The organism is Paraburkholderia dipogonis, from assembly GCF_042680985.1.
Taxonomy (GTDB): domain Bacteria; phylum Pseudomonadota; class Gammaproteobacteria; order Burkholderiales; family Burkholderiaceae; genus Paraburkholderia; species Paraburkholderia phytofirmans.
This window is the reverse complement of record NZ_JBHUFR010000033.1, coordinates 1-112,061: the sequence shown is the minus strand read 5'-3', so window position 1 is coordinate 112,061 and position 112,061 is coordinate 1. Positions and strand designations below refer to the sequence as shown.

Annotated in this window: 106 protein-coding genes and 3 pseudogenes; 47 read left to right on the top strand and 62 right to left on the bottom strand. The window is 59.7% G+C overall.

Annotation, left to right across the window (positions count from 1 at the left end):
* The first annotated feature begins 56 nt into the window (after positions 1-56).
* Positions 57-731, top strand: a complete 675-nt coding sequence (locus ACFSNN_RS35185) for a hypothetical protein (protein WP_134465706.1) — start codon at positions 57-59, stop codon at positions 729-731.
* A gap of 264 nt (positions 732-995) precedes the next feature.
* Positions 996-1,460: a hypothetical protein gene (locus tag ACFSNN_RS35180; protein ID WP_134465705.1), complete on the top strand. Its 465-nt coding sequence runs from the start codon at positions 996-998 to the stop codon at positions 1,458-1,460.
* A gap of 86 nt (positions 1,461-1,546) precedes the next feature.
* Here ACFSNN_RS35180 and ACFSNN_RS35175 read toward each other — a convergent pair whose 3' ends face one another.
* The 23 genes from ACFSNN_RS35175 to ACFSNN_RS35065 all read right to left on the bottom strand — a co-directional run bounded on the left by ACFSNN_RS35175 (position 1,547) and on the right by ACFSNN_RS35065 (position 19,932).
* Positions 1,547-1,861 carry a TrbM/KikA/MpfK family conjugal transfer protein gene (locus ACFSNN_RS35175; protein WP_134465704.1) on the bottom strand — a complete coding sequence of 105 codons (315 nt, stop codon included), beginning with the start codon at positions 1,859-1,861 and terminating at the stop codon, positions 1,547-1,549.
* Positions 1,862-1,872: 11 nt separating this feature from the next.
* Complete coding sequence (locus ACFSNN_RS35170; protein ID WP_134465703.1) at positions 1,873-2,325, bottom strand: hypothetical protein; 453 nt, start codon at positions 2,323-2,325, stop codon at positions 1,873-1,875.
* On the bottom strand, positions 2,325-3,038 hold the full coding sequence (gene stbB / locus ACFSNN_RS35165) for a StbB family protein (protein WP_134465797.1): 714 nt from the start codon (positions 3,036-3,038) through the stop codon (positions 2,325-2,327). The genes ACFSNN_RS35170 and stbB overlap by 1 nt, the downstream gene beginning before the upstream one ends.
* A gap of 76 nt (positions 3,039-3,114) precedes the next feature.
* Complete coding sequence (locus ACFSNN_RS35160; protein WP_134465702.1) at positions 3,115-4,800, bottom strand: LPD7 domain-containing protein; 1,686 nt, start codon at positions 4,798-4,800, stop codon at positions 3,115-3,117.
* Complete coding sequence (locus ACFSNN_RS35155; protein WP_134465701.1) at positions 4,797-6,578, bottom strand: type IV secretory system conjugative DNA transfer family protein; 1,782 nt, start codon at positions 6,576-6,578, stop codon at positions 4,797-4,799. Before ACFSNN_RS35155 ends, ACFSNN_RS35160 begins: the two co-directional genes overlap by 4 nt.
* Positions 6,575-6,937, bottom strand: coding sequence for a hypothetical protein (locus ACFSNN_RS35150; protein WP_093645464.1), 363 nt, complete (start codon positions 6,935-6,937; stop codon positions 6,575-6,577). The genes ACFSNN_RS35155 and ACFSNN_RS35150 overlap by 4 nt, the downstream gene beginning before the upstream one ends.
* A gap of 51 nt (positions 6,938-6,988) precedes the next feature.
* Entirely contained in the window at positions 6,989-7,501 is a 513-nt protein-coding gene (locus ACFSNN_RS35145; protein ID WP_134465700.1) for a hypothetical protein, read from the bottom strand.
* Positions 7,498-7,788: a hypothetical protein gene (locus tag ACFSNN_RS35140; RefSeq protein WP_134465699.1), complete on the bottom strand. Its 291-nt coding sequence runs from the start codon at positions 7,786-7,788 to the stop codon at positions 7,498-7,500. The genes ACFSNN_RS35145 and ACFSNN_RS35140 overlap by 4 nt, the downstream gene beginning before the upstream one ends.
* Positions 7,785-8,012: a DUF3717 domain-containing protein gene (locus tag ACFSNN_RS35135; RefSeq protein WP_134465698.1), complete on the bottom strand. Its 228-nt coding sequence runs from the start codon at positions 8,010-8,012 to the stop codon at positions 7,785-7,787. The genes ACFSNN_RS35140 and ACFSNN_RS35135 overlap by 4 nt, the downstream gene beginning before the upstream one ends.
* Positions 8,009-8,272, bottom strand: a complete 264-nt coding sequence (locus ACFSNN_RS35130; protein WP_134465697.1) for a hypothetical protein — start codon at positions 8,270-8,272, stop codon at positions 8,009-8,011. The genes ACFSNN_RS35135 and ACFSNN_RS35130 overlap by 4 nt, the downstream gene beginning before the upstream one ends.
* Positions 8,269-9,306 carry a P-type DNA transfer ATPase VirB11 gene (gene virB11 / locus ACFSNN_RS35125; protein ID WP_134465696.1) on the bottom strand — a complete coding sequence of 346 codons (1,038 nt, stop codon included), beginning with the start codon at positions 9,304-9,306 and terminating at the stop codon, positions 8,269-8,271. The genes ACFSNN_RS35130 and virB11 overlap by 4 nt, the downstream gene beginning before the upstream one ends.
* A 48-nt stretch (positions 9,307-9,354) precedes the next feature.
* Positions 9,355-10,017, bottom strand: a complete 663-nt coding sequence (locus ACFSNN_RS35120) for a hypothetical protein (RefSeq protein ID WP_134465695.1) — start codon at positions 10,015-10,017, stop codon at positions 9,355-9,357.
* Positions 10,018-10,028: 11 nt separating this feature from the next.
* A complete protein-coding gene (locus ACFSNN_RS35115; protein WP_377765030.1) occupies positions 10,029-11,285 on the bottom strand; it encodes a TrbI/VirB10 family protein in 1,257 nt (418 codons plus the stop codon).
* 126 nt (positions 11,286-11,411) lie between these two features.
* Positions 11,412-12,302, bottom strand: a complete 891-nt coding sequence (locus tag ACFSNN_RS35110) for a TrbG/VirB9 family P-type conjugative transfer protein (protein WP_377689214.1) — start codon at positions 12,300-12,302, stop codon at positions 11,412-11,414.
* A gap of 17 nt (positions 12,303-12,319) precedes the next feature.
* Positions 12,320-13,276, bottom strand: coding sequence for a VirB8 family type IV secretion system protein (locus tag ACFSNN_RS35105; RefSeq protein WP_377689209.1), 957 nt, complete (start codon positions 13,274-13,276; stop codon positions 12,320-12,322).
* Between the two features lie 195 nt (positions 13,277-13,471).
* A complete protein-coding gene (locus ACFSNN_RS35100) occupies positions 13,472-14,344 on the bottom strand; it encodes a TrbL/VirB6 family protein (protein WP_134465796.1) in 873 nt (290 codons plus the stop codon).
* Between the two features lie 69 nt (positions 14,345-14,413).
* A complete protein-coding gene (locus ACFSNN_RS35095; protein ID WP_134465691.1) occupies positions 14,414-14,659 on the bottom strand; it encodes a hypothetical protein in 246 nt (81 codons plus the stop codon).
* On the bottom strand, positions 14,649-15,422 hold the full coding sequence (locus tag ACFSNN_RS35090) for a TrbJ/VirB5 family protein (protein WP_134465690.1): 774 nt from the start codon (positions 15,420-15,422) through the stop codon (positions 14,649-14,651). Before ACFSNN_RS35090 ends, ACFSNN_RS35095 begins: the two co-directional genes overlap by 11 nt.
* 25 nt (positions 15,423-15,447) lie before the next feature.
* Positions 15,448-18,018, bottom strand: coding sequence for a VirB4 family type IV secretion system protein (locus tag ACFSNN_RS35085; RefSeq protein ID WP_134465689.1), 2,571 nt, complete (start codon positions 18,016-18,018; stop codon positions 15,448-15,450).
* Positions 18,018-18,455 (bottom strand): VirB3 family type IV secretion system protein, encoded by a 438-nt coding sequence (locus ACFSNN_RS35080; protein WP_093645429.1) that lies wholly within the window; start codon positions 18,453-18,455, stop codon positions 18,018-18,020. The genes ACFSNN_RS35085 and ACFSNN_RS35080 overlap by 1 nt, the downstream gene beginning before the upstream one ends.
* A 7-nt stretch (positions 18,456-18,462) precedes the next feature.
* Positions 18,463-18,759, bottom strand: coding sequence for a hypothetical protein (locus tag ACFSNN_RS35075; protein ID WP_377689210.1), 297 nt, complete (start codon positions 18,757-18,759; stop codon positions 18,463-18,465).
* A 119-nt stretch (positions 18,760-18,878) separates the two neighbouring features.
* Positions 18,879-19,538: a lytic transglycosylase domain-containing protein gene (locus ACFSNN_RS35070; protein WP_134465687.1), complete on the bottom strand. Its 660-nt coding sequence runs from the start codon at positions 19,536-19,538 to the stop codon at positions 18,879-18,881.
* A 145-nt stretch (positions 19,539-19,683) separates the two neighbouring features.
* Positions 19,684-19,932 (bottom strand): DNA-binding protein, encoded by a 249-nt coding sequence (locus ACFSNN_RS35065; protein ID WP_134465686.1) that lies wholly within the window; start codon positions 19,930-19,932, stop codon positions 19,684-19,686.
* 48 nt (positions 19,933-19,980) lie between these two features.
* On the opposite strand from ACFSNN_RS35065, the gene ACFSNN_RS35060 reads away from it, so the two are divergent.
* A complete protein-coding gene (locus ACFSNN_RS35060) occupies positions 19,981-20,421 on the top strand; it encodes a helix-turn-helix domain-containing protein (RefSeq protein ID WP_244323145.1) in 441 nt (146 codons plus the stop codon).
* Positions 20,422-20,587: 166 nt separating this feature from the next.
* Here ACFSNN_RS35060 and ACFSNN_RS35055 read toward each other — a convergent pair whose 3' ends face one another.
* From ACFSNN_RS35055 to ACFSNN_RS35045, 3 genes are all read right to left on the bottom strand, one after another.
* Complete coding sequence (locus ACFSNN_RS35055) at positions 20,588-21,610, bottom strand: helix-turn-helix transcriptional regulator (protein WP_134465685.1); 1,023 nt, start codon at positions 21,608-21,610, stop codon at positions 20,588-20,590.
* Positions 21,611-21,622: 12 nt separating this feature from the next.
* On the bottom strand, positions 21,623-23,590 hold the full coding sequence (locus ACFSNN_RS35050; protein WP_134465684.1) for a diguanylate cyclase domain-containing protein: 1,968 nt from the start codon (positions 23,588-23,590) through the stop codon (positions 21,623-21,625).
* Between the two features lie 1,175 nt (positions 23,591-24,765).
* Complete coding sequence (locus tag ACFSNN_RS35045) at positions 24,766-25,050, bottom strand: hypothetical protein (RefSeq protein ID WP_134465683.1); 285 nt, start codon at positions 25,048-25,050, stop codon at positions 24,766-24,768.
* An 87-nt stretch (positions 25,051-25,137) separates the two neighbouring features.
* Between ACFSNN_RS35045 and imuA the strand changes: the two genes are divergently transcribed.
* From imuA to ACFSNN_RS35015, 6 genes are all read left to right on the top strand, one after another.
* A complete protein-coding gene (imuA, locus tag ACFSNN_RS35040) occupies positions 25,138-25,845 on the top strand; it encodes a translesion DNA synthesis-associated protein ImuA (RefSeq protein ID WP_134465682.1) in 708 nt (235 codons plus the stop codon).
* Positions 25,775-27,244, top strand: a complete 1,470-nt coding sequence (locus ACFSNN_RS35035) for a Y-family DNA polymerase (protein ID WP_208949630.1) — start codon at positions 25,775-25,777, stop codon at positions 27,242-27,244. Before imuA ends, ACFSNN_RS35035 begins: the two co-directional genes overlap by 71 nt.
* Positions 27,245-27,250: 6 nt before the next feature.
* A complete protein-coding gene (locus tag ACFSNN_RS35030; protein WP_134465680.1) occupies positions 27,251-30,400 on the top strand; it encodes an error-prone DNA polymerase in 3,150 nt (1,049 codons plus the stop codon).
* 46 nt (positions 30,401-30,446) lie between these two features.
* A complete protein-coding gene (locus ACFSNN_RS35025; RefSeq protein WP_134465679.1) occupies positions 30,447-31,406 on the top strand; it encodes an SOS response-associated peptidase family protein in 960 nt (319 codons plus the stop codon).
* Positions 31,407-32,110: 704 nt separating this feature from the next.
* Positions 32,111-33,430: a hypothetical protein gene (locus ACFSNN_RS35020; RefSeq protein ID WP_134465678.1), complete on the top strand. Its 1,320-nt coding sequence runs from the start codon at positions 32,111-32,113 to the stop codon at positions 33,428-33,430.
* Positions 33,431-33,467: 37 nt separating this feature from the next.
* Entirely contained in the window at positions 33,468-34,100 is a 633-nt protein-coding gene (locus ACFSNN_RS35015) for a hypothetical protein (protein WP_134465677.1), read from the top strand.
* Positions 34,101-34,943: 843 nt separating this feature from the next.
* On the opposite strand, the gene ACFSNN_RS35010 is transcribed toward ACFSNN_RS35015, so the two are convergent.
* From ACFSNN_RS35010 to ACFSNN_RS34995, 4 genes are all read right to left on the bottom strand, one after another.
* The gene (locus tag ACFSNN_RS35010) at positions 34,944-35,774 is read right to left on the bottom strand and encodes a macro domain-containing protein (protein ID WP_134465676.1); all 831 of its coding nucleotides are present in this window, start codon (positions 35,772-35,774) and stop codon (positions 34,944-34,946) included.
* A 48-nt stretch (positions 35,775-35,822) separates the two neighbouring features.
* Positions 35,823-36,386, bottom strand: a complete 564-nt coding sequence (locus ACFSNN_RS35005) for a TIR domain-containing protein (protein ID WP_134465794.1) — start codon at positions 36,384-36,386, stop codon at positions 35,823-35,825.
* Between the two features lie 392 nt (positions 36,387-36,778).
* Complete coding sequence (locus tag ACFSNN_RS35000) at positions 36,779-37,459, bottom strand: HNH endonuclease signature motif containing protein (RefSeq protein ID WP_166799429.1); 681 nt, start codon at positions 37,457-37,459, stop codon at positions 36,779-36,781.
* 481 nt (positions 37,460-37,940) lie between these two features.
* A complete protein-coding gene (locus ACFSNN_RS34995) occupies positions 37,941-38,861 on the bottom strand; it encodes a hypothetical protein (RefSeq protein WP_134465792.1) in 921 nt (306 codons plus the stop codon).
* A gap of 688 nt (positions 38,862-39,549) precedes the next feature.
* Here ACFSNN_RS34995 and ACFSNN_RS34990 point away from each other — a divergent pair.
* From ACFSNN_RS34990 to ACFSNN_RS34980, 3 genes are all read left to right on the top strand, one after another.
* Positions 39,550-39,741 (top strand): hypothetical protein, encoded by a 192-nt coding sequence (locus ACFSNN_RS34990; RefSeq protein ID WP_134465791.1) that lies wholly within the window; start codon positions 39,550-39,552, stop codon positions 39,739-39,741.
* Between the two features lie 20 nt (positions 39,742-39,761).
* Positions 39,762-40,727, top strand: a complete 966-nt coding sequence (locus ACFSNN_RS34985) for a tyrosine-type recombinase/integrase (protein ID WP_244323174.1) — start codon at positions 39,762-39,764, stop codon at positions 40,725-40,727.
* A 198-nt stretch (positions 40,728-40,925) separates the two neighbouring features.
* Positions 40,926-41,162, top strand: coding sequence for a phage tail assembly chaperone (locus tag ACFSNN_RS34980; RefSeq protein WP_166799428.1), 237 nt, complete (start codon positions 40,926-40,928; stop codon positions 41,160-41,162).
* Positions 41,163-41,447: 285 nt separating this feature from the next.
* Here the strand turns inward: ACFSNN_RS34980 and ACFSNN_RS34975 are convergent, their stop codons facing one another.
* From ACFSNN_RS34975 to ACFSNN_RS34960, 4 genes are read right to left on the bottom strand one after another with little or no spacing between them, the layout of a single operon-like run.
* The gene (locus ACFSNN_RS34975) at positions 41,448-43,061 is read right to left on the bottom strand and encodes a type I restriction-modification system subunit M (RefSeq protein WP_134465789.1); all 1,614 of its coding nucleotides are present in this window, start codon (positions 43,059-43,061) and stop codon (positions 41,448-41,450) included.
* A gap of 6 nt (positions 43,062-43,067) precedes the next feature.
* Positions 43,068-44,162, bottom strand: coding sequence for an AAA family ATPase (locus ACFSNN_RS34970; protein ID WP_134465788.1), 1,095 nt, complete (start codon positions 44,160-44,162; stop codon positions 43,068-43,070).
* A gap of 3 nt (positions 44,163-44,165) precedes the next feature.
* Positions 44,166-45,440 carry a restriction endonuclease subunit S gene (locus ACFSNN_RS34965; RefSeq protein WP_134465787.1) on the bottom strand — a complete coding sequence of 425 codons (1,275 nt, stop codon included), beginning with the start codon at positions 45,438-45,440 and terminating at the stop codon, positions 44,166-44,168.
* 3 nt (positions 45,441-45,443) lie between these two features.
* Entirely contained in the window at positions 45,444-48,467 is a 3,024-nt protein-coding gene (locus ACFSNN_RS34960; protein ID WP_134465786.1) for a type I restriction endonuclease subunit R, read from the bottom strand.
* A 299-nt stretch (positions 48,468-48,766) separates the two neighbouring features.
* Between ACFSNN_RS34960 and ACFSNN_RS34955 the strand changes: the two genes are divergently transcribed.
* Entirely contained in the window at positions 48,767-48,985 is a 219-nt protein-coding gene (locus ACFSNN_RS34955; protein ID WP_134465785.1) for a hypothetical protein, read from the top strand.
* A gap of 108 nt (positions 48,986-49,093) precedes the next feature.
* On the opposite strand, the gene ACFSNN_RS34950 is transcribed toward ACFSNN_RS34955, so the two are convergent.
* From ACFSNN_RS34950 to ACFSNN_RS34930, 5 genes are all read right to left on the bottom strand, one after another.
* A complete protein-coding gene (locus ACFSNN_RS34950; RefSeq protein ID WP_134465784.1) occupies positions 49,094-50,887 on the bottom strand; it encodes a hypothetical protein in 1,794 nt (597 codons plus the stop codon).
* Between the two features lie 334 nt (positions 50,888-51,221).
* Positions 51,222-51,497 carry an HU family DNA-binding protein gene (locus tag ACFSNN_RS34945; protein WP_134465783.1) on the bottom strand — a complete coding sequence of 92 codons (276 nt, stop codon included), beginning with the start codon at positions 51,495-51,497 and terminating at the stop codon, positions 51,222-51,224.
* Positions 51,498-51,768: 271 nt separating this feature from the next.
* The gene (locus tag ACFSNN_RS34940) at positions 51,769-52,623 is read right to left on the bottom strand and encodes a hypothetical protein (protein WP_134465782.1); all 855 of its coding nucleotides are present in this window, start codon (positions 52,621-52,623) and stop codon (positions 51,769-51,771) included.
* 6 nt (positions 52,624-52,629) lie between these two features.
* On the bottom strand, positions 52,630-53,361 hold the full coding sequence (locus tag ACFSNN_RS34935) for a hypothetical protein (RefSeq protein ID WP_134465781.1): 732 nt from the start codon (positions 53,359-53,361) through the stop codon (positions 52,630-52,632).
* 121 nt (positions 53,362-53,482) lie between these two features.
* Positions 53,483-54,577: a TIR domain-containing protein gene (locus ACFSNN_RS34930; protein ID WP_244323173.1), complete on the bottom strand. Its 1,095-nt coding sequence runs from the start codon at positions 54,575-54,577 to the stop codon at positions 53,483-53,485.
* A 96-nt stretch (positions 54,578-54,673) separates the two neighbouring features.
* On the opposite strand from ACFSNN_RS34930, the gene ACFSNN_RS34925 reads away from it, so the two are divergent.
* A complete protein-coding gene (locus ACFSNN_RS34925; RefSeq protein ID WP_134465780.1) occupies positions 54,674-55,678 on the top strand; it encodes a hypothetical protein in 1,005 nt (334 codons plus the stop codon).
* The gene (locus ACFSNN_RS34920) at positions 55,663-56,868 is read left to right on the top strand and encodes a tyrosine-type recombinase/integrase (RefSeq protein ID WP_134465779.1); all 1,206 of its coding nucleotides are present in this window, start codon (positions 55,663-55,665) and stop codon (positions 56,866-56,868) included. Before ACFSNN_RS34925 ends, ACFSNN_RS34920 begins: the two co-directional genes overlap by 16 nt.
* 574 nt (positions 56,869-57,442) lie before the next feature.
* Here ACFSNN_RS34920 and ACFSNN_RS34915 read toward each other — a convergent pair.
* From ACFSNN_RS34915 to ACFSNN_RS34900, 4 genes are all read right to left on the bottom strand, one after another.
* Entirely contained in the window at positions 57,443-58,714 is a 1,272-nt protein-coding gene (locus ACFSNN_RS34915) for a Cdc6/Cdc18 family protein (RefSeq protein WP_134465778.1), read from the bottom strand.
* Positions 58,715-58,985: 271 nt separating this feature from the next.
* Complete coding sequence (locus ACFSNN_RS34910) at positions 58,986-60,014, bottom strand: ParB/RepB/Spo0J family partition protein (RefSeq protein ID WP_134465777.1); 1,029 nt, start codon at positions 60,012-60,014, stop codon at positions 58,986-58,988.
* Positions 60,004-61,209, bottom strand: a complete 1,206-nt coding sequence (locus ACFSNN_RS34905; protein ID WP_134465776.1) for a ParA family protein — start codon at positions 61,207-61,209, stop codon at positions 60,004-60,006. The genes ACFSNN_RS34910 and ACFSNN_RS34905 overlap by 11 nt, the downstream gene beginning before the upstream one ends.
* Positions 61,210-61,522: 313 nt before the next feature.
* Entirely contained in the window at positions 61,523-61,741 is a 219-nt protein-coding gene (locus ACFSNN_RS34900; RefSeq protein WP_134465775.1) for a hypothetical protein, read from the bottom strand.
* A gap of 115 nt (positions 61,742-61,856) precedes the next feature.
* On the opposite strand from ACFSNN_RS34900, the gene ACFSNN_RS34895 reads away from it, so the two are divergent.
* The 3 genes from ACFSNN_RS34895 (at position 61,857) to ACFSNN_RS34885 (ending at position 63,334) form a co-directional block, all read left to right on the top strand.
* Entirely contained in the window at positions 61,857-62,078 is a 222-nt protein-coding gene (locus tag ACFSNN_RS34895) for a hypothetical protein (protein WP_134465774.1), read from the top strand.
* A 339-nt stretch (positions 62,079-62,417) separates the two neighbouring features.
* Positions 62,418-62,858 (top strand): type II RES/Xre toxin-antitoxin system antitoxin, encoded by a 441-nt coding sequence (gene parS, locus ACFSNN_RS34890; protein WP_201141640.1) that lies wholly within the window; start codon positions 62,418-62,420, stop codon positions 62,856-62,858.
* On the top strand, positions 62,858-63,334 hold the full coding sequence (locus ACFSNN_RS34885) for an RES family NAD+ phosphorylase (RefSeq protein WP_134465811.1): 477 nt from the start codon (positions 62,858-62,860) through the stop codon (positions 63,332-63,334). The genes parS and ACFSNN_RS34885 overlap by 1 nt, the downstream gene beginning before the upstream one ends.
* A 212-nt stretch (positions 63,335-63,546) precedes the next feature.
* Here the strand turns inward: ACFSNN_RS34885 and ACFSNN_RS34880 are convergent, their stop codons facing one another.
* From ACFSNN_RS34880 to ACFSNN_RS34865, 4 genes and pseudogenes are all read right to left on the bottom strand, one after another.
* Positions 63,547-64,080 (bottom strand): hypothetical protein, encoded by a 534-nt coding sequence (locus tag ACFSNN_RS34880; protein WP_134465772.1) that lies wholly within the window; start codon positions 64,078-64,080, stop codon positions 63,547-63,549.
* Between the two features lie 213 nt (positions 64,081-64,293).
* Positions 64,294-64,590, bottom strand: a pseudogene (locus tag ACFSNN_RS34875) (ISKra4 family transposase); the annotation flags it as partial.
* 120 nt (positions 64,591-64,710) lie between these two features.
* The gene (locus ACFSNN_RS34870) at positions 64,711-64,986 is read right to left on the bottom strand and encodes a hypothetical protein (protein WP_377767193.1); all 276 of its coding nucleotides are present in this window, start codon (positions 64,984-64,986) and stop codon (positions 64,711-64,713) included.
* Positions 64,971-65,339, bottom strand: coding sequence for a plasmid pRiA4b ORF-3 family protein (locus ACFSNN_RS34865; protein ID WP_134465771.1), 369 nt, complete (start codon positions 65,337-65,339; stop codon positions 64,971-64,973). Before ACFSNN_RS34865 ends, ACFSNN_RS34870 begins: the two co-directional genes overlap by 16 nt.
* Before the next feature lie 119 nt (positions 65,340-65,458).
* Here ACFSNN_RS34865 and ACFSNN_RS34860 point away from each other — a divergent pair.
* A pseudogene (locus ACFSNN_RS34860) lies at positions 65,459-65,539 on the top strand (recombinase family protein); the annotation flags it as partial.
* A gap of 55 nt (positions 65,540-65,594) precedes the next feature.
* On the opposite strand, the gene ACFSNN_RS34855 reads toward ACFSNN_RS34860, so the two are convergent.
* The 5 genes from ACFSNN_RS34855 to ACFSNN_RS34835 all read right to left on the bottom strand — a co-directional run bounded on the left by ACFSNN_RS34855 (position 65,595) and on the right by ACFSNN_RS34835 (position 68,342).
* Positions 65,595-65,900 (bottom strand): TrfB-related DNA-binding protein, encoded by a 306-nt coding sequence (locus ACFSNN_RS34855; protein WP_201108956.1) that lies wholly within the window; start codon positions 65,898-65,900, stop codon positions 65,595-65,597.
* Between the two features lie 85 nt (positions 65,901-65,985).
* Positions 65,986-66,393: a hypothetical protein gene (locus ACFSNN_RS34850; RefSeq protein WP_093642349.1), complete on the bottom strand. Its 408-nt coding sequence runs from the start codon at positions 66,391-66,393 to the stop codon at positions 65,986-65,988.
* Between the two features lie 65 nt (positions 66,394-66,458).
* On the bottom strand, positions 66,459-67,286 hold the full coding sequence (locus ACFSNN_RS34845) for a DUF932 domain-containing protein (RefSeq protein ID WP_134465770.1): 828 nt from the start codon (positions 67,284-67,286) through the stop codon (positions 66,459-66,461).
* A gap of 499 nt (positions 67,287-67,785) precedes the next feature.
* Entirely contained in the window at positions 67,786-68,088 is a 303-nt protein-coding gene (locus tag ACFSNN_RS34840) for a type II toxin-antitoxin system RelE/ParE family toxin (protein WP_134465769.1), read from the bottom strand.
* Entirely contained in the window at positions 68,085-68,342 is a 258-nt protein-coding gene (locus tag ACFSNN_RS34835; RefSeq protein ID WP_093642358.1) for a type II toxin-antitoxin system ParD family antitoxin, read from the bottom strand. Before ACFSNN_RS34835 ends, ACFSNN_RS34840 begins: the two co-directional genes overlap by 4 nt.
* Before the next feature lie 115 nt (positions 68,343-68,457).
* Here ACFSNN_RS34835 and ACFSNN_RS34830 point away from each other — a divergent pair, with 115 nt between their 5' ends.
* On the top strand, positions 68,458-68,814 hold the full coding sequence (locus ACFSNN_RS34830) for a hypothetical protein (protein WP_134465768.1): 357 nt from the start codon (positions 68,458-68,460) through the stop codon (positions 68,812-68,814).
* A gap of 462 nt (positions 68,815-69,276) precedes the next feature.
* Here ACFSNN_RS34830 and ACFSNN_RS34825 read toward each other — a convergent pair whose 3' ends face one another.
* Positions 69,277-69,798, bottom strand: a complete 522-nt coding sequence (locus ACFSNN_RS34825; protein ID WP_134465767.1) for a hypothetical protein — start codon at positions 69,796-69,798, stop codon at positions 69,277-69,279.
* Positions 69,799-70,131: 333 nt separating this feature from the next.
* On the opposite strand from ACFSNN_RS34825, the gene ACFSNN_RS34820 reads away from it, so the two are divergent.
* From ACFSNN_RS34820 to ACFSNN_RS34800, 5 genes are all read left to right on the top strand, one after another.
* Positions 70,132-70,389, top strand: coding sequence for a hypothetical protein (locus tag ACFSNN_RS34820; protein WP_134465766.1), 258 nt, complete (start codon positions 70,132-70,134; stop codon positions 70,387-70,389).
* Entirely contained in the window at positions 70,389-70,754 is a 366-nt protein-coding gene (locus ACFSNN_RS34815; RefSeq protein WP_134465765.1) for a plasmid mobilization protein, read from the top strand. The genes ACFSNN_RS34820 and ACFSNN_RS34815 overlap by 1 nt, the downstream gene beginning before the upstream one ends.
* An 11-nt stretch (positions 70,755-70,765) precedes the next feature.
* Complete coding sequence (locus ACFSNN_RS34810) at positions 70,766-70,993, top strand: hypothetical protein (protein ID WP_166799426.1); 228 nt, start codon at positions 70,766-70,768, stop codon at positions 70,991-70,993.
* 4 nt (positions 70,994-70,997) lie between these two features.
* Positions 70,998-74,189, top strand: a complete 3,192-nt coding sequence (locus ACFSNN_RS34805; protein ID WP_134465809.1) for an LPD7 domain-containing protein — start codon at positions 70,998-71,000, stop codon at positions 74,187-74,189.
* A 399-nt stretch (positions 74,190-74,588) separates the two neighbouring features.
* The gene (locus tag ACFSNN_RS34800; protein WP_377689203.1) at positions 74,589-75,452 is read left to right on the top strand and encodes an alpha/beta hydrolase family protein; all 864 of its coding nucleotides are present in this window, start codon (positions 74,589-74,591) and stop codon (positions 75,450-75,452) included.
* A gap of 339 nt (positions 75,453-75,791) precedes the next feature.
* Here ACFSNN_RS34800 and ACFSNN_RS34795 read toward each other — a convergent pair whose 3' ends face one another.
* On the bottom strand, positions 75,792-76,754 hold the full coding sequence (locus tag ACFSNN_RS34795; RefSeq protein WP_134465764.1) for a PDR/VanB family oxidoreductase: 963 nt from the start codon (positions 76,752-76,754) through the stop codon (positions 75,792-75,794).
* Between the two features lie 800 nt (positions 76,755-77,554).
* Between ACFSNN_RS34795 and ACFSNN_RS34790 the strand changes: the two genes are divergently transcribed.
* From ACFSNN_RS34790 to ACFSNN_RS34770, 5 genes and pseudogenes are all read left to right on the top strand, one after another.
* A complete protein-coding gene (locus ACFSNN_RS34790; RefSeq protein ID WP_208949633.1) occupies positions 77,555-78,601 on the top strand; it encodes an aromatic ring-hydroxylating dioxygenase subunit alpha in 1,047 nt (348 codons plus the stop codon).
* Positions 78,602-78,709: 108 nt separating this feature from the next.
* A complete protein-coding gene (locus ACFSNN_RS34785) occupies positions 78,710-79,765 on the top strand; it encodes an aromatic ring-hydroxylating dioxygenase subunit alpha (protein ID WP_134465762.1) in 1,056 nt (351 codons plus the stop codon).
* 129 nt (positions 79,766-79,894) lie between these two features.
* Positions 79,895-81,001 (top strand): annotated as a pseudogene (locus tag ACFSNN_RS34780) (S-(hydroxymethyl)glutathione dehydrogenase/class III alcohol dehydrogenase).
* 12 nt (positions 81,002-81,013) lie between these two features.
* Positions 81,014-81,862 carry an S-formylglutathione hydrolase gene (gene fghA, locus ACFSNN_RS34775; RefSeq protein WP_134465761.1) on the top strand — a complete coding sequence of 283 codons (849 nt, stop codon included), beginning with the start codon at positions 81,014-81,016 and terminating at the stop codon, positions 81,860-81,862.
* A 713-nt stretch (positions 81,863-82,575) separates the two neighbouring features.
* Positions 82,576-83,661 (top strand): porin, encoded by a 1,086-nt coding sequence (locus ACFSNN_RS34770; RefSeq protein ID WP_134465760.1) that lies wholly within the window; start codon positions 82,576-82,578, stop codon positions 83,659-83,661.
* Between the two features lie 20 nt (positions 83,662-83,681).
* Here ACFSNN_RS34770 and ACFSNN_RS34765 read toward each other — a convergent pair whose 3' ends face one another.
* On the bottom strand, positions 83,682-84,707 hold the full coding sequence (locus ACFSNN_RS34765; protein ID WP_341868460.1) for a LysR family transcriptional regulator: 1,026 nt from the start codon (positions 84,705-84,707) through the stop codon (positions 83,682-83,684).
* 83 nt (positions 84,708-84,790) lie between these two features.
* Here ACFSNN_RS34765 and ACFSNN_RS34760 point away from each other — a divergent pair, with 83 nt between their 5' ends.
* Complete coding sequence (locus ACFSNN_RS34760) at positions 84,791-85,843, top strand: aromatic ring-hydroxylating dioxygenase subunit alpha (protein WP_134465759.1); 1,053 nt, start codon at positions 84,791-84,793, stop codon at positions 85,841-85,843.
* 27 nt (positions 85,844-85,870) lie between these two features.
* Here the strand turns inward: ACFSNN_RS34760 and ACFSNN_RS34755 are convergent, their stop codons facing one another.
* On the bottom strand, positions 85,871-86,050 hold the full coding sequence (locus ACFSNN_RS34755; protein WP_377689204.1) for a hypothetical protein: 180 nt from the start codon (positions 86,048-86,050) through the stop codon (positions 85,871-85,873).
* Positions 86,051-86,268: 218 nt separating this feature from the next.
* Here ACFSNN_RS34755 and ACFSNN_RS34750 point away from each other — a divergent pair, with 218 nt between their 5' ends.
* Complete coding sequence (locus ACFSNN_RS34750; RefSeq protein WP_134465758.1) at positions 86,269-87,885, top strand: methyl-accepting chemotaxis protein; 1,617 nt, start codon at positions 86,269-86,271, stop codon at positions 87,883-87,885.
* Positions 87,886-88,036: 151 nt separating this feature from the next.
* Here ACFSNN_RS34750 and ACFSNN_RS34745 read toward each other — a convergent pair whose 3' ends face one another.
* Positions 88,037-88,723: a FadR/GntR family transcriptional regulator gene (locus ACFSNN_RS34745; protein ID WP_244323172.1), complete on the bottom strand. Its 687-nt coding sequence runs from the start codon at positions 88,721-88,723 to the stop codon at positions 88,037-88,039.
* Positions 88,724-89,052: 329 nt separating this feature from the next.
* On the opposite strand from ACFSNN_RS34745, the gene ACFSNN_RS34740 reads away from it, so the two are divergent.
* The 6 genes from ACFSNN_RS34740 (at position 89,053) to ACFSNN_RS34715 (ending at position 95,140) form a co-directional block, all read left to right on the top strand.
* Entirely contained in the window at positions 89,053-89,643 is a 591-nt protein-coding gene (locus ACFSNN_RS34740; RefSeq protein WP_134465757.1) for a YceI family protein, read from the top strand.
* A gap of 150 nt (positions 89,644-89,793) precedes the next feature.
* Positions 89,794-90,798 (top strand): ornithine cyclodeaminase family protein, encoded by a 1,005-nt coding sequence (locus ACFSNN_RS34735; RefSeq protein WP_134465756.1) that lies wholly within the window; start codon positions 89,794-89,796, stop codon positions 90,796-90,798.
* 43 nt (positions 90,799-90,841) lie between these two features.
* Positions 90,842-91,852, top strand: a complete 1,011-nt coding sequence (locus ACFSNN_RS34730) for a dihydrodipicolinate synthase family protein (RefSeq protein ID WP_134465755.1) — start codon at positions 90,842-90,844, stop codon at positions 91,850-91,852.
* Between the two features lie 11 nt (positions 91,853-91,863).
* Entirely contained in the window at positions 91,864-93,333 is a 1,470-nt protein-coding gene (locus tag ACFSNN_RS34725) for an NAD-dependent succinate-semialdehyde dehydrogenase (protein ID WP_134465754.1), read from the top strand.
* Positions 93,334-93,717: 384 nt separating this feature from the next.
* Positions 93,718-94,413 (top strand): TetR/AcrR family transcriptional regulator, encoded by a 696-nt coding sequence (locus tag ACFSNN_RS34720; RefSeq protein WP_134465753.1) that lies wholly within the window; start codon positions 93,718-93,720, stop codon positions 94,411-94,413.
* Between the two features lie 160 nt (positions 94,414-94,573).
* Positions 94,574-95,140, top strand: coding sequence for a MarR family winged helix-turn-helix transcriptional regulator (locus ACFSNN_RS34715; RefSeq protein ID WP_134465752.1), 567 nt, complete (start codon positions 94,574-94,576; stop codon positions 95,138-95,140).
* A gap of 484 nt (positions 95,141-95,624) precedes the next feature.
* Here ACFSNN_RS34715 and ACFSNN_RS34710 read toward each other — a convergent pair whose 3' ends face one another.
* Entirely contained in the window at positions 95,625-96,797 is a 1,173-nt protein-coding gene (locus ACFSNN_RS34710; RefSeq protein WP_134465751.1) for an MFS transporter, read from the bottom strand.
* Positions 96,798-98,437: 1,640 nt separating this feature from the next.
* Between ACFSNN_RS34710 and ACFSNN_RS34705 the strand changes: the two genes are divergently transcribed.
* Positions 98,438-99,121: a TetR/AcrR family transcriptional regulator gene (locus ACFSNN_RS34705; protein ID WP_134465750.1), complete on the top strand. Its 684-nt coding sequence runs from the start codon at positions 98,438-98,440 to the stop codon at positions 99,119-99,121.
* A 58-nt stretch (positions 99,122-99,179) separates the two neighbouring features.
* On the opposite strand, the gene kce is transcribed toward ACFSNN_RS34705, so the two are convergent.
* Both kce and ACFSNN_RS34695 read right to left on the bottom strand, forming a co-directional pair.
* Complete coding sequence (gene kce / locus ACFSNN_RS34700) at positions 99,180-100,109, bottom strand: 3,5-dioxohexanoate:acetyl-CoA acetone transferase (RefSeq protein ID WP_134465749.1); 930 nt, start codon at positions 100,107-100,109, stop codon at positions 99,180-99,182.
* Positions 100,106-100,672 (bottom strand): cupin domain-containing protein, encoded by a 567-nt coding sequence (locus tag ACFSNN_RS34695; RefSeq protein ID WP_134465748.1) that lies wholly within the window; start codon positions 100,670-100,672, stop codon positions 100,106-100,108. The genes kce and ACFSNN_RS34695 overlap by 4 nt, the downstream gene beginning before the upstream one ends.
* Positions 100,673-100,843: 171 nt before the next feature.
* Here ACFSNN_RS34695 and ACFSNN_RS34690 point away from each other — a divergent pair, with 171 nt between their 5' ends.
* Genes ACFSNN_RS34690 through ACFSNN_RS34680 form a run of 3 tightly spaced genes read left to right on the top strand, consistent with a single transcriptional unit; the run spans position 100,844 to position 103,177 of the window.
* The gene (locus ACFSNN_RS34690; protein WP_134465747.1) at positions 100,844-101,707 is read left to right on the top strand and encodes an ABC transporter substrate-binding protein; all 864 of its coding nucleotides are present in this window, start codon (positions 100,844-100,846) and stop codon (positions 101,705-101,707) included.
* Positions 101,704-102,699, top strand: a complete 996-nt coding sequence (locus ACFSNN_RS34685) for a fumarylacetoacetate hydrolase family protein (RefSeq protein WP_166799424.1) — start codon at positions 101,704-101,706, stop codon at positions 102,697-102,699. The genes ACFSNN_RS34690 and ACFSNN_RS34685 overlap by 4 nt, the downstream gene beginning before the upstream one ends.
* Entirely contained in the window at positions 102,692-103,177 is a 486-nt protein-coding gene (locus ACFSNN_RS34680) for a PaaI family thioesterase (RefSeq protein WP_134465745.1), read from the top strand. The genes ACFSNN_RS34685 and ACFSNN_RS34680 overlap by 8 nt, the downstream gene beginning before the upstream one ends.
* Before the next feature lie 122 nt (positions 103,178-103,299).
* On the opposite strand, the gene ACFSNN_RS34675 is transcribed toward ACFSNN_RS34680, so the two are convergent.
* Together ACFSNN_RS34675 and ACFSNN_RS34670 are read right to left on the bottom strand one after the other, a co-directional pair.
* Positions 103,300-104,421: a porin gene (locus tag ACFSNN_RS34675; RefSeq protein WP_244323168.1), complete on the bottom strand. Its 1,122-nt coding sequence runs from the start codon at positions 104,419-104,421 to the stop codon at positions 103,300-103,302.
* Between the two features lie 49 nt (positions 104,422-104,470).
* Positions 104,471-106,057, bottom strand: a complete 1,587-nt coding sequence (locus tag ACFSNN_RS34670; protein ID WP_244323166.1) for a spinster family MFS transporter — start codon at positions 106,055-106,057, stop codon at positions 104,471-104,473.
* Between the two features lie 167 nt (positions 106,058-106,224).
* On the opposite strand from ACFSNN_RS34670, the gene ACFSNN_RS34665 reads away from it, so the two are divergent.
* The 5 genes from ACFSNN_RS34665 to ACFSNN_RS34645 all read left to right on the top strand — a co-directional run bounded on the left by ACFSNN_RS34665 (position 106,225) and on the right by ACFSNN_RS34645 (position 111,393).
* Entirely contained in the window at positions 106,225-107,223 is a 999-nt protein-coding gene (locus ACFSNN_RS34665) for a fumarylacetoacetate hydrolase family protein (protein ID WP_244323164.1), read from the top strand.
* Between the two features lie 140 nt (positions 107,224-107,363).
* Complete coding sequence (locus tag ACFSNN_RS34660) at positions 107,364-108,473, top strand: FAD-dependent oxidoreductase (RefSeq protein WP_134465744.1); 1,110 nt, start codon at positions 107,364-107,366, stop codon at positions 108,471-108,473.
* Between the two features lie 211 nt (positions 108,474-108,684).
* Positions 108,685-109,635: a VOC family protein gene (locus ACFSNN_RS34655; protein ID WP_134465743.1), complete on the top strand. Its 951-nt coding sequence runs from the start codon at positions 108,685-108,687 to the stop codon at positions 109,633-109,635.
* A 6-nt stretch (positions 109,636-109,641) separates the two neighbouring features.
* On the top strand, positions 109,642-110,043 hold the full coding sequence (locus ACFSNN_RS34650; RefSeq protein WP_134465742.1) for a Rieske (2Fe-2S) protein: 402 nt from the start codon (positions 109,642-109,644) through the stop codon (positions 110,041-110,043).
* A 153-nt stretch (positions 110,044-110,196) separates the two neighbouring features.
* The gene (locus ACFSNN_RS34645; protein ID WP_244323162.1) at positions 110,197-111,393 is read left to right on the top strand and encodes an MFS transporter; all 1,197 of its coding nucleotides are present in this window, start codon (positions 110,197-110,199) and stop codon (positions 111,391-111,393) included.
* The last annotated feature ends 668 nt before the right edge of the window (positions 111,394-112,061 follow it).

Here is a 112,061-nt window from a genome sequence, read left to right as displayed (position 1 = left end):
ATACTCCGCAAACGATTGCTTATACTCTATGCACCTCTTTCTCCGAGGCGCATCGTATGCAGCAGGAATGGCTTGAATATCTCCAGCGACTTGGCTGGAACACTCCGATGATTTTGGCGCTGGCGTCAGGGGCAGTCGGCTCTGTCATAACGCTCGCGTGGATCTCAGCAAGGGATGCCAGAGAGCGCAAGCGTCAGCGACGCGACACTGCATTGGAACTTGCGTTATCGCTGGAAAGCTACGCTCGAACCTGTCGGACAATGATGCATAAGGCCGCTTGGGCGGCATCGGAGCCGGTCGGCCCTATGAGCCGCGAAGCCAGCAAGGGCGTGTCCATCCCCGTCTTTGCCTATCCAGACAAGCTTCACTGGCACGTCCTGAGCCGCAAAGTTATCTCTGAGCTGCGCGAGTACCCGGCAACGGTGTACGCCGCGCGGGAGTATGTGGAAGCGTTCCGCGAATTCGGTGAGCCGATCGACCTTTGTGGCCAGGTTGAATACGAATGTGCAAAGGCTGCGATGGCAGCGTTAGCACTTACTCGGACCACGCGCCGGCGGCACGGAGCTGCGACGTGGAAGCCGGGCGCCAAAGATTCAGCCATGGAGCGCGAACTGTCCGACTTCATCGCGAACGCTGAAGAAAAGCGCAAGGCGTCGCTCGAGCGTCGAACGGAGCCCACGGTTGGTCGGCGAGCTGACGCGCAACCGTTCAATCAGGCGCTAAGCGCCTGAAACTTAGACCAGACAAGCGGATATCAATCTGTCAGGCGTCTCACGGGGTCCCCTCAGGATTCGGCTTTTTAAGCACCATAGCCGCGCCGCACAATCAAGCGAATCAATAATTTAGCCGCGGCGACAAAAGGCCGTCTAATTGCCGAATGCATAATAGGTACCGAGCCTTGCGCCGTAAGGCTTTCCAGCTCGCTGGCGTACGCAAAAATCCGAATCCTGAGGGGACCCCTGGTAGCACACTTCGTTGCCGTCAATCCGCTGTCTATGAATTCGCTGCCGCCCGCGAAGGTTTTGGGCGGAAGTCAGACGGGGGAGATCAATCGAAAGGACGGCACGTTTCACACTCTCGATCTCCGGTTCTATCTCGACTTGCTTCGCGAGGATCAAGACCTCCAAAGGCACTTTCTTCGCACTTGGGCTATGGGCGCGCTATTGATGCTGGGGGATGAACTCGGCGATCACCGGTACTTTGACCGGGCACCGATCCTTGAATTGGTCTATCACTTGCGCAATGGCATCGCCCACGGCAACACGTTCAATATCACCGACGATGGTAAGAAACGCTTGGCGAAGCATCTGGCCCACAACGGCAATGCTGCCGCGAAGAACCCGATGGGAACCGTGTATGAGATTACGCCCAACCTGACCGGGCCGGTTCTCTTTGATTTCGTGGGTGCCGCAGACGTGATCGATATATTGCGGTCGGTCGAGGTCTACCTCTCGCAATAGGGGTCTGGTGAGCAACAAGCCTTGCCGGGCGATGTTACGCAAAATAGCACGAATCCTTACCCCTACCCTGAGAGAGCGGCTGCGCGTCACGGTCCAGATTGAACGTTTCCATACCTGTCGTTCACACCTTTCTTCGTATCCGGTCCAACGCTCTGGCACTGGTTCGTGAAATCGCTACGGGCATTCGATGTGCCGGTCTCATCGAAGTGACCGTGGTGAAATTTCACGATGGAAAAGTAACCCATCATATAGTTTTTGCAGTCCCCGCCGGCACTTCCACCGGCGATCAGGCCGGCGAGACACAGGACGGCACCGCAGGCGGACGGGTTGTCGTCGTCGGCCAGCGCCACCGTCTGGGTGACGAACGCGCCGCAAATTAATATTGCGATCAGTCGTTTCATGAGATCTCCTGTCAGGTGGCCAGAAGGCGCAGTGCCGCAAGGGCTCCGACTGTGAGCGCCGCGGAGCCAAGCGTGGCGCATACGGTCCATGCGGTCAGTTCGATTCGGCCGATAACACGACCGCGGCCGCGCTCTTCGCGCAAGACCTCGCGCAGCAGATCGCGGCTTCGTCCGTTGGCTTCGTCGTACTGCCTGAGCGAGATCTCGCCAAGCAGTTGATCGCGGGCCTCTGAAAACCGTCCCGCTTCGGCCAGCACATCGGTGCTCGATGCTGTGAACTGGTTGAGGAACTGCTCGTAGCGGGATGTGAAGCGCAGCAGCGTAAGTTCACCGTCGTCCTTGAACTGCTTACCCGTGGTATCGAGCAGTTGGGACAGACCCTTCACGTCCCGTCGTAGCAGCGATAGCTCACCCAGTACTGCGCCGATCAGTTCCTCGCGGATCGAATCGTCCGATGCACCCATCAATGCACCACAAGTTTGAAGACTGCGTCCAGTTCGGTCGTTACCCGTGTGGCCAGACGTTTGATTGCAACCAGTTGACGAATCTGTGCAAGATGTTCCTCGGGCTCCCCGCTCTCCATTGCTTCGGCGTTCATCGCGACATAGTCGGTCGGATCGTTGCGAATATCGACGATGGAGCGATCGAAAGCCTTGATCTTTTCGTAGATAGGGTTCTCATACATCACCGCTTCGCGATTCAAGACGAAATTGCGGTTTTCCGCGTAGTAGTCGAAAATTTTAGAGAAAATCTTTGACACGTCGTCTTTCGGGTTGACCGTGTTAAACACGATGCGAATGCGGTTTGCCGGCACACCGATTTCTCCGGTGAGTGCGCGCAATGTCGAAATTGTGTCGACCTGTTGTTTAAGCGCAGGAACGGTCGGTACGACGAAGGCATCGAAGTCTTCGTGAGAACCGTGATAGTCACGCATCAGCAAGACAAAGTCTTCAACATTCGATGCCCCGATATCGACCACGGCATGCCGCAAGGTCATGAGTTTGTCCTGCAGTTCCCCAAACTCCTTCCCACGCATCGCCGATCCTTTTTCGCTGTCGTCCGAGTTGATCGACTCGACCGGAATCACCTGGGCACCCTCGAGCCGTGGCGCGAGAAGGTGATGTGCAACGGTGCTCTTGCCAACGTTACCCGAGAAGTTGATTACAGCGATCTTCATGATGGTTTGCTCCTGTTGTTCGACTTGACGATGACGGTCGCGAGGCGATCGCGGCCGCCCGGCGTTGCCCGCCGCCTTATGGTTCCAATTCGAGCGTCGGCCCATCGTGTTCGGCGGTCTGCGACTGCGGGTCCTGTCCGCGCTCCGCCGTCGCCTGTTGGGTGGCCTGCTGTGCTGCGTGAGCCTGGCCGCGCTGCTCCCGCTCGATCTGCTCGCGCACGGCCTCGATCGTTGCTTCGCTTACCTGAGGCATGGGCACGTCCAGTGGCCGGTTAGCTGCGCGCGCCTCGGCCACGGCGCTTTCGAACTCCCCCATCAGCTTCTCCTGCTGCTGCTCCGGCAGACCCTTGATCTCGTCACGCAGCACCTCGCGCGCGGCCTGCGCCTTGATGCGCTCGCGTGCTTCATCGAGCGTCTTCTGCTGTTCCTTCGAGTATTTCCAGTCTCCGCTCAGGAACCGCTCGCGTGCCTCATTGATCTGTCGGCGCTCATCGGTTTCGCGGCGCACACTGGCCAGCGCTTCGCGCTGCTCGCGCGTGGGCAGGCCCGGCACATCGGGCGAAAACACCAGCCACTCGTTGCGCCGGCTCGTCACCGTCTTCGGAGCGAGTTCGGTACCCTTCTCGTCGAACTGGCGCTGCTGCGCTGTTACCGTCTTGCTGCCGCCCTTTTCCAGCTCGATCCGCTGACCGGGCTGCACACCGCTTTCGCCGATCGCGCGTTCGAGGTCCAGCCCCCACACGATGCGCTCGCCATCCTCTGTCCGCACGGTCGCGTAGTAGCTGGCGTTCTGCTTGTCGTCGTGGTTGAACGGAGCGGGCCCGTGTGCCACCAGTACCCCCGCCGTGACACTGGCCGGCGTTGGCGTGCCCTGAACGGGACTCGCCGGTGCAGCCGCAGACGGCAGCGCGGCGTTCGCCCGGCCGCCGGGTGCGGCGTCTTCCCGCCCTGTTGTGGCCGTTTTCGCTGGCTCCGGCGCCGCGGGCTGCTTTTGCCCTGCGGCGTCTGCGGCCCCCATCTCATTCGTGCGCGCCTTGTCCACATCATTCGATCCCTCGCCAGCCCCGATACGCATCGCCTCACGCGCGGCGGTCAGAGCCGCCCGGTCCTGCGCCCCAGGTTTGAAGCCACGCGTCGGCACGCCGGCGAGCTCGGCGGCAATCCACGCCTGCCGCCGGAATTCCTCGCTACCCTTGAGCTGCAGCTCATCCCAGTTCTTCGCCTTCGCCACTTCGACCATGTGTGCGATCACCTCGCGGTCTTCACTGGCCGTCGACAGCGAGCGGCCCTTGTCCTCGAAGTGCACCGTCTCGCTTTTGCGATCGAGAAACTTGCCCTCATGCGCCACATAGCGGTTACTGACCGACTTCGGCACGTCATAGCCGGTCTTCTCGAAAACTGGTTTCGGGCGGATGGCGTTCTCCGGTCCATCGCCCTTCTTCCCGAGCGGCTTGCCGGTGCCGGCGGCCGGCTTCACCGCCTCGTCGGTGGCTGTGCTGGTAGCTGAGTTGGTCGCTGAGTTGGTCGATAAGTCGCGCTTGAGCAGCTTCTCGACCTCCTCCCGATCGGCCGCGCGGATCTTCTTCAGGCGCCCTCCGGTTGCGTCATCGACCGGCGTTTCCGGACTGCCGGGCACCGAGCCCGCGTCCGGCTCGTTCGCCGGCGGCGTGACGCGCGCACGAATGGTCGACGCATCGTCGGCATTGGCCGCGTCGCGTTCGCGGTAGTCGATCCGGTCGGCGGGGAATTCAATCTCGTTCATACGGTCACTCCTTGCGGTTCAGGGTGTGATTGAGGTGCTGCGGTTTGCGCCGACACGGCGGCCGCCGCGTCCGGCAGGACTTCTCGCAGATAAGGCATCAACTGGAACAGCGATACGCGGATGCTGTTGCGGTTGGCCAGTTGGACAGGCGCGAGTACTCCGATTTCGTGCTCACGGACGTCACGCGCCTGACCGACCGACTGTCGAGCGGCGTCTGCGGCCGCGGCAGCCTGCTGTGCGCGGCGGGCCGCGTTCTGCGTGTGCCACCACTGCTCGACGTCGATCTTTGGCACTGGTGCACACAGTTCACGCGCGACGAACGCGGCGTGTTTCATCTGTACTTCATTGGGAAACTTCGGACCGAAACCGAACCAGGCGCGCCGGCGATTGGTCTTCTCCAGCTTCGCCATCACCGCCTGCAGATAGGGGCTCTGCTGCACGAGCCGGTCAACGAGTTCGGCGTCTTCATAGAAAAATGCCTTCTCGCACAGGATCGGCTCGCACCCCTCCATCGTGATGATCTGTTTGTTGTGCTTCAGCGCCCGCAGCTCCTGCGGCATCATCAGTGCCCTGCCGTGCTCCGACTCATTGGTGCTCGTCGACGAACTCCGCCCGCGACTGCGGTTACGCGAGCGCGCCATGTACGTGAAGGTCCCCAGCATCTTCGAGTACTCTTCCGATTCCTTGACCGTACGCGGCGCATACAGGCTGCGCATCTTGCAGTTGATCGCCAGCGTTTCGGCGCCGTGCTTGCCGTACAGCTTCGGATCCTCGATCTGGGACATGCCCTGGAAGATCAGCATCAGTCTGAGGTTGTAGCCCGCGATGAACGGGTTGGCCGTATCGATGATGTCGATCTTGCCGGGCGCTGCAAACTCGTCCAGGATCAGTGCGCACTGGTATTTGAGTGCAGGATTCTCGGCAGGCAGCTCGCGCGTGTTCAGGTCGATCAGCTGCGAGAAAAAAAGATTGACCAGCAGCGCGCCGGCCTTCAGGTCGCCCGGCTTGATGCCCACATAGATCGACATGCGCTTTTTGCGCACATCGGCCAGATCGAAGTCCGAGCGGCTGGTTGCCGCGTCGACAACCGGATTGCTGAAGACGTTCAGCGGCGCGGTCATCGTCGATACGATGTTCGCGAAGGCTTCCTTCGACTGCGACAGGAAGCGGTTCAGCGCGTCGAGACATTCGAACGTGAGCGCCGGCAGCCCCTCAGTCGCATGCGCTGCATCGGCGCGCGTGCTGACGATCGACGAGATGTGTTCACGGATCGCCCTGCCCTTGCCTGAAGCCTGCCTCAGCACCTCGCCGAACGTGCACGGCAGCGAGGGCGTTTCCAGCAGATACAGCACGATCCCGATGAACAGGTTGCGTGCGTTGTCGTTCCAGTACTTCAGGCGCGCGTCGACGTTCGACGGATACAGGTGTTCGCCGATCGTCATCACGTCGCCCACGCGCGTGTAGGGCGCACGGCGCTGGATGTATTCGAGCGGGTTGTACGCGTGCGAGCGGCCGTCTTCCGAGAACGGCGCCCACAGATAGGTTTCGTGACCGCACGCCCGCCGGTAGCCGGACGTATACAGGTAGTTCTCTTCCTTGATGTCCTCGACCACGGCCGAATCGGGATAGGTGAGAAGATTCGGGATCACGAGCGACGTGCCTTTGCCGGAGCGGGTGCCGGCGGCCGCCATCAGGAAATCCTGGCCGTAATATTTCAGGTATTCACCCTTGTACTTGCCGACAATGAACGGCGGATACAGGTGTTGTGAAGTGGTCATGGCGATTTCCTCTCCAGCAGGCCGGCTTTCACAATGTCGTTTCGGGTTGCGAAGCGGGCCTCGCCAAACTGCGCGAGGCGCTTGCGGCCCGACACGAGCGCCATCGTGATCACGACCACTGGCAGGCCGGTGATGACGACCGACAGCAGCGAGCACACCTTGAGCGCTCGCACCACCGCAGGCACATCGCCGTAGGCACGCCAGTAGTCGTACAGCGTGAACACGCCCACGCTGCCCTGCGGCAGCTTCTGCATCTTCGCGAAAAGCTGGCCGCCGGCGAACTGGCCGAGGAACGCGAAGCCGCACAGGATCAGCAGGAAGACCACGACGGGGATCAGAATTCGAAGGGGTTTTGGCATGGTCGGTCCTCAGTGGGTGGCTGCGTCGCTATCGACCTGGATTCGGCCGCGTCAAATCCGACGATCGGCTTCGCGGGGAACCCGCCGGCCTGATCGGCGGCCGCGACCAGCACGTGCAGGCCTGCGGCCGTCTCGTCGTCGCAGTTTTCGAGCACGCGCTGCGCGCAGGATCGGCATGCGGGCACGCAGGCGCTCAGCGCTCGCATAGGCATGGCGGGCAAAATTGAGCGGTTTGTCAGCAAGGAGCCGGTCCAGCACCGCGCGATCGACCTCTGCGAAGGTGAACGTCAGCGGCGGCTGGCCGGTCTCGCCCACCGTCTCGCCGTTCTGCCAGGTTGTTTCCGGCGTCATGCGCCCGGCGATCTCGAACAGCCGCAGCCCGATTTCCAGCACCGTGCGTCGACGGACCGAAAAGTAAGCGGCGACACGGCAGCCCGGTTTGCCGTTCGCCTTGACGTCGCGCACCGCAAACGTCACGCGATCAGGGTGATCCGGCGCATAGCCGTTGCCGCCCTCGATGCAGATCCACTTCTCGCCGATAGGGAATTTCAGATGCGTTGTCATGCGGCCATCTCCTGTTGTTGCAGATGCGCGCTCAGGTCGCGATGCAGGCGCATCGCGTCGCGAACGTTACTGAAGGGTCCGTGGAACTGGTTGCTGCTGGCCGCCGTACAGCGATCGATCGGCTCCCACAGCAGGTAGCGCCACTCGTCGTAGACTGAGTACCGCGCGATCATCCAGCCCGACGGGTGGACCAGCGCAAAGTCGCCGGACGGTCGCCATTTGCACTGGCTGTCATCGTTCGCGTCCGCGGCATCGGCGATCGCGGGAACCGGAAGATCTGCCTTCATTGCGGGAACTCTCCGGATGGATCGGCGCACAGGATCCGCAGGGCGTCGCGCTGCGCGTCGTCCAACCCGGCGTCGGGAACACCCTCGCGACCGTGCACGATCATGGCGCCGTAGAGCCGCGCCAGCGCGCGGGCCTCAGTGCTGCCAGCAAACGCTTCGTCTGACGGCGAACGCATGCGCCATTCCCCGATCGCCGCCTCGATATCGCTGATCGCGAAGTTCATAAACGGTCCTCCCTGCGAACGAGCCAGTGCGCAGTGAAGCCCCGCGCCCACGACACCGCGTAGACAAGGCACAGCGCGAGCACGCCGTATTGATGCGCACGCCACGCCATGTCGAACCAGAAAGGCTGTGCGGCCAGCCCGAAGATGCAGGCCCAGCGCCGCCAGTGCACACGCCGGTCCTGCGACAGGAAAACGGCGAGCGCACCGCACAGGCTGATTACGATCTGTTCGATCAACTGCGCCGTGGCATCGGCGCTCATGAGACACACCCCAACAGTTGCGCCTTGCCGATCGGGTCGTACCAGATCTCGGTCAGCCGCTTGTTGCGCATAAACAGAACCAGATCAACCGTTACGCGCACCTGTTCCATGATGAATTGCCAGTCGAGCGTCTGGCCGACCGTGCTCTGCTTGATCAGCGTCGCGATGCGCGACGGTGCCGAACGCGCATCGTTGCAATGCACAGTTGTGATACCGCCGGGCGTGCCCGTGTTCAGCAGCGTCATGTAGTCCCACGTCTCGTCGCCGCGCAACTCGGCGAGGAACACGCGGTCGAACTTCATGCGCAGCGTGGAGCGCACCAGTTCCTTCGCCGGCAGCGTGTCGCTGAAAAACAGGTGTACGCGGTTGGGGTGGTTCGGCAGCGACAGCTCCGGCGTGTCCTCGATCGTGCCGATCCGTTCATCGGACGGTACGAGGTCCGAGAGCGCCTTGTTCAGCGTGGTCTTGCCCGAGCCGGTGCCGCCGGCGAGCACAATGTTCAGCCGGTTGGCGACAGCGAGTTCGAGCATGCGCGTGACATTGCGCTGACCTTTCGCCTCGAGCATCTCAAGCTCGAACGGCCGCAGATCAAGTGATACCGACATGTCGCGACGTGGCGACACGTCCCGATAGCCCTCGAACCAGCCGTTGCGCTCATACTCGGCAACCGAGAAACGGACGTCAGACGGGATGCGGATCGTGATGGAGATCGTGTCCTGCTCGCAGGCCGGTTGCATCAGCACGTGCCCGCGCTGGCCCTCGGGCAGGACCACCGGATGAATCGGCTCTTTTGTGGAAAACTTGCCGCCCTTCATCACCGTCAAGGCGTTCGCGAGCTTGAAGCACGCATCGAGCGAGCAGGCCGGCGCATCGTGTCGTCGCCATCCAGCACTCCCCTGCGTCCAGATCTCACCGGGACGGTTGATCGCAACCTCGGTAAGACTCCCGTCGAAGAAGTTCGAGATGCCCATCTGCTTGAGGAAACTGCGGGCGATCGTGCCCTTCTCGATCACATCGATTACGATTGCAGTCATTCGCACTCCTTTTTGGTTTGGGTCACATCGGTACGTCACGGCGCGCGATCAACGAGGCGTAGTGCCCGAATCCTGCGGCTCGATCTGCACTGACACGCGATATGGGCGGTGATCGTCCGGCACGCTGCTGGCAAGCTCGCGGAGCGTTTGCGCCGGCGACGTGGAAACCACGGTTGCGCTCAGGGGCGCGGCCGGCCTGGTCAATTTCCAGCCCGCACCGCCGATTGCCACAGTTGCGCATAGCCCAGTTACAAGCCAGATGCGCGATGTGAATGGCGCCTGGCGATCGTGAATCGGTGGTGTCTCGATGGGTTGACGGTTAGTTGCGTGCACTTCCGTTGCGTGAGCGGCCGCGTGATTGACCTGCTCATCGAGCGACGGCAAGGCGTTGTCGCTCCATTCCGAGATCGTCAGCCCGATACGCGCCCCGACACTACGCAGCAGGTTGCGTCGCAGCGGCGCTGACATGTCGTCGATCCGGCACCCATCGAGCGCCATGCAATCCTCGAACGCGTGCTCGTCGGCGATCTGACGCAGCGGCAAGGCATCGGGAACCATGTGCGCACGCCGTGCATCGACCCGCTCGGCCAGTTGCCGGACCGTGTTGCCGTAGAAACAGAAGCGCAGTGCGCTCCGTAGTTTCGTTTCGAACATGTCGCGATCGAGGCCGTGCAGGGGGAAATCGTCCGGGTAGGTGACTTTCAGGTTCATGGATCCGTTCCTCATTGCTGTCCGCTCTGGCCAACCGGCTCGCCCTGCGCGTCGACGTTCTCGTACACGCCGCTCAGGTCAATGTCGCGCGCCACAAAGATATTGATGACCGAGCCCTGGTTCGAATACGCCGTCGGCGGGATGTTGATGGTGCTACGCAGCGTTTCCGCGGCCACGTCCTGTGTGGCGTTCGAACTGTTGGAGAACGTGATCTGCTGGCCAGACCCGGTTGCCTTGTTCGCGAGCGCCTGGCCGAAGTCGCCAATCAGGCTGACCATCAGCGCGCCCTTGAACCGCAGCCAGAAGTGCTCGTCAACATAGGCTGGAATGCCTGCGGCGCCCAGCGGATCGGTAGCCGGCGAGTTCAGTGGAATGCGTACGTCGCCGTCGTCAATCTCGTCCCAGATCGCGCCGATCACGCCCTGCCCCTGGATCACCGCATCGCGCTGCTCGCCCTTCGCCATCGCACCCTTGCGAACGAGCAGCGTCGTGCCATCGTCGGACCACACGTCCTGCGCGATCGGGCACCCGATCAGGCCCGGCCGGTCAGTACGGATCGCCGTCGACTGACCACAGCGGATCATCGTGTTGCGACTGAGCAGGTAGTGCCGGTTCGGCCGGAACGAGGCCTGCATCGGCTGCAGCTTCGATGGCTGCAACGACTGGTCGATCGCGGAGCCCTTGCCGTCGCCCGCGTCCGCCTTGCTGGTTGAGCTGGGCGCACCGCCTGCACTGCCGCCGCGCAGCGCTGACATGCCCATCGACTTCGCCAGACCTGCCAGACCACCGGCATCGTGGCCGACCGCTCCAGTGCTGCCACTGTCACTGTCGCCAGTGGCTTCATTTGATGCCACCGGACCGTCTTTCCTCTGGCCGGAATCGTTGTTGCCCTCATTGTCCCTGCCCGCGACGAGCACGCTGCCCTGCAGGCGGCGCTCGGCCGGCGTAAGCGGCCGCGGCTGGTTGCTCACGGTCACCGCCTGTCCATTCCTTGTACCACCCGTCTGCGATGCCGCGCCGGCCGGCGTCGCGAGCTGGGAATTCGCTGCAGCGGCGGCCGCAGCCTCCGACGCTGCACGGGCCTGGTCTTCCGCGCGTTTGATACGTTCCTTCTGCGTCTCCAGATCCGCACCGGCGTCACTCGCGCCGCTGTCTTTCGGTTTTGTCAACGCCGCCTGTTTCGCGTCCTGATGCTGCTGGAACAGGCGCTGCAGATAGATCGTCACGCCCGATGCACCCAGCGCAATCACGGCGATCGCGACCAGCACCAGTCGCAGCTTGCCCACGCGCGTTTTCCGACGGCCCGGCAGGTCGAGCGAAGGCTGCGGGCCGACGTCGGTCGATGCCGCATGCTCCATTTCGTTTCGTTCAGTCATACCCTGTTCGCTCCCTGATCAGTTCGTCGATGCATCGGTATGGTCACGCGCGATGCGCGCGCTGCCCGGTACCGACGAGCCCGCACGGTTGTAATGACCATCAGGCGAATAGCCGTCGTTGCGGATACCCAGCACCGACTGACCGTAGCGGATGACAAACGACTTCGACACTTCGTGCACGACGACCGTATCGCCCTCCACATGGAAGTTCGCCGTCGCCTCGCCACCGTCGGGAAGCTTCGTGAAGATCGTCGGCAGGTCACGCGCGGTTGAGTACTTGAAGTACGTAAATCGTCCGTCGTCCCACAGCGCGGTCGGCGCGAGTGCACAATCGCCGCGCATCATGTACTGGATATTGGCCGCGGGAACTGACACCACAGACGTGGATTTCGGAGCGCCCACGCTGCTCACGATCGATGCTGGAACCGCTGGCCCATTGCCCTGCTGACCGCCCAGCGCGGCGCTCACCGCGTCCTGCCGGCGCAACTGCGCGTTCGCCGCTCTGGCGCGCGTGTCCGGATAGTCGAAACGCAGTATCCATGTCGCCGGCTGTGCGGCCGACACGTCGACAAGCGAGAGCGGATAGGTGCGCCGGTTGGTGACCAGCAGAAGATTGGTTTCCGGCTGCGGCGCACCCGGTTTGAGCATCGCGCCACTGTCGTTGATGGCCACGTGCCAGGCCTTGCCGTCTCCAATGCCCTCGCCGCTGTTGATGATGTGTTCGCCTGGCTCGAACTGGATCATCACCGCACGCCCCGGCATGGTCGCCACACGATAGGCCTGGTCCGGATCGTAGGTCGCGCACTGGATGTGCGGGTCTGAACCGCAGCTGCGCGGCGTTTCGAGCGCTCTCGCGTGGGTCGGCGCCAACGCGAAGCTTAGTGCCACGGCCGCTGCGCCTGCTGACATCCGGATCGTTCGTCCTTTCATGCTCCACCTCCGGCTGCCGCAGAGCCCGACGCCGACCCCGACGTAGCCCCGGCATCGGCGGGCGCCCGGGTCCAGTCGCGCGTGACCTCGTAGCTCGTGCAGCGAAAACCGTCCGCGTTGAGATCCTGCTGATCCTGCTTTTCCGGAACGTTCACACGTTCGAATGCGATCGTCGCAATCCAGTACGTCGGATCCGGCCGTTTCGCTGCGGGATTCAGCGGAACCAGCTGACGCGAGAAAAATACCTGCGCGGCGGGCGCGAAAGTGATCGAGCCGACGTGTGCGATGATCCGCGCCTGATCCTTCAGCAGCTTGAGCGGGCCCGCCGGGCCGCGCACCAGCCCGTCATAGGCTTCCTTCTCGTGGTCGTCGCTCATGAACATCACCGCGGCGTGCGTATCTGAAATCGTCTCCCAGTCATAGCTCTCGCGTAGCTCAACGTAACGGTGCAGATCCGCGCGATCGGTCTTCTCCGAAAACGTAACGTGTCCGTTGGCTGTTGTCGGCAGCACGTCGACCTTACCGGTCGACGAGTCCACTCGCAGCACGGCGGGTGGGTTCGGCCGCTTTAGGAGTCCTAAAGCCCCCATGCCAGAAACAGCGGCGAGAGCGACAACTCCCGAGAGCACCGAGCGCCGGTCCGCGATACGGGCCTTCTCTTCGGCTGCTTCGACCTTCGACTTCTCGAAGGCCTGTGCCTGTCTCAGGTACCAGCTGATCGCGTCGCGCTCACCCGACTCAACATCGCTCACCGGCGCGTCTGCTCCCGCGATCGACTCTGCCGGGCTTCCCTTACGTTTGCGCGCGGGCGTTGCCGACGCAAACCATTGCCTGATAGTCGATGCCATCCTGTTCCTCACTTCGGTTCCGTAGGAGCCGACTGCTGCGCCAACGGTTGATTGACGGGCATCCACTGACCAGTCGGCTCGGGTGGCTTTGGCGCCGAGCTGCACGCCTGCAGTGCGAAGGCCATCACCAAAATTGCGACGGGAGATTTCATGGTCTCCGATTCTCCTCTCGGTTGAGCGAATAGCGCGTACTCAGTGGTATCTAGTAAAACAGCTTGATCGATACCATCGCACCGATCGTTGCCACCACCGCCGCGACAAGCCACCAACGTGCGATCGTCTTGAATAACCTGATCATTTTTATGCCTCACTCAAGCTACCGCCGGTCTTCGGCGATCCGCCACCGCCCATTTTTCCAAGCGAACCGGCAAATCTCGCGACGCTACCCAGCTTGCCCACCATCGTCGAGATACCGACACCGCCCGCGAGAGACGAAGCCAAACCCGGCAGGTTAAGCGATATAACCCAGAAGGCCAGCCCCATGATGTCCAGGTCAATGACCTGCGCGAGAGAGGGGGATCCGTTCAGCGGTACCACGCCCATCGCGAAATTGACTTCGAGTGCACATGCAGCCGCGAAGAGCGCGACCAGCAGGGTGTAGTTCATGCATTGACCGACCCAGTTCCAGAAGAACTGTCGCGATGGTGGGAAGAGCGCCGCAGAGATGAACAACGGACCGAGTGCGAGCAAAAGCCCAAGCGCGAACTTCGCCAGAATGATGTATGCAATGGCTATCGCCATGAACGGGCCACCGAAAATGATCATCAGGGCGATGGTCCAGATGGCCGCAATAACCTTCAGACCGGACGCCTGCGCATAGATCGCCTGGGCTGCATGGATGTATGCATTGAGCAGGTTGTCGAGGCCGGACACCGGGTTGCTACCATTGGTCAGCGCGCCGGCCAGCTGCTCGCCAAGACCATTAAAGAACGGAACGACGTACTCGCTGTAGAACTGGATGTTCATCCCGCAGGTCAGGATGACCGCCCAAGTCGCCATGCGCATCAGGAAATCGTTGATCGGCTCGTCGTTGCGCCCCTGCCAGTATGTCCAGAGGATCAACAGGACATAGATGCTGAAGCAGGTAGCCATCAATGGCGAGATCAGCGAAATGGTGCGGGTCGAACCGGTCGAGATCGTGTTCAACACGTTCTGATCGAACGATTTGGTCATTGAGGTGAAAAGCTGGATGTCTGCCACGGATATCCCCTGCTTCGGTCAGCGGTTGATGGACGAGCCGGATTACTTGAGCCCGGCCGCGCTGGCTTCGGCATCGTCGCTTGCAGCGTTGATGCCCTTCGCCTTACGCTCATCGGCAAGCTTCTCAGGCGTCGTGCCGAGAAACGCCGCGTCGAACTTCAGATCCTGTTGCTGCCGTTGCTCTTCCTGCAGGTTGTGCTGGTGACGATCCCATGCGAGGTAGCCGAGGTAGCCGGCGATCGCGACCAGCAAAGCGATGATTGAGCCGAGAAGTGTCTTATTGATCATTGGTTTTCCCCAGGAATGCGTTGTCGAATTCACGGTCGCGCTGCTGTTCGGCAAGCTGCAGCTCTGTTTTCTGCAGCTCCGCGGTGAGCTGCAAGCGCGTCTGATCGTTCGTGACCATCGTCTCTTCGGCCGCCATGCGGTTCTGCAGATCCGCCTTCTGCGCGGGATCCTGCGTCAGATTCGACTGCTGCATGAGCGACTGGATGTTGTTAAAGCGCGCCATGATCGCGCTATACGCCTGCTCGTTCATCGCCTTGTTGGCTGCGAGCGTGTCGTAATAGCGCTGCTGACCTGGCGTGCTCGCGCCGGTCATGCTTTCCTGCTGCTCGATCGAACGCATCGACGAACTGATACCAGAGAGACCGCCGTTCTTCGCCTGGTCATAAATGTTTTGCCACTGTTCCGGAAGGTAGTTGCGCAGCGATGCATCGTTCATGATGTTGCCGAAACTGCTGTTGCCAGTCAGCGCCTGATACTGGGCCTCCTGATTCTGGACCTGCTGCATCAGCTGCTCGACCTGCACCATCTGCTGCGCGAGCTCCGCGGGCGAAATGGTCGGCACACCCTGCGCGTGAGCCTGCGAAACCGCACAGGCGCACAGCAGCGTGACCAGCGTGCGACGAGGCCAAAGTGTAATTCCCGGCAGATAGGCAAAGGCGCTCATGCCGGCGCGCGTTGATCGTGCCCGCAGTGCCTCGCGAACGTTCCAGATCGCTGGGTCAACCCGCCGGCGCACGGCCGGATAGACATCGGTGCTGTTCATCGTTCCCTCCTTGGGTTGCAGCACATCAGGCAAAAACTTCGTCGTCAACCGGCTGATTAACCGGTGGATAAATCTGCGCAAGCTCGGTACGTTTGTGCTCGAGGCCACGCTGCAGTTCGGCGGACCACAAACGCTCATCGGCGCCGTGCTTCGCCGCGAGCCGCGTGCGCAGCTTGCGTTCGAACACGCGGTACAGATGGACGGGCAGCCAGACGTCCGGATCGTCGCCAAACTCGGCGCGCACCGCGTCGCAGATCAGCGCGTTCTCGCGATCGCCAGAAAACACCGCAATCGCGTCCTCAAGCCCGGTCAGGTCAAAGCTGGCGAAGGCCGACTGGTTGCCCTGCTTGATCAGGAATCGCCGCGACTGTGGCGTGAGTTTTTTGAATTCCTTGAACTCCTTGCGGGTCATGCCGTCGCGCAGATAGGCCTCTTCTTCGGCCGCCGGATCGGCCAGCCAGATCTTCGTGGCGACCAGACTGCGCAGCGCGGGAAACAGGTCTGCCGCACGCTGCGCCTGTTCCGGCTGTTGCGTGATCAGTCCCATGAATTCCCCTTCCTTACGCCCGCTCGCCAGCGTTTCTTCGATCTGCTCGCGGATCGTGCGAAAGCGCAGCGGCAGCCAGTACTCTTCGATCACCGTCAGCATCAGGGTGCCCTCCCGACGCATCAGTTTTTTGAGATGGAACAGGTAGGCAAATGCAGGCTCCGACGGCTCGTAGTTCTCGACAAGAAACGCCTCAACGTCGAAACCGATCCAGCGTTGCTCGCTCATGTTCAGGGAGAGATTGGGCGGGTTATCGAATACCCACCAGAACCGACCGTTTTCCGACTTGCACCAGATCGACAGACGTGCGCGCAGGCCGTCGTCGCCTTCGTCCGGAATGCTGTCCAGTAGCAGGCTGAAGCGACGCAGCCGAACGTCATCGACGCCCATTACTGCGTCGACGGCGTTGCGGCAATGAGTCTTCTCGCCGGCCGTCAGATCAATCCTGATTGGCTTACCCTGATGGTCGACACCGTTCTTCCGGCCGCACAGTTCGACGAGTCCGTACAGGAATTCGCGATTGTCTGGTGTGTCGGCGAGCTCGAACGGCGCCCATCCGGTCGGCTTGCCTTTCTCCAGATAGACATAGGCGCCACCCATCGCACGAATGAACACTTCCCAGCCCCGTCCCTTGTCCAGCACGTACAGCATCGGATCGAAACGGGACAGCATGCCCGTCGCCGCCACGACGACCGTAGACTTGCCGCTGCCCGTCGTGCCTTTCGCTTCAAAATGTCCGGCGACCTTCTCCGAAACATTGATGTCCCCCAGCCGGCTCGCATGCGAGCTGTAGTTGTACACGCCCGAATCCGAGCGAAACGGGATGACGGCCGACCCGTCACCGATCGGGTTACCTTCCGCCTTGCCTGACGAGTAGTCATGGCACGTGTACATCGCCGCAAAATTGCGCGAGGACTGCACTTTCGGTCGCGGTTTAACTCGCGCACCCGGGACTTGTGAGAAGTACGTGAACGGAGCAGACCCCGTCGCGGGCGACCATTCAACTCCACACTCGTTGCGCGAACGGGACGCAAACCTGTCGGCATTCTCCAGCGCCTCTTTCGCTGTTTCGCCGTAGATAACCGCCGCGCCGTGATACTCGCCGAACGACAGTTCACCTGTGTTCACGTAGCCCTGTGCGTCGCGCAATTCCTTGACCTGATGCTTCGCCTTGTCACCGGCTGACTCCAGCTTGTTGATTGCCGAATCAATGGTCCGGTTTGACTCGAAGCCCGTCATGCAGTTGAACGTATGCGTAATCGTGAATTCCATGTTCAACGTAATCACCGGGTCGAGCTGGCCCCAGCCCGGCTTCTCCGGGCAACTACGAAGGTCGAGGCAGGTTGCAACGCGCCGGTACGCCGGCACGTCGTTTCCCGCGATCTCAAGCGTGTTGTAACCAAAATGCAGATGGCTCGACGGAATGACATCGGTGCCGGGTTCCGCTGCGACCGGCAGATCACCGGTCTTCCCATTGATGAGATAGCTGACGAGCCCGTACAAGGGCGAGAACATCATCTTCGTGCCGTTCATGTGCTTGCGTTGGTACACTTCAAGCAACTCGGCTTCATACTCGGCGAACTGCAGCAGTGCCTGTTGGGCGAGAGACCCGATTTCTTTCAGGCCGTCATCGAACTCCTCGTATTTCAGAATCAGCGACAGGTAGTAGCGGTTCTCGAAGAACTTTTCGTCTCCGAAACGTCGCCCAATGTACTCGCGTACGAACCACTGCAGGAAGCGTTGTTTGAACCGGTACACGCGATCGAAACTCACGCGCTGGCGCACGAACGTTGCGTGATAGCCAAGGCGGCCACCCAGGTCGCGACCCAGCTTGCTGTACGCTTCCGTATCACGATCGAACATGCGCTCCATCGCGACGTTCTCGTGCACCTCGAATGGCACGCCGCGCATGGCCAGCGTCACCATGAACCGGTTGCCCTCAAGGTGCTGTACGTGTTTTGTGACCGGATGCCCGTACTTCGGAATCCAGTCTTCCACGGCGCCGATCGCGCCGAGGATTTCGCTGGTGACGGCGGGTCTGCTTTGCATCAGGCCTCCGGATCGAGTTCACGCAGCCGGCGCTCACCCCTGGACAACGGTTTGAGGAAATCGCGGTAGACGCGGCGTTGCCGTCCGTATCTCAGCGGCGCGAGCGTAGCGGTATTGCCGAAGCGCGGGGCGGCTCGCCCGGCATTTAGCCGCGCGCGGACCCGCAACTGCCAGAAGTAGAAGCGGCAGCGCAGTTCGAGCCACATGATCCGCAGGCCCTGGTCATCGGTTTCGCAGATGTGCTTGAAATACAGCAGCACCGGAAAGCCCAGAAAGACAAACAGCAGACCGCCTGGTCCGACGAAGAACGAAATCAGCACGCCGACAAACATCGACGCGACGACGACAACCAGCATCGCCATATAAGGAACGCCCCAGATGGCCGCCGTGCGGCCAAGGCCGTTGAATCCGGGATAGCGGGTTTTTTCATCCGACATGGCGTGCTCAGCTGAACATGTTCCACAGATACGGTGCGAGCACGCCGACCACCGAGCCCACCGCCGCCACCTTGCCGCACATCGTCACAAACTCACTCCAGTGCGCGCGATCGGCCCAGCACTCCGCCCCTTTCCACATCAGCACGCAGGCCGCGACGACGCCGAGGAACGAATAGAGCCAGATCTTGAAAGTGGTCGCGCCCTGCGTCGCCGAATCGAGTCCACCACCCGCGAATGCAAGTTCCGGACCGATTGCGATGCCGAGGGCCATCGTCTGGCGCATATGGGTTGTGATCCGCCGCATCGATATGCGATATGAATAACCTTTCAGTGGTACTAATTTTATGATCGCGAGCTTCGTATTGCGATTCATGTCTTCTCCTTTCACGTGGTTGAGATCAGGCCGCGTCGTCGCGGCTCAGGTCAGTTGCAGTCGTTGTCGCAAGCGGAATCGCCGAATGCGTCCCATGACGGGTGCTGTGCATCCTGTCGTTCTTTGGGGCCGCCGCGGTGCGTGGGGAAGGTTTTGGCGTCGGCCGCTGCAGCGTGCGTTGGCCTTCCAGGCTGACTGTCCATTACAACGGGAATCGCAGGAACGACATTGGTTGAACCTGCCGCCGTCTGAGCGTTGGCAACAACGCGTTGTACGTAGCTTGTACCGCCGGCTTCGGCTGCCTCGCCGCGCGTGAAATTGCCGCTGTAGTAGCAGCTGATAGCAGCACGTAAAGCCGGTGCGCCCTGCCCCATTGCTGCGACCGCCCGCTGATAGCAGTCGTGCAGGATAGCGCTGCCCGCGCGCAGGTTTTCACACGGGTCGAAGGCGGTTTCGTAGGTCAGTCCGTAGCGGGCGAGATTGGTCTTGTTGACCTGTCCAAGCCCCATGCTGAAATTGATGCCTTGCGCTTCGAGCGCATTCGCCGTCGCCACGGCTTCAGCACGGTCATGGGGCTGGCGAACAAGGTGGCCACCAACGACGCCGATCGCGTACGGATTGAAGCCGGACTCAGTCCTCACGACCGCCTGAAGTGTCGTAGGGTGGACGTTCGGTGCGCATTGCTGGGCTAATGAGATGAAATCAAGCATGACTTCCCCTCTCGCCCACGTTGTGTCGCCGGCTGTGCCCGAACGATATAATGTCTTTAGCCATTGTCGACCTCTCAGGTTCCAACACTGGTCAGGTCGGCGCCGATGCTCGCTACATCGACACTGACCGCTCCTACTTCCTCACCTACCTTTCCCTGGCCGGCAGTACCTCGCAAAGACCTGGCTCGTGCTCCTCCTCACGATTTACAACGCCGTCTTTCAGTCCCAGCAAGACCGCCGCGTTGTGCGCGTGGCCCCGCTTGCCCTTCAGTCTTCCCTGCAACACGCCGCTCACGATGTTGCGAGGGATTCCGTGTCTCATGGCCCAGCTCGAAACGGAGACACCACACCGCTCGAACTCTGCGCGTACCTCTTCCAATGTTTTCAGGGGCATAAGTAGGGACCGTATACTCTGTTCGAGAAAGGACACTTCGTCACCAGTATGGGGCATTTTATCCCCATCTGCAACACAATTACCCAATTTATGCCTTATTCCTTCGGAGCACGTTTGATAGAAGAGCGAGACCGTCTCGGCCTGACACAGGGAGACATCTGCGAATCGACAGGCATCAACAGGAAAACGCAATTTGCATACGAAAGGGATCATCGCTATCCCGATGCCGGCTACCTGATGACGCTGCTCAAACAGGGTTTTGATGTTTCATACATGCTAAGTGGCGAACGCCCTCCTCGTTATGGCACCGTCCATGAGGATCTGCTCTGCAATGTGCTAGTTGCTGTCGATACGGGACTGTCTCGCGCCGGCCGCTCGCTTGATGCTGCGAGGAAGGCCAAACTTGTCGCGCTCCTGTATCAAACATCCTCCGAGACCGGTCAGGTCGATCCGATCGTCGTGCAAAAAGCGATCGACCTTCTTTCCTGACTATTCCATTACGCAATGAACCGGGCCATTGCACTGTAACGGTACCGATACTATGGCGCAGCGGCAATGGCGAATTCAAGCCACCGAATTAGTATGCGCTAGCAGGATGATTTGGCATCCTGATTATGTTGTCGTGTAGGTGCTGCCGCGGATCACGGCAACAGATTCAGTCAAGCAGGCCGTGGGCGGCCGCCTTTTCGACGGCATCTGTAATTCTCGTTGCGCCCGTTTTTCTGGTGATCCGCTGGTAGATCGTTTTATAGACAGTATGCTTCGACATTCCCAGCTGATCGGCGACATGGGATGCGCTTGCGCCATCGCGCAGCATCCGCAGGATCTGCGTCTCCTGTTCGCTGAGTTCATACTTTGCCTGCGCATCCTGACGTACCTGTGACACGCGCCAGTCCAGGAGTTCCGACGACATGGCGCGGAATAGCACCCGATTGTCCCACAGCACCCTCTCGCCAGCGGGCGCCCGCATTGAATTGCTCACGTGCAGTAGCCCGACGAGACCATGGCCATGTATATGCGCCGGCGCAACGATCCCGTTCGCAAAACCGTGCATGCGTGCCTCGGTCACCAGCCAGTGATCGACGCGATGCACGTTCACGTGCGACGTAAGCGCGGGTGCAACATTTGCCCGAGCGTACATGACATAGGGATCGTTCATGTACCACAGCCTTGCGATGTACTGTTGCGTCCAGCCAGGCCGGCAACCCACGAGGTAACGTGTCTCGATGGGATCGCCCGTGGCCGGATTTGCCCCGGTAAAACGGATCCATTGGTAAGTGAACTGCGTCCCGCCCAGACCCGCAACGATCGTGCGTACCTTGGACAGCAGGGCGCCTTCCGTAGCGCACATTGAGAGCTCGCCAATCAATCTGACAGGGTCGCCGGTTTCGACCTGCCTCGGGCGATCACCCGCCGTCGCTGCGACGCACTTCTGCCGGATACGGTCGTAGCTCCCCTGCAGACGGGTTTCATATGGATCAGCCGTCGCAAAGTCCGACAGATCGTCGATGCTGTCTATCGCGACAATCTGGCTGAATGACGCACCATCGCTCCGGATTAACCTGCGCGTCAGGATGGAGTCCTGCGACAGGCTCAACTCCACACACTCGTTGAAAATGTGATGTTCATCTTCATGCAGTGGCGCGGGTGTAGCCGCCTCGATCACTTTCTCCTGCATCGACGCATACCTCTACATCGATGAACTCGTTGCGGAAAAGGCATCGGTAACGAAACGACCTTGTACCTCGGCTTCGGGGAATTGCGTGAGCCACGTGAACTGCTCCTTGCTGTCCACACCATGAACGAGGACGCTCAATTCCATCTCATTACAGATGCCGACTATGCCTTTAACGAGTGCCCGGGAAACCGGCTCAGAAGGTATGTGCCCCACAAGCTCTTCGTCGATGCAAAGGCCGTCAACTGGCAGCTTCGCCGGATTCGGAAATACCGAGTCGGCCGTAAGCGCAGCAAGAATCTGCACGCCAGTGGAACGGATCGTCTCTAGCTTGTCGAGAACATGTGCTGCGGTCTGATCAAGTCGGTTCTGGACGATCAGTCGCAGGGCCGACGGCTCCATCGCGTGCTCACGCAAACATTCCGATACGCAGCCAGCAAGGTCACCGTCAACGAGCTGCGCGTACGGCACGCTCAGGGTAACGTGCTGAACAACCTGCCCAGCGGCACGCCACTCCTGCAGCTGCCGGCACGCCTCGGTCAACTGGAACTCGCCAAGTTGGACGCCGAAGCCCGACGACTCGACCATTGAGAAAAGTTCACGTCCTTCCAGGGGAGCGGCCCCGTCCCGCTTCCACTGCACCGATGCAAGAAGCCCGCGCGCCGTTCCGTCGACGGTGTAACAGTCACGGTAATCCAGCGCGAATTCCTTCCTGAGAAACCCATACTGCAGCGCCTGATAGAACTCCAGTCCGCGCTCAGCGCGTTCGGACAGTTCGGGCGTATATACGTGACACGCGCTGATATCCTTGCCCTTTCCAATTGCTTTGGCTGCATACATCGCGAGGTCGGCACGCGTCAGAAGATCGAATGCGTTGTCCCCATGCCGCACATGCTCAACCACTCCAATGCTTGCCCGCATCCGATAGCTATTCGCGCGCAGCACATAGGCGAGATCAAAGTCTTCTACGACGCGGTTTGCCAGTTCCTGCGCGGTGAAACGGGCAAAGTCACCGCTAACGACGATCACGAATTCGTCGCCGCTTATCCGCATGACCTCCTGCTCTTCACCGGCGACGCGCTGCAGGCGTTTCGCCACCCGCTTGAGAAGTTGATCCCCGTCCCTGTGCCCCAGGGAGTCATTGATTCGCTTGAAATTGTCGAGATCGATAAAGAGAAGCGCGAGACGATCAACGCTTTTCGGAATCGCCATCAGATGATCGAGGCGATTCATCAGGTAGTTCCGGTTCCGCAAGCCGGTCAACGTATCGGTATTCGCCAACTCGGTCAGGCGATCGCGAGCCCGTCGTTCTTCTGTGATGTCGATGCCAGAACAGATCAGAAACGTTTCGTCAGGACGGTCTCCCGTCCTGGCGAACTTGTTGCGGAACTGGAACAGTCGCGGACCCCGGATCGTTTTTACCGTCCGTTCCACCTCGTACGCCTCGCCGCGCATGAAGAACCTTTCGATGTTCTGACGGGACTCACTTCCATCCTCGCCTGACATGAACAGGTCCCACGCATTTTTCCCGATTACGTCGGCTTCCCTGAGGCCGGAAAGTTCTTCGGCGAACCGGTTGAACCTTTGAATAGTGCCGTCGCGATTCAGGATCACAACCAGTGAATTGACTTCCGACAGGACCGTCTCTGCAAATGACAGTCCGCGCGCCAGATCACCCGCCACAGCTTCAGCATTAATGCTCGGAGAGGCCGTTCCGGCCCACCTGGTTCCATCGACTTTTCGTCCGACTAGGTGAAGGCGAAACTTCTTTTCAAACAGCAGCGCGTCGACAGTCACGCTCGAGGTGACACCCGCAAGTGCGCGGATCTGCGTGGCCTGCTCGGATGAAAGCTTCACAGCTGCGGCGACCGGCCCGGTAATCGGGCTCAGTTCGAGCGCATTGCTATCGTGAGACAACTGCCAGCGCGGACTCAGCGTTTCAAACGTCGCCCGGAACAGGTCTATCGCTTCGTGTTCGTACATGTCCATCCGAAAGACCATAAATCGTCTAACGAATCGAATGGGACGTTTTTTACAAAACGTTACATGCCAGGCAATCGTTTCTATGCGGCGCGCATTATGGGCACAAGATTATGCGTGCTTCACCGCCGTTGCGGGTATGGATCTCCGAACGAACGGACGCATAAAGCCTCCCGAAGCTTTCCTACGGAAAGGACCGCTTCTGAACGCATCGCGGACAGCTACCGGCGGATGGCCACCGGTGAAATGAGTGCGCGCAAGCTAAACGACCGCCTCCATACTTCCCCCTTACGCGTGAGATATCCCGAGACATGGCGAATGGCCAGGTTTTTCCGCGCAGCGCTGCATGAGGTCCGCGACGCCGTTGACTGATTTCGGGCCGAGCACAATAACAATCAAGACCGCCGTCTGTGATTATCCCGACTTGAACTCTGACACGCGCTTACAGATCCCCTGCTTTCGTTCGGCATCCTTATTACATGCGAGATGATCGACGACACCGATATTGCCTGCGACCCAATCATCTTCTCGAGGTCGGAGCCCCGGTCGACCAAAAGGTGTTTGCTTAGCGGAAACGAACAATACTGCTTTCCTTCAACTGGCAGACAAAAGTGGCCGGCAGATCAGACGCTGAATTAGCGAGGATGCCGGCATTTCCTATTCGGCGTGGACGCTGCTTTGCGATGCGGCTGGGCTTGGGCGTGGGCGAATATCGCGGATGCGCAACCACATCTGTCGCGAAAGAAAATGGAAGACCGGCTTGGCACCTCAGAGTTGGGTTCCTTCCCAGACGGACTTTTTTCTTTATCGAACTACCTCGACCAGCGCTCCCCCGTCGTTTACGCGGAGCACATTGCCTTCGGGCGTCATTATTCGGGGAAGGTCTGCCGCGCGCGGCACCGCAACCTTCTTAAGGCCATTCCCCGCGTGCTTGTTCGCTAAGGATTTCACTACCGGGTCTGCGCCCCGGCGCGGTGTAGCGTTGGATGTGTGACGTGAGAGAACCGCAACCTTGCCTAGTTTCGGCTTGCCGTTTCCGGACGGCTGCATCCGCGCCTCAGGCGGGTTCCAGATTTCAACGTAGTGTTCGCCTGCGACTCCGGTCGATGCAACTGCAAGCAGCATTATACCCGCGCTCAAAAATCGAAACATGTTCTCTCCGTATGTTCTGGCGCCGTTCACGCCCGGCACGATTTCGCGGTGCCCACACATGAACCGTCGCAGCCAGCACAGTAATGACGGTTACGCACCGCCCCGTCAACACGCCAGACGTTGGTTTGCGTCGGCGTAGGGGTGCCAACAATACGGCCATTTTCGCACGCGTAAAACGTCGGTTCCCCCGCCTTGCTGCGGCGGATGACTTCATCGATTTCCTGCTCGCCGAACACCGCTTTCATGTCTGCAACAAACGCCGCAATTTGCGGCATCGGATGGCTGACCGGCTTGCGAAAGCGTGTATCCATCTAGCCTCCTCCCGAAAAAGTGTCCATTCATCGCGACGAATTTCCGTGTAGGATACTGTACATCCATACAGGTATTTGCGCAATTCAATGACTGTCCCGTCCCCCAATCCGGAAGCAATTCACCCGTCCCTGTGGCGGGCGGCGCAGCTTGCGCGCGGTCGTGGCAGGACGGTCGATACCGGCTACGCGGCGCTTTCAGCAGAGCTGCCCGGCGGCGGATGGCCGATCGGCGCGCTCATCGACCTGCTGGTCCAGCAGGCTGGCGTGGGAGAGATGCGGTTGCTTCGCCCTGCGCTCAGCACACTGGGCAAACGGCCAGTTGCGATGGTTCAGCCGCCGCATGTTCCGAACGGCCTCGGTCTCGAGTACATCGGTCTTTCTCCGGAACAGCTGCTGCAGATTCGCGCCGCAAAGACGGCCGACGCATTGTGGTCCGCCGAGCAGATTCTGCGTGCCGGAAGTTGCGGCGCGTTGCTGTTCTGGACGCAGTACGTCCAGACGGCCTCACTGCGGCGGCTACATCTGGCCGCGCAGTCTTCGGAGACGCTTTTTTTCATGGTTCGTCCCCTGGCGGCCGCGCAGGATGCGTCCCCTGCCGTTTTACGACTGGCGCTCAGGCCAGAACGCGACGGTCTGACCGTCGATATTGCGAAGCGACGAGGTCCAGCACGCGCGGAACCTCTGTCCATCCCACTTCAACCAACCCCTGTCCTGTTTTCGCACCATGCGCGTATTTCTCGCCGTCCACTTGCCCCGGTTGCAACTCGAGGTCTTCCGACCAAAGTGGCTGCCTGAGCCCGCACATGGCTGCGTGGTCCTGGACAGGGACAAGGTGCTCATCGCAGACGGGGTAGCCAGGTCTGCGGGCGTGCGGGTTGGCATGAAACGCGGCGGTGTGCTGACGCTCGCGCCGGAGGTGGAAATGTACGAACGCGATCCGCGCCGTGAATATGGAGCGCAGCGGGAAGTGGCGATCGCGCTCATGAGATTCTCGCCAGATGTCGCCATGCTCGACGAGGCTGTCGTGGTGGTCGACATCGGTGCGAGCCTGCGTCTGTTCGGCGGTCTGCTTGCGGTGTGCCGTCAGGCAAAAGCGATACTCGACGCTATCGGACTGACCGCACGGATAAGCGCTGCACCGACTGGTCAAGGTGCATGGTTGCTCGCGAAGCACCGGAACCGACGCGTACTCAAGGTCGACTCGCTTGAACGGCAACTGTCCGCATTGCCGTTGCTGTCGGTGCCGGAAGTTCGACCGTTTGCTGACTGGTTCATGGGACTGGGTTGCGAAACGATCGCCGATGTACGGCGGCTGCCGCGCGCTGGACTGCAGCGGCGTTGCGGCGAACATCTCCTTGATTCTCTGGACCGGGCTTTTGGCACGGCGCCTGAACTTTTTGACTGGCTGGAACTGCCCCCGACATTCTCCGCCCGCATTGAAATGCCCGACCGCATCGAGCATGCGGAAGCAGCGCTCTTTGGCGCGCATCGTCTCGTCGTCCAGCTATGTGGCTGGCTGTGCGCAAAACAGCTGGCCCTCACAGGCGCGACCCTCCTGCTGGAGCACGAGCGCGGACGGCAGGCAATTGAGCCGACCGCGATCGAGATTGCGCTCGGCGAGCCAACGTGGCGAGAGGAACATCTTGTTCGGCTCATCAGGGAGCGCCTTGGGCGGATCGAGCTGACTGCACCGGTCATTGCACTGCGGCTCGATGCGTCCAACGTGCAACCTGCAGTGCCTGCATCGGACACGCTATTTCCGGAACCCGGCGGCACAGCCGAGGACCACACCCGTCTTGTCGAATTGCTGGTTGCTCGACTCGGCGAAGAAAACGTACTCCGGCCTGCGCCAACCGCGGATTACCGACCTGAGGTTGCCAATCGATGGGTGCCTGTCGCAAGTGCGTCGAAAAGCACAGTGCTGCCTGAAGGACTGCCGCGACCCACATGGCTTCTGGCAAAGCCGGTGCGTCTGCTCATGCGCAAACACCGGCCGTTTTACGGCTCGCCACTGCGCATGGTGTCGCCAGGCGAACGCATCGAGGCCGGGTGGTTTGATGGCGAACTGGTGACGCGCGATTATTTCGTCGCCCAGGGTGAAGATCAGAGCTGCTTCTGGATATACCGCGAGCGAGTCAGCAGTCGCGACGCGGAAGAAGACCAGCGGTGGTTCCTGCATGGCCTGTTCGGATGACATGCCATGGATTCCACATTTTCCGCCCTGCCGGCTTATGCCGAGCTGTTCTGCTTTTCCAACTTCACTTTTCTGCACGGCGCCTCCCATGCGGAAGAACTGGCTGAGCGCGCGGAGCAACTGGGCTATTCAGCGCTGGCCGTCACTGACGAGTGCTCGCTGGCTGGCGTCGTGCGCGCACACGTTGCAGCGAAGCAGGCAAAGCTGCCGTTTATCGTGGGGTCCTACTTCCGTCTGGTGAACGCTGACGGATCACCCGCGTTCGGGCTGATTCTCCTCGCCAGAAACCGCGAGGGATACGGCAACCTGTCCGAGCTGATTACGCTGGCCCGTACGCGCGCTCCGAAGGGTGAGTACCGCCTGACGCCGCAGGACCTGTCGCGGCCCGACAGGGAGAATCGGCACCTGCGCGGCCTGCCCGACTGCCTGGCCATTCTGGTACCCGACTTTCCGGCGAAAGAAGACGTGCTGGCAGCACAGGTCGAATGGCTCGATGAAACGTTCACGGGTCGCGCCTGGGTGGGACTTGTGCTGCACCAGCGTGCGATGGATGACATCCATCGGGGTTCGGTTGAGTTTGTCGCGCGGAATCAGGACGTCCCGGTTGTAGCGCTCGGCAACGTCGTCATGCATGTGCGCTCGCGAAAGCCGCTGCAGGACACCATGACCGCGATCCGCGTTCGCAGGCCGGTGCATGAGTGCGGCTATGACCTGACACAGAATGCCGAGCAGCACCTGCGTTCCAGACTGCGGCTCGCTAACCTGTACCCCGACGAGGCACTTGCCGCAACCGTTGATATTGCAAGCCGTTGCGCTTTTTCACTGGATGAACTGCGCTACGAGTATCCGGACGAACTCGTTCCGACCGGCTTCACCGCTGCCGCCTATCTGCGCCAGGAAACGTACATCGGCGCACAACGACGCTTTCCGTCGGGTATTCCGCACAAGGTGCAGGAACAGATTGAGCATGAGCTTGAACTGATAGCGGAGCTGCAGTACGAACCCTACTTCCTCACGGTATACGACATCGTGCGCTTTGCACGTAGCCAGAGCATCCTCTGCCAGGGGCGCGGCTCCGCGGCTAACTCTGCCGTCTGCTATTGCCTCGGCGTAACCGAGGTGGACCCGGCTCGAGGCAACATGCTTTTTGAGCGCTTCATCTCGAAGGAACGTGGCGAGCCGCCGGACATCGATGTCGACTTTGAGCACCAGCGGCGCGAAGAAGTCATCCAGTACATCTATCGCAAGTACGGCCGCGACCGCGCCGCAATCGCGGCGGCGGTCTCCACCTATCGACCGCGTGGTGCGCTGCGTGAAACCGGCAAGGCGCTCGGCGTTGACCCCCAGATCGTTGACGTCGTTGCAAAGTCGCATCACTGGTTTGATACGAGTCAGGATCTGCTTGCGCGATTCAGGGAATCCGGCCTCGATCCGGAAAAGCCGCTGATTCAGGCGTGGGCGAAGCTCGCATCGCAATTGCTTGGCTTCCCGCGGCATCTCTCCCAGCACTCCGGCGGCTTTGTCATCAGTCGCGGCAAGCTGACGCGTCTCGTGCCTGTCGAGAATGCTGCAATGGAGGACAGGTCTGTCATCGAGTGGGACAAGGACGACCTCGAAGCGCTCGGCCTGCTGAAAATCGACGTCCTTGCACTCGGCATGCTCTCGGCCATCCGGCGCGCGCTTGATATTGTGTCGGAGCAGCGCGGCGAGCGTTTCGAAATGCAGGACATACCTGCCGAGGATCCGCAGACCTACGAGATGATTTCGGCTGCAGACACGGTTGGTGTTTTCCAGATCGAATCGCGGGCCCAGATGAGCATGCTGCCGCGGATGCAGCCCCGGACTTTCTATGACCTCGTGATCGAGGTGGCGATCGTCCGCCCAGGTCCGATTCAGGGCGGCGCCGTGCATCCTTACCTGCAGCGACGCCAGGGATTCGAGCCGGTCTCCTATCCCAGCGACGCGCTGAAAACCGCACTTGGACGAACCCTCGGCGTGCCGATCTTTCAGGAGCAGGTCATGCAGGTCGCGATTCTGGCGGCCGGTTTTACCGCCGGCGAAGCCGACCAGCTGCGTCGCGCGATGGCCGCCTGGAAACGTAAAGGCGGACTGGAAAAATATTACGACCGGATCGTTCATGGCATGCAGGAGCGCGGCTATACCCTCGCCTTCGCCGAATCCATCTTCGAACAGATCAAGGGCTTTGGTGAATACGGTTTTCCGGAAAGTCACGCGGCCAGTTTTGCGTTGCTTGTGTACGCAAGCAGCTGGTTGAAATGCCACGAGCCGGAGGCATTTCTGGCGGCCATGCTGAATTCACAGCCGATGGGTTTCTACTCGCCGTCGCAGCTCGTGCAGGACGCACAACGCCACGGTGTCAAGGTTCTGCCCGTTGACGTGACAATCAGTAGCTGGGACTCGGCACTGGTAAGTCTGCCAGGCGCCGGAAGACCAGCCGTCCGGCTCGGTATGTCGCTACTGCGAGGCATGAAAGACGGCGCTGCGGAACGCATCGAGAACGCGCGCGCGGTTCGGTCATTCGAAAGCGTCAACGACCTTGCCCGCCGCGCGCAACTGGATCGCAAGGATCTTCATGTGCTGGCCGATGCCAATGCGCTCGCCTCCCTTGCCGGTAACCGCCGTGAAGCGCTCTGGCAATCCGTCGCACCGGTTCCAGACAAGGACATGCTCGCGACAGCAGCTGTTCAGGACGAGACACCGTCGCTCGGCGCGCCAACCGAGGCAAACGACATCGTTGCTGATTACCGCTCAGTGGGCCTGACGCTTGGCCGACACCCACTTGAGCTGCTCAGGCCACAACTCCTCGCGAACAGACTGATGCCGGCGTCGACCCTGCGCACCTATCGCGATGGGCGGCTCGCCCGTGGCTGCGGGCTCGTCACGGTGCGTCAGCGTCCGGGCACAGCCAAGGGCGTGATGTTCGTGACGCTGGAGGACGAGACCGGCAACGTGAACGTGATCGTGTGGCCGAGTCTGCTTGAAAAACAGCGACAGGAAGCGCTGGGTGCGTCACTGCTCGCCGTCTATGGTACGTGGCAATGCCAGGGGGAAGTACGACACCTGGTTGCACAGCGGCTGGTCGACATGTCACACCTGCTCGGCACGCTCGTCACGTCGACGCGAAACTTCCATTAGGAACCGGCGTACCATATTCACGCACCTTTCTTCAGGGAGAGCAACCATGTGCTATTCAGCCCAGATCCAGGCGGACTACCGCAAGTACGTCAGGATGTTTGGCGCGCACATGAGCATCCGGGAGTTCGCGCAGCTGTACTGGGAGCGTGCAGAGGACAGCAATGTGAGGATTCCGAAGGCGATGGACGCCGCGTTCTCGGTCCCCCAGACCGACGAGGAACGGCGGATCAAGGAAGCGATCGACCGGTTCAACGGCGAGCAGGCGACCCGACTGGAGCAGGAATTGTTCAAACAGCGCGCGCGACTCGCCGACGCGGAACGAACACTTCAGGTCAAAACGACGAAGGCGGCCACCGAGAGCAAACGGATCGCGATTAACAAGATCGAGTCGGCGCTGAGAGGGCTCGACGATCTCCGACGCACCGAACTGAAAGACCGCGATTCACGAATTTTCCCCGGTAACTATGCTCCGGTGATGGTCATGGAAGACGGCAAGCGCGTCATCAAGCCGATGCGATATCACTGTCGCCCGGCTGGCAAACCTGCGTTCTACGACAAGAAATATCCCGGACTATACAATGCCAGGCTAGACAACCTAGAAGGCTTCTGGAAGGGAGTTTTTGGGTATTCGCACGGACTTATCGTCGCGAATGCGTTCTATGAAAACGTGAAACGACATCGCCTGGAAGGGCGCGAGCTCGCTGAAGGCGAACTGGAGGAAAACGTGGTCCTGGAGTTCAAGCCGCAGCCCGCTCAGGACATGCTCGTCGCCTGCCTGTGGTCGCACTGGCAAAGCCCTGGCGAGCCTGATCTGCTCTCCTTCGCGGCCATCACCGATGAGCCCCCTCCGGAGATTGCTGCCGCAGGCCACGATCGCTGCATCATTCCCATCAAGCCGGAGCATATCGACGCGTGGCTCAGTCCCGATCCTCGCAATCTCGCGGCACAGTACGCGATTCTGGACGACCGCCATAGACCGTACTACGAACATCGAATGGCGGCCTGAGCAGCGCAAGTCGAGAACGACTTCGGGCGAAGTCTCGGTGCACATACTCAGGTCGGCCCGCCGCCCACAAACGAAAGTCTCCCTGCGGCCAGGAGCGGACGGTCACATGCGTCGCTGCGCGGACGTTCAGGCGTCGGCTCCGCCCCGTAACCGGCCATCCAATCGTAAAGGACGGACGCTCGCTCATCGGCCGGAGCCGACGCTCGGGCGAACACGGTTCTGCGTCAGGAATGCGAAGGATTGCTGACGGTGGCGGCATCGAGCTGTCGGACGGCGACTTCCTGTGTCAGCAAACTAACATTCGCCACGCTTTGCCGGCACCCTGCCCCACACATCTTAGCGACTACTCTAATTAGTTGTCGACGTCGGCGCACCGGGTCCGTCTCACGCGCGTTGACCTTTCACGCGAAAGAAGCAGATCTGTCGCAGATATCTATGAAAAGCATTGGGCAGTTCACGTCAAGCTCTTGAGCCTACAGTCGCCGCGTGAGATCAACCGGGACGCTGGATAGGCATTCTTGGCGCCGACAACAATCTTTCTTGGATAAAGGGTCAAATCAAGCGACAAGCGAAATTCCGGTTACAATCGGCGTCTTCGCATTAACACAAGTTCTCTGTTTGTCAGCAGTATAAGGCGCAGATTGCACGCTCACGAGCGCAGCGCATTGTATCCCTAGAGGAATTATTCACGGTAAACGGCGAGCATGTTCGACAATAATATATATAACGATTGGGGCTTCAAGGAAAGCCCATTCTCCACTAAGCCGCTCCACTCTAACGAAACGGGAGACAACCTTCTTGTCGGGCGAGATGACGACATAAGGAAGCTTGCGCTCAAATTGGTCAGCAGTGACGCGGCCGTCTGTCTAGACGGGCCCGTTGGTGCAGGAAAGACTAGCCTGGCCAATGTCACCATCTATAAGGGAATGCGGAATTTCCTTGAAAAGGGGGTGCCGTCGCCTCTCTTGCTTCCGTGCGCACGGACCTTTCAGATCAAGCCAGAACAGTCTGCTGACGATCTAAAGTTCGAAATACTAATTGAAGTTGCGCAGGCATTAATTGACAATGCATGCAAATTTCAATATGGCATAAAAATAGCCGGAAGCATCGAAATGAATGCTTGGCTAAATAGCCCGCTCATAAATCAGTGGGGAGAAGGTGTTGCAACCATTCTTGCCAACGGCGATGGAGGGCAGGTAAATGAAGGTGCTGGTTTCAGTAAAAGTGGATTCGAAAAAGTTCTCACAAACTGGCTCGGAAAAATCTTTCCGGACGGGCGGAATGGTGGGGTGGTTTGCGTAATTGACAATCTTGAGCTTCTTGAGAAATCGGCCGAAGCCAGAAAGAAAATAGAAAATCTTAGGGATACGCTTTTAACCATTCAGGGAATTAAGTGGATCTTGTGCGGCGCGCATGGGATACTGCAGGGGGTAATAACCTCTCCCAGACTGGCTGGCTATTTGCAAGAGCCACTTCCTATAAAGCCGTTGACCCTCAAGGATGCGGGGGAGCTAGTTAATAGGAGAGTGAGTTTTTTTAGAATGGAGTGCGGCCCGACCCCATATTTACCTCTTTCGAATGGGGATTTTCATACACTATACACCATTCTTCAGCATAATTTGAGAATATGCCTGAGCTATGCTGAGGATTATTGCATGCACATTTCCATGCGTGGCTTGAAACCAAATTCTGAAGCTGAAAAGTCGCAGATATTTTTCAGCTGGCTTAAAGAGCGCGCCAAAGGCATTTACGAAGGTATGCGTCCACACGCGGGGCAGACTGCCATAAATCTATTATGCTTGGCAGCATCGTCGTCAGATATGGGCGGCGAGTTCAGCCCAGGTGATTACGAAAAGCTAGGATTTTCCTCTCTGCAAGCCATGCGCCCGCACGTAAAGACGCTTGAAGATTGCGGTGCACTGTCAGCGCAGAAAGATGATCTTGATCAGCGAAGGAAAACAATTTCCATAACCGGAAAAGGCTGGTTGATATATTGGTACAAAGTGACACTTGCCCAAGACTAAACTATAAAATCATCTTATAAATTCAATTTGAATCGAAATGGATATAATCTCGAAAGATAATAATAGGGTCCGTTTTTTAAATCAACTTTACACAGCGGGGAACGGTAGCAATGCCACGCTTCTGGACATGTGGCAGGTCGGGTATGGGCTGGGCCTTACACGTGACGAAACCGAAAACACCGTAGGTTTTCTAGTTGGAGAGGGCCTGGCTTCTCATCGCACTATCGGTGGTGGTATTGCGATCACACATGCAGGGGTGTTGAGAGTTGAGAAAGCGCTTTCCGAACCAAAGCCATCTACCGAGCCCTTTCCGCCAGTCGTGAATATCCTTCATGTGCAAAGCATGGTGGGTTCGCAGATTCAACAGGGAAGCAACTACAGTACGCAATCTCAGTCGATCTCGCAGTTGGACGTGGAAGCAATCAAGAGCCTAATCGGAAAACTGAAGACAGGTCTCGCGAATGTGGATCTTCCGACGGAACTCAGGGCAGAGGCGGACGCGGAAATCCAAACCGTCGAAGCCCAATTGAGATCAAGCAAGCCGAAACTTAACATCGTCAAAGAATCGATGAGAACGCTCCGCAATCTTGTCGAAGGCATAACCGCGAGCACTATCGCAGCGGGACTGTTACCCCTATTCGCCCCGGTAGCTGTCGCATTGGGCATGTGACATGATCGCGGCAAGGTACGTTGTCACGCGGGACATGAAGCAGACGGTTTCGGACCGCGATAGAGAATGATTGCCGTAAAGCTGACCTTCCGCAAGCACCCGCTCGGCAGTTTGGCTTGCGGCGCATCAAAGCAACGAGGTGTCCTTGTTGCGTCGATTGGGCAGTTCGGAATGACGTTAGGCCTTGGCAAGAGACGTTGCCGTCGCGAACAACGAACGACGGCGATGATTGAAACTTTGTATCGGTGGCCAGTGAAAACCGACACGTGCACGTGCGGAGGTCCAAAACGGCAAAGGAGGAGCCAAAAGCTGCCGCGCCAACGCCAGCATCTGAACGGCAGCTTTGGCCAGCGGATTCAACCGGTCGACGCAACGCACTGAAAAGCTGCTCTCGCGGTGCAGTTTGATCGAACGGCGCGAGTTTGCAAATGTCGAAAGCTATCGTCCGTCTCCTCGACGACGCTTGTCAGCGATTCACCCCATTGCTAACGTAGCACCCGTCCACCCCTATGTCCGCAAAGGCCGGCGAGCGGGCAGTGGCAGTTGCGCGCGCAACGACTCTAGTTCGGCCATTGCGGACATTGGGGCGGGCTGGGTTCTACGTCAGCAATGTGGCGGATTGCTGACGATGGCAGCATCGAGCAGCCGGACGGCAGCATCCAGCGTCAGCGAATTCATACTCTCGACCTGGAGCCGCCGCTCGCTACTCAACAAAGCTGACGTTCAACGTCTGACTTAACCGGACAGGCAAAAACCGCAGCTTTTTGCCTGTCCGGTTGATGGAAAAATTAGCATAGTCGTGGCTGCACCTCAACGTTGAATCTGCGAGCCCGATTTTTCCGCTTACAAACCATTCTTGGCTGATTTGATATCCAGGAGGTTAATCCTGCCTATCTTGCCGGCGTGTATAACGATGGTTAGCTTTGCCGGATACTTGAAGCGCATCTCGCTAATCCTAAACGTCCAAAGCATAATTTTCAGCAAATCCTCGTCGCTGATATTTTTATGCTCCTTGATACGGGTGATTCCAGAACCAAAGATGGGCACAGAAACGCATTTTTGAGCGTAAACTCTATTAATTTTATCCCAGAATTTTATTAAAAAACCAAGATATTCCGGCATTGTGAGCCATGCCCGGTTATTTTCATCGAACTTCGAAAAAGCCGTCAAAATATAGTCACCGTAAACGCAGATGGCTCCAATGTCGAATTGGACTTTTTTGCCAATTCTTCTAGCCGTGTTTTCACGTAGAACCTCATCATCAAACGGATAGTTTTCTATATGTTTGTCAAGCTCAGATACAGGAACACCTAGGCGCTCGGTGATGAATATTCCGTTGAGAGACTGTCTGGAAATTATTTCGTCGTCAACCTGGGTATCAAAGTACTCATTGAAAGCAATGACCTTGAATCCAGATTGATCAAAGATATCTCCTTTTTTTACTGTGACATTGCTTCCCTCGATATCCAGATTAACTTCCTCTAAGTTATTTGATCTAAACCACAGCACAGCATATGTAACGAGAAGTATTGCCAAAAAAATGCCGCCGAGCGTCAGCTTTTCTTTTGCGGGTATCTCAACAAATATCAGAAGAAGAGAAAGGCATGTGCTTATTCCTGACGCAATCGCCAAAAATTGCTTGACAATTCTGCCGTCAAAAAGACTGACTTTCATCAAAGTCTCACCTTAAACTTTATTATCTTGGTTTTCATCGACTAGTGGTTAGACTCCATAGCGATACACGTCTGGTGTTGTTTTTGTATTGACCATGAAGTCACTATCATCCAGTGACGTGGTAATAAGATCCTTATTCATAGGGACATGTAAAGTCGGAACTTTATTCATAGAGTCTCGAAGTGTCGGCAACTTATCCCATAGATTTTTGATCTCTTGCTTCAGGAAGCCGTTCCGCAAGAGGCTCTCCTTGGTGTCGTAGTCCGGGTAGATCACAATTATCGGCAGCCCGAGTGTGTTTATTCCGTAATCTATTTCCTCTCTCACGGCTCGGGAGTTTACGGTTCTTTCGCTAAGGAACAGGATCACGTTCTTTGAGTTTCTAAGGCGCTCTCGAAGCCTCGGCTTTAAAGTTGACTCCCAGTCGCTGCCATCTCGCACGCTGTAGGTCTTGCTATGTGAGTCGTTAAAAGGAAAAGAAGAATCCTTTCCTTTCCATGATCTCAATAGATTGTAATAAACAAAATCCTTGGTTGCGTATGCACCCAATAGACTTTCATTGAACGGTTCGGCAACATAGAAAGCGCAATAATTTCCGTTCGCGTACGACATTCTTACCCCTCCGAAAAATACCTTTGACGATGAATATAGACGCCTGGCTAACGTTGTAATAGGAAGACAGTTCTGCTACATAACCTGGCGACCAGACTAGCGCACACGCCAGCCATCGCTTTCGTACATGGCAGGACGTGATCGCCCGTGCATGTCGAAAGTCAAAACCGGGGGTGCGAAATCGCCATAGCATAGCTCAATGGAGCCCAAATGACGGCTTTAGGATGCCGATAGTGAGCAGCCGCTCCTGGCCGGTTGCACTCGCTAACCTATGGCGCAACAAAGCTGCCTTCGGCCCAAGACGACCTAACGAGCGGCGGCTTACGGTGAACGACGCTGGACGCGTACATTCAGCCATGAAAAGACCTTCGTATCAGGCGTCACAAGGACATTCAGGGGGCGGCTTCATTCGGCAAACGATCACTCGATCGCAGGTATTGTCCATACACTTCCCGCAGACGTTCGTCCAATTCGACTATCCGGTGCTGGGAATCGAGCGTTATCAGACCAGCGTCATATGCGCGATGCAAATCAACGCGCAACGGGATGCCATCGAGCGCGCCGTTGTCGCCGTTCTCCCAGCACCGGTCATTGAGGTGTGCTGCCTCCAGTAGTTCCGAGACATCACACCCCGTGACGACACAGCGCGCGCGGTGGTGGTCAAAGACCGCCTTTCTGAATGCTTTCTGTTGGAGGCGCTGCTTTATCTCCGCCGTTCGGTAGGCCGGTCCGTCACGCCGGTCTATGTGCGTATCGACGTAGCGATGGATAACCCGACTGCGGAGGTCCAGAAGAAGATCAGCGGGATCAAAGTACGAATAGGTGACAGCGCCATTCTGCTTCAGGATTCCCTTTAGCCCCTGCTGTCGCTGATCCTCAAAGTTCAGATCCGTGATCTCAAAGCATTGCACATTGCCAACGATCAACGAATAGACACCGCTGCCCTCCTCGCGCTCCTTAACACCGAGGTAGTCTCCAAGCCATAGTCGACTATGGCGTTCCACGAAGTGGATGGCGAAGCCTTCACCGGGCGACACGCCCATTGGACCGCCAACCCAATAGCCGTCAAGCATGTCGCCGGGACGTCGCGCGCGAGGCCGATAGTTCCTCTCCGAATCTGGATGCTTGTTTTTTGTGATTACAACTGGAGCGCCGAGTGAGATAAGCGTTGCGAACAACTCGTCTGCAGTGGTTGTGATTACGTCCATTATTTTCCCCCGTCTGTTTGGACAAAGGATATTACCTCTGTTATTTATCGTACTGTGTCTTGGTACGTCATCTGCCCGTTATGCAACCACGATGGCGAGCACAATCAGCCCTCACCCCGCATGATCGTTCGCCGCGAGGTATACCGCCCGGCGACGATTGCGCACAACAGCCAATGTGAGCCCGGCGGAGCGAACCCTTGGGCGTTCCCGAAAAGCGGTGGCGTCCATTTGGTATTCCTGCGTGTTCTAAGGTGGCGTTGGGTGAGGGCGTCATCAAGAGCGACTCGGCATGGCCCGTGGGGCGCTTTGAATACCCTAACACGGTCGCGCGCTTTCAAATGGTCCGTTAGGGCGCACCCAAGCCCGCAAGGTAAGCCTTAAATTGAGCGACCTCGGCAGGCTCCGAGACCAGCGTCGCCAACGGAGCGAGATTCTCTGACGTGAGCAATGCGCGCCCCATTCGGATCGACTCGCCAGCGCGCTCCAAAGAGAGCTCGACGCCGCTGGACCACTTGGACCAATAACTCAACTGCGAGGGCGACAAGTTGTCGATGTCCAGGTCGGCGAACGCTTTGAGATTCGTTTCCAAATCCACGATCAAGATTTCACGCAGATCGTTCTCGGAGCGGAGAGCGTCCAGATGCACAACGCGACCGACCACCGCCTCAACGTAATGCGGCCGTTTCACCGTGCGGCCAGACATCGCTTCTTCGCGTGCGATCTCCTCTCGGTTCGCTTCGCGAACCCCCATCACCTCATCGCTGCCTGTCCGAAGCAGTTGAACAACCCGACGCACAATCGGGGCTGGGTAGCCTGAATTAAGCACGAGCAATGCGCGCGATTTTTTGTGCACCCAATCAGCGCCCGGCGCGCCCGCGTCGCCTTTGCGCAGGCTCGCGACCGCAGCGTTGATTTCGTCCAAGCGAAACGAGAAACTCCAAAGCCTCTCGCGATGTTCCTTCGCAGCGATATCGCGCGTGAACTGGCTCAGCATCGTTTCGAAATCAACCCCGAAATACACGCGACCGCAATCCTTCCCAATGTTGGTTGTGCGCCCGTCTTTGGTCGCAACAAGGTAGCCGCGGCCGTGGGGGGTGCGGCAATTCGACAGGCCGCACGGGATTTTGTCTCGCAAGGCATAACTGCCAATGATCGCTTCGAGCTCGTGCGCGTTCGGATCCAACTGCCCATCGAAGCCCGGGCGCGCCAAGATGTCGGCCCAGTCATGTATCCGGGTGAGTTCCTTTTCGCCATTGAGCGTGATCATGCTGTGCTGCCTCCTGCGTCTTCGGGTTTGTTTGACGCGTTCTGGCTGTTTGCGGCGCTGCGTTTCGCTGCTGTCCAATCCATTGCTCCCGGACGCGACCGCGGATGCGCCTGCAAGTATATCGTCCGACAGGGCGAAGGCCGTGGGCGAGCGCAAGCACGTCCGCCACCCGATCGGTTTACAGGTCGGTTCGTCGGCTGCTCGCGTCGCCATGAAACGCACGCTCGGCGCAAGGCAAGGGACGTTGCTGTCGATGTGAACCGAATGACCGCAAGGGAGGGTGGGTTCGCTGATGTAGGAAGCTGACGTTCGGCTGCCCGCTGCCGCCACCGTCGGCAATACGCCACATTGCCGACGTAGAACCCAGCCCGCCTCAGTGACAGCTAAGGCCGAACCGCTGCCTTCGGAAAGCGGGAGTGGATGACCGGACCACTCAGTTAACCGCCGTTGAACCCCAGACAGCGCGACCGGCAGTTGTGGGTCGATCAGCGACCTTCGGAACGCCCCTGGCCCTCGCGTACGAAAAGGTCCGGATCCTGACGGCCCGCCCGCCGATTGACTGCTTACCTGGCGGTGCCCCCGAGCGTCGGGCATTACTCTTGATAAAATCTGTTATCAAGAGTAACCTGGCCGCCAGGCGGGCCCCGTTCCGGGCCTGAACGGCTGATCAGTGGCAGGAGAAAACACGGTGGACTATCGCGTGAGTTACGAGCACAGCCTGGCGAGCGCGCCGGACGACTTCATCGCCCAGGTGCCGGAGCAGGTGATTACCGACGTGCCGGCCAGCGTGCCGCGCGCGCTGCTGCCCGAGTTCCTCACCGACCTGATCCGCGAGCGCTCGCCGCGCATCGGCCGGATCCGCAACCTGCGCATCCTGTGAGCCGGACGAAGGAGAGGGCCGTGCCGGATCTTCCTGCAACACCCCGCAACCTCGCCGGGACCCTGGACCGGCCGCTGACGGCCGCCGGATTCCACCAGCTCGCGGCGGTGCCGGCCGAAGCCGTGTGGTTCGCCAATCTCGATAACCCGCGCACCCGGCGCGCGTACCAGACCGACCTGCGGGACTTCATGGATTTCGCGGAGATTCGGCAGCCGGACGAGTTCCGCCTCGTCACTCGCGCGCATGTGCTCGCGTGGCGCAAGGTGCTCGAGGCGCGCGCGCTGTCCGGCGCGACGATCCGGCGCAAGCTCGCGGCGCTCTCGTCGCTGTTCGAGTACCTGTGTGAAAAGAACGCGGTCGACTTCAATCCGGTCAGGGGCGCAAAGCGCCCGAAGGTCGACAGTAATGAAGGCAGGACGCCGGCGCTCGGTGATCATCAGGCCCGTGCGCTACTCGACGCCCCGGATCCGGCGACACTTAAGGGCAAGCGCGACCGCGCGCTGCTGTCGGTGCTGCTGTATCACGGCCTGCGCCGGGAAGAGTTATGCAAGCTCACGGTTCGCGACATCCACGCCCGGCGCGGCGTCCTCCATCTGCGTGTTCACGGCAAGGGCAACAAATTGCGCTATCTGCCCTTGCATGCAGGCAGCGCCGGGCGTATTCACGCTTACCTTGAAGCCGCAGGACATGGCAAATCACCCGACGCCCCCCTCTTCCAGCCGGCGCGCAGAAAGACGCACGCAAGCCTGACGGCCGATGGCGTCTACAAGATCGTGCTCGCGTACGCGGCAGCCGTGCACATCGACGTGCAGGGTTTCGGTGTGCACAGTCTGCGGGCCACGGCCGCGACCAATGCATTGGAGCACGAAGCGGATATCGCCAGGGTCCAGGAATGGCTCGGTCACGCCAATATCGCCACGACACGCATTTATGACCGGCGCAGGAGCCGCCCGGAAGACTCTCCAACATTTCGGGTTGCGTACTAAAAGCGCGATCCGCCATCGGCCATATATAACGGGCACTCGCTGGTTCGCCAATTGAGTCGCTGGTGTGGCCGGCAAGAAGCAACTTGCGTCCGCGTGTCGAGGAAGTCGAGCGCATTCTCACGGCAAGGCAGACGCGACTGGAACGCATGGAGTTGCGTCGCTCGCTTTTGGCCCTGTTGCCGCTGGGTAAATGGCGCATTGTTTCTTGCGCAGCGGTCGTTACGGCGAAACGAAGGCCATGACCCGAGGGATGTTCTTGAGACCGCACGAAGCTACGCCTTTTGCGGCCACTACGCGCTTAAGGGCGCAAGCGGGGGTTGTTTTCTGGAAGCGGTCGTTGAAGTCGCATGCTCGAACGCGGACGCTTGGAAGTCCTTCCGACAGGCGCTGCGAGATGTACCGCAGCAGGATGGGTTCGCGCTCGATATCGAGTGACCTGTTCAACCCGACACAGCGCCATGATGCCGCGTACCGCACGTATGTTAGCAACGGCGGCCGCAGGCGTGCTGTTCGATCGGTTTCGTCCTGATGTTTGCTTCCTGCACGGTGGTCTACATTGAGGGCGACGGCAACGGCGTAAGCGGCACAGGGGGACACGCAGGCGGTGTGTCGGTACCCGAGCTCGGAAGGCCCTTGCGCCGGCCGGATTTGAACTCGTAACCCTGCTTTCGCGATGCGTACAACACCGTGATGCATATCCGAGGCTTGAATCGCCATTGGTCAAGGCAGCAGGGGCAGTTTCAGCTCCTTTAGGAAGGCATTGTGCTTCTCCTTCGCCTTGGCTATATCTTTTTCGATTTTGATCAACAGGCGATGCGCCGCCTTTAAATCGACTTCTTCTTCGGCGACGGTTGTATCAACGTAGCGCGAGATGTTCAGGTTGCAATCGTTTCCCTCGATTTCTTCAACGCTTACCCGTTTGGAATAGCGCGGTTCTTGCTTGCGGTGCTGATAGGTGTCGATGATCTTATCGATATGCTCGGGCCTCAACTGGTTCTGACGTTTGCCCCTCTCGAAATGGTCGGCAGCATTTATGAAAAGTACGTCATCCGGTTTCTTGCACTTCTTCAAAACAAGGATACACACCGGGATGCCCGTCGAATAAAACAGGTTTTCCGGTAGCCCGATCACTGTGTCGATGTGCCCGTCGTTCAGCAGCTTGCGGCGAATGCGTTCTTCCACACCACCGCGGAAAAGTACGCCGTGGGGCAAGATGATAGCCATTACGCCGTCCTCCTTGAGGTAATGTAACCCGTGCAGGAGAAATGCGAAGTCCGCAGCGCTCTTGGGCGCTACACCGTGGTTCTTGAAGCGCATATCCTCATTCATCGCCTCGCCGGGCTCCCAGCGATAGCTGAACGGCGGATTAGCCACGATCGCGTCGAACTTCGGCTTTTTCGCCGGGTTCGTTTCGCGGAGGAAGTCCCAATCGTTCGTGAGCGTGTCGCCGTGATAGATCTCGAATTCTGTGTCCTTCACTCCGTGAAGCAGCATGTTCATCCGCGCCAGATTGTAGGTGGTGATGTTCTTTTCCACGCCGAATATCTTGCCGATGGTCCCGCCCGCCACCTTCATGCGATGACGAACATTGAGAAGGAGCGAGCCAGAGCCACAAGCTAGATCGAATACGCTGTCAAGCTTGTTCCGTTTTCCGGTTTTTGGTTCCTGACTGTCGAGCGTGACTATGGCCGATAGGATGCCCGAGATCTGCTGAGGGGTGTAAAACTCCCCGGCCTTCTTCCCGGAACCAGCAGCGAACTGGCCGATCAGGTATTCGTATGCGTCGCCGAGAGTATCAGTGTCGGTCGAGAACAGCGACATGCCGCGCGCGATTTCCGAGATAATTGAACAAAGTTTGGCGTTGCGGTCTGGGTACTTCCGTCCTAGCTTGTCGGAGGCGAGATTGATCTCCGAGAACAGCCCCTGAAAATTACTCTGGAAAGATTCTTCCTCGATGTACCTGAACCCCTTTTGCAATGTGTTCAGGAGATCGTCGTTCTGCGTCCGGGCGAGACGGACTATGCTACTCCAGAGGTAAGGGGGCTTAATGACGTAATGCACCTTGCGTCGCATTTGCCTTTCGAAATCGTCAATGTCGTCCGTGTTTTTTTCGTACCATACGGCCAAAGGAGGTGTCGCATCGTCGCTCGCCAGCTTTGGATAATCCGGTCCCAATTCCTTCGCGGCGGCCATTTCATAGTTGTGCGAGAGGTAACGCAGGAACAGGAAAGACAGCATGTAGTCGCGAAAATCATCCGCGTTCATCGCCCCGCGCAGTTGGTCGGCGATGTTCCAGAGGGTCTTGCCCAGTTGCTTTTGATCGTGTTCGGTCATGTAGTCTTACTTTATGTCGCCCGAGAAGAGCGCCGGGCTAAAAGGGTGGCCAGCGATGAACTGGCGAAAGATCGTTCGAAAGTGTGCCTTGTTCTCTGGCATCATCTCCCTTGGCTCGTACAACGAGTAGTCACCATGACTCATAAGGTCAATTATCCGTTTGTGCAAAGTCAAGTCCGGATCGTTGCCTGGAGCGGCAAGGCACGCTTTCCAGTCTTCCAACCCAAAGAAGGCCGCAGTCTGCTCCATTATCCGGCGCATCATGTTGAAATGATGCGTATATAGCGCGCCCGACGCCTGCACCTCCTGCAGCTCGACGAGCGCCGCCAGATGGTGAAGAAACGGTTTGGCGCTCGTGTCCAGAAGGGAATAACTATCGAGAGTCGTTCCGTTCTTCAGAAAGTAGCGGCGCGCTTTGTTCTTGATCTCATTGCACAGCACATTGAAGAACAACACGTGGTGCGTGGACACCACCACTCGCGCACCTTTTTCTGAGTGGGTCAACAGCTGGGCCAAATGATTCGCAACCGCGATGACATTGTTTTCATCCAGCGACGAGACGGGGTCGTCTATGTAAATGTACTTCACCCATTTATAGGCTTCGGCGCCGTCGAGGGTGAGCTGCACGATGGCGAGAAAGAAACACAGGATGAAAATGTTCTCTTCGCCGCGGGAGACCTTGATGTCTTCCGCCATAGTCGTGGAACCGCCGCTATTCATCTCCCGCGAAAAGCTCACCTCCCATTCCGTCGTATCAATCCGAAAATCGAAGTCGGCGTAACGATTAAGCAGTGGACGGATGCGGTTGTCCATCTCCAGCTCGTCCAGTCCGGCGAAAAATCGAGAATCTTTATTGATTTTCAGCACACGTTCGCGGTCGTTCTTGAGATCGTTGTCCCACTGAAACAGATCTTCTGTGAAGGCGTTGAAGTAAAGCGTGTCACGGTCGTCACCGTTCTTGCCCAATTCCTTAAATGCAACGGATAGGCGAGTCTTGCCCGTGCCATTGTATGCGTAGAGCAGCACGAACTTCTTTGTTTGCAGTTCAGTCCGGAGCTGCATCGCCAATTCTTGTAGGCTCAGAAAGGACGCGGAAGTCATACGCTAAGCGTCCTCCCGCGACGGAAATAGTCGATGCATTAGCCCGCTTTTAAGAGACTTCAAAGCGTCTAGCTTGTCACTTTCGGCGGCGATCTGGTCGTCGAGAGAGGAGACACAGTCGGCGATGCGCTGCTGCTCACCAAGCTTATTCTCCGTAAGACCTAGCGGTGGGATCGGGATCGGCAACGAAGCGTACTCGCTTCCATTGATCCCCGGCTGTCCGCTACGTGAAGACGTGACTCGGACCCAGTTCCAATAGCGCCGAGTCGTTAGGAAGCTGGACAGAAAGGCAGGGACAATTTTGCTTTTGTCCGGCCTGATTCGGATCAAAAAGCCTGCAAAAACTAAGCGCCCGTCGCGTGGCCGATATCGATAGGACTTTCCTACACTCGCCCCCGTCCTTGCTAAGGCGATGTCTCCGTCACACAGGTATTGGTCATCAGTCGCGTCGATGTCCACTGACGCCTTGCCTGCGGAAATAAATCGTCCGTCGTCGTCGATATCCGTGATTCGCAGATATGTCGGCAGTTTTGTTGAGTACGGAGCGGCAGGCGCATTTGCGCCGTATTCCGGCTTGCCTGCGAGCAATTGGCCAAGCGGAACGATCGTCCACTCCGACCCGTCACAAAACGGTGGAAAGCGGACGGACGGAACGAGCTTGCCCTCGATAGGAAAGAGCCGGTGAAGCAGCCCTCGTTTATGGGCCTTCAAAGCGTCCACTTTGCGTCGTTGTGCGGTAATCACCTCGTCCAGCGATGTTAGGCAGTCAGCGATCTTCTTTTGCTCTGCAGACGAAGGATGGAATAAAGAAATCTGCGCGAAATCTTTGTAATAGAGGCGTAGCCTGTCCTTCGTTAGCCCATGGGAGTGCGATGTAAGAATTCGCAACGAGTAAGGCAACTTCAAAAGACGACCGTAAAAATCTGACAACACACCTTCATTGGGCTTAAGCACCACATACGCGGGACTCACCATGCAGTCTTCGACCGCGATACCGAACGCCCCCTGCCACATCCGCATCATGTTGTATGCGATGTCATTGCGGCGAACCTTTTTGTTGCGCTCCGGGTCGGAGATGTCATCAACCTTACGGTCAAGCGATGATCGCTTCACCATGCCGTTTTCCATCGTGACAGAATAGATGGGAAGCCCATCCTCGCCACGCTCGGAACGGTTCGAGAATAAATCGCCTGCCATCTTTTCTGGCCAACCCTCCGCTTTGCGGAATTCCGGGAACCTCAGCTCTGGTGTCGCCGTTGATTTAACTTTCTTGGCCATTAATTATTCCTCGTACGCCTTGAGCCCGGAAATTTCGCGTCCGCCAGCGCGCTTTTTGAGCAGGGGAACAAGATCGGTCATGAGGGCAAGTTCCTTCTGCGTGCGCGCCTTCCAGCCAAGATCCAGTGGCGCGAGCAGTTCGGTGAGTTGTTCCCCATCGAAAATCTTGTGGGAGAGGATACTGTCGACGAAAGTTTGAAGCGACGTCGGAGGCAGGCCGTGCTTCGTGCAGAGCGCGCTGAGCTCGTGAGCAGCTTTCTCGTCCTTGAATCTTTGGTAACCCGTACGTATGCCGGACTCGTCAAGACCTTGGCCGGCCTCAAGACTCCGGACGTACTCGGTAATATCATCGCGGTCGTCGAGGAACTTAGAATCGGCCGCGATAAGCCCAATCAACTCGTCGCGGCTCATCGTCGCTTTACCCGGCTTCTTTGCGGAGAATTCCGCGATGAGCTTCATGATGTAGTCGTAGTCGATGGTTGCCGAAGCGAAGAGAACGAGCTCGAAGTCCAAGTTTTCGACTATTTCGCTTGACCCACTCGTGGGCTTGCCTTGCAGGTTCTTGAGTCGCTGCGCAGTCTCAAGGTAAACGCCGCGGAATGCATTCAACTCGTCCTTCGGCAAGATTGTTTGGATCTGCTCTTGCTGCTCTTCAGTGAGATCGGTGTACTGGTCAAGTTGCGTCTGCAATTTCTGCACTCTCTTGAAATGCTCAATGAAGGCAGCACGGGCATTGTCGCCCTTGAGATTGACGATCTCCTCTGGCTTGACAGCGAGGCCCTGCGACTCCATGAAGCTCTCGAGTTCTTGCCTGGCAACCTGCAGCTTGTCGATGACTATCGGGGCCTTCTCGACAAGCCAGATCTCGCGGGCGCTATCGGCTTTGGCACCCGAAAAAAGCGCTATCGCGGCGTCAACGGCGTCCTGCTGACCCCGGAAGTCGAAAATGTGGCCGTAGGGCTTGGTGTCGTTCAGCACGCGGTTGGTACGGCTAAATGCCTGGATCAGCCCGTGGTGCTTGAGATTTTTGTCAACGTAGAGCGTGTTGAGAAATTTGCTGTCAAAGCCGGTCAGTAGCATATCGACTACAATGGTGATGTCTACTTTGTGCGCGTGCTTCCCTTTTGGATCCGCTTTTCGCAGGTCTGCGTTCGAATATTGCTGATTCTTGATGCGTTGCTGAACATCCTGATAGTAAAGATCGAACTCCTCTAAGCGATGGTTAGTACCGAAGCGGTCGTTGTAGCCAATAATGATTTTGTTGAGGGCCTGCTTTTTGGCTTCCGGGTCGTGCTTGTTGTCCTCCTGCTCTCGTGGCAGATCTTCCTGTATCTGCTTCACGTCGGCGCTCACGTCGGCCGGCGGGGAGAAGACCGCAGCGATGCTGAGCGGGACGAAACGCGCGTCAGTCTTCTGCCTCTCGGTTTGGACCTTTTCGAAAAGGGCGTAGTACTCGATCGCATCGTTGATCGATGCGGTGGCGAGGATAGCGTTGAACTTGCGGCCGCCCGTGGCAGCGTCGTGCTTTGCGAGGATAGCATCGACCACGGCAAGCTTGGCGAGCGTCTCGCCGGGTTGTGGGGCGTTCTTGCCGTCTGGCTTGTAGTAGTCGATATGGAAGCGCAGGACATTCCGATCTTCGATGGCGTGCGTAATCGTGTACTCGTGTAGCGGCTTCTCAAAGAGATCTTGCGTTGTCTTCAGTGTCTGCACGTCGCCTTCGATGCGCTTGTAACTGGCATTGGCGTCAAAGATTGGCGTGCCGGTAAATCCGAAAAGTTGGGCCTTTGGGAAAAAATCTTTTATAGCCTGATGATTCTCGCCAAACTGCGAGCGGTGGCATTCGTCGAAAATGAAAACAATGCGCTTGCCACGCAGTGGCTCAAGAAGATCCGTGTAGGTCGACAGTCCTTTCTTTTCCCGTCCCCTGTTGCGCCTGCTATTTTCGTCAAGAGCAAGGCCGAGCTTTTGGATCGTACACACGATGACCTTGTCGGCAGCTTCGTCTGAAAGCAGGCGACGGACGAGTGTGCCAGTGTTGGTGTTCTCTTCGACGCAGCCTTCTTGGAAGCGGTTGAACTCCTCGCGAGTCTGACGGTCAAGGTCTTTACGGTCCACAACGAAAAGGCACTTTTCTATATTTGGGTCGGCCTTCAAGAGCGTTGAGGCCTTGAAGCTAGTGAGCGTTTTACCGCTACCGGTCGTGTGCCACACGTAGCCGTTGCCGAGGTGCTTTTCGATACACTCGACGATGTTCTTGACCGCGTAAATCTGGTACGGCCGCATTATGAGCAGTCGTTGGTCGCTGGCGACGAGGACCATGTAGCGGCTGATCATCTGCCCAAGGCTGCACTTGGCGAGGAACGCGTCCGCGAAGCGATCCATTCCATTGATCTTGAAGTTGTTCGAATCCGCATACTGGTAGACCGGCAAAAAGAGCTCGTCTGCGGTGAAAGCGAAGTGGCGTTCGTTGTTGTTGGCGAAGTAATACGTGGAATCGCGATTGCTGACGATGAACAGCTGTACGAAGCAGAGCAGCGTACGCATATACCCATTGCCGGGGTCGTTCTTATATTCAACGACTTGCTCGATTGCCCGACGGGGATTGATGCCGAGAGTCTTCAGTTCGACTTGCACAACAGGAACGCCGTTGATCAGCAACAGAACGTCGTACCGATGGTGGCTATAGTCAGTGTTAATCCTCAGTTGGCTGACGACTTCGAATGTGTTCTTGCACCAATCGGCGGTATTAACCAGTGTGTAGTTCAGCGGCGTGCCGTCATTCCGCGTGAATGCATTTCGATTACGAAGGGTCTGGGCCGCGGTGAAAACGTCAGGACTGACGATTTCATCTAGGAGGCGCTGGAACTCGTCGTCGGTAAGCGCAACTCGGTTGAGTTCCTGGAACTTCGCGCGGAAATTTGCTTCCAGCGCAGCACGGTCGCGGATGTCGGGTCGGTAGACATACTTGAGCTCGCGCAGCTTGGCGATCAGCTCTAGCTCGATCTGGTTTTCGGTTGTAGTCATCAACAAGTCCAAAAACTAGGTTAATTCGGAATTTCAAGTCGACCCAGTTAGGAAGCGAAAAAGCCCGCCTTGCCGCGAGCTTTCTCCGTCATCCGTCGACACGGATTGGTCAGTCCCGGGGCAAAATTTCACTTCTCATTGTCGGCTCGGCCGGTAGGCGCAACCTGCTTATCATTGACCGCCTGGGGCGGGATTGTACAGCGCGCAGACCACGCTCGTGGCGAAACGATGCTCGCAGCAAAGTGCTCGCAATTTCTCTTTTTCGGGGGCGGAAGACGCTTAAACAGATCGAGACTCGAATGACTTCAGCGATGGGCCTGTTGGCGGCAACGAGCTTGTTATACGGAACAGAAGGGGCTTTGAGGGCGCTGGTGTTGGTAGGCGTGTGGTCCTCTTCGCGTAAAAATCGTGGACTTGACGGATGGAAACAAAAAAGCCCCAAGATTGCAGTCCGGGGGCTTCCTGGCGGGAAACTCGTGGAAATTGCCCACATGTTGCCCAAAACTACGATCTTCTGATACTTGGCGCTACCCGTAAATCGGCTCAAAGCCTTATGGGGTTTTGGTTGCGGGACGGCGGCCCCTCCCGCCTCTCTCGTTCGTTAGCTATCGGTTAGAACGCGCCGTTTACTGCGGCTTCAGTTCCTTCAGAAACATCTTGAGCGCGCCGGCGTCGCCGCGACCCAGCGCATCGCGTGCACTCGCGTAGCTGTGCTCGGCCCGGATGAAAAATTCCGTCGGGCTAGCGAGCGTCGGAATGCGGCCGAACGCGGCGAGCAGTGCTGTGAGCACCGACTTCAGGTACGCCTCAAGGTTCGCACATAACAATGCGATGTTGATCATGCGGCCGGCGCTGTGCACGATATCGCAGCGGGCCCGCCAGATCCGCTGCAGGTGCCAGCGCAGCCCCTGTTCGACCCGCGCAAGAAATGTCTTCATGTCGGTCGGCGAGGCGAGGAAACCCATGAACTGGTCAAAGCGCATCTGTGTGAGCGGCAGGTCCCGCAGCCGGGCGTTGATCGTCTGGCGATGCGCCGGTTGAGCAAGGACAGTGTAGAGCTGCGCGAGGTCCAGTTCTTTCAGCGCGATCGGCTGGCCGTCGCCCGGATCGACGAGTTCGATCGACTGCTCCAGCAACACCTCGCGATAGGCGCCGATGTGATTGGCGATTGAGACCCCCATCAGCACGGGCGTCAGACTTGACTCGACCGCCCCGCCGATCGAGCTGGTTCCTCCTGCGCCCTTAGCAAGCTGTTCCAGCCCGGTCCACCAGTTGACGAGCTTGTTCTCGAAGTTGGTAGTATCAGCACCCGTCCGATACAGGCGGAAGGCAGCCAGTACCCTGTCACGCCCCTCCTGCGAAAACCGCTCGCCGGTCACAAGGCGGCTGACATTGCCGGCGAACCGGTGCAGCTCCTCGCCGCTGACGGCCGCGCGCGGATTCGGCACCACCTTCGGAATCGGCAGCACACGCCAGTATCCGCCGCCGGAGCGGCACGCGGCAAAGTCATCCGCGACGCTGATGTTCGCGTGGTCGTACTCGAAGCGAACGAGATCGAGCACCCGGTTGATCTGCTCATGCAGCAGCTGGCCGGCGGCCCGCATGTCCACGGCCTCGATCTCGCCTGTGGCGTAGAGCCTTCTCGGGCGTTCATTCATGTTGCGCAGTCCGGCTACCTCGCCGGGGAGCTGCCGGACGAAGCGGATGTCGCCGATGTGGTCAGGAAAGGCGGCAACGTCGGTGATGCCGTCGACTGCAAAATAGGCTCGCCACGAGGTGATCGGCGACGTGACGATCCGGCGCAGCAGATCAAAGCGCTGCGCAAATACGTATGGCTTGTTCGACGCCTTCACCGGCACCAGCACCTGACGGTACAGCTGGAAGAGTCCCTCCAGGCTCTGGCCGCGGGCCAGCAGGTAACTGAGCAGCGCCCCACACATCGAGCGGATCTCGTTGAACTGCTCCGGTTCGCCGCGCGCGTCCGGGTCCAGTAGCGCCGCGTGCAGGCCGGCGAACAACTCGTCAAGATAGTGCGCAGACAGTAACGCAATGTATTCGCGCAGATGCGAATCCAGCAGCGCTGCCAGCCTGTCTGCCCCGCCCTTCTCGGCGTGCTGGCCATACACCTTCTCAAGCAGCGCGTGCATCACCTTCGTAGGGGCGGCGAACCGCTCACGCCGCAGCACCGCTTCCACGCTCAGGATGCCGATCGCCTCCCTGCCAATCATGGCGCGGTCCTCGGCCTTGGCATGGGCATAGCCGGTGACCCGCATCAGTTCTTCCAGGATGTTCAGCGCGTGCATCACGCGAACCCGGTGCGAGTCCAGCGAATAGGCGTGCGTCATGTTGAACCAGACGGTCACGAATACGTGCTGTTGACGGGTGAACGGAAAATTGGCCAGTCTGGTATCGTGTTTCATCGCGTCAGTTTGGGGTGCGTCGTTTTTCGACGTGATTTCGGGCGCTACGTTTCAATGCACTGTTTTCCGGTCAACTTTCTGTAACGGTTTTTTGTTGACCGCGGAACTTCGGCCGCCTATAGTACGTCCCATTCGCAGGTGCTACACAAGTCCGTCAGGTTTCCGGCGGCATGATTACTACAGGGGTCAGAGGTGCGGGTCTGGGCGGTGTCCCGCTGCATTTTCTGTTCCCCCACTCATTCCGAAGGGCCCGCCACTAGCGGGCCCTTCGCGTTTGCGGTCTTCCCTTCCCCGCCTCGCCATCAAACGGCCGGCGCGATGCCGGCCTGCGTCACTACGCGTTCACTGCATCCTTGAACGCCTTGCCGGCAGTGAACTTGACGGTTTTCGCGGCGGCGATCTGCATTTCGGCGCCCGTCGACGGGTTGCGGCCCACCCGTGCCGCGCGCGCTCCCGTCGAGAATGACCCGAATCCGATCAGCTGTACCGTGTCGCCGCTGGTCACGGCGCGGGTGACCGCGTCGAGGATCGCGTCGATTGCGGCCCCGGTGGCCGCCTTGGTGTCGCCCGTGCTGGCCGCGACCGCGTCAATCAGGTCCTGCTTGTTCATGGACTGCCCGTTCAGTGAATTGAAACCCGCACCCTACCGCATCCCCTGCCTTCCAGGCAAATCCCAGGCGGCCCGAACTCATAGCGGCGGGCGCGTCTGCCCGCCTTCCCCGCGTCTTACCCCGATCGATAAACCATCGTTCTTCGCCCGAAACGAAAATCGCCACATCTGATAACTGGAGTTTTCACGAGCGGCGATTTGAGATATCTGGGAGAGGCAGGAAAAATGCGGCCTGATACCCATACCCCAGCGCGCACTGTATTCCGTGCCCTCAGCGATTGCCCGGTTGCCGGCTCGATAGCGTGCGACGGTACTGATCGTTGTCGAGCAGCAGGTGATCGACGCGCTCGCGCAGCTGAGTAACCTGACGGCGTAACGCGTCCGCTTCCGCGGAGGCCTGCAGGCGGACCGCGTCGTTCTGCGATTTCAGGAACCGCTCGGTGCCGGCCAGCTGCCCGGCCACCTTCGCAAGCGCCCCTGCCCCGCCGGCCGACGCGGCGATCGTGCGGTGCAGTTCCTCCAGCAACCCGGCGATACGGGTCTCGGACACCGTCGCACGGGCCTCGGCCTGCGCGGCTTCGCGCCGCAGATGACCGTTTTCTTCTTCGAGCCGGCTCACGCGCGCGTGCGCATCGGCCAGCGATGCTTCGGCGAGCTGCAGGCGCAGCCGTTGCGCGGCGGCGTCACCCGTCGCGCCTGCCCCATCGTCATCCAGGCGCGGGGCGGACTGCCTAACCTGCTGCTGCGCGAGCAGCGCATGCATCGGCGCCAGCGCGTCCCGGACCACCGGCTCGAGCGCCCGGCGCCACGCGAGCACGTCGACGACCGGCCCTGCTTCGGCGATCCCGGCTGCGGGGGTCGGCGCCAGCGACTGTGCGCGACCGATCGCCTTCTGGAGGGTCCGCGAACTGGGGTTCCGGCTGACGCCGATCTGCGGTGCCACATCGCGCAGCAGCCTGGAGTAGGTCGTGGCGCCGTACAGGCGGCCGGTGAGCATGCGGACCTCATCGATCAGCGCGTCAAGAAACCGGTCGTTGTCGAGCGGGAAATCGCGGTCGAGTGTAGCCAGCGCACTCATGATGGCGCGCAGCTGGGTATCGGTCCATTCGATTTTCGGACGGGCCACGGCGGATTACTCCGGTGCAAGCACAGGGGGCGCACCCGTGACTGGCGGTGCGGAGGTCGGTTCGTCGCCCATCAGCGCGCGGAGCTCGGCCTCGAGAGCGGCGATCGTCTTTGGCAACTCGTTGCTGACCTTCACATAGACCTCAAGGTGGCGCTCGTAGTCCTGCTTGGGAACAACCATCATCTGGTAAAGATTCGCGTTACTTACCAGTGACTGACGAATGTGGTCAATCTGGTCGCTCAGTGATTTCGGCAGGAAAATCTTTTTGTCAGGGTAGGCGCTCTCGAATGCGATGCTCGTCTGGTACACGGCCTCGGAGCTTTCCTCGTTGGTCGGCCCGCGTACAAACAGGTTAGGCTGGACCAACTGATGCACGGCCTGGTGAAAACGCAGCAGCAGCCCGTGCACCGCAGCAATCGCCTCGAAGCGGCGCTCGACCAGTCCACCATACTGGGCATTGCGCGCGGCCGCGGCGATCGCCAGCGACGCGCGCAGCTTCTCGAGCTCGGCGTCGCCCTGCCCTTTCAGGGTCGCCCGATAGGTTTCCAGCTTCAGGGCTGCCTCGGCCTGCAGCTGGACCTTCAGGGTCTCGAGCTTTTCCGCATACTCGGCCTGGATCGCGCCGCGCACGCGCTCGCCGATCCAGCTGCGCAGCAGCCACACCAGCGCGGCCGTGAGTGCGACGCTCACGCCTGCGGATGACAGCATCACCACCGCAAAATCCAGCCAGTCCGTCATGCCTCTTTCCCCTCATCCAGTCTGTTGATCAGGACCCTCACCGCGGCATCTCCTTCCCGGTGGCCGTGTCCAGCGGGAGCAACCGCACGACGAAGGCAAACCGGATCGCCATGGATGGGCCTCAGAGACGGTTCATGTCGACGCGCAGGCCGGCATCGCGCAGTTCCCGGGCAATCGCGGTCTTCCACGCGCCGGCCGCGTCGTAGTCGAGATACTGCACGCCGTTGTAGTCGGACGGGATTTCGACGGCACCCTGGCGAAGGGCACAGACGCGGCCGCGCCCCAGCTTCGCGGCGAAATAGCCAAGCTCGAGAATCACGTTCTGGCGGGCCCGCGGCTTGAGCGCGTCCAGCGTAGCGGTGGCCACTCCGCCCTGGTCGTCGGGCGTGAGCAGCACCACAGCGAACGCGACGTCAGCGGCTTCACGTTCGAACTTTTCGATGATGGTCTCACCGCGGCCGGACTGTTCGTCGAGGATCACGCCTTCCAGTCCAAGTCGCCCCAGCAGCGCCTGCACTTCGAATTTCGCCTCGCGGTTGTGGCCGTGAACGATGAACACGCGAGGCCGATGGGCGGCAACCGCCGGAGCACTGGGCCAGGCGGACGCGGGTCCCGGCGCACCCGCCGGGGCGGTCTGCTGGAGCAGCGCGGCAGCACCCGCCGCGGTCGACACGGCGCCCGCCGGCAGTCGGACGATCCTCTCCTGCTGGACGGCAAGCGGATGGTCGATGCCCGTCGCAACCTCACCGAGCGCTGTGGTCGGTTGAGCTGGCGGCCGTACTAAACCGTTGCGAACGAGGACACGGTAGAGGTCCACCTGTTTGACCGACCAGTGCGTGCTGTCCAGATCACCGAGGCCGCGATGCGGCTTATGGATGTCGAGTGCCTCGGCCATCGCGAGCAGTTTTTCTTGCGGAATCGGATCAACGCTGTAGTCCCGCTCGAAGTGCAGATAATAGGTGTCGGTGCGATGCTCCACCTTGGTGATGCGGCCGACATACGCCGGTGTCGGTGGATCGCTGCGGGTCTCGCACGCGAAGATCGCGGGGAACTGCTTCAGGCTCAGTTCGACCGTGTCATTCAGCGGCGAGAAACGCCCGATGACCGGCTCGACGCTGCAGAAATGGAAACGGCCCTTCGGCGTGCTGCCCTCCGCTTGATTCCAGTGCCCGCCCTCGCTGGAGACGATGAGGCTGTAGTACTCGTTGGGCTGCATCGCGTTGCGCTCCTCGAAAGTGGACGGCCGTCGCGGTGCGTGCGCCGGACCCCGAGCGATTCTCGCATTGCGAGGATCATTTTTACCAGCGTTTTTATGATCCACCTTTCCACTAGTGGACATTACCGCCATAATGTCCAACAGTTTGCTATAGTGCTTTTGCCGCCCGACGGGCGTCCCAGCCCTGAAAAAACGCCTCAGAAAGCGACCAATATCAATATGGACGACACCCCTGCCATCGATACTCCCGTCGGCCGTACCTTTTACTTCAAGTCTCGCTTCGTCTTCAACGCGGTCATCGTGATCGACGCCCTGCGGGAAACGGACCTCCAGACGGGACTGACCGTCTACAACCAGCTACGCGACCTGCGGGACTACGCCGGGCACGAGCAGCTGATCGAACGCATTCCGGTAGCGGACGCCGGTGCAATGCGCACCGCTCTCGAAGAAATCCGGCAGCGTTGCCGCGACGGCCTCCGGCCAATCCTGCACTTCGAGTCGCACGGCGACAAGGCGATCGGTTTGGAAATCAGCGCCACAAAAGACAGGTTCAGCTGGCCGGCGCTTGAAAGCATGCTGCGTCCGATTAACGTCGCCTGCGCGGGTAACCTTGGCGTTGTAATGAGCGTGTGCCAAGGCCTCTACGCCATCACGCCGCTGCGGCTCCACCGTCACGCACCCTTCTATTTCCTCCTCGGTACGCAAGAGCTCATCGACCAGGGGGCGCTCGCCGACCAGTTGCCAGCCTTTTATACGACGCTGTTTGAGACCGGCAATCTGGACAATGCGCTGACAAAGGTCCCTTCCTGCAAACCATTTCACGCCGAAAAGCTTCTGGCTGTTGCCGTCGGCCGTTACTGGGCGCAAGCGTGCATGGGGCGCGGCGGGTCCGAAAGGGCCGAATCGCTATTGACTAACATGAAGTGGCAACTAGGCGGATTCAACGATGTAGGGCGGCTACGTGAGATCCGCCAAGCGGCAAAGAACAAGATCCGCTCTGATGTCAGCGCTGAGACATTGCAACGGTATGCGGATCCATTCCTCGGGCAGCGTGAGTGCTCATTTACGTTCGAGGACATGCTGGCATGGCTCAAATCGTAAATTCCGCGAGCGATCGGAGCAGCGATGGTCTTGACGTTGCACACGGCTACCCGCCGAACCGGCTGCACAGCCCGATCCTGCCGCCCGGGCTGACCGACGAGGACATTGTGGGCCGCTGGCTCAAGGCCAAGGCGACCGGCCGCGGGCGGCTCGCGGCAACCACCCTCGCGCAGTACCGGATCGAGGCCGAGCGGCTGTTCTGGTATGCGCGGCAGGTGGGCGTGCCGATCTCGGGCTGGACGCTGGATGAGTTTTCCGCGTACATCGGCTTCCTGCAGGCGCCGGCGCCATGGGCGGTCCGCGCGCGCGGCGTGCGGCGCGGTTCGCACGACTGGCGGCCGTTTCTCGGGCCATTGTCAGACCGCTCAGCCGGCCAGACCCAGAAGATCGTCACGAGCCTGTTCGACTGGCTGCGCGACGTCGGCTACCTGCAGCTGAACCCCGCTGCAGGTCTGCCGACGGTGGGCCGCAGTGACCCGGAAAAACAGTCGCGCTTCCTGTCAGTCGACGACTGCGTGCTGCTGCGCGAGGCGATCCACGCGCGTGACAAGCCTTCCACCGAGGCACGGCTCGCCAAGGCGCGCGACCTGTTTCTGGTCGACCTGTTCGAGCACACCGGCGTGCGCACCAGCGAGGCGGTCCATTGCGCGATGGGCCACGTGCGCATCGAGCCGGTGCCGGACGTGCTGCGGCGCGAGTTTCCCGGCGCCCCGCCGTTCCAGTGGCTGCTGCGCATCGAGCGTGGCAAGGGCGGCAAGGCCCGCTGGGTGCCGTGCGACGCGATCGCGCTGTCGCTGCAGGCGTACCGGATCACCTTCGGCCGGCCGCCTGTGCCGACGCCAGACGAAACCCTGCCGCTCGTGCTGTCGGTGCGGCGCACGAAGTGGGGCCAGTGGAAAGGCCTGCGCAGCCGCACCGCGGTCTGGCACCTCGTGACCGGTCTCTGTCGCGAAGCAGCTCACTACGCCCGGGCGTCGGGCCGGGCAACGGAGGCCACACGCCTCGAGCAGGCGTCGACCCACTGGCTGCGGCACACCTACGCCAAGGGCCTCGCGGAAGGCATGAAAAACGGCCTGGACGCCCGCTCGGCGCTTGACAACATGGGGCACGCCGACACGCGGACCTTCAACCAGTACGTCGACGACGAACCGCTGAAACGCGCGCTGGCGACGCAACTGGCCCGCCGATAGTTATCGCGCAAACCGCTTCGCGCTTCGTGGCGGAGCAGCGACGGGCCGCCAGCTGGCCCGCCAGCCCCGCCTCTGCTCCCTTTGTGGTCACGTGCGGTGAGCACGGACCACCTCTCCACGATAGTTGCTATTCCGCCGCCCTGCGGGCCTGTCTGGCAATCACAATGCAGACAAGCCTACCGGCGCTAAACCGGCACGTTGATGCCGGAAACGCCCACATAACTAAAGTTATTGCCAGATTTCAACTAATGTGATGTTCACCCGCCGTCGACCGCGCATGCGCCGCTTTCTACGTTTGTTTCCGGCGCGATGGCGGTGACCGGCTCATCGGGGTTGTCGTCCTTTCCGAGCGAATTCTGGCGGTGTTCGCGTGCGCCGCGGCTCGCAGCAAGGCTCGGCGACGAACCGGCTTTTGGGTAATCGAAGGATGCGCAAATCGTCGATCGACAATGACTTTTTCCGTCGAACCGCCAGTTTTCGCACGATTACCCCAATATTTTCGTCCGGTCTCTGTTATAGGCTAAGGGATCGCGCTCGCCGTTGTCCGCCTTAAATCCTTTCGCTTGTGCCCTACTCACACCGCACGTGACAGCGCCGGCGAGAACCGCCGCAACGCTCCTTTTAAAATGGCCAGATGGTCCGTGACAGCCTCGGTGGCGATGCGCGGAGTGTCGACGACATGCGGGAGAGCGGACGAGGTCGCCTGACGGCGCGCTTGAGCAAATGCTTCGAGATCATCCGGCCGTGCTGGTCGGATCTGACCGTTCCGGAGTGCCTTCGCGAATCGCAGTTGCCATTGACCCGCCTCGCGACGTGCGACGCCCTCCTCCGCGTTGTAGACCGATAGCGACAGTCCGTCAGCATCGACGACGAGCTTGCGCTCACCTGTAGCGTCGACGAAGGACAGACCCGCGACCTCGCGGACCAGCGACTCGGCGGCCTCTTGGTCCTCCACCGCAGCACGCGCAGCGTTTTGCTCTGCATGCCGGGTGCGGATCTGGAATGAGAAATCGGCGGTGCTGGTCAGCAGGGCGCGCAGATAGCAGATGGGCCGCTTCGCTTTCTGGAGATGCTCCCAGGTTGCTTCGACAACATCGGACAGACGCTTGCTCTGCTCACGTGCTTCGCGCATCAGTTTGAAAATCAGGAAATCCCGAAAACCCAGGGACCGTAGACGCTGAAGGTCCACAGGCACTTGCCCCGGTTGTCTCTTTTGCAAAGAGGTAGGGAAAAGATTCTTATATATACCACCGTCTGCCAGATTGGCAGACCGAGGGGAAAATGCTTCAGCCGCGGCGGTACCGGCTTGCTGAGCTCCGGCATGGGTGCTGGATGAATCCACCGAATCAGCCTTTGCTTCGACGGGTTGAGCAGCCGGGATTGGCTCCGCTGCCAGCCCGAGAATGATTGCAGCACGCTCGGTCAGGTGAAGATAGGCGCGACCAAAGAGACCCGCCTGCACGTAGCGGCGTTGCGGTGGCCGGGCGATCAGACCGGCGATTTCTAGGTCATCGAGGCTTCGGTAGAAGGTCCGTTCCGACTGCATCGACCGTTCGGTCAGCAGCTCACGTCGAGCGTAGATATGACCGTACGGGCTCGAGGCGTCAACGGTGCGTGCAAGGGCAGCCAACACGGAGCGCGCTCGAGCAGGGATCCCATCGAGGCGGGAAGCGCGATGGACGGCCCGTAGGATGACCCACGGCAGGTTGACGGAATCGGAACTCAGAGCGAACTCGTCGCTGTCCACGGTTGCCTGAGGAGCAGGGGAAACATCGACGTTTTCGGTTTCGGGGAAGTGCGGGCGTAACCCTACCTCGCCAGCAACGAACTGTTGCGCGATAGACATATCCAGCGTCCATTTCTTGGAAAATGGATGGAGTACGCTTGACTGTCTGATTCGATCGGCTACACTTCGTGGTGTCAACGCTCAACCCGATTTGCAGTCGGGAAGTGCAGCCGGGCGAGTGAACAGCAAGCCCGTATTCAAAAGCCTCCAGCGCCAACTGGAGGCTTTTGTCTTTTATGTCTGGTGATCAATTCATCTTGTTATTCCTTTTCGCGTCGAGTTGAAGCCCTTCGCGAAAGATTCAAAGTTCAAAGTCATTGATTTTAAACAACTATTTTTCTACAACCTCTGTCTGCTCCGCCTGGGCTGCCGCTGCGCGCTGCTCCAGAACTTCCTTCAGCGCCGACTGGACCGCTTGAGCTTCAGCCGCCGACTGGAACTCCAGCCGCACGACATTCTTGGCCTGACGCACATCACAGTACGTGCCCCGCCCTGCCTTGACCTTGAAAGACGTCGCCGCAGGTGTCGCCTTCTGCTTCGCGGGGTCTGCGCTTGCGAACTTCACCGCCTGTGTTTCATCCAGCTCTTTGTTCGCCAGCCGCTGGGCTGCGAGTACAACCCGATCTGCCTTTCCGGTTCTGACCAAGCGCGCCAACGCATAGCCAGAAGTCGCGCCCATGAGGGCAGGCTTCTCGTTCAGAAGGGCCAGAACTTCAGCCGGGAGATCGTCAAACGCCATCAGTGCGGAAACCACCGATTCGTTCACCCCGGCCTGCTCTGCCATCTTGGCCTGGGTCATGTCCGGGAAGCGTTGGCGGATGTCCTTGAAGCCGAGGTACTTCTCATAGTCGGTCAGGTCTGACTGCAACAGATTCGCGTAGAACGCAGCGAGCGCCGCTTCGTCCTCGCTCGAATCGTCGTCCAGCACGCAGTCGATTTCTAGCCGACCCAGCTCCCGATAGGAATCCGTGCGCCAGTGTCCCGAGACGATTTCAAAGCCGCCTTCAACGCGAGGCCGGATGCCAACAGGCGTGGCTAACTTGTTGTGCCGGAGGTTCTCGCGCAGTTCGGTGAACGCCTCCGGCGACTTGTAGCGCCTCCGGCCCGGGACTTCGTGCAGGTCGGTCAAGAGCACTTTCATCGAGCCCTTGCCACTGCGCTTGGCCTCTACCAGGTCCGCTTGCAGTTGCTGGATCCTTTCTTGATACTCACGTGCTTCGAGGCGGAAGGCGCCCAATTGCGCCGGCATGGTCGCAGCGCGTGGCGCTGCCTCGGGAGGGCGCGCCGCAGCCGCAGACTCTGCTCTGTCGGCGACCCCAGCCGTGCGCGCCATCAAGCGTTCCTTCAACTTACTCGACATTCGCTTTCTCCTTCAGCAATTGCGCGGCCCACGCACCTTGAATATGCCCTTCGATCTCATCGACCATGGCATCGAACGAATCAATGGCGCGGCTGTACTGACCCAAGGCCTGAACGTCGTAGATTGTCTTGAACTCGGCTGCTGCGTTCTTGACTACGTCCGAATCCTGAATCTCTGCCCGACCCAGCAACTCCGGGTAGGTTTGCTGAATCCATGACCGAACGACGTCGGTGGCGTCAACCCGCGGCTTCACCTTCGAGAGGAAGATGCTGATAAAGGCAAATTCCTTCTGCACGTCGCGGTCGTCGGCCAAGGCTTTGAACAGGTCTGCGAACTGCCGGAAAAAGGACGCGCTCGAGGCGTAGTCAAGGGTCTCGGGCGGCAGCGGAACAATCAGGCCGTCGCTCGACATGAAACAGCTAGTGGCGAGGTACGCAAGGCTCGGCGGTGTATCGATCACGATCACGTCGTACTTCTCTCGGATCGGACCCATCGCCCGTTCCAGAACCTGCCAGAACTGGTAGTTCGGATCCTTCGACTGCCGGTTCGGCAGGTAGAAATCCGCGCCAAACAGAGCAGGGCAAGCCGGGATGAAATCCAGGTTGTCCCAGTAGCTCGGAAGGATGGCGTAGTTCAGGTCCGGCTGTTCCTCGTAGACGAGCGGCATCACCGTCATTTCTTCGGTGACTTCCGGCGTCGGAACGTAGCCCATGAGCGTTGTCGACGAAGCCTGCGGATCGAGGTCGATCAGCAGGACTTTGTGACCATGAAGGGTCAGGCCCTGAGCGATTGCCACAGCGCTGGTCGTTTTGCCAACGCCGCCCTTGAAATTCCCGATGGCCATCGCGAGGCCGAGCGCCCCTTCCGGACGGCGCTTGTACGGCGCCGCGAGACGAATGAACTGCTGTGCTTCCGCGAGCGTGAACTCACGATTGCGTCCATTGCCGGTAAGGGTGCCCGTGGGATACTCTCCCTTCTTGTTACCTCGTGTACACAGGTACTGGATCTGGGTTCGCTCGATCTTGCAAAGCTTGGCCACGCGCGACGCCGTGAGCATGGGCGCCATCTTTCTGGGCCAAGGCTCAAGGAGGTCGTCGCGCAGCTGCGCGAGCGTCGCCTCTGCCCGGTCAGCAATGGCGATCAGTTGGTCGATACCAATTGCCTTGCGAGGCGGCGGTAGTTCCTTAGTAACCATGAGGTACCTGCGAATTGGTGTTGTCATCGAAAACCGCGAAAATCATCAAAGTTCGATGACGTGCGATTTCGGCGAATAATAGCCGGTAAACTCGTAAACTTGAAGGTTTACTTTAGGTATTTGTTGCGAGACCAATCACACAGCGATTCCAAGTCCTCGCGCGGGGTAGTCGGACACGGGTTGGAAACTGCCGAATCGGAGTAATTGAAATGTAAGAAAAGCGGGCGCAAGACTGGAACGTGCGCTCGACCGATCGGATTCAAAGTTCAAAGTCGTTGATTTCTTTGGGACTATTTTTCGGAAGCGCCTGTCTTCACACGGCGTTCGGCGTGCTTTCTTCGGCTCCCGCGCGGGCGGCTTTTATGGCCGCGTCCTTCACTCTGCACCTGTCGTTCAGCTTCCGGTAGACATCCAGCTTGTTGTCGATCTCGAAGACCCCGCAGAGAAACGCGAACTGATGGACGATCAGCCGCAGTGCCGGGTCCTCGCGCGGCCGCACGTTTTCCTGATGGTAGGCATTGATCGCTCGCACCAACGTCCGCGCCACACCGCTCGGGTTACTGCGGCCGCGTGAATAGATAGCGCATCCTCGAACCGGTTCACTGGTGCCTGGTCAATCTCGCCTGTCATCGTCGACTCCTTGGGGAATGGGACTGCGCGAAACTTGGGTTCATACAGTCAAGGAATCAAATAAAAAAGGTCTTATATCGGCCGGCGCACGAACCGCACTTGCACGCTCAACGGATCAAATGCTCAAACCGGCTCAGGTCACAGAGGCCGACATCCTGACCTTGACGGATATCGCCAATACGATTGGCTCCTTTGTTGCCGGCGAACTTAGAAAAGCCGTGCGTGTGCAACGCAAGTAGATGCAAAGGTCCAGACTGCTGCGCGTGGCCGTTACCGGCTGCTTGCGACTTGCGACTCTGTGAGACGCTGTGGTGGGCCTCCGCAGCCCTGTTGCGCATCGCTCGCCTCAGCCTTCCTTCGCTCCCATACCCCAGGGTCTCCGTATTCCTAGCAGACCAGCACACCTTCTCGTCGGAGCGGTGCGTGGGTAGTGTCGTCGATCTCCCCCCAAGGGGGGTTGGCGCGAACTTTCGCTGAAAGTAGCCAGGAGTCCCGCCCGGACCGGCGATGCCCTGGCAGCAACTACCGTCTCTGCCATTTTGGTATAAAATAGATGCCAAATGGCAGGAGGTGAAACCGTGAACGTCATCGAGAAGGTATCAGCCGATTCATTACTGGGAGGCCGGTCGGTATTTCCGCGTTCTCCCCGATCCGGCCTTGAATGGGTGGAGGTCGTCCGCCACGGCATTTCGTCGCGGGCGCTGGACGCGATGCTCAAATCCATCGGACTTTCGCAAGCAGAACTGGCGCAGGCGCTCGATATCCCGGAGCGGACCTTGGCGCGTCGCAAGCGGGAAGGGGTGTTGAGCCGTGAAGAGTCAGCCAAGCTGCTGCGACTCGCGCGTGTCGCCGCGCGCGCGGCCGAGGTGTTTGACGATCTCGACCTGGCACTCGCCTGGCTTAAGATGCCGGTTGCTGCCCTCGGAGACGCCACGCCACTGAGTCTTGTCGATACCGACATTGGCACCGATAGCGTGATGGATACGCTGGGACGCATCGAGCATGGCGTGTTTGCGTGATGTTCACGGCATGGCGGGTGGTGACTGAACGATATGCGGATACCGCTTTTTCTGGGGAAGGAGCGCGATTGTACGGTGGCCGGTGGAACCCCAAAGGCGTCGCGATGGTGTATACGGCGCAGACGCAATCGCTCGCGCTGCTCGAGATGTTGGTCCAGGATTCACCGCAGCGCGCCCGCTACGTGATGATCCCGGCCAGTATCCCGGAGAAAATCGTCGAACGTATCGATCCCGCCAGTTTGCCTCGCGACTGGCGGGACATTTCAGCGCGGGCCGAACTGCAGCAACTTGGATCGGCGTGGGAGCGGAAGCGAACCAGCGCCGTGCTGGCTGTTCCCAGTGCGGTTGTTCCTGCGGAATCCAATTATTTGCTCAATCCCAATCATCCGGACTTCGCGCTCGTCGTGGTTGGAACGCGTGATGAGTGGTTGACCGACCCCCGGTTATTGCGGCGCTCGGCGGCAAAGGGATCGTGACGAGCATCTCGTGTGGCGGTGGCAAGCGGACGACGGCGTGTGATCAACCAACCCGCCGGCCATGCTTCGCGGGGTGCCGCCATTCAAGGTGCCTGTGTGTTGTCAAAACCGGTTACATCATGCGTTCAGGGACGTAGCCAGTCATGCGCCACTGGCGGAACCGGTCCTGCAGGATCTTGAACTGGCTCGTGCCGATACAGTCAGTGGGGGGATTATTTTTCGTTACGGTCACGGTCGATGTAACGATTAAATGCGGCTTCGTCGTCGTAAAGTGACCTCGAAAACGTGTCGTCGGCCCAGTCGACCAGGCGCTCGATCACCGCGCGCCGGGACAGGCCGAAGTGCGCGACCAGCCGCTCCAGCGCGAAAAACTGGGTGCCAGTCATCGTCAGGTTCAGACGCCGCTCGCCAGAATCGGCGTCTTCCTGACGCGGAAGCCGCCCGAGGACCGCCGCCGCATCGGAAGGAGCCCGGGCGGACGGCTTCGCCCGTGACGCAGTTTCAAGCTCGCGCCGCGCCTGTGCCAGTTCACCACGCAGCTGCTCGCACTCCCGCACCAGGGCATCATGGGCGTCGGCAGGCGGAGGGATATTTTTCGTTACAGTAACGGATTTTGTGCGCGCGCCATGTCGGGCTCGCCACGCTGCCTGACGCTCGGCGTTCGACATCGCATCCGGTTTCCGTGGCCGGCCGCGGCCACGCTTTTCCGTGGTGCCGGTTACCTTGTCGTTTGCCGGTGAAGGCATGATCCATCCTGGTGCGGTTGGCCACATCTATTTTACGTTATTCATAACGATAAATGCAGTATTTCGTTACGCGTAACGTAAATGTGCACAAGCTGCCTTGCACGGCATTAGGAGAGCGCGTCATTCCGGGGGCTGAAACTTCTATGCCGCCTCCTTTAGCGCCGCAGGTTCTTCCGGTCTCATTCCGGGAAACCAGCGGACGAAGGTTTTCCGCAGATCGTCGTCCAGGTCATCAATCCGTTGCAGGGCGTGCGGAACATTGCCATGCCAGAGATTCCATTTGACGCTTTCCAGATGTTTCTCCAGATCGACCAGCGCTGTTGCAGTTTCCGGACATTTATCACCGGCCTTCAGTTCCGCCGTCATCCCTTTGATCATCTGCCCCATGACGGTCAAGCGCATGGTGATGTGGAACCAGTCGAGCAGATGCTCGGATTCCGGGCTGAGATAGTGCTGCAGATCACGCACGGTGTCGCCGCCATCCGACAGAAACACGACTTGCTGATTCATTCAAGGTCCTCCGGACGCAGCGTACCGCGCTCCAGCCGCGCGATTTCCTCGACCTTCTCCGGTTCGCCGTTTTCGGCTTCAACGACTACCTGTATTCTCACTTTCATCGCCGGCTCTTGGCTATTGCCACATCCAGGACTCATCGTGGGACGCGTACTGCTTGAGCCGGCGGTTGACCCCGCGCCGGTCGAACTCATCCAGCGTCAGCCATTCGCGCAACGCTTCGATATCCTCGCTTCGATTCCGGACGGCCTCGATGTCGTTCGCATCCAGGTCGGCCTGGATGTCCTCGAGTAAATCTTCAACGAGCGATGGGACCGCGTCCCGTCGTGCCATGAAGGCCAAAGTGCCACCGCAGCCGTCCGGTGGCGCCCGTCGCTTCACGGATAGGTGCATTTTTCGTCCTGCGCCAGGCTCGCTTCAACGTGCACTTCGTGTTGCCAGCCGTCGCCGAAGTCGTACTCGTAGCGGAAGCGCTCGTTGATACGGAATTTAAAATCGCACAGTCGAACCTGGTTCGGATCAGTCGAGAAGCTCGTGCCGCCGTTGTGGTACACGCCATAGTCCTGGCCATGGATGTGAAACAGATTCAAATGCGCGTCGTTCCAGCCGAAGGCGATCTGCAGCGCGTAATGCAAGTCGGCGATCGTGCTGTCACTCCGTACGAGTAATCGGCGCCAGATCATCGGACTGATCTGGCGAATCCATACGTGGAGCCGGTAAGCCGTGGCGCCGGTTGCGTTTGGCATAGTCACCTAAGCTTAGTAAACGACCGTCAGAATCACCTGATTTTGACGATCAAAAACGATGCTCTGCAAGGCCCGCCAGGACTAGGGCCTGGGCACGAGAATCGGAGGGGTTTTTGACCATGCGTGCCGCGGTCTATACCCGCGTGTCCACCCCGGACCAATCCACCGACCGGCAGCGACGGGAATTGCGCAACTACGCGAAAGCCCGCGGCTGGAAGATCGTGCGGGAGATGCAGGAAAGACATATCCTTTCCCTCACGTTCCGGCGTCGATGCGCGCCTTTGCCTCTGTCGCCATCTGGCGAACCTGCGCGGCCAGCTCGGGGGGTAGCCACACCTCCACCTGTTCCCAATCTGCCGGGATTTCCCGTGCCGCCGCCAACACAGCCTTAACGAGCGCGCCAACCCGCTGCTTGGTCAACCCGCTTTCGTTCGCGGCGTCCACCTGTGAGATACCGTCAACCAGCACGCGCCGCGCGATGTCGACGCTTCCGACCGTCATTCGCTTTAGACGCGGCATAACCGCCTTGAAGTCCTTCGCCGTCATCTTGTCTGCTGCCATGATCGTTCGCATTTGGTGGAGTGTGAAAGTTTGAATTATCCGCCTGCGGTCAATACCGATCAACGGCACGGCGCGCGCTGGTTCCTCAATGGTGCTTGATCTTCTGCACAATGAAGGCGTGGGGGAGGGTGGCAACCCCACGGAACCGCCAGAAACGATGCCCCTTGCGCGCGTACACCGTCGTCACATTGCCCGCGATATATTCGCTGCCCTTGAACGATTCGATATCGTCGCCCAACTGCCACACAAGCGGGTTAGGCATCGCGAGCGCCGCGTAATATTCGGCCTCCGTGATTTCCTCGGGCGTCGAGCCTAGCGCGCGCTCCTGCTGCTGGATGAATGTATCTTCGTCACCCAGCACAACGCCGGGGTAACGCTCGGCAAGCTGTTCCAGCGTCTCGCGCGTCAAGTTCGTCACTACCAGGCCGTTCCCAAGTTCGAGCGCGTAATCAATCGCGGTCGGCGAGCCGGGAATATAGAAAACCTTTTCCATGTTCGTTTGCTCCGTCTGTCCGATGGATCTACCGGGCGGGTCGCCTCACCCGGTAGCCTTCCGCGTTAGCCGATGATCTTGCGCATTTCGTCGGCCAGAACCCACAACGCGCGATTGAGTTTCACGTTCTGGTCAATGCCGCTTACCTCGCGCGTCGTCGTCGCGCGACCGTTCGCGGCGCGGCCACGAAGCCCGCCCTTGGTCATGTTTTCCTGCACGCGGTTAAAGGTCGTCCAGAGGTCTGAGCCGCCGTCCTCCATGCGGCGCGGGCGCAAAATCTGGCGTTCGGTGACGGGTGCCGGTGCGTCCTCCGTGTCCCACTTCAATTCAAGCGCGGCACGGGCAAACGCGGTTTGTGCGCCTTCGGAAAGCGTGAGGGATTGCATACCCTCGCGTTGCTCGTCGGCTACCTCGAAGTTGTTCAGCACACGGAATGCGCCGTCGATCACTTCGCCGACTACATCGCCTTTATGCGGCACGCGAACCTCGCCGACGTTCGTACCGCACACCATGCCGTTGCAGCACACGAACCGGAGCACGCCCGCAAGCATCTGAAAGCTCGATGTTCCATCGTGGCTGTTCAAAAGAATGATTTCGTTCGCCACCTTGCCGGTGATCTGGTTGGCGTGGCGTAGCCGGATCAGGTGCTTCGTGTGCTCGCGCTTGCCTTCGTCGCGCACGCGGGTTTGCGCGACCATGAAGGGCTGGAAGCCTTCGCGGCGCAGGCCGTTCAAAACGTCGATAGTCGGAATGTAGGTGTAACGCGCCGAGCGGCTGTCGTGTGCCTGTGCGGCGAAGATCGACGGGGACACGGCTTGGATTTGGTCATCCGTGAGGGGAACCGACGAACGGAGAACCGGGGCGGTGCGGCCAAACTTGGAAGCGAGTTGCATGTTTCGTACTCCTGCGTAGTTGAGGTAAAGCCGGGAGCGGTTGCCGCCGCTTGTTTCCCGGCTATCGGTGCGCCGTACTGTTTAGTGCCTCGATGTATGTATTATCGGCGATGGTCCCTTAAAAGTCAATAGAAGTAAATAGAAAACACAAAAATATTTACTCGCCCACTGGCATCAAGGTTGCTGCTCCGAGTGGTGAGCGTTGGGAGCGGGGACGTTGCTTTTGCCTAGACGGGCGCGCAAGCGTCCGTCTCATGCTCTTGGGAGTAGAGCGCGCGATAGCGACTGACCGACCCCGACGAGCTCCCACGATCACGCGGAACGACCAGCAAGCCCCGCAAGGGGCGCGCAGCGCCGGCACGGCGCGGAGTAGGGTTAGGTGTGGCCTTGATGCTGTCGAGCCGGTATAATCGGCTTCTCGTTGGACCCGTCTTACTCCTGCATTGTTTGACGGTAGAGGCCCGAAGCGTTGCCGCGCTTCGGGCCTTTGTTTTTCTGGCTACGGAAAGAGAATCGCGGCAAAGTCCCGCGCACCGTGCAGAACATGAATAATGTCGATCCGCTCGGCGGGCAGGCCGACGACGCGATAGAAAATCTGATAGTTGCCGTGAACCCGGTGCCGCACGCCGCGATCCTCGTAGCGAGGCACAAGCGGAAACGCGAGTGCCATATCTGCGAGACTCAAACACTTGTCGCGCAGCTCACGCACGAAGCTCACGGCGCGGCGGGGATTGTCTCGGGCGATGTAATCGCCGATGGCTTCGAGTTCGGCCTCAACGGCGGGCAAAATCCGAACGATCATGGCTTGCCGTTCGCCATCGCCAGATACTTCGCTTCGAGACGGTCGAACACTTCCTCGGCGGGCTTGCCCCGGCCTGCATCGGAATCGGCAATGCCGCGCTCGATCACGGTATCCAGCGCGACAAGCTGCGTCTCACGGTCCTGAATGAGCCTCACGCCTTCGCGCAAGACTTCGCTTTTCGAGCCATAGCGGCCCGTCTCGACCAGCTTGGTGATGTACCCCTCAAGTTGCTGCCCAAGGTCTGCGCTAATCATGGCTGTGCCCTCAAAATGTCCCTGGTCCGATACTAAGCCACTTATCAACTATTATCAAATATCCTCAACGGGTAGGCTGGCACATACTGTATAAACATACAGGTTTTTCCACGCTATGTCGGCTCACCTGAAAAACGTTGAGGCAATACACCCAGGCCTGTGGCGTGCGTCACAGCTTGGGCGTGCGCTCGGCGTCACTGTCGATACCGGCTACCCTGCGCTGTCCGAACAGCTACCAGGCGGCGGCTGGCCGCGTGGCGTGCTTGTCGAGCTGCTGCTGCAGCAAGGCGGTATCGGCGAGCTTCGGTTATTAGCGCCTGCGCTCGCCAAGGTCGGCAATCGACCAATCGCGATGCTCAATCCCATGCAGACGCCCAACGCGGCGGGACTCGCCTACGTGGGCGTGCCGACGGACAAGGTGATGATGCTGACGCCGAAAAGCACTGCGGACGCGCTTTGGTCAGCGGAATAGATTCTGAGAGCCGGAACGTGTGGAGCGCTGCTTTTGTGGCAACAGCACGTGCGTAACGAAAAGCGATGCCGACAGCACGCAGGATGAATGCAACGACGGAGATGCAGAGGAAGCCGAAACCGCCTGAGCCGTGACGCACCTTAACCCTGCGTAAGTGCGGGTTGTCACAGGCTGCCGTCCGGGCGAAAGCCCGGGCGGCTTTTTGCGTTATGGGTACTGCATAGGAAAAAAAGAAGCCGGTGCGCAGACCGGCTTTCCGAGGCTCCTACCGCGTGCCTTTTGGGGGCCAGGCAGCGGCACGACGATTATGCGAGGCCGCGTTTTGAGAAACAGAATGTAACTGCGTGGTGCGAACCAAGGTGGTATCGCGCGGGCCGCGCGCCCGTATCGAGGGCCACGGGGACCCATGCAGGATGCATGGGGAGCGGCCCGACCCGGCGCAGCGCGGCGGGGCGATGCGGTTCAGGGTTTCGTGTGCTGAGGATATTTTTTCTTGAGCGCGTCAATATCGGCATTGCTCACGCGAGGTTCGCCGTACTGTTCGGCGTAGAGGTGGTTCAACTGCATGCTTGAGAGGTGCGGATTCTCAGACTGCAATTGCTCGAAGGTTTTGATGCGTGTCTGGGCCGGTGCCGGTGCATCGGTTGTGCGAGGCGCAGGCTTGTGCGCTTCGAGAGGGGCTGTTGCCCGGGAGGTTGTCACCGGGGCCGGGGCGCTGGGGTGGGCTGCCGCAGCGCCGGATTTGCGTTCTGAACCGGGCGTAGAGGCGATCTTTCGAAGCCTGTACAGGGTTCCGTGAAACGTCCGAAGGGAGATATCGAGTCCCTGTTCGCGCAAGGTATTCAGGATATCAGCGGCGGGAACGCGAGCGGCGAGCGCCGCCTCGATGTCCGGAAGGAGGGCCTTGAGATGCGAAGCCTTGCTGCGTTTCGGGCTTGTGCTGGCAAGGCGGCGCAGCGCGGAAGCAAGTTGTTCGTGATCCATTGGGAAAATGGCGAATAAATGTAGTATGGGCGTAGTATGAATGACGAAAGCATGTAGGGGCAAGGTTGTATTGGGTAGTACTCCCATGCAATGCGTGATGTACCGGCGTAGTATGGTCGTAGAATATGCGTAGGAAATAAAGTGTGGCGAGAGCGGGGCGAGGCACGTCGAATATGTTTACGCAACGCTACGCGTTCCGTAAAATATTTCGTGCCAAAGGGGCGGGCCCCTTTGAAACCCCGACGCGATCTACTGCCGCGTCAGCCTGGTCGGTAGCTCCGCCGCCGACACTAAGCACTGCCTGGTATGCGTAATGAATACGGAGGTGCAGTAATGATTCCGAGCAGCGAATGGGTGATCCAGCTTGTAGTGGGGCCGCGTGCCGATGAGCGCGGCAGCGAGCCGCGTTATCTGCCGTGGGCAGGCTATACGCGGCCAATGACGGGTGACCAGGCGATGCGCGCGCTGCGCGAGTGCGAGTTGCGGTGGCCGGAATACGAGTTTCGCGCGCATCCGATCGATGACGAAGGCAGGCCGTTCGCGATGGTCGGCGCTGAGATCGACGGTGGTCGCTCGACGGGGCTCTGGTGATGCCAAAGCAAAAAAGCAATGGCGGGGAAGGGCTGGGCAAGCCGATCGCGTTCCGTTTGTCGGATGCGGATCGCGCAGCGTACCTCGCCAAGGTGGCGCAAAGCGGGATGACGCAATCGGAGTTTTTTCGGCAGGCGGTGCTGACCAACCGTACGCAGGTGATTGCGCGCCCGGTGGCGAGCGGAGACCGCAAGCGGTTGCTGTACATCTTCAACAAGACCAGCAACAACCTGAACCAGATTGCCCACCGCGCGAACTCGGAGCACGTTCGCGGGAAGCTTTCGGAGGCGACCTACGAGCAACTGCTCACGCAATTGCAGCTCATCGGGCAGTACCTCAAGGCAACCCTGAACAAGGTCGACTGACATCGATGGGAATGGATCAAAAGCAGGCCGCCATCATGGCGGTCATCGAGCTGGAGACGAAGCTGCACTTCGATCGCGACCATGACGGTGAGCGTACGCTGACGCAGCCGGACTGCGACAGCGCCTGGGCGTCCGTCGATGCCGCTGGCCATCTGCTGCTGTCGATCGTGCACAGCACGCTGCTTTTGCACATCGAAGCGGCTGAGCGCTGGCTCGCCGGGCGCGGGACGCTGGAGTAAGACGATGCTCATACGCGTACGCGGCTATCACGACGGGATCAAGGCATACCTGGAGAAGGGCCAGAAGCAGGGTCGCGAAATGGAACGCGACGAGATGGACGAGCGCGTGATACTCGCCGGCGATCTCGATATGACGAACGACATCATCCAGTCGATCGACACGGACGCCGAGCGCTACCTGAATGTCACGCTGTCATTCAAGGAAGACGAGGTCGACCGCGAGCTGTTAGGTGAGATTGTTCGGGAGTTCGAGGCGTTTGCGTTTGCCGCGTACCGTCCGGATGAATATAACTTCTACGCCGAAGCGCACGTGCCGCGGATCAAGAGCTATGCGGACCGCAAGACGGGCCAAGCTGTCGAGCGCAAGGTTCACGTGCATGTGGTGATCCCGGAAATGAATTTGGTAACGGGCCGACGGCTTGATCCGTTCGGGAAGGTTGACCGTAACGAGCGGTATCTGGAGGCCTTTCAGGAGCACATCAACGCGAAGTACGGACTCGCGAGCCCAAAGGACAACCGGCGTGTGCAGTTCACGGACGCGTCCGAAATGATCAGCCGGTACAAGGGCGATGTGTTCGAGGGCGCTAACCGCGAGCTGAAGGCCTCGATTCTTGAGGCGGTGATGACGCGTGATGTGACCCGGTATGACGACTTCAGGGCCTTGATCACGGAGTACGGCGAGACACGCACACGCAATGCCGGCAGGGAGTCGGAGTACGAGAACGTCAAACCGGCCGGTGCTGCGAAGGGTGTGAACCTGAAGGAGTTCGTGTTTTCGCGCGAGTTCATCGAGCTCGATGCTACGGCCAAGCGTGAGGCGCTCGCATCGAATGTCCATACGCAGTACGTCGAGCCAGGCGTATCGCGCGATACGCCGCGGATCTATCTCGATGCGCTCGGCGCGTGGCACGACACGCGCGCGCGAGAGATCAAGTATCTGAACAGCGGTAGCAGTTTTTACAAGACGTATCAGGCCGCGTCGCCGGCGGAGCAGCGACGCATTCTCGAACACCGCGAACAGCGGTTCTACGATGCAACAGGAGGGCTCAATGAGCGCACACGAGAGCGAACACAACAGCGCCACGATCGATCCGGACACTGGCGAGATTGGAAGCGGATGGGAGCCGCCGGAGCAGGAGGGCGGGCGCGAGAGCGCGGCGCCGGGCGGGAGCCGGAAAGGGCAGGGCAGTCGCAGCAATGGTGGAACGAGCTCGAACGCGCGCACCGCGAGATCACAGGACGATGGCGAGCCGGAGCGGATCACGACCTTGACGCTCGCTTCGATCGATCCGGCACGCCGTCCCAATCCGCCCACCGTGTGCATGGCATGTCCGGCCGCGGTGTGGATGGCGACGCCACGCGACGTCAAGTGCTTCTGCCGCCTGATGCATTACTGGAGCTGGGAAACCAGCAAGCCGAACGAATTGACGCATTGCGATGGTCTGGCGATCGCGAGCGAGCGGGAAGAGAACAGCTAGAAACTTCGGTGCCGGGGCCCCGTTGGCGCGAAGGCGAACCCGATGCCATTGACAGTTCCGCCGGCGAGCCTGAATGGAAAGCGATCGTAGATCGCATGTTTGTCGCGTGGGACCAGGCGGACGAGGCAGGGCGGATGCGCCTCGCGCGTACCGGTGCCGGGAAGTTCATGCGGGCCGGAGGCCCGTTCGGCTCACGCGAGCCTTTTGGTCTGAGCGATGCGTTTGGCGGTAGCCGCATTCCCGCAGGGTTCGGGCCACGTGAGGAGATCCGCAACCTCGCGGATGTGCAATCGTTCGATGCAATCGAATCGCTGCCCTTCGAGATCCGGCCAACCGATGCGCCGTTTCCGACGGACGGCGCGTCGGTCGATTTCAATGCACATGCGCGCGCGTCGGCCGGGCGCGCGGCGGATACCGTTCGCGACCAGTTTGCACGTGACCTGTCCGAGGCTCGCACGGCACGACGGGCCCGGGAGCGGGAGGAGTTCACCGAGATCCGCGCGACGCTCGACGCGGGTCGGCTGCTGGCCGCGCTCGCGCACTCGCACGGACTGATCGTCGAAAAGTATTCAATCGGTAAAGGCGCGGACGGCGGTGACAGAATCCAGGCCGGCTCGCGCAATCTGAATGTGTCTGACTTCCTCACCAAAGAGATGAACCTGTCATGGGAGGAGGCGGCGCAGTTGCTGCGCGAGACCTATCGTGCACAGGCAGGACGTGATCCGGAGCATGCACCGAGGCGTACGCCCGAGCGGGATCTGTGGGGCGAGTTCCAGCAATGGCGATCTGCATACCGGAACGAGCTACGTCGCGCGTGGGATGCGCAGGCCGGTCATGAGAGTGGGCGTCGAAAGGCGATCAAATCCGAGTTCTACCGTGCCCGCAGCGCGTTGGTTGAGCGCCCGGACCGGATGGACCTGTCAGGCGCGCAGCGCCGCGAGCTGCTATCCGCAGCGCGTGTTGCGCGCCTTGAGGCAGAGGCCGCGCTGCGTGTGCAGATCGCGAAAGAGCGGGATGCGCTGAAGGGCGCCGCAAGCCGGCCGTTGACCGAGCAGTATCGTGACTTCCTGCAGGAGCGCGCTCAGGAAGGCGACGAACGGGCGCTGCGTGAGTTGCGCCGGATGCAGCAGATCCGCCTGCGGACTAAACGTGCAGACGACGAACGCGCGGTCATTTTCCGTACGCCTTCGCGTGCTGTGGAGCGACGGGCAGCGCACGATCGCCACGAGATCATCTACGCCGGCCCGTCGATCACGTACGAGGTGCGGGCCAGTGGTGAGGTCGACTACCGGAAGGCCGGCGTGGCGTTCCTCGTCGACGAGGGTCGCACGCTACGGCTGTGGGATAGCGAGCGCGAGGCGGTCGAGATTGCGCTGCGCTTCGCGCAGCAGAAGTTCGGCAGCACCCTGTCATTGTCCGGACCTGATGCCTTCCAGGCGGCCGCCGCGCGCGTAGCAGCCGACACTCGCATGCGCATCGTGTTCGATCAGGCCCACCTGGAGAGTATCCGGCAGGTCCGGCTTGCGGAGCTCGATGCCGAGGCGCTGGAACGTCGGGCAGCGCAGCGTGAGCGCGACGCATGGGAGCGCGACGTGCTGCGCGATGCCGTGCGCCATCCGCCGCCACCGACTCCGGAAGATCCGTCCAATCCAGACCAGGATGCGGCATCGCCTGCTGATCCCGATGCACTCGGCAATGGACCAGATACTGACCGATGAATCATCAAACTGATTCTCGAGCGGTCCCCGTCGATTGGTCGAATTCGCAACCTGAGGATTATTTGATAGTCGTGCCTTGGTGGCTTGTGGCATGAGCAAACCGTAGTGATGAGCCTGGATCTTTGAATGAGGGGAAGCCAGAACGCAGGGCACGATCAGGAGAGGGCTGAACACCTGCGGAGGAAACCGACATTGTCGCCGGTGTGCATGGTTGCAAAGGGGCGGGCGCATTTCGATTTTGCATGTCCGGATCGGACTGCGGGCCGCCAGATCATTAAACGCAATGCAGCTAATACGACTTATCGGCATTGAGCTGGCCGGGCCAGACTGCGCCAATTGCCTACACGAAGGGTGCCGCACTGGACGGGCAAACGCTTCGCACCCGAGGTCGTGGAATCGATGAACGAAGCCGTGGGCCAGTTCGCCGCGCGGGTGCAGGGGCAGCGCATCAACTTGGTGGGCTACTCGGGCGGGGGCGCGTCGGCCGTGCTGATCGCGGCACGCCGCACCGAAGTCGCGTCAATCCGCACGGTAGTGGGCAATCTCGACGATGAGTTCGTCAATCGCCTGCATGATGTTTCATCGATGCCGCAGTCAGAAAACGCGATCGATTTCGCGAACCGGATGGCATCCATTCCGCAGGTTCATTTCAGCGGTGCTGACGATACGGTAGTGCCGCCAGTGGTGGCGCAGCGGTTTGTCGACGCCGCCGGCGCACGGTGCGCGCAGGCACGCACGGTCCATGACGTAAGTCACGATGGTGACTCGAGCCGGCGGTGGCCGGCGTTGCTGGGCGTGATACCGGTATGTGTCGGTCCGTCCAGGATCAATCAGGAAAACCAGGCTAATCGAATATCGGCAGAAGCAAGCAGCCAGGGAACCTGCTGCTCAAGTCTCGGAGCCGCCAGGCGAAGTGCTGACCGGCATTCCAGTGCCAGTCGCGCTAACTACGTCGTCCGACGATCGCGCTACGCCATTCATTCCGGTCGTCCATGCGCCGTTTTCACCGTCGATCGCACCACCGTCGGTGACGATGTTGCTGGGGCTGGATATGCGTCGTTCGAACTGGGTCGGGATTGTGTGGCCATGAGCCGACAGCAGTCTGGTGCCCGCACGCGGGCGACCATGGAATTGACGTGTACTCCTTTGGACATTGGCCTGGCGCCGACGATTTTCTGGAGCTCGAATGAGCCAGGGGCGACGGCCAGAACACCGGCACTCGCCTTTATTCCGATGGGTAACTGGTGCGGATCAGTTCCGTAGCCAGACGATGAGAAACCGGACGCGTCATCAAGCTTCGCATCACCAGGATGGCTAAAATGATTCTACAACGCTGCAAGGGCTGACCCTTGAGGGGATAGATATATTCCAAGGAAACCATTGTCGCGCGAAGCCGCCGAGTTACGGGAGCGGTTCGGGTTGACATCGGAGTTACAACCCCAAGGTTTTTAACGCTCCCCGAATTTACTTCGCTCTACGTGAACCAGCTCCAATTCCTAGTCAATGACCTTCAGATCAGCATGGTTCTGGCGGCACCGTGACGCAGTACTCACGCTTCTCAAACTGATCCCCAGATTGGTGCCTCGTTTGCATAGGCCTACCTCACAGGTCAAGGACGAGCTTCGAGCTTTTTGACCGTGAGCAGCACGGCGTAAACTGATCTCCGCGGGCTTGCTCTTCGGCGGTAAGAAACATATCCCGGTGCTCGGGTGTGCCTTCCAGTACCCGCGTGAGGCAGGCGCCACAGACGCCCTGCTCGCAGGAGGTGGGCACTCCGATGCCATGAGCGCAAAGCGCCGCGATTACTGTCTTATCGGCGTCCACGCGGATAAGTCTGCCGGTCGAAGCAATCTGCACGTCGAAGCTGCCATCGCCGCTTGTATCAATGGGTGCCCCCGCGAAGTATTCGCGGTGCAAGCGCTCCTCGGGCCAGCCTGCTGCCCTCGCGGTTTCAAGCGCCCAGTTCATGAATCCCGTTGGCCCACAGACATAGAGATGAACGCCGGAACGGGCGCTGTCGAGCAGGGCAGCCAGATCCAGCTTCTGGGGCCGGGGACCGTCGTCGTAGTGAACACGCACGCGCCCGGCAAACTGGGAGGAGAGGATACGCTCCGAGAAGGCCATGCGGTCCGCTGAACGCGTGCAATAGTGCAGCTCGAAAGAGGTGCCGAGACTCGCCAGACGCTCGGCCATACACAGCAACGGCGTAATGCCGATGCCCCCGGCCAGCAGCACACTGTGATGTGCGTCGTATACCAGGGGGAAATGGTTTTTCGGGGCGCTGATGTTGATGGTCTGTCCGACCTCAAGTGCATGCATCGCGACTGAGCCGCCCCGCGAATTCGTGTCCCGGAGCACGGCGATCTGGTAGCGGTGCGTCTCTGTCGGGTTGTTACACAGCGAATACTGGCGGACCAGCCCGGCGGGCAGATGGACATCAATATGTGCGCCGGCAGAAAACGGGGGAAGCGCGTCGCCGTCAGGGGCGACCAGTTCGAAGCTGCAGATGTCGCGGGCTTCCACCACCTTGGCGGCGATGCGCACAGGGCGTGTTACTGCGTCCATGTCAATACTCCTGATTGTTAATCGTATACGTTGGTGGAGCGGCCAACGGACTGGGTCTTTCTGGAACCGTCGCAGACTGATCCGACGCTTTTTCCGCACAGAGGCGTTTATCCGGGAATTGCTGCCTTGCTCTCCCGAGGCAGCCGGTTTCCTGTGCCGGACTCTGCAAGGACCGGCCTCGGCGGGAAGTCATCTTAAACGATCGAAACGTATCGTATCGAAAATATTAACGAGAGCTCCTGTCGCCGTCAACGGGAATTACCCCTGGCTCGCGGATAACGCCGAACGTGCGCGCTGCATTCGGAACGAGCAGCTAAGCACCCACTTTTCATCCAGGTTCAGGCCGTTTCTGGCGATTCAACTAAGCAAAGCGGACATCGGAAATCCGGTGAGGATTGTTCGGGTTATCACGCTTGTGTGCGAGAAATTCCTCGGCTAAAGTAAAACGATACGACTCGTTTATTAATGGGCCGAGATCGACGCCCGACATGAGGCTATATCGGAACTACCCCGGGTTATGGCAGAAGGTCGTCCAACTTCGAAACTGTCTTGCCGTAATCGATGCACTCCACGTTGAAGCAGGCAAGAGGCTCGGCCGTCTGGTGTGCGAGCGGACCCTGCCGGTTGCTGTTGAGCGCAGGGACGGGTGCGCTGTCTTGCTTCGTGCGGTGATGCAGGGGTCGCGAAAGAGTGATGCCGCCGTAGATAGCGAAAAAGCATGCAGTCATTGCCAGGTGCAGAATTTTGCCGACCCGCTATCAGACGAAAAGGATAAATCTTCGAACAAGGAGTGAGACATCGTGACAGCCGTCAATATCGCAGAAAGCATCGCGGAAACGCGTAACTATCCCTACAACTGCTGGTGGGTTGCCGCATTCAGTAACGAAGTAGGACGCTCACTGCTGGGGCGCTGGCTGCTCGACACGCCCGTGGTGCTTTTCCGTCAGGAGGACGGCACGGTTACGGCTCTTGAAGACCGCTGCCCCCATCGCCAGGCGCCTCTGTCAATGGCCCGCCTTCGCGGCGATACCGTGGAATGCGGGTACCACGGGTTCTGCTTTGATGCTGACGGCCGCTGCGTGCGCGTGCCGTCTGCGGATGCTGCGCCCACGTTTTCGGCAACGCGCTATCCGGTGAAAGAAGTCGGCCCGTTTGTATGGATCTTTCTGGGCGATCCATCGATAGTCGACTCGGTGCCTCCGCCACCGGAACTGTGCTGGATGACTGATCCTGCGTTCGCCACCCGGTCTGGCCAGATCGAGATTTCGGCAAACTATATGCTGCTGAAAGAAAACGTGCTGGATCTGACGCACTTCGGGTACGTGCATGCGTCGACCTTTCAGATCGATGACTGGACCGATCCACCGGAGGTGAACGGCGATGGCGAAACTTTTGAATACCGCCAACGGTTCGTGAACAAACCCCTTGCACCGGGATACGCGATCTCGCTTGGCGTGCCGCCCGGTACGCCCTGGCATCGTGAACACCGGGGATCGTTCCTGTCGCCAGCGCTTCAGGAGGGTTGCGTGGAATTTCAGGAGCCTTCGCGACCGGAACTCGCGCCGGCCCGCTTTCGCGTCGCGCATGCAACGACGCCGATTGATCAGACCCATATGTCGTACTTCTGGGTCATCGGTCGGGATTTCGACACCGTGCCGGAAGCGATGGACCACCTGGTCGGCGCTATCCGCGCGGGCTTCGACGAGGACCGCGTGGTGCTCGAGGCAATCCAGGCGCAGGCCAACCGCCGCCCGCGTGGCAGCACTGGCGAGCGTAGCGTCAATGCCGATGCGGCCGGCATCCAGGCGCGTCGCATTGTTGCACGCTGGATGGAGCGCGAGGTGTAGTTGGTCCACCTGACGCGCCGGGCGCAACTTCACCTATAAACCGGAATCCAGGCAGAACACAGATGCTGCCGGATTCTGCACGCTTTAGTAGCCGGAGGAGACAACAGCATGGATTATCTGCTCAACGCGTGGTACATGGCTGGCTGGGGTAGTGAGCTTGAAAAGGGAGTCCTGCTGGCGAGAAAGCTGCTTGACGAACCGATCGTGATGTTCCGTGATGCTGGGAACGTAGCGCACGCGTTGCAGGACCGTTGTCCGCACAGGTTCGCGCCTTTGTCCTGCGGTCGCCTTCTGGCAGACAAAGGCGCGGTGCAATGCGGATATCACGGGCTGGAATTTGATGGTTCCGGGCATTGTGTCCTCAATCCGCATGGCGATGGAAAGATCCCAGCTGCTGCGAAGGTGCGCTCGTATCCACTCGTCGAACGCTTCAGTGTGCTGTGGATCTGGATGGGTGACCCGGCGCATGCTGACCCGTCCAGAATTCCGGACTTCTCCTGCATGGACCCTGCGAACTGGTATGTCGGCAAGGCCTACCTTCGTCCGCGCGCGAACTACCGGCTCGAGGTCGACAATATCCTGGATCTGTCCCATATCGAGTTTCTTCATCCTGATTCGCTGGGCAGTGAGTCGGTCAGGCAACCACACACAGAGGTGCGCCAGGAAGGCGATTACGTCTGGTCTCTGCGCTTCATCGAGAGCGAGGTGCTCCCTGATGCTGCCTGCGATCAGTTCGGTGTCCCCCGCGGCCTGCGCGTTGATCGCTGGCTTGACGTCAGGTGGAATGCTCCCTCCAACCTTCTGTTGCTGGGCGGTGCAACGCCAACGGGGCGCCCGCGCAGCGAGGCGGTAGGACTCACGTTCACCAATCCGCACCTGTTTACCCCAGAGACGCATAGTACGTCGCATTACTGGTTCGCTATGTGCCAGCCCAGAACGGATGGCCCACAGGCCCAGGACGTCGCTGATCGGGTCGTCGAGACATTTGCCAACACGTTTGATCGTGAGGACACTCCGATGCTTGACAGGCAGCAGGAGTCGATCGGCGAAGAAGACTTCTGGTCCCTAAAGCCGGTATTGCTAGTCGGCGAAGCAGCGGGTGTGCGCGTCAGACGGCAGCTGGATAACCTCATTCAGTCCGAGCTGGCACAGCGGCAGCTGTAAGGGGGAATCGATTTCTGCACCCGGTGACTTGGCGCCACGTTCGGTTTCCCGCAATAGATGGGCCGGCGTGTGCGTCTCGGTAATCAACAGGTCGGGGATTTACTAGTCCCGGATCCAATCAAGAGTGAAATGAAGTCAAAAGCAGCCATTGCATGGAAAGCCGGCGCCCCGTTGACGATCGAGGAATTGGATCTGGAAGGCCCGCGCGCCGGTGAAGTCCTGATCGAAGTGAAGGCAACGGGCATTTGCCACACCGATTACTACACGCTGTCGGGTGCCGATCCGGAAGGCATTTTTCCGGCGATTCTCGCCCATGAAGGCGCGGGCGTGATCGTCGACACCGGTCCGGGCGTGGGCGCCTTGAAGAATGGCGACCACGTCATTCCGCTGTACACGCCGGAATGCCGACAGTGCAAATTCTGCCTGTCGCGCAAGACCAATCTCTGTCAGGCCATCCGTTCGACGCAAGGCAAGGGCCTGATGCCGGATGCCACCTCGCGTTTTTCTCTCGACGGCAAGCCGCTGTTTCACTACATGGGCACGTCCACGTTTTCGAACTACATCGTCGTGCCGGAAATCGCGGTCGCGAAGGTGCGTGAAGACGCGCCGTTCGACAAGATCTGCTACATCGGTTGAGGTGTGATGACGGGTGTCGACGCGGTCGTGTATTCGGCGAAGGTCGAGGCCGGCGCGAACGTAGTGGTGTTCGGCCTCGGCGGCATCGGCCTGAATGTGATCCAGGGCGCGAAGATGGTCGGCGCGGACAAGATCATCGGCGTCGACATCAATCCGGGCCGTGTGGAACTGGCGAAGAAGTTCGGCATGACGCACTTCATCAACCCGAACGAAGTCGAGAACGTGGTCGATCACATCGTGCAACTCACCGATGGCGGCGCGGACTGTTCGTTCGAATGCATCGGCAACACGAAGGTGATACGCCAGGCGCTGGAGTGCACGCACAAGGGCTGGGGCCAGTCGTTCATCATCGGCGTGGCGGCGGCGGGCGAGGAGATCAGCACACGTCCGTTCCAGCTGGTGACGGGGCGCGAGTGGAAGGGCTCGGCGTTCGGCGGCGCACGTGGCCGCACGGACGTGCCGAAGATCGTCGACTGGTACATGGAAGGCAAGATCAACATCGACGATCTGATCACGCACCGCCTGCCGCTCGAACGCATCAACGAGGGCTTCGATCTGATGAAGAAGGGTGAATCGATCCGCTCGGTCGTTATCTACTAAAGGAGTTGTGCGATGCTTGAACTGGTCGAATCGCATGGTTGTTTCGGCGGCACGCAACGCATATACAGGCACCAGTCGGCGACGATCGGTCTGCCGATGCGCTTCTCGGTCTTTATGCCCAAAGAGGCCTCGCAGAAGAAAGTGCCGGCGCTGTTCTTTCTGGCTGGGCTGACCTGTACCGAAGAGACGTTTTCGATCAAGGCTGGCGCACAGCGTTTCGCCGCACAACAGGGCATCGCGCTGATCTCGCCCGATACGAGTCCACGCGGCGCAGGCGTGCCGGGTGAGACGGATTCGTGGGACTTCGGCGTCAGCGCAGGGTTCTATGTCGATGCGACGCAGGAATCCTGGTCGAAGCACTACCGGATGTACTCGTACGTTCGGGACGAGTTGCGCGAAACTGTCGTAAACGAACTGTCCATCGACAGCTCGCGCCTGGGTATTTTCGGCCACTCGATGGGTGGACACGGCGCTCTGATGCTCGCACTACGAAATCCGGACACCTACCGGTCGGTGTCAGCGTTCGCCCCCGTTGCCGCACCCATGCGCTGCCCATGGGGCGAAAAGGCATTCGGCGGCTACCTTGGCGCGGATCGCGAAGTATGGAGGCAGTATGATGCGAGCGAGCTGGTGGGCAACGCGACGCGCAAGTTCGACGAGGGGATCTTGGTCGATCAGGGCCTAGCCGATCAGTTTCTCGCCGAGCAGTTGAACCCTGACGTGTTCGAAGCCGCGTGCGAGGCTGCGAAACAACCGCTCACACTGCGTCGGCATCAAGGCTATGACCACGGCTTTTTCTTCATTCAAAGCTTCATTGAAGACCATATCCGGCACCACGCCCGCATCCTGCTGACACTGTGACCGACGCTCACTTCGGGACCGTCAAAAGGAAGGAAGCGATTTCTTCCCGGCCAATGTAGTGGGCTATCGGCCGCTGGAGGGGATCATTAATCCAGCAAAGTCTGCCAGCAGCGAAATGAGGTTCAGGATGGGGGCGTCATGCTCGCAAGCGGCGGCATGGGCGTCTCTGTCCTATCTTTTCAATTCGGTTTCGATGAAGGCGACCCTCGCGTGTCGCGAGCGTCTCGTCGTTGCTTTGCTATGTCGGCGTCTCGTGCGCGGCCGGTCTAGCGCGATCGCCTGCAACGCCAATGAACCCGTTTTGCGTTTAATCAGATACGATTCGAATCGTTTCTGTATAGAGGGTTTTTCCTATGTTAGAAACACGCGAAGGCGGCCGAAATACGCTTGTTCGGCAAACATGATAGGCATATTATGATCCTGTTCGTATCGATATTTGAATGGTGAACTTGCCGGTGGTCCGCGCATGTGTTGATGAGTTGCAGGCAGGATCTGGCAGGCAGGTTTATCTTTCCGGTGCGGTGTGCCTGCAGAAGGCGGCGCAGCGGACACGATGGCAACAACTGCGCGCGGGGGCGGTGTTAGCAGCGCGCTCCCGCAAGCAAGGGGCTTGGGCTGTAACCGGGTGTCCGAAAGTTGTAAGTATTGCGGTAAATATGTTGTAGTCCAAATTAATGTTGCGGAAAGCAACGAATAGATCAAAGGAGACAGTCATGTATCGGAGGTGCGTTATCGGGACGGCGACCGCAGTAGCGTCGAGCCTGTTGTTTGCGGTATCGGCCCATGCGCAAAGCAGCGTAACGCTGTATGGAATTGCGGACACTGGTCTCCTCTATATGAGCAAGACGCTGAATCTAACGACGGGGGGCAACGGGGGCAAGTATGTTGGTTTCCAGAACGGCGGCATCGCACCATCGATATTTGGGCTCACTGGCACTGAAGATCTTGGAGGGGGGCTTCAGGCGATATTCAAGCTTGAGAGCGGGATCGGCCTGTCTAACGGCAGCCTTTTCAACGGGAACGGCAATCTGTTTGGTCGCGAGGCCTATGTCGGTTTGAAAGGGGGCTTCGGCGAAGTCAAGGCAGGCCTGCAGTTTTCTCCATTCTTTCTGGCCGCCTGGGCGCTCGATCCACGACAGTTTTCCGAATTCGGTAGTGTCCTCGCCATCTATTCCAACATCGTCAGCGTCACGGGTTCATTCAACTCAAATGCAATTTCCTATACGAGCCCGGTACTGGGCGGCCTCCAGGCCAGCGCGATGTACTCGCTTGGCGGCGTGGCCGGAAACTTCCAGTCTGGCCGCCAGTATTCCGCGCGTCTGAAGTACGAATGGGGCGGGTTGACCGTTGACGCTGCGTTCTATGACAGCAACGCGGGCGGCACGGTTGTGACCGTTCCGGCCAGCAACGTGCCATTCGTGGGACGCGTGATCGGCGCTGCCTACAAATTCGGTCCGGTCACAGCAAAGGCTTCGTTCGAGAGTTTCAAGGTGGAGGGTGGGCCCAGCAACAACGTGTATGGCGGTGGCGTTGACTATTTCGCCTTGCCGCAGCTGGATCTCAATGCCGGTGTCTGGTACGTCAGCGATCGCAACGACACGTCAAGTCACTCGCTGATGGGTGCCGTGGGCGCCACCTATTTCCTGTCGAAGAGAACCGGACTGTACGCACAGGTCGGCGTTGTGAACAACCATGGGAGAGCGAACCTCGGTCTGACGCCCGGAGCAGCGCCGACGTCGCTCTTTGCACCTGCGGGAACGACAACCGGGGCCACTATCGGGATGATGCACATGTTCTGATCGCGCCTGTCAGTGGCCGGTCATGCATTGGACTGATGCCGGCTACTGATAAGTGGTGTCTGTAACAGGATATCGACAGGCGTGGAGATCACGATCCATCGTCGATGTCGGGGTAGCTGTCGAAGGTCTGTTTGACAAGCTGGCGCAGCCAGATATTGGCTGGATCGTCGCGGAATCGCGGATGCCAGTGCTGCCGCAGTGCGAAGGGTGGCAACGGCACGAGCGGAGGCATGATCCTGACCGTGCCCAGTTTCGCGAAGACGTTTCCCAGTTCTAGCGGCACGGTGGCGATCAGGTCCGGCTGCGAATGGATGAGGTGTGGTACCACACAGAAAGTGTGGCGTGGTCAGAAAGATGTTGCGCTTGATGCCATATTCGTCGAATGCGCTGTCGTAGGCTGAGCTCGCCCGTCCCGTTAACGAAACGACGATCTGCGGCGCGCGCTCAAACTGCGCGCGGCTGATTGTCCTGCCGATGGTCTTGTTGTGTACGCTGACCATTGTCACGAACGTATGCAGAAATAGCTGCTGCTGGTAGAGGCCGCCCGGTGCTGCGCGCACGGAGCCCAGTGCGAGGTCGGCTTCGCCGGCAGCGAGCGTTGCCTCAAGCTGCTCCGGTGGCACCTGGACGGACCGCACGGTGCAGTGCGGCGCGACCTTGCGCAAGCGCCGCACAAGAGGCGGCAGAAAGACGAACTCGCCCATGTCTGTCATGCAGATCACGAACGTACGGCGTGCCGTGGCTGGATCGAAGTATGCCTGCGAGACAACACGATCCCTCAATGCAGTCATCACTTCGGTGACGGTTATACCCAGCAGCACGGCCTTTTCCGTCGGTTCCATGCCGGCAGGCGTTTTGATAAACAGTGGATCCTCGAAAAAGGTCCTCAGGCGATTGAGCGCGTGGCTCATGGCGCCCTGTGACAGCCCGACTTCCCCTGCCGCGCGCGTGACACTGCGTTCGCGCAGCAGCGCATCAAAGAGGACCAGTAGATTCAGGTCGAGGTCGCGTATATGCATGCTGTGCATTTGTGGAATTAATCCCATTAGATTGACGCATCGTCCGTCCGATTCTATCGTTGCGTGACGATTTGAAAAAGCAGGTCGTACAACTAAACAGGAGACAGGCAATGTTCATCAGGAACACGTGGTACGTGGCCGCCTGGTCACACGAAGTGGAGAGCGAGAAGCTGTTTTCCCGCACCATCATCAGTACGCCAGTCATGTTGTATCGCAAGGAGTCGGGTGAGGTGGTCGCGCTGGCGGACCGCTGCTGCCATCGCGGTGCGCCGTTGTCGCTCGGCCGGCGCGAAGGTGATTGCGTCCGTTGCATGTACCATGGGTTGAAATTCGACAGTCACGGAGCGTGTGTCGAGGCGCCGGCTCAGGGACGGGTCCCGCCGCAGGCAAAGGTGCGGCAATTCCCGGTGGTGGAGCGCCACCGCTGGATATGGGTGTGGATGGGCGAGCCCGAGCTTGCGGATTCGTCCGCGATTCCCGATACCCACTGGATCGACGATCCACAATGGCGCTCGCTGCCTGGCTACATCCACTACGACGTCAACTATCTGCTCATCTGCGATAACCTGCTGGACTTTTCGCATCTCCCCTACGTTCATCCTACGACGCTGGGCGGTGGAGAGGATTACGCGGCTGTGCGGCCGAAAGTGGAGCGGATCAAGGATGGTGTGCGCATTACACGCTGGACACTGAATACCGAGCCGCCTCCGTTCGTCAAGGCGGTCCGTGACTGGCCCGACAAGGTGGATCGCTGGAACGTTTACGACTTTACGATTCCGGCAATCCTGCGTATGGATTCCGGCATGGCTCCCGTGGGCACGGGTGCGCAAGAGGGCTCACGTGTTGACGCGGTGGAATTCCGTGGTTGCCAGGCGATCACGCCGGAAACAGAGAACTCTACACATTACTTTTTTGCGCATCCTCACAATTTTTCGATCGACAAGCCGGAGGTCACCCGTTCGATCCATCAGGCGGTCGTCGACGCGTTCGACGAGGACCGTGAAATAGTTAGCGCACAGCACCGCAATCTGGTACTTGACCCGAGCTTTGAGATGATGGCCTTCGGAATCGACGCGGCCCTCGCGCAGTTTCGCTGGGCTGTGAACCAGCGACTCGAGGAAGAAAGCAGGGCTGCTGCACAGAAATGTGAGACGGCTGCGTGACGGACGACAGGTCGCAATGGGAGGTGTTCACGATTGTCCTTGCGAGCAATGGCGGGCAAGGACACCCATCAATTTGGGATTCAGGGCGGGGCGCTGCAGATTGTCCTTCACGGCTGAACCAGGGCCGGCGCAGTCAGTGCAGGCCTGAATCATCAGGGTTATCACCAGCGCCGCGACCTGGCTGAAAAATCCTTGCGTCATATACAATACGACTCGTATCGAATATGTGAGCCAGTCATTGGAGCTGATCTCGCGGGTACATCGTCGTGACTGGCTGCTAAAGAAGCCTCCCTTGTCCCGATACGAAGAACGAAGCCAGGTCCCCACGTCGCATCAGGCCCCCTGAGCAGGCGAGGCGCCATGGCCGGGTCAGGGCATCGGCCGGTCAGTCATTCCACACCATATAATAAGGATGACGTAGCATAATGAACCTGCTTTCTATCAGGATAGGTGCTCGACTCGCCGCGGGGTTCGGAATTGTCCTTCTTCTTAACAGTATTGCGGTATGCATGGGCCTGTCTGGCCTTTATGCGCAGCGCCGCAGCGCTGAGTATGCCACTGGCCAGATCTACACGGCACTTGCCGCCGTTCACGCCGACTCGTTGCTCGATCTCGATAGTGCGCGCCTCGTTCGCAACCTGATCCTGCGAACGGACGGAAAAGCGATGGCCGGCGATCTGAAGGAGCTCGAGGACGACAGGAAGAAATCTGACGCGCATCTGGCACAGCTCGCAACCCTGCTTGATACGGGGGAAGGCAAGCAGCTATATGACAGTGTCGTCGCCGCGCGCGAGCACTATGGCAGTTATATCGGGAGAATCATTCAGCTTGCCCTGCAGGGCAGGAAAGCAGAGGCAACGGAGGCGCTTTACGGAGCGAATTCGACCTTGCAGGACGCTTATCTGGCAGCGCAAGGAAAGCTTGCGGTCTATACAGACGCGCAAATGTCCGCAGCGCGCGTCCGCATCTCCGAGGCCTATCAGACAAGCATGCTGTGGCTTGTCGTCTGCGGATTGTGTGGGCTGCTTTCCGGAACCGGCCTGGCATGGCTTGTTACCCGATCGATTGTGCGTCCGCTGTATGACGCCGTTCGCTTGTCCGAATCGGTCGGTTCGGGCGACCTCACAAGTGTCATTGCTACTCCGTACAACGACGAGCCGGCGCAAGTCATCAAGGCGTTGGGACGCATGAACTCAAATCTGGCACATCTCGTCAGTTCCGTGCGTAGCGGGTCCGATCAGATCACTGTGGCGTCGAGAGAAATCGCGGCCGGCAATCAGGATCTGTCCGTGCGGACGGAGCAGCAGGCGGCTTCGCTCGAAGAGACTGCAGCCAGCATGACACAGTTGACCGAAACGGTGCGGCACAACGCCGACAATGCGAGACACGCGAATCACCTTGCTACAAATGCGAGCGACCTCGCGCACACTGGTAATGAAGCTGTGCAGGGCATGCTTGATTCAATCGGGAAGATCAGCGGAAGTTCGAGCAGGATCTCGGAGATCACGGGCGTCATCGAAACCATCGCGTTCCAGACGAATATTCTGGCGCTGAATGCGGCGGTCGAGGCCGCGCGTGCTGGCGATCAGGGGCGTGGTTTTGCAGTGGTTGCAAGCGAGGTCCGAGGTCTCGCGCAACGATCTGCGGCGGCCGCCAGGGAGATCAAGGAACTCATCAGTTCATCCGTTTCGATGATTCGCGGAGGTGCCGAGCAGGCGATCCAGGTGAGCCAGACGATGGGAGAGGTGAAGCAGGCGATCGAGGGCGTTTCCACCATCGTTGGCGAAATCATGACGGCGTCCGAAGAGCAGAGCAACGGCATCGAACTGGTCTGTCGGGCCGTCACGAGTATGGATGACATGACGCAAAGGAATGCGGCACTCGTTGAACAGGCGGCCGCGGCAGCGCGTGCCCTGGAAGAGCAGGCGATGCAGTTGAGCGCTTGCGTGGCGGTGTTCCGAATTGCCGCACCAGCCCAGCGGGTTGATCCGGGCCTTGTCGGGGCGGGAAGCGGTGCATCGCCGGCAACGCTCGGATCCTGAACGTTGGGCGTCCCGATGAGACCGGGCGTTGCAGAGCGGTTGGTGCTCCCGGTAAATATTGTGGCGACGCAACGGTTCCAGATGGGCGATTGAGCGGCTGAAATTGAGGTGACGATAATCCGAGGCAGCTCACTGGAGCGCACTAACGGTTCTAGCGCAGACCAAACAGCCTGATTCGCACCGAGCGAAGATGTTCACGCATCAACTGCTCGGCCTTGGCAGGGTTGTGCGTCCGGATTGCGTCCACCAGCAACCGATGTTCACCGTCGGTGTCGTGTCGAGGTCCCGTCTGTGACGTAAACACCTCTTCCATGCGCGTGTCCAGATTAAGTCGCACCTGCACCCGCATCGTGTCATACAGCATGAGAAGCAGGGCGTTATGGGTCGACTCCGCAACAATCCGGTGCAGATGCTCGTCCAGCCGCTTCCACGGTGTAAATGGCCCGGTGCTCGCCATGTCGGCCAGGCACTGGTCCATCGAGGCGATGTCGGCGGGCGTGGCATGGACTGCGGCCTGCGCGGCCAGCTGGGGTTCCAGTACTAGCCGGGCATCCATGATGTTGTCGACGCTGACCGAGGAGGACCAGTTCCCGTCGTCGGGCTTCACGTGCCTGGGTCCGACGAACGTGCCCTTGCCGACATGTCGCCAGATGAGTCCCTCGTCTTCCAGTCTCTTGAGCACCGTACGCAGCCGTCCCCGTGAGACGCCGAGCGCCTCGCTGAGCTTCGGTTCAGGCGGCAGGCGCAGATCTCCGCTGCTGACCACGTGGCCCTCGATGTACTCGCGCAACCGGAGTACATCATCATCGATCATGTTTGCTTGTACCGACATGTCCATTGACCTCCCAAGCTGGGAGGCTCTCTTGCCTGATTATGGCGCCTGGTTGTGAAGACCTTACACGGCGGGCCAAGTGCATCCTGATCGGGGCGTCAGGAAAGCGGCCGGCACCGCGCCCGATGCTTGTCGATTATTGCGCGATTCAATGCATCAATTGCGTGCGTCATTATGCACTATTCCTACGTCCGCATCGATTGATGCACTCAAGGTTTCGTGAAGTAACTAATCAATGTGCATAATGATGCATTGTAATGCTTGCATTGATTTGTTGAAGTCGTTAGCATTGTGTTCAATATGAACGGTCCCGAGTATGGGGTTGGAGACACTGCATGTTGAACATCCTGTTGCCATTCCTGCGGACTTCGCTGCTGAAGTCCGCCGTCATTGAGCCGAGTACGGCGTCGGCGCCCGCGCCGTGGACATTCGAGCCGGCGCATACCCACATCAGCTTTTCGGTCCGTCACCTGGGGCTCACGCGCACGCCCGGCATCTTCCGGCGCTTCGATGCGCAACTGGCATTCGACGACCAGCGTTTCGAGGCATCGAGCGTCTCGTTCGAGATCGAGGCCGCGTCGATTGACACGGCCTTCGACATGCGTGATGAACACTTGCGCGGCGCCGACTGGCTGGATGCGCAGACACATCCGAAGATCGTTTTCGTGTCCCGCTCCGTACGGCCAGCAGAGGGCCGCCAGTATGTGATCGACGGGGATCTCACCATTCGCGGGATCACCCTGCCGATCTCATTTGATACGACGCTGATCGATCGCGCAGTGAATCCCTGGACGCAGGGCCCGGTGATCGGGTTCGAGGCGACGGCCGACATCAGTCGCAGCGCTTACGGGATGGGTGCGATCCCTCACGCCCTGTCGGACAACGTCCGTCTGACGATCGCGACGGAAGTCACCCGCCAGGGCTGATCCGGTGTGCCGCACCGGCGCATGTGGAAGAACTTATCAATACCCGTACTGAGACAACCTTATCCCGCTTCATCGCTTTCGAGCCTTTCGCCCGCTGCCAGAAACGCTCTGCGACTGACCGAGCCCTCCAAATTACTTTTGCTGCCGCCCATGACCACATCCCCGTTTGCCCCCGTGTTCGTCTCCAGCGAGGCCGCCCGCGCCGTGTTTGTCTGGACGGATGCCATACACGCCCTCCAGGCCGCCTATGCCCGTCCGATTCCGCCCAGGTCCACCCCGCCGCGCACCGTGGCAGTCGCCGGCAAGACGTGGCTGCGCACGCTGCCGGCCGTGCCGGTGGGCGGCCGTTACTACGGTGCCAAGGTCATGGGCATGGCGATGGGCTCCGCTACCCCCGGTGTGGAATACGTGATCGTGCTGTTCGACCAGGAAACCAGTCGCATCGCGGCGTTTGTTGACGGAAACCTTGTGACGGGTTTCCGGACGGCAGCCACATCAGCAGCCGCGCTCGATCGCCTTGCGCCTGCGAAAGCGGCAAGTCTGGCCGTGCTGGGTAGTGGCCTCGAAGCCTCGATGCATACGCGGGCAATTGCCAGCGTGCGGGAGTTGGCCGAGGTCGTCGTTTTTAGTCCGACGCCCGAGCGTCGGGCCGCGTTCGCGGACGCCGTGACGCGCGACCTGGGCGTTCCTGCCCGTGGCGTTGCGTCGGCGCAGGAAGCGGTAGAGGCTGCTGATCTCGTGCTTGCCGCAGCGCGCTCCCGGGATGAACAGCCGATTCTTTTCGGTGACTGGCTCAAGCCCGGCGCGACTGTCGTGTCAATCGGTTCGACGATTCCCGAGCAGCGTGAGATCGACGTCTCGGTGGTTGCCCGAAGCGACATCATCGTGTGCGACATGCTGGAGGAAGTGCTGGAGGAGGCGGGCGACATGCTCGCCGCTCACAGGGCCGGTGTCGCGTTTCACGACAAGTCATTCAGATTGGCCGATCTGATGACGGGTGCACTCGACGAACGCCTGAAGGACGCCCAGGCCCGGATGTACAAATCAGTCGGAGGAGGCCTGCAGGACATCGTGGTGGCCGAGCTGATCCTCAACAAGGCGATTGAGGCCGGTCTGGCGACAACGCTGCCGATCGAATTCGAAACCAAGCGCTAATACGCGCGACGTTGAACACCAACGCAGACTAAAGGAGCACCGCATGGCTCGCTATACCAAAAAGGAAGCCCGGGAATGGGCACGTGACCATCTTGTTGGCGTCGCCAACGTGACCATCCCGACCATGACGTCGGACTTCAGGCGTATCAACGAAAAGGCCGTTCGCCACGACGTCGAACTGGCCATCCAGCATGGTTTCGTCGGCTCCCTCTCGTGTTCGGAAGTGGCCATCACTCAGGAGCAGTATGGCGAGTTCTGCGGCATCATGGCCGACCAGGCAGCGGGCCGCCTTGTGATCGTGCATCACGCCGTGTTCAACACGCTCGAGGACAACATCGAGGCGATCAGGCTGGCAGAAGCGGGCGGCGCCGATCTGGTGTTGCTCGGCTATCCTCCGTACTTCTACCCGAAGTCCTATGACGAGGTGTTCGAGTACACCAAAGCGATCTGCGAGGCGACCAATCTCGGCGTGATCGTTTTTCCGCTGCCCGCCTGGGGCTTTTCCCGTCTGCATCCTGCGGACATTCCGCTGTCAGTGCTGCGCCGGATGGTCGACGAGATTCCCAACGTCGTCGCCATCAAGGCTGAGGGCGGATTGCCTTACATCATGTCGGCGATTGAGGTGCACCGCGAATTCCACAAGGAAGTCGTCATCTCGTCCCCGCTGGAATACGAGTACGTGCCACTGGCGCAGGTCATGGACATCCCGTTTTGCGGCACCAACTATTCGGCCTACTACGGCCCGTTGCTGCCACAGATCCACAAGCTGATCCGCGCGGGTGAGTACGATCAGGCCACGCAACTCTGGTACAAGATGGATCCCGCACGCAAGGCCTTCGCGAGTCTGCCGATTGCGGCCAACGGGCTGCTTAACCGCATGCTGTGGAAGTACCAGGGGTGGCTGCAGGGTTATAACGGCGGTCCCATGCCGCATCCGACCCAGCGCGTGTACCAGCGCGACATGACTGTCCTGCGCAAGGGCCTGGAAGCGGCAGGCCTGAACCCGATGAGCGATCCCGACGAGGCCTTCTTTGTTGGCCGTAACCCGGTGTGAGGTCGACTGACATGAGTGAAATCATCACGCTTCCCCTGAAGGACCCGAGCCTGCTGCGCCAGGCGATGCTGATTGATGGCGAATGGGTGCAGGCAGATAGCGGCAAGACACTGGAAGTGCGCAACCCCGCCACGGGCGAACTGGTGGCCCATGTGCCTGACGGTGGCGCGAACGAGACGCGGCGTGCGATCGCGGCGGCTGAGCGGGCGATGCGGGGCTGGCGCAAGACCTTGCCCAAGGACCGCGCCAAGGTGTTGCGCACCATGTATGACCTGATGCTAGCAAACATTGATGACCTCGCTGTCATCATGACGGCAGAGCAGGGCAAGCCACTGGTCGAGTCGCGTGGCGAAATCCTGTACGCCGCAGGCTTCATCGAGTGGTTCTCGGAGGAGGCGAAACGGATCTATGGCGACATCATCCCGCAGAACGTCGACGGCCGTCGGATCCTGGTGCAGAAGGGGCCGATCGGTGTTTTTGCGGCGATCACGCCGTGGAATTTTCCGTCTGCCATGATCACTCGCAAGGCCGGCCCCGGCTGGGCCGTCGGTTGTGCCGGAGTCATCAAGCCGGCGAGTCAGACGCCGCTGTCGGCCCTGGCGCTGGGCGTCCTTGCGGAGCGCGCTGGCCTGCCGCCGGGCGTATGCAACGTCGTCACCGGCTCGGCTCGCGCGATCGGCGGCGAGCTCACCTCCAGTCCGGTGGTGCGCAAGCTGTCGTTCACGGGTTCGACCGAGGTCGGCGCGCAGCTGCTGGCGCAGTGCGCACCCACCATCAAGAAGACCAGCATGGAACTGGGTGGCAACGCACCGCTCATCGTATTCGACGATGCCGATCTCGACGCTGCTGTAAAGGGTGCGCTTGCCGCAAAGTACCGCAATGCCGGTCAGGCCTGCGTTGCGGCCAATCGCATACTGGTGCAGTCGGGCGTCTACGACACGTTCGCAAGGAAACTGGCCGACGCATCCGCCGCGCTCACGGTTGGCAATGGGATGGAAGCGGGCGTGGTGCAGGGGCCGCTGATCAACGAAGATGCCGTTCAGAAGGTAGAAGAGCATATCTCGGATGCGTTGTCCAAAGGCGCCCATGTGCTCACGGGTGGCAAGCGTCACGCACTAGGCGGGTTTTTCTTCGAGCCCACTGTGCTGGGCGATGTTCCCCTGAACGCCCTGATTTTCCATGAGGAGACGTTTGGTCCAATAGCGCCGCTGTTCCGGTTTGAGACGGAAGGTGAGGCAATCGCGCTCGCCAACGATACGCCTTTCGGTCTGGCATCCTATGTGTTTGCACGGGATGTGGGTCGGATCTTCCGTGTGGTCGATCAGCTTGAGTTTGGCATGGTGGGTGTCAATGAGGGGTTGATCTCGACCGAGGTTGCGCCGTTCGGCGGTGTCAAAACGTCGGGACTAGGGCGTGAGGGGTCCAAATATGGTGTCGACGACTACCTGGAGATCAAATACGTGGCGTTGGGAGGCCTCTGAGCCGAATCGTCGTGCACATCGCGCGGCACGCCGCGTGCGATGATCGGCACGATGGTTTGGTGCGCGGTGGGCCAGGCGGGGGGCGTCGACGCGGTTTCCCGCGGGGAATCGATGCTTCGCTGCGGCTCCGAAGGCGCATTGGCTTTCACTCACGTCGGGCGCAACGAGGGCGGCCGTGCCGTTCGTGCTCTGTCTGCCCTGCACCGACCCGGTCGCCTTCGTGCACGAAAAAAAGTGTCGCCGGGTGGCATCGGTCGGCCGTCCGGCACGCATCAGTGTGCGACCCGTGGCTATGACGCCTCCTTCGAGCTGGCGGTAATTAAGGCACGATGTGTCTTATAATTCGGTGATACCGGTCCCGGCACACATCAACACGGCACACCAATGAACAGAACCGCTCAGCTTCCCGTTCCCGCGCCCGCCGGCGAGCGAGGCGTCGGCAGGCCGCGTAGTGAGGCGACCCGCACGCAGATTCTGGCTGCGACCGTTCGGCTGCTCCACACCAGTACCATACAGTCCATCACCATCGAAGCAATTGCCAGGGAGGCGGGCGTTGGAAAGGCAACGATCTACCGCTGGTGGGATTCGAAAGCGCTTGTCGTGATCGATGCCTTTATGGAACATCACATCGTCAAAACCCCGATCCCACACAACCTGCCGCCGGGCGAAGCCATTGCCGTGCACCTGATGTCGCTGATCCGCGAATATTCGGGATGGTCTGGCCGGATCGTCGCACAGATCATTGCCGAGGGGCAGGCCGACCCCGCCGTGCTGCGCGAATTCCGCGAGAGGTTTCACTACGGGCGTCGCGCGCTTGTACGGGAGATGCTTGAGGCATGGCGCAGTTCGACGCGCATTCATGTCCCACCCAACATTGAGACGCTTGGCGAACTGTTATATGCGCCGGTCTACATGCGGCTGCTGCTCGGAAACGGGCCGCTCGACGACCATTTTGCGCGGGAACATATCAGCTACGTCTACAGCCTGCTGGGCGTCGAGGCGCCGGACGTCCTGAAGGTCAGCGAACGGCCGAAAAAGCAGAAGCCAGCCACGAGGAAGACGACGGCTGCCGCACGTTGAGCCAGAAGGGCGCCTCCCGCTGACAGCGAGGCAGTCAGTGACGCCCTGGCGGAAATGAACGCGAGCGCCGCCGGGCGATGTCCGGTGGGCGGCGCAGTGAGCGATGCAGCGTCGCTGAAGTTTCGGCGCGGTAAAAGGTGATTCGAACGGGAGCGGGAGGATGGAGAACATTGACCACCTGTCGGTAAGTGGTCCGGGTGACGTGCCGGCCGGGAACTGGTTCATCCGCTTCGCCGAGGTGGACCGGGCAATTTCCCGAACCACTGATGAACAGCTGGATCTGCTGTTCGGCATCTCGGCAGCACAGGCGAAGGCCATCGCATGTCTGGCGCATCAACCGTCCATGACGCAGGTCCAGCTCGCACATCGGTTGCATTACGACCTCGCCTCGGTATCCAGGCTCATGGCACGCTTGGTTGACGCGGGGATCGCAGTGAGGAGGCGGCACGCTCACGATCGCCGCTGCTGGTGCATCTCGCTGACTGGACATGGTATGGGCATGGTGGCGGACACTGTCGCTGTCCTTAAAGCGGTCGACAGGAGGTCCACCCGGGACCTGACCGACGACGAACTACATTTATTCGTGGCGTTGCTCAGGCGCATTCTCGGCAATGCCGCTGCACATCCTGCAGAGATGACAGCAGGTGTAACGGGCGTCGCGGATGAAGGCGGGGAGTGGCCTGCCGCGCCAGACTTTTACAGTATGGGTCGTGCTGTTGGATGGTAAAGCCCCAGAAGGTGCGCACACGCGGGCGACGCAGTGCGACATGGGGGCCGCCCGGCTCCCAGTCGTCCGACGCGCAATCCGGGCGCGATGTTCTGGCAGGCGAGAGTCGACATGGAAACTGGGCCCTTTAGGATCGCGGTTGGACCGGGTCGTCTGTCGCGGGGTGAAGAAGACTCTGGCCATTCGCATGTCAGGCTTGAACCGTTTCCTGCGAGCGGTTCTGGACACTGATGACCTGGTCGATTGCGCCGAACACCGGGTGCCCTTTTTCGTCGAGCGCCTCGTCCGGACCCTGTCTCCATGCTTCAGGTAGGGCTGGAGTTCGCTTTCGGGGACGTGGTCCAGCATTTGCCTGACGCGTGCTTCGGTAATGCATGCGCTACCGAACAGAGGCGGCACCGGTATCTGTGCGTGCCGGATGACGGTTTGGCTGGCCGCGCCCGACAGGCGCAGACGCCTGCTTCAGAGCTGGCGCCAGATGGGCTCACTGCGCTGCTTCCGCCACAGGGAGAAGTACGGACTGGGTGCGGCGGCCGGCCTGCCAGAAGCAGACAACGCTGACCATGGCTGCAAGGAGAATGGTCCAGCCGATGCTTTCATATCCGAAATGACGAGCCACAACGCCGCCCAGAATGGGGCCGATTGCGGAGCCCGTCATCGCCATGACGGGAGTCGCCGCCACTGCTCTTGATGACGGATCGTTTCGCGCAAGGAACGCAAACACGAACGTGTGCGTGAAGATCATCACGGTAGGGAAGATAACGCCTGCAAAGGCGTACGGACCAAACACTGTCGAATGGGTGAGCGTAAAGCCTAGCGCACCCTGCAGGACCGGACCGGCAATCATGACGCCCCGTGCGGACACCTTGCGCTCCAGGAACAAGGCCAGCAGCCCCGGCAACAGGTTCACGAGTCCGATGGCGAGCAGCACGGTCATGACCTGCCCGGTGCTGAATCCGTGTGCCAGGCCGATCGGCTCAAGGAAGCTGAGCATCATCGAGTGGCTAAGGGTGAGCAGGCTTGTCCCCACCATCGCGAACCAGACTCCAGGAGAGAGGCGCTCACGCCTGCCTGGTATGCCGTCAGGCGAAGCCGATGCCGCACGGTCGGGAAAGCCAATCAGCGCAAATAGCGCGGCAGTCAGCATGATGGCGCCAAGGACAAGAAAGACAACCTGGCCGCCGAGCGCAGACACCATCCGCGGCACGCCACCCAGGAACCCCAGCGACAGGATGCTCAGTGCCGTGAATCCGGTAGCGATCAGACGATGTGGATTCCGGCTTGCGCCGATAGCTGCATGCGTGAGGGAAAGGGCCCATCCCACCGCGAGTCCACCGACGACATGCAGCACAACGAGCAGGTTGTAGTCCCGTGTCAGTGCCATGCAGAAGAAAGCGGCCGCCGCAAGCGCGAAACCCGCCGGCACGGCGATCGCGCCGCGGATGCGGTCTATTCGCGAAGAAATGAACAGACTGCTGACCACGACCGCTGCGAGGAATGAAGTGGCCAGCGCACCGGCATTCTGCGGATCCAGCCCGTAGTACCGGATCAGGACGATACCTACCCATACCGGCAGTGCAACGACATCGATCATGCCGGCACAGTGACCCAGCACAAGCGATGTCCGGCCTTTCAGCCCATCAAGGGATCTGTTCATAGTGTGTTGTATGGACGCTTCCCGGCTTGCCAGGTAATGATTTGTGTGAGGCAGGCAGAATGAGGCTGCAGACCCGGTCTCGCCTGTGGTTGGGAATGTCTCGTTCCCACCGAGTCCTTGAGGAGCAGGACAATATTCAGGCTTGCTTCCCGGCGCTCCAACCTGTTTTGCCGTCACACACTTATCACTTATCAACCTGCGCAAGCTGTTAGCGACCCGTCTCCATAGTAAGTTGATGTCCCACGGTGCATGCGCACATAGAAGTGCGCCCTCGTTCTGTGCCGACAAGGCATGCAGAAGGCGGTCATGCTGGGTCAATTATATACGATACGTACCGTACCGCAATCCGCGTGCTTTCCCCTACGTGGAACCTTGCGCTGGCAAGGCAGGAGTCTGTGTGGAGAAAGCAGTTTCATCTTGACGATCTACTATATTTACCCGGAATTTATGGGATGATGGCGGTCAAAAGTATGAAAGTCCGTTCCGCCAAATGGCGGCGGAATTCGTTGATCCGAGTCACCGCGATGGGCGCACGGAAAAGGGTATGTTCAGCACTGACACCTTTTTAATTGCTAAATTAGCATACGGATAGTATCGATATAGTGCGTGCCCGGAAGGCGCTCAACGGGCAGGGAGATTTCTGGGTGACATCGATGAAGAATGGTCAGAATTGAAGCAATAGACCAGCGAGGTTATCAGGAGGAGGCCCAGATAATGACACCGGTGCTGTCCAGATCAAACCCGATATTGCATGGAGTGCCTGGATAATCGGCCCCGCCTGTAACTGTGTAGAGCATGTTCCTGAACCAGTCCTAACGGGAGCACTTCGTTGACGAGCAAGTACCGCCCGCAAATGCTCGAAAAGACGGCGGCTTTTGCGCGGTTTGTCTTTGAACGCCAGGGCAAGCCAATGCTGGATGCGCGGCAGGAGGCGATTGGTCCGTGGATATGCTATCGCGTTCATTCGGTACTCCTCCCTGGGGGCGCTGCCGCTGCCCGGGCGCGCCGGAGGTGACAGCCGTGATCAGCGCCGGGTGTGCCTGTCAACAATGATCAGGGACCAGCGAGCCGGCAATTTGAGCCACTCAAGTATGCGCGGCTGTGCGGCCCCCGCAGACAGCGTGGCCAGCCGGTTTCTGGGTGCCTGTGCTTTCCGGCACGCCTACAACGACCTCTCAAAAGTATGATCCCGGTGGCGCAGGAGGACGGTGTCCATATCGTTCATGGGACAAATCTCGTAATTTATATACGAAACGGTGTGTCTCGATTTGGCGTTATAATGGCCACAGCTTCCATTCAGGATGTTGGGTCAGGCGGGCTGCGGGCGTTTCGCTGCGCGCTGTTGATGTGGTGGTATCTACAGTTGTTGCGTCCGGCCGGAGCTGTTAGCGCTCGTGAGTTGGCGCGCAGCATCCTGGATGTACCTGCGTGATTCGGCAAACGATGCCACGATTGCCACTGAGCCGGCGTATGTCCGGATCAGTTTCGCTTGATGCAGATCTGGATTCCTGAAGAAAGACAGCAGGCAAATCAGGATGCGGTGCGTATGATAATTCAGCCCCCTTACTGGAATGCCTATCAATGAGTGGCGTCGGAACGTAACGTCGTGACGACGTTGTTTACTACTACCAGTATTGCCAATGAAAACAGACATTCACGGTTCTGCCGCGTTAGTCCTTGCGCGCGGGGTCGGACGGCCCCGCAGCGAAGGCACACGCACCCAGATCCTCGCCGCGACCGTTCGTCTGCTCGAGACCCGTACGGTCCAGTCGATTTCGATCGAAGCCATCGCCAGGGAGGCAGGTGTGGGAAAGGCAACGATCTACCGCTGGTGGGACTCGAAGGCCCTTGTGGTGATAGATGCCTTCATGGAGCACCACGTAGTGAAAACACCGATGCCGCGCAATCTGCCGCCGGGCAAGGCTATTGCATCGCATCTGGTGTCGCTGATTCACGAATATGCGGGATGGTCTGGCCGGATCGTTGCGCAGATCATCGCAGAAGGTCAGTCCGATCCTGTCGTACTCAGGGAATTCCGTGAGCGGTTCCATTACGGCCGCCGGGCGCTTGTCCGGGAAATGCTGGACGAGTGGCGCGTCGCGGAGCGCATCCTCGCCCCGGCGAACGTGGAGACACTGGCTGAGCTTCTGTACGCGCCCGTGTATATGCGATTGCTGTCGGGCAGTGGACCTCTGGATGACCGGTTCGCACAGGAGCACATCAACTACATCTATACGCTGCTCGGCATCGAGCCACCCGATATCGCGGAACTCAACGTAGTGAAGCGGAGCTTCCCGGTAGAAAAGACGGCTGCCACGCGCTGAGATGTGGCAGCCGCTGCGCGACGGGTTTGCGCCCCGTGTGTGGGTGAGTCCGTTGCGTCTAGAAATTCACCTGATCTGCACCCTTCAGATTGAGTATCTGTCTTGCTTCATCCGGCGAGGCGACCTCAATACCCAGTTCGTCGAGAATCCGGCGGATCTTGCGGACCTGATCGGCGTTGCTCCGTGCGAGCTGTCCGCGCTCGATATAAAGGCTGTCCTCGAGACCGACACGCACGTTGCCGCCCATCAGGCTTGCCATGGTCGCGATCGGCATCTGATGTTTGCCGGCAGCCAGTACGGACCAATGGTAGTCGCTGCCGAACAGTCGGTCGGCGGTACGCTTCTGGTGAAGCAGATCCTCGACGTGCGCGCCCATCGCGCCGCGCAGTCCGAATACCGTCTGCACGAACAGGGGGGGCTTGACGAGTCCCTTTTCCAGGAAGTACTGCAGCGTGTACAGGTGGCCGACGTCGTAGCATTCGAATTCAAAGCGTGTACCGCCAGCCTTGCCGATATGCTCCAGAATCCATTCGATGTCGTCGTAGGTGTTGCGGAAGATCAGCCCGCTCGTTCCTTTCAGAAAGGGCACTTCCCAGTCATGTTTCCACTCACGCTTGCGTTCGGCCATCTCTGACAGAACCAGGTTGACGGAGCCCATATTCAGCGAGCACATTTCCGGCTTGAGTGCGCGTCCTGCCGCCGCCCGGTCTTCGATCGACATGTGCGGACCGCCGCCGCCCGTCGAGATGTTGATGATCGCGTTGGTCGACGACTTGATGGCGGGCACGAAGCGCCTGAAGATGTCGGGGTCGCCCGAGGGGCGACCATCGTTGGGATTACGGGCATGCAGGTGAATGATCGCGGCCCCAGCCTCGGCCGCTGCGATCGATTCGGCCGCGATTTCCTCCGGTGTGACCGGAAGGAACTCGGACATTGAGGGGGTATGGGCGCCGCCCGTCACGGCGCACGTAATGATTGCCTTGCTCACAGTTGCTCTCCTTCGACAAGGTCAAGCAGCACGAAGGCCATGCGGCACGGCTTGCCGGAGCGGTTGGCCCAGCTGTGGTTGGTTGCCCGCTGGATCAGTACGTCACCGGAGCGCATGAGCTTTTCGCCTTCGTCCAGCAGGGCCCAGATTTCCCCCTCAAGGACAAAGGCATAGTCGAGCGATTCGGTCTTGTGGAACCAGAAATGCCGGGGATTACTCTTGTCGCGCACGCCGTTCGCGTCGAGAAACTGCTTCAATTGGGTTTCGTCGTACGTTTCGTCGGGCGGGAAATCGACGATACGCAGCAGCGATCCGCCTCGTGAATGGAACTCGAACGCGTGACTGGCTGGCGCGGGGTCTGCGCCAGGCGCACGCGCTTCGCCCGTTGCCCACAGGACATGGGCGGCGGGCAGGCCAGGGCGGACTGTCCTGTTCGGTGCCGGGGCATCGGAAAGAAAGTAGGATTTCCCCTCCGCATTGGTGTCCGTAATGATCCGTCGCACGGGCCGATAGCCGCCAGCCTCGGCATTCTGAGCATTGTCGCTGTCTACTGTCGTTTCCATTTTCTCCCTCCATTAACGAGTCGATGCGTTTCGTATCGTTAACTTTACCCGCGCCGCTGTCAATAGGGACAAGTATTGCGGATGAGGGTTCTTCTGGCAAAATCCGGGCTTGACAAAACAGAACGATCCGTTCTGTAATTGCAAAATAATCACTAGGAAGGGGATGACATCATGGAGACACAAACGATCCGGGTAATGTGGTTCGTGCCGCCGCTGCTGGCCATGGTTGCGGCTCAGGATCCGCGCTCCATGGCGACCCAGGCCATCCGTAACCGCTCGTCTGACGAACAGTTCCGTGCGCTTGTAGCGGATGAGGTGGATGCCGTCGTGACGTCGATGGACAACGTTATCGGATGGAACCGGCGCCTGGGACCGCAAGACTTTCGTGTTGTCGCGCAGATTGAGCGGACCACGCCGCTGGTGCTGGTTGCGCGCCCCGGGCGCTCGAATGTCAGTTCGCTGCGGGGCGCTGAGATCCTCGTCGATGCACCCGATAACGGCTTTGTGACGGCGTTGAAGGTGATGCTCGCTGATGCCGGCATCGGGCATGACGAATTCCGTCTCGTGCCTGCGGGAGGGGTTCAGGAACGTCTGGAGGCGCTGCTTGCCCGGCAGGGCGTGGCCACGCTCCTGGGCCCGCCGTTCGACGCGATGGCCGTCAAGGCGGGTTTTGTGAGGGTTGCCAGCGTCCAGGAAAGCTACCCCGAGTTCCCTGGTCAGGGGATCGTCATGCGTACGGGCAACAGCCGCGCGCGCTGGCTGGTCGGTGCCTGGCTGGGGGACCTGGAGAGGGCGCGACAGGCAGTCCAGGGGCGTCCCGCCCTGGCCATGCAGACGGTCGTTGCCGCCGGTCTGCCCGTTGAAGCGGCCGACGGGATGATTGCGCTGAATCCGCAGTCGTTGCGCCCGACAGCGGAGGGAGTGGCGCTTCTGATTGCGCATCGCAGGACGCTTGGTCTGGCAGGCGCGCACAGTGATTACCCGGCAATCGTTGACGATTCGCTGGTCCACGAACATATCGGAGAAAAGGCGTGAAGCCATATTCACTTGGGACATTTTCCGCACCTGACGGTGTGCGATTCGTTGGTTTTGTGATGGACGACCGGGTCGCATCACTTGCAGAACTCGCGGCGAAGCATGACGACAGCATGCTTGCAGGCGCTTCTACGGTCCTCGGCCTGCTCGAGAACTGGGATGCCAGCCGGGTGGCGCTGGAGCGCCTCGCGAGCCACGTTTCCACGCAGGAAGGCGAGTGGCATGAGCTTTCAGATCTGCATACCCATCCTGCCATTGATCTGCCGCGGCAGATTTTCTGCACGGGCGCCAATTACCGCAAGCATGTGGTCGATCTCACGGTCGACTCGAAAGTCGGCCCACCGGGTATGGATCAAGGGCAATTGCGGCAGTGGGCAGAAAACATGCTGGATGAACGTGTGGCGCACGGTGAGCCCTATGCGTTCACCAAACCGGTCTCGGCAGTGTCGGGTGCATTCGATCCGCTGGTGCTGCCCGACACAACTACCCAGCCCGACTGGGAACTTGAGCTGGCCGTTGTGATCGGTCGCGGCGGCTATCAGATTTCGCGTGACAACGCGCTCGACCACGTTGCGGGGTACACCATCGTCAATGACATATCCGCGCGCGACCTGATCCCCCGCACCGACTACAAAATGCTGGGCACCGACTGGCTGCGATCGAAGGGCCAGCCAGGCTTTCTGCCGCTGGGTCCGTACTTCGTTCCCAGCGCATTCGTACCGGACCCGCATGGACTGAAGATGCGGCTCACGGTGTCGGGGCAGGTTATGCAGGATGAGACGACGGCCGACATGCTATTCGGTATCGAGCGGCAGATCGAATACATTTCGCGCTACGCGCGGCTGCTGCCAGGTGACATCATCTGTACGGGATCGCCCGCGGGCAACGGTACGCACTACAACCGTTTCTTGCGCGAAGGTGACATCATGGAGGCCGGAATCGAAGGCCTGGGTCACCAGCGCCAGGTTTGCACGGGGCGCGTTAATGGCTGATACATTTGCAACTGCGGGCAGCGCAATACAGCCTGATAACCCCGATCGCGCCTTCATCCAGCAAACGCTCGCAGCCGGGGTGCGAAACGTCGCGCTCGAGATGAATCCGGCATTGATATGGCTTGGCGCCACGCTACTGGGAGGCAGCAAGGGCGCGCTGTCGATCGGCTTCACGAGCCCCGGCGAGTCTGTTCAGGGAAATGGCGTCGTCTCAGGCGGCGCACTTGCATCAATGCTCGATCTTGCCATGGCACTTGCGTTGCTCTCGAGGCTTCCGCATGGCCGCACGTGCGCGACCATCAGCCTCACGGTCAACATGCTCGAACCAGGCCATGTCGGCAAGTTCGCCGTGGAAGCACGGGTGAAGCGGCTCGGCGGCCGCATTGCATTCCTTGAGGCGGACCTGTACGACGGGGCAAGGGCACGCTACGTTGCCAATGCGACCGCGTCGTTCGCCATATTCGACGTGCGCAGTTGAGTGGGACATCCCGGGCCAGTCTGTCCGATCAGTGCTGGCCCGCAAAATTGTGCTCAATGGCGGCATGGCCAGATCCGTGGCATGTGCCGCCGGCATACTGGCCGGAAGATCCGCGACGCTGGCTAGAAGTTGTGGCGAATCCCTACGTCCACGGCGAACTGGTTGCCACCCGATGCGGAGCCCAGCATGAAGAGTTGTGCCAGTCCCCGACCTGACGTGTGTTCGTAGACGGGGGAGACAAACACATCGGTGCGCTTCGACAGGAAGTAGTCGGCTGAAACGTTGACGTTGTCGTATCGGCTCTGCGCTGCGGCGAAATTCGCGTGCCAGTAGCCGCAACCCAGTACGAAGTCGGGCTTCACGTAGTAGCCGACGTTTGCATTCACGATCGGCATCGATGCGGATTCGCCATTGCGGCCTTTCAGATGGACATCGAAGGCGCCGATGGCAAACCTGGCCGGTCCGTAGGTGTAGCCGGCGCCCGCGCCCGCCATGTCCAGTCGCGCCAGAGGAACGACTACTGTACTTCCCGGCGCTCCCTTCACACCCAAGAATGTGCCGGCGGGAAGGCCGAGCCCGCTGGTTGGCGACCACGGCTTCAGTGCGTAATCTGAAAAGCTTGACCAAGCGACAGCGGCGTCGAACCCGTTTTTCGAGTAGGCCAGCAGCGCGCTGAGCGTGCGCCCGGAAATCGCCTGACCGGTTGCTGTCGGATCCGGAAGGGCGTACATGAAGCCGACCGTTAAGGGACCGAAAACGCTGCTCCGGTATTTCAGTGCGTTATTGACGCCCGGGAAATTGAAGCGGTCGATGCCGCCCGGATGGGCCGCCATGGTTGTCGAATAGTAATTTGCCTGATAAGGCAAAAGCTCCGCCATATAGTCGTGCTGGCGGCCCACGGTGAGCGTGCCTAGCCGGTCATCGGCCAGCCCGACATATGCCTTGCAGAAGAGCTGTGTGCATCCGCCCGCGCCGGACAGTGCACCGGTGGAGGGCCTGATCGCCATCTGCAGGTTGAACACCGTTGAAACGCCGGCGCCCAGATCTTCCTTACCTTTCAGCCCCACAGTGGAATTCCAGTGGTCGTTATCGAGTTCTGCAGCGTAGGCGCCGCCTCTGACGTTGGGCGAATACACCAGGCCCGTAGCAAGAGTTCCGTACAGTGTGACGCTGGACTGTGCGCGGGCCATACCGGTGGAAAGCGCCATCGCCAGAATGGCGAGCGCCGATAGCGGTCTTCTCATGTCTCCTTCTCTGTCTTCTTATTGAAAATTTTTTTGAGGTCAGGCTACGCTAGACGATGGTCTGCTGGCGTGCGTCAGATTTCTTGTTCTCCGGTGCTGTCTCCGGTGTGGCGGGGGTGTCAGTGTCTGTGTGCAACATCGCGATCAGGTCGTCTCTGGCTTTCTGATAGTTGTCCTGGCCGAGGTAGCACGCAAAAAAACCGATCACGGAAAGCGGGACAATGACAATGACGAGCGCGTTGCCCAGCAGGCTGCTGTCCTTCAGGACGTATTGCGTCACCATCGCGACGGACGTGGGACCCAGGGACAGGCCGATGATGCCCGTCCAGATATAGTTCAGCGCGGCAGCCTGGCCCCGGAGCTGATTGGGGACAACGTCCTGGATCACGGTTGCTGCGCCGGAAAACGAGAGCGCGCTGCCGAATGTCAGGAGGCCAAGGAAGAAAAGACTCAACGTCGGATCCGACGTGCAGACCATGCCGATGATCGATGCGACGGCAATCGGCCACCAGACGAGCGGAAGCCTGAACCGTCCGCCGCGAATGCCACCGGAAGCCAGCAGGTCCGTCAGGTATCCGCCGCACAGGCATCCCGTGACGCCGCTCACGATGGTCATACCGCCCATCAGCAGGCCGACATTCGCGGGCCGCATGTGGTGGTGGCGGATGTAAAAGGAAGGCGCCCAGGCCACGATGATGTAGCCGATCATGGCCGTGAGCGTATAGACCGTATAGATCGAGACGAACGCACGTGTGCGGCGGGACAGATACGACCACAGCCCCACCTTCCCGCGGTGTCCACCAGTCGTATGCATGACTTCGCGACGCTGCGGTTCCTTCAGCGCCAGAACAGCAAATGCCATCAGGATGCCGGGCAGGCCCGAAATCAGGAAAGCCAGGCGCCACGTCGGCATGCCGGAAATGCCGGGTAATCCGAAGTCGGTATGCTGTGTCAGCATCGAGATGATGGCACCGCCGAACAGGAGCGACGCGCCAACGCCCACGTAGTTGGACATGTTGTAGCTGGCGATCGCCCGGCCGCGCTGCGCCGGCGCGAAGCAGTCCGCGATCATCGAGAACGCCGCCGGCCCGAGACAGGCCTCGCCAATACCGACTCCCATACGCGAGAAGAACAGTTGCCAGAAGGTCGTGCTCAGACCGCAGCAGATGGTCATTACGCTCCACAGCAGCACGCCTGCAGCAATCAGGTTCTTGCGCGTGCGGTGATCGACCAGACGGCCAAATGGAAGTCCCATCACGGAATAGAACAGTGCAAAGGCGATACCCTGCAGCAGACTGACCTGGACGTCCGACAGTCCTATCTCGTTCCGGATCGGGCCAACGAAAAGGGAAATGATGTTCCGGTCGAGATACGAAACCACGCTCGTGCAGAACAGCACGACGACGAGAAGCCAGGGGTAGTAGCGTTGCACGGCGTTGTTTTCCTGAAGCGTGAAATCTCCGGCTTTCTGTTTAGCATGAGGCGCTCGGCAGTACGCACTCCGATGCATTGACGTACTGCTGCCGGGATGGCCCTGATGACCGGGTTCTCGCGCGGCGTTTTCTGCGGGAATGTCATCGGTGCGTACACTAATCCCTGCCTGCTCCTGGGAAGATCCGGTGATCGGCGTTTTCACGATGGATAGGATTGTCCCGTCACAAACGATACGTATCGTATAATAAAAGATGTGCACAGCCCGCAAATGCTGTCACTGGGAGATACCCCTAGCTTCCAGTTCGTTGACAAAACGATACGGGCAGTTTCATTATAGATGCCATCTTATTCTGTCACGTGGAGAAGGGTATGAAACTGGGGCGATTCGTGGTCGAAGGCCTGGACGGGCCGGTGCACCGCATCTGCATGGTGCTGCCGGAGCAGGGCCGCGTCATCGATCTGCGCGCGGCCGAAGCGCTGCGCCTGCAGGCGCAGGGGGCAACCCGTGAGGCTGCGCTGCGCTATGCGTCAGTCGTGTTTCCCGAAAGCATGTCGGCTGCGATTGCCCTTGGGCAACGGTTCCTCGACACCGCGACGGAGGCGGCCGCGAAGTTCGGTGATGATGCGTCGCTCACGATAGACACGCTGCGCTGGGGCGCGGCCTGCGACCCGTCCGTCGTGCGCGACGGGCTGACCTTTACGAAGCACATTCGCCAGTTCCATGAGCGGATGAACATCAGCCCGACGCCGGCCCTGCTCGAAGTGCCTGGCTACTTCAAGGGCTCGCCGTGGACCGTGATCGGGCACGAGGCGGAAGTGCCCTGGCCTGCGCGCTCGGACCGCCTGGACTATGAGCTTGAACTCGGCTGGGTTGTCGGCCGACGGGCCCACAATATCACGCCCGAGGTCGCCCGTTCCTATCTCTTTGGCGTGACCATTTTCAACGACTTCAGCGCGCGGGATCTGCAGGGTAACGAGTTTGCGATCGGCATGGGGCCCACCAAGAGCAAGGACTTCGCCTACGGTATCGGTCCGTGGATTACCACGATCGACGAATTTACCCGGCTTGACAACATCCGCATGTCGGTCCGCGTCAACGGTGAGACATGGGGCGAAGGCGACACGTCGGAAATGCTCTGGACGCCGGAAGAACTCATTGCTTACGTTTCACTGGGCGACTATGCGCAACCCGGTGACGTGATCGGCTCGGGAACGATGGGCAATGGCTCGGCGCTCGAGCTCGGGCGCAGCGTCAAGCCTGGTGACGTGATCGAGCTCGACGTGGCGGGTGTCGGTGTATTGCGTAATCGCATTGCGCTCCAGCCGCAGGAGACCTGGTGGCCGCAACGGCGGGCGCCTTTCATGTAAGCCGATCGCGCCAGCGAAGGATCCCGCACCATACGCACTACAATCGGCCGGGTCGCGCCGCATCAACGGGCATCGCCCAGCGGTTCCACTGGCGGTCAAAACTATCATATCCGTCACGAAGTAGAGACAGGAGACACAGAATGAAAGTCAAACGCGTGCTGATCGTCGGCACCGGAATCGGCGGCGCCACGGCGGCCATCACACTTGCCAGGCAGGGACTTGACGTCCACTGTATCGATGTCAAGCCCGAGAGACCGACTGCAGGGGCAGGCATCTGTCTGCTGCACAACACGATGCGGGCACTGAAAGCGATCGGCGTTGCCGACGCCTGTCTGGAAAGCGGCATGTCGTTCGGGGTGTTTCGCGAGTTCGACGCTGCAGGTCAACTCCTGCATACGCACCCCGCGCCCCCCAGTTGTGGCATCCGCAGGCCGGAGCTTGCCCGTATCCTCGAGAGCGCGGCGCAGGAAAGCGGCGCACTCATCGAGAAGGGACTCACGGTCCAGGAACTGACGGACCAGGGCGATTGCGTCGAGGTACAGTTTTCGGACGGACGGCAGGCCTCCTATGATCTGGTCGTCGCCGCAGATGGCGTCTATTCGGGCCTGCGCAGGCGAGTCTTCGGTACCGGTTACGAACCCCGCTTCGCCGGTCAGAGTGTGTGGCGCTTCAATGCACCGCGCCCAGCCCAGGCGGACGGCTTCTGTCTGTACCGGACGCCGACAGGCAAGGTGCTGGGCATTTTCCCGACCTCGCCGGAAAGCTGCTACATGTTCTACCTCGAAAGCAGCCGGGAACCGCTGCGCATCGCCGAGGACCGCTCCCACGTGTTGATCCGCGAGCGCCTGGCCGACTTTGACGCGCCCGTCATACGCGATGCGCTTGACCTGATCACCCAATCTTCGCAGGTGATCTTCCGTCCCCTGGACATCACTCTGGTGCCGACGCCGTGGCACCGCGGGCGTGTCGTGCTGCTCGGCGATGCGGCGCACGCCCCGACGCCGCAGATGACCTCGGGTGCCGGCATGGCAGTGGAAGATGCCATGGTTCTGGCGGAATGTCTTGCCAGTACCGATTCCGTCGGTGAGGCGCTGACTGACTATGACAGGCGACGCTTCGACCGGGTGAAAAGGATTTACGACGCTTCGCTGCAGCTATGCCTGAATGAACAGGAGGACCCGGTCGGCAACAAGGACCGGTCGGCGGCCCTGTTGCTGGAGACCTACCAGTACCTCGGACAACCCATCTAGGAGCCTGGGTGACAGAGTCTTTCTGCCGCACGCCGCAGATCTGGCGTGCGGACGGGATCTAACCCATCACCATGAAACAGACGTTGCGGATCGTATTCCACGCAGAGGGGGCGCGGCACGCCAGAAGACTGCCCGATCTGACCCGACCGCAATATCATGATTCAGATCGTATCGAATCTGGCAAGACCGCTTCATCAACTGGACAATCACGATGAAAATCCTCGGACCTGACACGCTCGTCTTCGGTGTCGAAGACCTCGAAAGCTGCACACAGTTTCTTGTCGACTACGGCCTGACGCCAACGGGCGACGGCAGATTTGAAGCCCTGGACGGCACCGGAGTCATCATCCGCCCGAAGGATGACCCGTCGCTGCCTGCGTGGCCGTTTCCTACGGCAAACCAGTTGCGCAAGACCATTTACGGCGTGGCGGATCAGGCGACGCTCGATGAAATCGCCAGCGAGCTGGGAAAGGACCGCGAGGTGAAGTTTCTGGCCGACGGCTCGATTGAATCCGTTGATGACGTGGGCTTCGCACTCGGTTTTCAGGTGAGCGTGCGCCGGGAATCGGTGCTCCCAGCCGAACAGGTCAACGCGCCTGGCGACGTACGCCGCGGCGTGAACGTCACCGGCGCGCTGACCAGCGCGAGCGTACAGCCTCCGCGTCCCCGAACGCTTTCGCATGTCGTCTATTTCGTGCCGGATACGGACAAGGCGGAAGCCTTTTACGTCAATCGACTTAAATTCCGGCTGAGCGACAGGTTCCTTGGAATGGGGCCCTTCCTGCGGCCCGCCGGCACTCTCGATCACCATACGCTTTTTCTCATCCAGACCCCGCCGTTCATGCAAGGCTGCGAACACTTCACGTTCCACCTGGGCGGCCCGACAGAGGTGCTGCGTGCCGGTAGCGCCTTCGCGGCCAAAGGCTATGAATCGTACTGGGGGCCGGGTCGCCATCAGTTTGGCTCCAACTGGTTCTGGTATTTCAACTCGCCGTTCGGATGTCACGTCGAATACGACGCTGACATGGACCTGCACGACGACTCATGGGTGCCTCGCGTCGCTCCCGCGCATGCCGATTTGGCGCAGGAGTTTCTGCTTCAATGGCGCGAGAAATGGGCACCTGGCGGTCCGCCTGCTCCGTCAGAGCACCTTGCGGGGTGACGCGCGATGGATGGCGCCGGCTCTTCGCGCTGGGTCCGTCTTTGCGAGCTAAGTGCACTTCCATTGTTGGGGGCGCGAGGATTTGATCTGCTGGGGCGCGGCGTGGACGACATCTTTGTCATCCGTCAGCACGGACTGCTGCGCGCCTACAGAAACTCGTGCCCGCACTGGCCCGGTGCGACACTGCCATGGCGCAAGCACGCCTACCTCGACCGCGGAATGGATTTCATCGTGTGCCATGGCCACGGGGCAAAGTTCACTCTTGAGGAGGGACTATGCGTGCTCGGACCGTGCCTCGGGCAAAGACTGGAATCCGTTCCCCTGCGAATCGAACAGGAGTTGTATCTCAGCGCATTCTGTCCGATTGGCGTTGTCGAAGCCGATGTCTGGAAGTCAGGTCTTTTATGACGATGTGCCGAATGGCTGGTGACGTTTTTCGGTCATCTGGATTCCCAACGTCGCTGCGACAGAGGGAAATACGATTTCCCGGTGATGGTGACGCGGTCCGGATGGCGCTTTACGAGACGTACTTCATCAGAACGCGGGCGGAGAATACTCGCATTGGAAGCGGAAGACAGAAAATCGGTGGAACACGCTCCTATGCGTCGGTTACTGTGGCCGCTTTACTTTTGCTGCTTTGCAAGTCTGGCTTCCATGCGGGTTTGCGATTCGATGCTCCCGTCGCTCGAAGGGAACCTTGCAGTTGACCAGCAGCATGCGGCCTACACGATCTCTGTGTTTGCGCTTGCGTATGGCGTTTTCCAGTTGTTCTTCGGTCCGGTTGGCGATCGCTTTGGCAAGGTCAGGGTGATCGCCACTGCCGCAATTGCATGTGCACTGGGCAATCTTGCCGCGTCCGCGTGCAACAACATCGATCAGCTCCTTGTGGCGCGTGCCGTTTCAGGGGCAACGGCAGCGGGTATCGTCCCGCTGACGATGGCATGGATCGGAGACAACGTGGGCTATGAACGTCGCCAGGAAATACTCGCGAGGTTTCTTGGAGCGACCGTTCTTGGAACAATCTTCGGTCAGCTGGCTGGTGGAACGGTCCCGTCTGTCACAAGCTGGCGGATTGCATTTCTGGTTGTCGCCGCTGTGTTATTCACTGGCGGAATTTTGACATTCAGGGAGGTGCGAAGGCAACCTGCTGCAGGCGATCCTGTGCAAGCCCAGGTTCTGCACAACTCCGTATCCGTGTTCCGGGCGCCCTGGGCTCGCGTCGTGCTCCTGACTACGATGGTCGAGGGCGGCTTTGCCTATAGTGCGCTTGCCTTTCTGCCTACTCACTTTCACGACGCGGTCGGCCTTTCTGTGTCAGAGGCGGGACTGGTTGTCGGACTATATGGCATAGGCGGACTGGTTTATAGCCGCTTCGCAAAGAGTCTTCTCGGGTATCTTACCGAGGCCGGGTTCGCTACGCTTGGCGGACTGTTGCTGGCTGTATCGTTCGGCGCACTTTCACTTTGCCACCAACTCGTCGTCAGCCTGCTTTCGTGTCTGGGTGCAGGCTTTGGATTTTATGTCCTGCACAACACGCTTCAGTTGAATGCCACACAAATGAGCCCGGCTTGCCGCGGGACGGCCGTGTCGCTGTTTTCCTGTTTCCTCTTTTTAGGTCAATCCATTGGCATCCTGTCAGGTGCACTGCTCATTCAAAGAACATCGACGTCGAGCCTTCTCCTTCCAAGCGGCATCGGGTTGCTGGCAACAGGCGGGATTTTTTCGGTGCTTCTGGGCCGCAGGCACGGACCACGATGATCGCTCTTTGGACTTCCAAACGTCGTCGCTGCGGATCGCTGCTGCGGCCTATCTTGATGAGCCCGTGAGCGTTCTGCATGACATACAGGAAAAGGCCCCTAGTTGTGGAGTTCCGCAAGGAAAACAGATCACTGGCGGCTGAAAGTTCAGTCAAATGATTCATGGTTGTGCTTTGCTGTGGGGGTGCGCTCACGGCAGAGGCCGCTCGTTTGACCTGCGGCATGGGCAACGATCAGCTCTTCTCATTTTCCCTTCGTGCAATGGCCCTACCGGGTTCGATGCCTATCCGAATCGGCGGCGTCCGCCGCTCGCATACAGCGCAACTTAACGGCCGCTTCCGGGAGAACTGAATGTCCCTTTGGGGTCGCGTGCTGCCGATCACCGTCATCGAGGCGCGAACCAAGGGATATGCGATGTGAATCGGACAGCACCCGGCCGAGGCCGTGTAAAAACGTGTGTGATCACCTAGATACTATGAGGGCAGCAAAGGCAAAGCTGGAGGAGTAAAACGGAATCGTCATCCGTTTTCTTCGTAGGAGCACGCAAATGAACGCACCGGACATGGCCCGTGGTGGGCAGGATTCAAAGGTGGTCGGCTCGCTGTATGTCGCCTTCGAGTTAGGCGACAGAAGCTGGAAGCTTGCGCTGGGAGACGGAGTTCGCGCCCC

What these genes read in the sequence shown, in the direction of transcription:
- ACFSNN_RS34770 (WP_134465760.1), top strand. Translation starts at nt 82,576, where the DNA reads ATGTATCGGAGGTGCGTTATCGGGACGGCGACCGCAGTAGCGTCGAGC.
- ACFSNN_RS34880 (WP_134465772.1), bottom strand. Translation starts at nt 64,080, where the DNA reads ATGCCTTCACCGGCAAACGACAAGGTAACCGGCACCACGGAAAAGCGT.
- ACFSNN_RS34910 (WP_134465777.1), bottom strand. Translation starts at nt 60,014, where the DNA reads ATGTCGAGTAAGTTGAAGGAACGCTTGATGGCGCGCACGGCTGGGGTC.
- ACFSNN_RS34855 (WP_201108956.1), bottom strand. Translation starts at nt 65,900, where the DNA reads ATGGCAGCAGACAAGATGACGGCGAAGGACTTCAAGGCGGTTATGCCG.
- ACFSNN_RS34715 (WP_134465752.1), top strand. Translation starts at nt 94,574, where the DNA reads ATGGAGAACATTGACCACCTGTCGGTAAGTGGTCCGGGTGACGTGCCG.
- ACFSNN_RS34675 (WP_244323168.1), bottom strand. Translation starts at nt 104,421, where the DNA reads ATGAGAAGACCGCTATCGGCGCTCGCCATTCTGGCGATGGCGCTTTCC.
- ACFSNN_RS34825 (WP_134465767.1), bottom strand. Translation starts at nt 69,798, where the DNA reads ATGGATCACGAACAACTTGCTTCCGCGCTGCGCCGCCTTGCCAGCACA.
- ACFSNN_RS34885 (WP_134465811.1), top strand. Translation starts at nt 62,858, where the DNA reads ATGTTCACGGCATGGCGGGTGGTGACTGAACGATATGCGGATACCGCT.
- ACFSNN_RS34705 (WP_134465750.1), top strand. Translation starts at nt 98,438, where the DNA reads ATGAAAACAGACATTCACGGTTCTGCCGCGTTAGTCCTTGCGCGCGGG.
- ACFSNN_RS34805 (WP_134465809.1), top strand. Translation starts at nt 70,998, where the DNA reads ATGCTCATACGCGTACGCGGCTATCACGACGGGATCAAGGCATACCTG.
- ACFSNN_RS34740 (WP_134465757.1), top strand. Translation starts at nt 89,053, where the DNA reads ATGTTGAACATCCTGTTGCCATTCCTGCGGACTTCGCTGCTGAAGTCC.
- ACFSNN_RS35120 (WP_134465695.1), bottom strand. Translation starts at nt 10,017, where the DNA reads ATGAACCTGAAAGTCACCTACCCGGACGATTTCCCCCTGCACGGCCTC.
- ACFSNN_RS35135 (WP_134465698.1), bottom strand. Translation starts at nt 8,012, where the DNA reads ATGAACTTCGCGATCAGCGATATCGAGGCGGCGATCGGGGAATGGCGC.
- ACFSNN_RS35170 (WP_134465703.1), bottom strand. Translation starts at nt 2,325, where the DNA reads ATGGGTGCATCGGACGATTCGATCCGCGAGGAACTGATCGGCGCAGTA.
- ACFSNN_RS34905 (WP_134465776.1), bottom strand. Translation starts at nt 61,209, where the DNA reads ATGGTTACTAAGGAACTACCGCCGCCTCGCAAGGCAATTGGTATCGAC.
- ACFSNN_RS34915 (WP_134465778.1), bottom strand. Translation starts at nt 58,714, where the DNA reads ATGTCTATCGCGCAACAGTTCGTTGCTGGCGAGGTAGGGTTACGCCCG.
- ACFSNN_RS34795 (WP_134465764.1), bottom strand. Translation starts at nt 76,754, where the DNA reads ATGGACGCAGTAACACGCCCTGTGCGCATCGCCGCCAAGGTGGTGGAA.
- ACFSNN_RS34810 (WP_166799426.1), top strand. Translation starts at nt 70,766, where the DNA reads ATGGATCAAAAGCAGGCCGCCATCATGGCGGTCATCGAGCTGGAGACG.
- ACFSNN_RS35075 (WP_377689210.1), bottom strand. Translation starts at nt 18,759, where the DNA reads ATGCGGCGGATCACAACCCATATGCGCCAGACGATGGCCCTCGGCATC.
- ACFSNN_RS35035 (WP_208949630.1), top strand. Translation starts at nt 25,775, where the DNA reads ATGCGCGTATTTCTCGCCGTCCACTTGCCCCGGTTGCAACTCGAGGTC.
- ACFSNN_RS34830 (WP_134465768.1), top strand. Translation starts at nt 68,458, where the DNA reads ATGTCGGCTCACCTGAAAAACGTTGAGGCAATACACCCAGGCCTGTGG.
- ACFSNN_RS34785 (WP_134465762.1), top strand. Translation starts at nt 78,710, where the DNA reads ATGGATTATCTGCTCAACGCGTGGTACATGGCTGGCTGGGGTAGTGAG.
- ACFSNN_RS35005 (WP_134465794.1), bottom strand. Translation starts at nt 36,386, where the DNA reads ATGTCGTACGCGAACGGAAATTATTGCGCTTTCTATGTTGCCGAACCG.
- ACFSNN_RS34730 (WP_134465755.1), top strand. Translation starts at nt 90,842, where the DNA reads ATGGCTCGCTATACCAAAAAGGAAGCCCGGGAATGGGCACGTGACCAT.
- ACFSNN_RS34955 (WP_134465785.1), top strand. Translation starts at nt 48,767, where the DNA reads ATGACTTCAGCGATGGGCCTGTTGGCGGCAACGAGCTTGTTATACGGA.
- ACFSNN_RS34735 (WP_134465756.1), top strand. Translation starts at nt 89,794, where the DNA reads ATGACCACATCCCCGTTTGCCCCCGTGTTCGTCTCCAGCGAGGCCGCC.
- ACFSNN_RS34840 (WP_134465769.1), bottom strand. Translation starts at nt 68,088, where the DNA reads ATGATCGTTCGGATTTTGCCCGCCGTTGAGGCCGAACTCGAAGCCATC.
- ACFSNN_RS34690 (WP_134465747.1), top strand. Translation starts at nt 100,844, where the DNA reads ATGGAGACACAAACGATCCGGGTAATGTGGTTCGTGCCGCCGCTGCTG.
- imuA (WP_134465682.1), top strand. Translation starts at nt 25,138, where the DNA reads ATGACTGTCCCGTCCCCCAATCCGGAAGCAATTCACCCGTCCCTGTGG.
- ACFSNN_RS34815 (WP_134465765.1), top strand. Translation starts at nt 70,389, where the DNA reads ATGCCAAAGCAAAAAAGCAATGGCGGGGAAGGGCTGGGCAAGCCGATC.
- ACFSNN_RS35065 (WP_134465686.1), bottom strand. Translation starts at nt 19,932, where the DNA reads ATGCCCCTGAAAACATTGGAAGAGGTACGCGCAGAGTTCGAGCGGTGT.
- ACFSNN_RS34665 (WP_244323164.1), top strand. Translation starts at nt 106,225, where the DNA reads ATGAAACTGGGGCGATTCGTGGTCGAAGGCCTGGACGGGCCGGTGCAC.
- ACFSNN_RS35070 (WP_134465687.1), bottom strand. Translation starts at nt 19,538, where the DNA reads ATGCTTGATTTCATCTCATTAGCCCAGCAATGCGCACCGAACGTCCAC.
- ACFSNN_RS34850 (WP_093642349.1), bottom strand. Translation starts at nt 66,393, where the DNA reads ATGGAAAAGGTTTTCTATATTCCCGGCTCGCCGACCGCGATTGATTAC.
- ACFSNN_RS34920 (WP_134465779.1), top strand. Translation starts at nt 55,663, where the DNA reads ATGGCTCAAATCGTAAATTCCGCGAGCGATCGGAGCAGCGATGGTCTT.
- ACFSNN_RS35080 (WP_093645429.1), bottom strand. Translation starts at nt 18,455, where the DNA reads ATGTCGGATGAAAAAACCCGCTATCCCGGATTCAACGGCCTTGGCCGC.
- ACFSNN_RS34720 (WP_134465753.1), top strand. Translation starts at nt 93,718, where the DNA reads ATGAACAGAACCGCTCAGCTTCCCGTTCCCGCGCCCGCCGGCGAGCGA.
- ACFSNN_RS35050 (WP_134465684.1), bottom strand. Translation starts at nt 23,590, where the DNA reads ATGTACGAACACGAAGCGATAGACCTGTTCCGGGCGACGTTTGAAACG.
- ACFSNN_RS34925 (WP_134465780.1), top strand. Translation starts at nt 54,674, where the DNA reads ATGATCCACCTTTCCACTAGTGGACATTACCGCCATAATGTCCAACAG.
- ACFSNN_RS35010 (WP_134465676.1), bottom strand. Translation starts at nt 35,774, where the DNA reads ATGAAAGTCAGTCTTTTTGACGGCAGAATTGTCAAGCAATTTTTGGCG.
- ACFSNN_RS35140 (WP_134465699.1), bottom strand. Translation starts at nt 7,788, where the DNA reads ATGAAGGCAGATCTTCCGGTTCCCGCGATCGCCGATGCCGCGGACGCG.
- ACFSNN_RS34975 (WP_134465789.1), bottom strand. Translation starts at nt 43,061, where the DNA reads ATGACCGAACACGATCAAAAGCAACTGGGCAAGACCCTCTGGAACATC.
- ACFSNN_RS35060 (WP_244323145.1), top strand. Translation starts at nt 19,981, where the DNA reads ATGGGGCATTTTATCCCCATCTGCAACACAATTACCCAATTTATGCCT.
- virB11 (WP_134465696.1), bottom strand. Translation starts at nt 9,306, where the DNA reads ATGACTGCAATCGTAATCGATGTGATCGAGAAGGGCACGATCGCCCGC.
- ACFSNN_RS35185 (WP_134465706.1), top strand. Translation starts at nt 57, where the DNA reads ATGCAGCAGGAATGGCTTGAATATCTCCAGCGACTTGGCTGGAACACT.
- ACFSNN_RS35160 (WP_134465702.1), bottom strand. Translation starts at nt 4,800, where the DNA reads ATGAACGAGATTGAATTCCCCGCCGACCGGATCGACTACCGCGAACGC.
- ACFSNN_RS34765 (WP_341868460.1), bottom strand. Translation starts at nt 84,707, where the DNA reads ATGGGATTAATTCCACAAATGCACAGCATGCATATACGCGACCTCGAC.
- ACFSNN_RS34800 (WP_377689203.1), top strand. Translation starts at nt 74,589, where the DNA reads ATGAACGAAGCCGTGGGCCAGTTCGCCGCGCGGGTGCAGGGGCAGCGC.
- ACFSNN_RS35100 (WP_134465796.1), bottom strand. Translation starts at nt 14,344, where the DNA reads ATGACCAAATCGTTCGATCAGAACGTGTTGAACACGATCTCGACCGGT.
- ACFSNN_RS35085 (WP_134465689.1), bottom strand. Translation starts at nt 18,018, where the DNA reads ATGCAAAGCAGACCCGCCGTCACCAGCGAAATCCTCGGCGCGATCGGC.
- ACFSNN_RS35015 (WP_134465677.1), top strand. Translation starts at nt 33,468, where the DNA reads ATGGATATAATCTCGAAAGATAATAATAGGGTCCGTTTTTTAAATCAA.
- ACFSNN_RS34845 (WP_134465770.1), bottom strand. Translation starts at nt 67,286, where the DNA reads ATGCAACTCGCTTCCAAGTTTGGCCGCACCGCCCCGGTTCTCCGTTCG.
- ACFSNN_RS34895 (WP_134465774.1), top strand. Translation starts at nt 61,857, where the DNA reads ATGGGACTGCGCGAAACTTGGGTTCATACAGTCAAGGAATCAAATAAA.
- ACFSNN_RS35025 (WP_134465679.1), top strand. Translation starts at nt 30,447, where the DNA reads ATGTGCTATTCAGCCCAGATCCAGGCGGACTACCGCAAGTACGTCAGG.
- ACFSNN_RS34965 (WP_134465787.1), bottom strand. Translation starts at nt 45,440, where the DNA reads ATGGCCAAGAAAGTTAAATCAACGGCGACACCAGAGCTGAGGTTCCCG.
- ACFSNN_RS34870 (WP_377767193.1), bottom strand. Translation starts at nt 64,986, where the DNA reads ATGCACCTATCCGTGAAGCGACGGGCGCCACCGGACGGCTGCGGTGGC.
- ACFSNN_RS34945 (WP_134465783.1), bottom strand. Translation starts at nt 51,497, where the DNA reads ATGAACAAGCAGGACCTGATTGACGCGGTCGCGGCCAGCACGGGCGAC.
- ACFSNN_RS34680 (WP_134465745.1), top strand. Translation starts at nt 102,692, where the DNA reads ATGGCTGATACATTTGCAACTGCGGGCAGCGCAATACAGCCTGATAAC.
- ACFSNN_RS35000 (WP_166799429.1), bottom strand. Translation starts at nt 37,459, where the DNA reads ATGCTTGACGGCTATTGGGTTGGCGGTCCAATGGGCGTGTCGCCCGGT.
- ACFSNN_RS35130 (WP_134465697.1), bottom strand. Translation starts at nt 8,272, where the DNA reads ATGAGCGCCGATGCCACGGCGCAGTTGATCGAACAGATCGTAATCAGC.
- ACFSNN_RS34835 (WP_093642358.1), bottom strand. Translation starts at nt 68,342, where the DNA reads ATGATTAGCGCAGACCTTGGGCAGCAACTTGAGGGGTACATCACCAAG.
- ACFSNN_RS34820 (WP_134465766.1), top strand. Translation starts at nt 70,132, where the DNA reads ATGATTCCGAGCAGCGAATGGGTGATCCAGCTTGTAGTGGGGCCGCGT.
- stbB (WP_134465797.1), bottom strand. Translation starts at nt 3,038, where the DNA reads ATGAAGATCGCTGTAATCAACTTCTCGGGTAACGTTGGCAAGAGCACC.
- ACFSNN_RS34995 (WP_134465792.1), bottom strand. Translation starts at nt 38,861, where the DNA reads ATGATCACGCTCAATGGCGAAAAGGAACTCACCCGGATACATGACTGG.
- ACFSNN_RS34725 (WP_134465754.1), top strand. Translation starts at nt 91,864, where the DNA reads ATGAGTGAAATCATCACGCTTCCCCTGAAGGACCCGAGCCTGCTGCGC.
- ACFSNN_RS35045 (WP_134465683.1), bottom strand. Translation starts at nt 25,050, where the DNA reads ATGGATACACGCTTTCGCAAGCCGGTCAGCCATCCGATGCCGCAAATT.
- ACFSNN_RS35175 (WP_134465704.1), bottom strand. Translation starts at nt 1,861, where the DNA reads ATGAAACGACTGATCGCAATATTAATTTGCGGCGCGTTCGTCACCCAG.
- ACFSNN_RS34970 (WP_134465788.1), bottom strand. Translation starts at nt 44,162, where the DNA reads ATGACTTCCGCGTCCTTTCTGAGCCTACAAGAATTGGCGATGCAGCTC.
- ACFSNN_RS35030 (WP_134465680.1), top strand. Translation starts at nt 27,251, where the DNA reads ATGGATTCCACATTTTCCGCCCTGCCGGCTTATGCCGAGCTGTTCTGC.
- ACFSNN_RS35055 (WP_134465685.1), bottom strand. Translation starts at nt 21,610, where the DNA reads ATGCAGGAGAAAGTGATCGAGGCGGCTACACCCGCGCCACTGCATGAA.
- ACFSNN_RS35110 (WP_377689214.1), bottom strand. Translation starts at nt 12,302, where the DNA reads ATGTCAGCAGGCGCAGCGGCCGTGGCACTAAGCTTCGCGTTGGCGCCG.
- ACFSNN_RS35095 (WP_134465691.1), bottom strand. Translation starts at nt 14,659, where the DNA reads ATGATCAATAAGACACTTCTCGGCTCAATCATCGCTTTGCTGGTCGCG.
- ACFSNN_RS35145 (WP_134465700.1), bottom strand. Translation starts at nt 7,501, where the DNA reads ATGACAACGCATCTGAAATTCCCTATCGGCGAGAAGTGGATCTGCATC.
- ACFSNN_RS34710 (WP_134465751.1), bottom strand. Translation starts at nt 96,797, where the DNA reads ATGAACAGATCCCTTGATGGGCTGAAAGGCCGGACATCGCTTGTGCTG.
- ACFSNN_RS35020 (WP_134465678.1), top strand. Translation starts at nt 32,111, where the DNA reads ATGTTCGACAATAATATATATAACGATTGGGGCTTCAAGGAAAGCCCA.
- ACFSNN_RS34650 (WP_134465742.1), top strand. Translation starts at nt 109,642, where the DNA reads ATGGATGGCGCCGGCTCTTCGCGCTGGGTCCGTCTTTGCGAGCTAAGT.
- ACFSNN_RS34930 (WP_244323173.1), bottom strand. Translation starts at nt 54,577, where the DNA reads ATGCAGCCCAACGAGTACTACAGCCTCATCGTCTCCAGCGAGGGCGGG.
- ACFSNN_RS34760 (WP_134465759.1), top strand. Translation starts at nt 84,791, where the DNA reads ATGTTCATCAGGAACACGTGGTACGTGGCCGCCTGGTCACACGAAGTG.
- ACFSNN_RS34960 (WP_134465786.1), bottom strand. Translation starts at nt 48,467, where the DNA reads ATGACTACAACCGAAAACCAGATCGAGCTAGAGCTGATCGCCAAGCTG.
- ACFSNN_RS34660 (WP_134465744.1), top strand. Translation starts at nt 107,364, where the DNA reads ATGAAAGTCAAACGCGTGCTGATCGTCGGCACCGGAATCGGCGGCGCC.
- ACFSNN_RS35150 (WP_093645464.1), bottom strand. Translation starts at nt 6,937, where the DNA reads ATGCCAAAACCCCTTCGAATTCTGATCCCCGTCGTGGTCTTCCTGCTG.
- ACFSNN_RS34750 (WP_134465758.1), top strand. Translation starts at nt 86,269, where the DNA reads ATGAACCTGCTTTCTATCAGGATAGGTGCTCGACTCGCCGCGGGGTTC.
- ACFSNN_RS34695 (WP_134465748.1), bottom strand. Translation starts at nt 100,672, where the DNA reads ATGGAAACGACAGTAGACAGCGACAATGCTCAGAATGCCGAGGCTGGC.
- ACFSNN_RS34655 (WP_134465743.1), top strand. Translation starts at nt 108,685, where the DNA reads ATGAAAATCCTCGGACCTGACACGCTCGTCTTCGGTGTCGAAGACCTC.
- ACFSNN_RS34745 (WP_244323172.1), bottom strand. Translation starts at nt 88,723, where the DNA reads ATGGACATGTCGGTACAAGCAAACATGATCGATGATGATGTACTCCGG.
- ACFSNN_RS34935 (WP_134465781.1), bottom strand. Translation starts at nt 53,361, where the DNA reads ATGACGGACTGGCTGGATTTTGCGGTGGTGATGCTGTCATCCGCAGGC.
- ACFSNN_RS35180 (WP_134465705.1), top strand. Translation starts at nt 996, where the DNA reads ATGAATTCGCTGCCGCCCGCGAAGGTTTTGGGCGGAAGTCAGACGGGG.
- ACFSNN_RS34950 (WP_134465784.1), bottom strand. Translation starts at nt 50,887, where the DNA reads ATGAAACACGATACCAGACTGGCCAATTTTCCGTTCACCCGTCAACAG.
- fghA (WP_134465761.1), top strand. Translation starts at nt 81,014, where the DNA reads ATGCTTGAACTGGTCGAATCGCATGGTTGTTTCGGCGGCACGCAACGC.
- ACFSNN_RS35155 (WP_134465701.1), bottom strand. Translation starts at nt 6,578, where the DNA reads ATGACCACTTCACAACACCTGTATCCGCCGTTCATTGTCGGCAAGTAC.
- ACFSNN_RS34865 (WP_134465771.1), bottom strand. Translation starts at nt 65,339, where the DNA reads ATGCCAAACGCAACCGGCGCCACGGCTTACCGGCTCCACGTATGGATT.
- ACFSNN_RS35090 (WP_134465690.1), bottom strand. Translation starts at nt 15,422, where the DNA reads ATGAACAGCACCGATGTCTATCCGGCCGTGCGCCGGCGGGTTGACCCA.